Source organism: Amycolatopsis sp. NPDC051372 (assembly GCF_040682095.1).
In the GTDB taxonomy this organism is placed as follows: domain Bacteria; phylum Actinomycetota; class Actinomycetes; order Mycobacteriales; family Pseudonocardiaceae; genus Amycolatopsis.
Genome location: NZ_JBFBAF010000024.1, coordinates 1 through 113,823, shown reverse-complemented (window position 1 = coordinate 113,823; position 113,823 = coordinate 1). Strand labels below are relative to the sequence as shown.

The 113,823-nt window shown below is 70.7% G+C and carries 108 protein-coding genes and 2 pseudogenes (1 of these 110 only partly in view); 75 read left to right on the top strand and 35 right to left on the bottom strand.

The window, feature by feature from the left end; genetic code table 11:
- From AB0M56_RS32350 to AB0M56_RS32315, 8 genes are all read left to right on the top strand, one after another.
- Positions 1-1,093: the final stretch of a molybdopterin cofactor-binding domain-containing protein gene (locus tag AB0M56_RS32350; RefSeq protein ID WP_364183050.1), read on the top strand. 1,346 nt of this gene lie to the left of the window's left edge; only the last 1,093 of its 2,439 coding nucleotides appear in the window; its start codon lies off the left edge, out of view; its stop codon occupies positions 1,091-1,093.
- On the top strand, positions 1,090-1,944 hold the full coding sequence (locus AB0M56_RS32345) for a xanthine dehydrogenase family protein subunit M (protein ID WP_364183047.1): 855 nt from the start codon (positions 1,090-1,092) through the stop codon (positions 1,942-1,944). The genes AB0M56_RS32350 and AB0M56_RS32345 overlap by 4 nt, the downstream gene beginning before the upstream one ends.
- Before the next feature lie 97 nt (positions 1,945-2,041).
- Complete coding sequence (locus tag AB0M56_RS32340) at positions 2,042-2,815, top strand: SRPBCC domain-containing protein (protein ID WP_364183044.1); 774 nt, start codon at positions 2,042-2,044, stop codon at positions 2,813-2,815.
- Positions 2,816-3,799: 984 nt separating this feature from the next.
- On the top strand, positions 3,800-5,095 hold the full coding sequence (locus AB0M56_RS32335) for a GGDEF domain-containing protein (RefSeq protein ID WP_364183041.1): 1,296 nt from the start codon (positions 3,800-3,802) through the stop codon (positions 5,093-5,095).
- Between the two features lie 44 nt (positions 5,096-5,139).
- Positions 5,140-6,198 (top strand): NAD(P)-binding domain-containing protein, encoded by a 1,059-nt coding sequence (locus tag AB0M56_RS32330; protein WP_364183038.1) that lies wholly within the window; start codon positions 5,140-5,142, stop codon positions 6,196-6,198.
- A 60-nt stretch (positions 6,199-6,258) separates the two neighbouring features.
- Positions 6,259-7,080 carry an alpha/beta hydrolase gene (locus AB0M56_RS32325; protein WP_364183035.1) on the top strand — a complete coding sequence of 274 codons (822 nt, stop codon included), beginning with the start codon at positions 6,259-6,261 and terminating at the stop codon, positions 7,078-7,080.
- A 46-nt stretch (positions 7,081-7,126) separates the two neighbouring features.
- On the top strand, positions 7,127-7,561 hold the full coding sequence (locus tag AB0M56_RS32320) for a MarR family transcriptional regulator (protein ID WP_364183032.1): 435 nt from the start codon (positions 7,127-7,129) through the stop codon (positions 7,559-7,561).
- Positions 7,558-9,534 (top strand): MFS transporter, encoded by a 1,977-nt coding sequence (locus AB0M56_RS32315; RefSeq protein ID WP_364183030.1) that lies wholly within the window; start codon positions 7,558-7,560, stop codon positions 9,532-9,534. The genes AB0M56_RS32320 and AB0M56_RS32315 overlap by 4 nt, the downstream gene beginning before the upstream one ends.
- Here AB0M56_RS32315 and iolD read toward each other — a convergent pair.
- From iolD to AB0M56_RS32275, 8 genes are all read right to left on the bottom strand, one after another.
- On the bottom strand, positions 9,531-11,369 hold the full coding sequence (gene iolD / locus AB0M56_RS32310) for a 3D-(3,5/4)-trihydroxycyclohexane-1,2-dione acylhydrolase (decyclizing) (protein WP_364183027.1): 1,839 nt from the start codon (positions 11,367-11,369) through the stop codon (positions 9,531-9,533). The two genes, AB0M56_RS32315 and iolD, sit on opposite strands and share 4 nt — an antisense overlap.
- A complete protein-coding gene (gene iolB / locus AB0M56_RS32305; protein ID WP_364183024.1) occupies positions 11,366-12,259 on the bottom strand; it encodes a 5-deoxy-glucuronate isomerase in 894 nt (297 codons plus the stop codon). The genes iolD and iolB overlap by 4 nt, the downstream gene beginning before the upstream one ends.
- Entirely contained in the window at positions 12,256-13,152 is an 897-nt protein-coding gene (locus AB0M56_RS32300; protein WP_364183021.1) for an aldolase, read from the bottom strand. Before AB0M56_RS32300 ends, iolB begins: the two co-directional genes overlap by 4 nt.
- On the bottom strand, positions 13,149-14,078 hold the full coding sequence (gene iolC, locus AB0M56_RS32295) for a 5-dehydro-2-deoxygluconokinase (RefSeq protein ID WP_364183018.1): 930 nt from the start codon (positions 14,076-14,078) through the stop codon (positions 13,149-13,151). Before iolC ends, AB0M56_RS32300 begins: the two co-directional genes overlap by 4 nt.
- Positions 14,075-14,857 carry an ATP-binding cassette domain-containing protein gene (locus tag AB0M56_RS32290; RefSeq protein WP_364183015.1) on the bottom strand — a complete coding sequence of 261 codons (783 nt, stop codon included), beginning with the start codon at positions 14,855-14,857 and terminating at the stop codon, positions 14,075-14,077. Before AB0M56_RS32290 ends, iolC begins: the two co-directional genes overlap by 4 nt.
- Positions 14,854-15,888 (bottom strand): ABC transporter permease, encoded by a 1,035-nt coding sequence (locus AB0M56_RS32285; protein ID WP_364183012.1) that lies wholly within the window; start codon positions 15,886-15,888, stop codon positions 14,854-14,856. Before AB0M56_RS32285 ends, AB0M56_RS32290 begins: the two co-directional genes overlap by 4 nt.
- Positions 15,885-16,820, bottom strand: coding sequence for a substrate-binding domain-containing protein (locus AB0M56_RS32280; protein ID WP_364183181.1), 936 nt, complete (start codon positions 16,818-16,820; stop codon positions 15,885-15,887). Before AB0M56_RS32280 ends, AB0M56_RS32285 begins: the two co-directional genes overlap by 4 nt.
- A gap of 145 nt (positions 16,821-16,965) precedes the next feature.
- Entirely contained in the window at positions 16,966-17,850 is an 885-nt protein-coding gene (locus AB0M56_RS32275; RefSeq protein WP_364183009.1) for a sugar phosphate isomerase/epimerase, read from the bottom strand.
- A 150-nt stretch (positions 17,851-18,000) separates the two neighbouring features.
- Here AB0M56_RS32275 and AB0M56_RS32270 point away from each other — a divergent pair, with 150 nt between their 5' ends.
- From AB0M56_RS32270 to AB0M56_RS32255, 4 genes are all read left to right on the top strand, one after another.
- Complete coding sequence (locus AB0M56_RS32270; RefSeq protein ID WP_364183180.1) at positions 18,001-18,999, top strand: LacI family DNA-binding transcriptional regulator; 999 nt, start codon at positions 18,001-18,003, stop codon at positions 18,997-18,999.
- Between the two features lie 51 nt (positions 19,000-19,050).
- Complete coding sequence (locus tag AB0M56_RS32265) at positions 19,051-20,052, top strand: Gfo/Idh/MocA family oxidoreductase (protein WP_364183006.1); 1,002 nt, start codon at positions 19,051-19,053, stop codon at positions 20,050-20,052.
- A gap of 46 nt (positions 20,053-20,098) precedes the next feature.
- Complete coding sequence (locus AB0M56_RS32260) at positions 20,099-21,076, top strand: aldo/keto reductase (protein WP_364183003.1); 978 nt, start codon at positions 20,099-20,101, stop codon at positions 21,074-21,076.
- Positions 21,077-21,149: 73 nt separating this feature from the next.
- Positions 21,150-21,953, top strand: a complete 804-nt coding sequence (locus tag AB0M56_RS32255) for an IclR family transcriptional regulator (protein WP_364183000.1) — start codon at positions 21,150-21,152, stop codon at positions 21,951-21,953.
- A 6-nt stretch (positions 21,954-21,959) separates the two neighbouring features.
- Here AB0M56_RS32255 and AB0M56_RS32250 read toward each other — a convergent pair whose 3' ends face one another.
- The 4 genes from AB0M56_RS32250 to AB0M56_RS32235 all read right to left on the bottom strand — a co-directional run bounded on the left by AB0M56_RS32250 (position 21,960) and on the right by AB0M56_RS32235 (position 26,288).
- On the bottom strand, positions 21,960-22,850 hold the full coding sequence (locus AB0M56_RS32250; protein WP_364182999.1) for a hydroxymethylglutaryl-CoA lyase: 891 nt from the start codon (positions 22,848-22,850) through the stop codon (positions 21,960-21,962).
- Positions 22,847-24,070 carry a CaiB/BaiF CoA-transferase family protein gene (locus tag AB0M56_RS32245; protein ID WP_364183177.1) on the bottom strand — a complete coding sequence of 408 codons (1,224 nt, stop codon included), beginning with the start codon at positions 24,068-24,070 and terminating at the stop codon, positions 22,847-22,849. Before AB0M56_RS32245 ends, AB0M56_RS32250 begins: the two co-directional genes overlap by 4 nt.
- A gap of 20 nt (positions 24,071-24,090) precedes the next feature.
- Positions 24,091-25,503: an SLC13 family permease gene (locus AB0M56_RS32240; RefSeq protein ID WP_364182996.1), complete on the bottom strand. Its 1,413-nt coding sequence runs from the start codon at positions 25,501-25,503 to the stop codon at positions 24,091-24,093.
- Positions 25,504-25,706: 203 nt separating this feature from the next.
- Entirely contained in the window at positions 25,707-26,288 is a 582-nt protein-coding gene (locus AB0M56_RS32235) for a TetR/AcrR family transcriptional regulator (protein ID WP_364182993.1), read from the bottom strand.
- Positions 26,289-26,347: 59 nt separating this feature from the next.
- Here AB0M56_RS32235 and AB0M56_RS32230 point away from each other — a divergent pair, with 59 nt between their 5' ends.
- Positions 26,348-26,887 carry an SRPBCC family protein gene (locus AB0M56_RS32230; RefSeq protein WP_364182990.1) on the top strand — a complete coding sequence of 180 codons (540 nt, stop codon included), beginning with the start codon at positions 26,348-26,350 and terminating at the stop codon, positions 26,885-26,887.
- On the top strand, positions 26,884-27,387 hold the full coding sequence (locus AB0M56_RS32225; RefSeq protein WP_364182987.1) for a GNAT family N-acetyltransferase: 504 nt from the start codon (positions 26,884-26,886) through the stop codon (positions 27,385-27,387). The genes AB0M56_RS32230 and AB0M56_RS32225 overlap by 4 nt, the downstream gene beginning before the upstream one ends.
- Positions 27,388-27,468: 81 nt before the next feature.
- On the opposite strand, the gene asnB is transcribed toward AB0M56_RS32225, so the two are convergent.
- Positions 27,469-29,310, bottom strand: coding sequence for an asparagine synthase (glutamine-hydrolyzing) (gene asnB, locus AB0M56_RS32220; protein WP_364182984.1), 1,842 nt, complete (start codon positions 29,308-29,310; stop codon positions 27,469-27,471).
- Positions 29,311-29,539: 229 nt separating this feature from the next.
- Here asnB and AB0M56_RS32215 point away from each other — a divergent pair, with 229 nt between their 5' ends.
- The 7 genes from AB0M56_RS32215 to AB0M56_RS32185 are packed head-to-tail and all read left to right on the top strand — an operon-like array spanning position 29,540 to position 37,515.
- Entirely contained in the window at positions 29,540-29,743 is a 204-nt protein-coding gene (locus AB0M56_RS32215; protein WP_364182983.1) for a hypothetical protein, read from the top strand.
- Entirely contained in the window at positions 29,740-29,841 is a 102-nt protein-coding gene (gene kdpF / locus AB0M56_RS32210) for a K(+)-transporting ATPase subunit F (protein WP_326569282.1), read from the top strand. The genes AB0M56_RS32215 and kdpF overlap by 4 nt, the downstream gene beginning before the upstream one ends.
- The gene (gene kdpA, locus AB0M56_RS32205) at positions 29,841-31,502 is read left to right on the top strand and encodes a potassium-transporting ATPase subunit KdpA (RefSeq protein ID WP_364182980.1); all 1,662 of its coding nucleotides are present in this window, start codon (positions 29,841-29,843) and stop codon (positions 31,500-31,502) included. Before kdpF ends, kdpA begins: the two co-directional genes overlap by 1 nt.
- Positions 31,499-33,595 (top strand): potassium-transporting ATPase subunit KdpB, encoded by a 2,097-nt coding sequence (gene kdpB, locus AB0M56_RS32200; protein ID WP_364182978.1) that lies wholly within the window; start codon positions 31,499-31,501, stop codon positions 33,593-33,595. The genes kdpA and kdpB overlap by 4 nt, the downstream gene beginning before the upstream one ends.
- Before the next feature lie 5 nt (positions 33,596-33,600).
- Positions 33,601-34,221: a potassium-transporting ATPase subunit C gene (locus AB0M56_RS32195; RefSeq protein WP_364182976.1), complete on the top strand. Its 621-nt coding sequence runs from the start codon at positions 33,601-33,603 to the stop codon at positions 34,219-34,221.
- Positions 34,222-34,225: 4 nt separating this feature from the next.
- Positions 34,226-36,820, top strand: coding sequence for a sensor histidine kinase KdpD (locus AB0M56_RS32190; protein ID WP_364182974.1), 2,595 nt, complete (start codon positions 34,226-34,228; stop codon positions 36,818-36,820).
- Positions 36,817-37,515 carry a response regulator gene (locus AB0M56_RS32185; protein WP_364182972.1) on the top strand — a complete coding sequence of 233 codons (699 nt, stop codon included), beginning with the start codon at positions 36,817-36,819 and terminating at the stop codon, positions 37,513-37,515. The genes AB0M56_RS32190 and AB0M56_RS32185 overlap by 4 nt, the downstream gene beginning before the upstream one ends.
- Positions 37,516-37,568: 53 nt before the next feature.
- On the opposite strand, the gene AB0M56_RS32180 is transcribed toward AB0M56_RS32185, so the two are convergent.
- On the bottom strand, positions 37,569-38,228 hold the full coding sequence (locus tag AB0M56_RS32180) for a hypothetical protein (protein WP_364182970.1): 660 nt from the start codon (positions 38,226-38,228) through the stop codon (positions 37,569-37,571).
- Positions 38,229-38,517: 289 nt separating this feature from the next.
- Between AB0M56_RS32180 and AB0M56_RS32175 the strand changes: the two genes are divergently transcribed.
- Together AB0M56_RS32175 and smc are read left to right on the top strand one after the other, a co-directional pair.
- Positions 38,518-38,805, top strand: a complete 288-nt coding sequence (locus tag AB0M56_RS32175) for an acylphosphatase (protein ID WP_364182967.1) — start codon at positions 38,518-38,520, stop codon at positions 38,803-38,805.
- Positions 38,806-38,994: 189 nt separating this feature from the next.
- The gene (smc, locus tag AB0M56_RS32170) at positions 38,995-42,597 is read left to right on the top strand and encodes a chromosome segregation protein SMC (RefSeq protein WP_364182964.1); all 3,603 of its coding nucleotides are present in this window, start codon (positions 38,995-38,997) and stop codon (positions 42,595-42,597) included.
- A gap of 62 nt (positions 42,598-42,659) precedes the next feature.
- Here the strand turns inward: smc and AB0M56_RS32165 are convergent, their stop codons facing one another.
- The 3 genes from AB0M56_RS32165 to AB0M56_RS32155 form a co-directional block, all read right to left on the bottom strand.
- Positions 42,660-43,268, bottom strand: a complete 609-nt coding sequence (locus AB0M56_RS32165; protein ID WP_220237758.1) for a DUF3455 domain-containing protein — start codon at positions 43,266-43,268, stop codon at positions 42,660-42,662.
- A 107-nt stretch (positions 43,269-43,375) separates the two neighbouring features.
- On the bottom strand, positions 43,376-44,944 hold the full coding sequence (locus AB0M56_RS32160) for a sodium:solute symporter (RefSeq protein ID WP_364182961.1): 1,569 nt from the start codon (positions 44,942-44,944) through the stop codon (positions 43,376-43,378).
- A gap of 10 nt (positions 44,945-44,954) precedes the next feature.
- Positions 44,955-46,160, bottom strand: a complete 1,206-nt coding sequence (locus AB0M56_RS32155; RefSeq protein WP_364182959.1) for an anhydro-N-acetylmuramic acid kinase — start codon at positions 46,158-46,160, stop codon at positions 44,955-44,957.
- A gap of 150 nt (positions 46,161-46,310) precedes the next feature.
- Between AB0M56_RS32155 and ftsY the strand changes: the two genes are divergently transcribed.
- The 9 genes from ftsY to AB0M56_RS32110 all read left to right on the top strand — a co-directional run bounded on the left by ftsY (position 46,311) and on the right by AB0M56_RS32110 (position 52,692).
- Complete coding sequence (gene ftsY / locus AB0M56_RS32150) at positions 46,311-47,660, top strand: signal recognition particle-docking protein FtsY (RefSeq protein ID WP_364182956.1); 1,350 nt, start codon at positions 46,311-46,313, stop codon at positions 47,658-47,660.
- A 108-nt stretch (positions 47,661-47,768) separates the two neighbouring features.
- Positions 47,769-48,338, top strand: a complete 570-nt coding sequence (locus tag AB0M56_RS32145; RefSeq protein ID WP_364182954.1) for a hypothetical protein — start codon at positions 47,769-47,771, stop codon at positions 48,336-48,338.
- Complete coding sequence (locus AB0M56_RS32140) at positions 48,338-49,741, top strand: putative T7SS-secreted protein (RefSeq protein ID WP_364182952.1); 1,404 nt, start codon at positions 48,338-48,340, stop codon at positions 49,739-49,741. Before AB0M56_RS32145 ends, AB0M56_RS32140 begins: the two co-directional genes overlap by 1 nt.
- A 25-nt stretch (positions 49,742-49,766) precedes the next feature.
- Positions 49,767-50,267 carry a hypothetical protein gene (locus tag AB0M56_RS32135; RefSeq protein ID WP_364182949.1) on the top strand — a complete coding sequence of 167 codons (501 nt, stop codon included), beginning with the start codon at positions 49,767-49,769 and terminating at the stop codon, positions 50,265-50,267.
- Positions 50,264-50,743: a YbaB/EbfC family nucleoid-associated protein gene (locus AB0M56_RS32130; protein WP_364182947.1), complete on the top strand. Its 480-nt coding sequence runs from the start codon at positions 50,264-50,266 to the stop codon at positions 50,741-50,743. The genes AB0M56_RS32135 and AB0M56_RS32130 overlap by 4 nt, the downstream gene beginning before the upstream one ends.
- Complete coding sequence (locus AB0M56_RS32125) at positions 50,740-51,480, top strand: hypothetical protein (RefSeq protein ID WP_364182945.1); 741 nt, start codon at positions 50,740-50,742, stop codon at positions 51,478-51,480. The genes AB0M56_RS32130 and AB0M56_RS32125 overlap by 4 nt, the downstream gene beginning before the upstream one ends.
- A gap of 12 nt (positions 51,481-51,492) precedes the next feature.
- Positions 51,493-51,807, top strand: coding sequence for a DUF4333 domain-containing protein (locus AB0M56_RS32120; protein ID WP_364182942.1), 315 nt, complete (start codon positions 51,493-51,495; stop codon positions 51,805-51,807).
- Between the two features lie 110 nt (positions 51,808-51,917).
- A complete protein-coding gene (locus tag AB0M56_RS32115) occupies positions 51,918-52,415 on the top strand; it encodes a GNAT family protein (protein ID WP_364182939.1) in 498 nt (165 codons plus the stop codon).
- Between the two features lie 19 nt (positions 52,416-52,434).
- Complete coding sequence (locus AB0M56_RS32110; RefSeq protein ID WP_364182936.1) at positions 52,435-52,692, top strand: hypothetical protein; 258 nt, start codon at positions 52,435-52,437, stop codon at positions 52,690-52,692.
- Between the two features lie 9 nt (positions 52,693-52,701).
- On the opposite strand, the gene AB0M56_RS32105 is transcribed toward AB0M56_RS32110, so the two are convergent.
- Positions 52,702-53,466, bottom strand: a complete 765-nt coding sequence (locus AB0M56_RS32105) for an IclR family transcriptional regulator (RefSeq protein WP_364182933.1) — start codon at positions 53,464-53,466, stop codon at positions 52,702-52,704.
- 121 nt (positions 53,467-53,587) lie between these two features.
- Here AB0M56_RS32105 and aceB point away from each other — a divergent pair, with 121 nt between their 5' ends.
- From aceB to htpG, 3 genes are all read left to right on the top strand, one after another.
- Positions 53,588-55,162, top strand: coding sequence for a malate synthase A (aceB, locus tag AB0M56_RS32100; protein ID WP_364182930.1), 1,575 nt, complete (start codon positions 53,588-53,590; stop codon positions 55,160-55,162).
- Positions 55,162-56,370 (top strand): aldolase, encoded by a 1,209-nt coding sequence (locus tag AB0M56_RS32095; protein WP_364182927.1) that lies wholly within the window; start codon positions 55,162-55,164, stop codon positions 56,368-56,370. Before aceB ends, AB0M56_RS32095 begins: the two co-directional genes overlap by 1 nt.
- 450 nt (positions 56,371-56,820) lie before the next feature.
- Complete coding sequence (htpG, locus tag AB0M56_RS32090; RefSeq protein ID WP_364182924.1) at positions 56,821-58,758, top strand: molecular chaperone HtpG; 1,938 nt, start codon at positions 56,821-56,823, stop codon at positions 58,756-58,758.
- Positions 58,759-58,866: 108 nt separating this feature from the next.
- On the opposite strand, the gene AB0M56_RS32085 is transcribed toward htpG, so the two are convergent.
- Entirely contained in the window at positions 58,867-60,261 is a 1,395-nt protein-coding gene (locus AB0M56_RS32085; protein ID WP_364182921.1) for a helix-turn-helix domain-containing protein, read from the bottom strand.
- A 124-nt stretch (positions 60,262-60,385) separates the two neighbouring features.
- On the opposite strand from AB0M56_RS32085, the gene AB0M56_RS32080 reads away from it, so the two are divergent.
- From AB0M56_RS32080 to AB0M56_RS32050, 7 genes are all read left to right on the top strand, one after another.
- The gene (locus AB0M56_RS32080; RefSeq protein WP_364182919.1) at positions 60,386-61,255 is read left to right on the top strand and encodes a xanthine dehydrogenase family protein subunit M; all 870 of its coding nucleotides are present in this window, start codon (positions 60,386-60,388) and stop codon (positions 61,253-61,255) included.
- On the top strand, positions 61,246-61,734 hold the full coding sequence (locus tag AB0M56_RS32075; protein ID WP_364182916.1) for a (2Fe-2S)-binding protein: 489 nt from the start codon (positions 61,246-61,248) through the stop codon (positions 61,732-61,734). The genes AB0M56_RS32080 and AB0M56_RS32075 overlap by 10 nt, the downstream gene beginning before the upstream one ends.
- A complete protein-coding gene (locus AB0M56_RS32070) occupies positions 61,731-63,071 on the top strand; it encodes an 8-oxoguanine deaminase (protein WP_364182914.1) in 1,341 nt (446 codons plus the stop codon). The genes AB0M56_RS32075 and AB0M56_RS32070 overlap by 4 nt, the downstream gene beginning before the upstream one ends.
- Positions 63,068-65,338: a xanthine dehydrogenase subunit D gene (pucD, locus tag AB0M56_RS32065; protein ID WP_364182912.1), complete on the top strand. Its 2,271-nt coding sequence runs from the start codon at positions 63,068-63,070 to the stop codon at positions 65,336-65,338. The genes AB0M56_RS32070 and pucD overlap by 4 nt, the downstream gene beginning before the upstream one ends.
- 26 nt (positions 65,339-65,364) lie before the next feature.
- Positions 65,365-65,529 carry a hypothetical protein gene (locus AB0M56_RS32060; protein ID WP_364182910.1) on the top strand — a complete coding sequence of 55 codons (165 nt, stop codon included), beginning with the start codon at positions 65,365-65,367 and terminating at the stop codon, positions 65,527-65,529.
- Positions 65,530-65,608: 79 nt separating this feature from the next.
- The gene (locus AB0M56_RS32055; protein WP_364182907.1) at positions 65,609-67,231 is read left to right on the top strand and encodes an NAD-dependent malic enzyme; all 1,623 of its coding nucleotides are present in this window, start codon (positions 65,609-65,611) and stop codon (positions 67,229-67,231) included.
- Positions 67,232-67,370: 139 nt separating this feature from the next.
- The gene (locus tag AB0M56_RS32050; protein ID WP_364182904.1) at positions 67,371-68,192 is read left to right on the top strand and encodes a hypothetical protein; all 822 of its coding nucleotides are present in this window, start codon (positions 67,371-67,373) and stop codon (positions 68,190-68,192) included.
- 6 nt (positions 68,193-68,198) lie between these two features.
- Here AB0M56_RS32050 and AB0M56_RS32045 read toward each other — a convergent pair whose 3' ends face one another.
- The 6 genes and pseudogenes from AB0M56_RS32045 to AB0M56_RS32020 all read right to left on the bottom strand — a co-directional run bounded on the left by AB0M56_RS32045 (position 68,199) and on the right by AB0M56_RS32020 (position 72,425).
- A complete protein-coding gene (locus AB0M56_RS32045) occupies positions 68,199-68,795 on the bottom strand; it encodes a TetR/AcrR family transcriptional regulator (protein ID WP_364182901.1) in 597 nt (198 codons plus the stop codon).
- A pseudogene (locus AB0M56_RS32040) lies at positions 68,792-70,125 on the bottom strand (nucleobase:cation symporter-2 family protein). Before AB0M56_RS32040 ends, AB0M56_RS32045 begins: the two are co-directional and overlap by 4 nt.
- 25 nt (positions 70,126-70,150) lie before the next feature.
- Positions 70,151-71,050 (bottom strand): factor-independent urate hydroxylase, encoded by a 900-nt coding sequence (pucL, locus tag AB0M56_RS32035; protein WP_364182898.1) that lies wholly within the window; start codon positions 71,048-71,050, stop codon positions 70,151-70,153.
- Positions 71,051-71,063: 13 nt separating this feature from the next.
- A complete protein-coding gene (uraH, locus tag AB0M56_RS32030) occupies positions 71,064-71,381 on the bottom strand; it encodes a hydroxyisourate hydrolase (protein ID WP_364182895.1) in 318 nt (105 codons plus the stop codon).
- Positions 71,378-71,863: a 2-oxo-4-hydroxy-4-carboxy-5-ureidoimidazoline decarboxylase gene (gene uraD, locus AB0M56_RS32025; protein ID WP_364182892.1), complete on the bottom strand. Its 486-nt coding sequence runs from the start codon at positions 71,861-71,863 to the stop codon at positions 71,378-71,380. The genes uraH and uraD overlap by 4 nt, the downstream gene beginning before the upstream one ends.
- A gap of 85 nt (positions 71,864-71,948) precedes the next feature.
- A complete protein-coding gene (locus tag AB0M56_RS32020) occupies positions 71,949-72,425 on the bottom strand; it encodes a helix-turn-helix domain-containing protein (protein ID WP_364182889.1) in 477 nt (158 codons plus the stop codon).
- A gap of 135 nt (positions 72,426-72,560) precedes the next feature.
- Here AB0M56_RS32020 and allB point away from each other — a divergent pair, with 135 nt between their 5' ends.
- Together allB and alc are read left to right on the top strand one after the other, a co-directional pair.
- Positions 72,561-73,889: an allantoinase AllB gene (gene allB, locus AB0M56_RS32015; protein WP_364182887.1), complete on the top strand. Its 1,329-nt coding sequence runs from the start codon at positions 72,561-72,563 to the stop codon at positions 73,887-73,889.
- Positions 73,890-73,891: 2 nt separating this feature from the next.
- On the top strand, positions 73,892-74,911 hold the full coding sequence (gene alc / locus AB0M56_RS32010; protein ID WP_364182884.1) for an allantoicase: 1,020 nt from the start codon (positions 73,892-73,894) through the stop codon (positions 74,909-74,911).
- A 4-nt stretch (positions 74,912-74,915) separates the two neighbouring features.
- Here alc and AB0M56_RS32005 read toward each other — a convergent pair whose 3' ends face one another.
- Entirely contained in the window at positions 74,916-75,092 is a 177-nt protein-coding gene (locus tag AB0M56_RS32005) for a hypothetical protein (protein WP_220237786.1), read from the bottom strand.
- Positions 75,093-75,529: 437 nt separating this feature from the next.
- Between AB0M56_RS32005 and AB0M56_RS32000 the strand changes: the two genes are divergently transcribed.
- Together AB0M56_RS32000 and AB0M56_RS31995 are read left to right on the top strand one after the other, a co-directional pair.
- Complete coding sequence (locus AB0M56_RS32000; protein WP_364182881.1) at positions 75,530-75,907, top strand: GntR family transcriptional regulator; 378 nt, start codon at positions 75,530-75,532, stop codon at positions 75,905-75,907.
- The gene (locus AB0M56_RS31995) at positions 75,904-76,989 is read left to right on the top strand and encodes a DUF5808 domain-containing protein (protein WP_364182879.1); all 1,086 of its coding nucleotides are present in this window, start codon (positions 75,904-75,906) and stop codon (positions 76,987-76,989) included. The genes AB0M56_RS32000 and AB0M56_RS31995 overlap by 4 nt, the downstream gene beginning before the upstream one ends.
- Here the strand turns inward: AB0M56_RS31995 and AB0M56_RS31990 are convergent.
- A complete protein-coding gene (locus tag AB0M56_RS31990; RefSeq protein WP_364183174.1) occupies positions 76,986-77,462 on the bottom strand; it encodes a CoA-binding protein in 477 nt (158 codons plus the stop codon). The two genes, AB0M56_RS31995 and AB0M56_RS31990, sit on opposite strands and share 4 nt — an antisense overlap.
- Before the next feature lie 8 nt (positions 77,463-77,470).
- Positions 77,471-78,772, bottom strand: a complete 1,302-nt coding sequence (locus tag AB0M56_RS31985; RefSeq protein WP_364182876.1) for an O-acetylhomoserine aminocarboxypropyltransferase/cysteine synthase family protein — start codon at positions 78,770-78,772, stop codon at positions 77,471-77,473.
- Between the two features lie 95 nt (positions 78,773-78,867).
- Between AB0M56_RS31985 and AB0M56_RS31980 the strand changes: the two are divergent.
- A pseudogene (locus AB0M56_RS31980) lies at positions 78,868-79,149 on the top strand (carboxylesterase family protein); the annotation flags it as partial.
- Between the two features lie 45 nt (positions 79,150-79,194).
- Here AB0M56_RS31980 and AB0M56_RS31975 read toward each other — a convergent pair.
- Both AB0M56_RS31975 and AB0M56_RS31970 read right to left on the bottom strand, forming a co-directional pair.
- Positions 79,195-79,806: a (2Fe-2S)-binding protein gene (locus tag AB0M56_RS31975; RefSeq protein ID WP_364182873.1), complete on the bottom strand. Its 612-nt coding sequence runs from the start codon at positions 79,804-79,806 to the stop codon at positions 79,195-79,197.
- Positions 79,788-80,642 (bottom strand): putative RNA methyltransferase, encoded by an 855-nt coding sequence (locus tag AB0M56_RS31970; protein WP_364182870.1) that lies wholly within the window; start codon positions 80,640-80,642, stop codon positions 79,788-79,790. Before AB0M56_RS31970 ends, AB0M56_RS31975 begins: the two co-directional genes overlap by 19 nt.
- Positions 80,643-80,815: 173 nt before the next feature.
- Here AB0M56_RS31970 and AB0M56_RS31965 point away from each other — a divergent pair, with 173 nt between their 5' ends.
- The 5 genes from AB0M56_RS31965 to AB0M56_RS31945 all read left to right on the top strand — a co-directional run bounded on the left by AB0M56_RS31965 (position 80,816) and on the right by AB0M56_RS31945 (position 86,226).
- Positions 80,816-82,204 carry an ammonium transporter gene (locus AB0M56_RS31965; protein ID WP_364182867.1) on the top strand — a complete coding sequence of 463 codons (1,389 nt, stop codon included), beginning with the start codon at positions 80,816-80,818 and terminating at the stop codon, positions 82,202-82,204.
- Positions 82,201-82,539: a P-II family nitrogen regulator gene (locus AB0M56_RS31960; RefSeq protein WP_220237793.1), complete on the top strand. Its 339-nt coding sequence runs from the start codon at positions 82,201-82,203 to the stop codon at positions 82,537-82,539. Before AB0M56_RS31965 ends, AB0M56_RS31960 begins: the two co-directional genes overlap by 4 nt.
- Complete coding sequence (locus tag AB0M56_RS31955; protein ID WP_364182863.1) at positions 82,540-84,837, top strand: [protein-PII] uridylyltransferase; 2,298 nt, start codon at positions 82,540-82,542, stop codon at positions 84,835-84,837. It begins immediately after the preceding gene.
- Positions 84,838-84,863: 26 nt separating this feature from the next.
- Positions 84,864-85,349, top strand: coding sequence for a hypothetical protein (locus tag AB0M56_RS31950; RefSeq protein ID WP_364182860.1), 486 nt, complete (start codon positions 84,864-84,866; stop codon positions 85,347-85,349).
- 496 nt (positions 85,350-85,845) lie between these two features.
- The gene (locus tag AB0M56_RS31945) at positions 85,846-86,226 is read left to right on the top strand and encodes a hypothetical protein (protein WP_364182857.1); all 381 of its coding nucleotides are present in this window, start codon (positions 85,846-85,848) and stop codon (positions 86,224-86,226) included.
- Between the two features lie 443 nt (positions 86,227-86,669).
- Here the strand turns inward: AB0M56_RS31945 and AB0M56_RS31940 are convergent, their stop codons facing one another.
- On the bottom strand, positions 86,670-87,122 hold the full coding sequence (locus tag AB0M56_RS31940) for a MarR family transcriptional regulator (protein ID WP_364182854.1): 453 nt from the start codon (positions 87,120-87,122) through the stop codon (positions 86,670-86,672).
- A gap of 9 nt (positions 87,123-87,131) precedes the next feature.
- The gene (locus AB0M56_RS31935; protein ID WP_364182851.1) at positions 87,132-88,925 is read right to left on the bottom strand and encodes an ABC transporter ATP-binding protein; all 1,794 of its coding nucleotides are present in this window, start codon (positions 88,923-88,925) and stop codon (positions 87,132-87,134) included.
- Between the two features lie 218 nt (positions 88,926-89,143).
- Here AB0M56_RS31935 and ffh point away from each other — a divergent pair, with 218 nt between their 5' ends.
- The 16 genes from ffh (at position 89,144) to AB0M56_RS31855 (ending at position 104,320) form a co-directional block, all read left to right on the top strand.
- Positions 89,144-90,688, top strand: coding sequence for a signal recognition particle protein (gene ffh / locus AB0M56_RS31930; protein WP_364182848.1), 1,545 nt, complete (start codon positions 89,144-89,146; stop codon positions 90,686-90,688).
- Between the two features lie 11 nt (positions 90,689-90,699).
- Positions 90,700-91,773, top strand: coding sequence for an amidohydrolase family protein (locus AB0M56_RS31925; protein ID WP_364183171.1), 1,074 nt, complete (start codon positions 90,700-90,702; stop codon positions 91,771-91,773).
- A 95-nt stretch (positions 91,774-91,868) separates the two neighbouring features.
- A complete protein-coding gene (locus AB0M56_RS31920) occupies positions 91,869-92,666 on the top strand; it encodes a type II CAAX endopeptidase family protein (RefSeq protein WP_364182845.1) in 798 nt (265 codons plus the stop codon).
- A 187-nt stretch (positions 92,667-92,853) separates the two neighbouring features.
- Positions 92,854-93,297, top strand: a complete 444-nt coding sequence (gene rpsP / locus AB0M56_RS31915) for a 30S ribosomal protein S16 (protein WP_220237800.1) — start codon at positions 92,854-92,856, stop codon at positions 93,295-93,297.
- Positions 93,294-93,533 carry an RNA-binding protein gene (locus AB0M56_RS31910; protein ID WP_003103110.1) on the top strand — a complete coding sequence of 80 codons (240 nt, stop codon included), beginning with the start codon at positions 93,294-93,296 and terminating at the stop codon, positions 93,531-93,533. Before rpsP ends, AB0M56_RS31910 begins: the two co-directional genes overlap by 4 nt.
- A gap of 25 nt (positions 93,534-93,558) precedes the next feature.
- Positions 93,559-94,074: a ribosome maturation factor RimM gene (gene rimM, locus AB0M56_RS31905; RefSeq protein ID WP_364182842.1), complete on the top strand. Its 516-nt coding sequence runs from the start codon at positions 93,559-93,561 to the stop codon at positions 94,072-94,074.
- Positions 94,075-94,110: 36 nt separating this feature from the next.
- Entirely contained in the window at positions 94,111-94,857 is a 747-nt protein-coding gene (gene trmD, locus AB0M56_RS31900) for a tRNA (guanosine(37)-N1)-methyltransferase TrmD (protein WP_364182839.1), read from the top strand.
- 168 nt (positions 94,858-95,025) lie between these two features.
- Complete coding sequence (rplS, locus tag AB0M56_RS31895) at positions 95,026-95,394, top strand: 50S ribosomal protein L19 (RefSeq protein ID WP_220237803.1); 369 nt, start codon at positions 95,026-95,028, stop codon at positions 95,392-95,394.
- A gap of 31 nt (positions 95,395-95,425) precedes the next feature.
- On the top strand, positions 95,426-96,337 hold the full coding sequence (gene lepB, locus AB0M56_RS31890) for a signal peptidase I (protein ID WP_364182835.1): 912 nt from the start codon (positions 95,426-95,428) through the stop codon (positions 96,335-96,337).
- Between the two features lie 25 nt (positions 96,338-96,362).
- On the top strand, positions 96,363-97,241 hold the full coding sequence (locus tag AB0M56_RS31885) for a ribonuclease HII (RefSeq protein ID WP_364182832.1): 879 nt from the start codon (positions 96,363-96,365) through the stop codon (positions 97,239-97,241).
- A complete protein-coding gene (locus AB0M56_RS31880; protein ID WP_003096226.1) occupies positions 97,238-97,561 on the top strand; it encodes a DUF2469 domain-containing protein in 324 nt (107 codons plus the stop codon). Before AB0M56_RS31885 ends, AB0M56_RS31880 begins: the two co-directional genes overlap by 4 nt.
- Before the next feature lie 251 nt (positions 97,562-97,812).
- Positions 97,813-98,193: a YraN family protein gene (locus AB0M56_RS31875; protein ID WP_364182829.1), complete on the top strand. Its 381-nt coding sequence runs from the start codon at positions 97,813-97,815 to the stop codon at positions 98,191-98,193.
- A gap of 658 nt (positions 98,194-98,851) precedes the next feature.
- Positions 98,852-100,363, top strand: coding sequence for a YifB family Mg chelatase-like AAA ATPase (locus AB0M56_RS31870; RefSeq protein WP_364182828.1), 1,512 nt, complete (start codon positions 98,852-98,854; stop codon positions 100,361-100,363).
- Positions 100,364-100,505: 142 nt separating this feature from the next.
- A complete protein-coding gene (dprA, locus tag AB0M56_RS31865; protein ID WP_364182826.1) occupies positions 100,506-101,687 on the top strand; it encodes a DNA-processing protein DprA in 1,182 nt (393 codons plus the stop codon).
- Positions 101,688-102,465: 778 nt separating this feature from the next.
- Positions 102,466-103,362, top strand: coding sequence for a tyrosine recombinase XerC (locus AB0M56_RS31860; protein WP_364183169.1), 897 nt, complete (start codon positions 102,466-102,468; stop codon positions 103,360-103,362).
- A 109-nt stretch (positions 103,363-103,471) separates the two neighbouring features.
- The gene (locus tag AB0M56_RS31855) at positions 103,472-104,320 is read left to right on the top strand and encodes a FliA/WhiG family RNA polymerase sigma factor (protein WP_364182824.1); all 849 of its coding nucleotides are present in this window, start codon (positions 103,472-103,474) and stop codon (positions 104,318-104,320) included.
- Positions 104,321-104,331: 11 nt separating this feature from the next.
- Here AB0M56_RS31855 and AB0M56_RS31850 read toward each other — a convergent pair whose 3' ends face one another.
- Positions 104,332-104,904 carry a M23 family metallopeptidase gene (locus tag AB0M56_RS31850; protein ID WP_364182821.1) on the bottom strand — a complete coding sequence of 191 codons (573 nt, stop codon included), beginning with the start codon at positions 104,902-104,904 and terminating at the stop codon, positions 104,332-104,334.
- A gap of 703 nt (positions 104,905-105,607) precedes the next feature.
- On the opposite strand from AB0M56_RS31850, the gene rpsB reads away from it, so the two are divergent.
- The 6 genes from rpsB to AB0M56_RS31820 all read left to right on the top strand — a co-directional run bounded on the left by rpsB (position 105,608) and on the right by AB0M56_RS31820 (position 111,285).
- Positions 105,608-106,507 (top strand): 30S ribosomal protein S2, encoded by a 900-nt coding sequence (gene rpsB / locus AB0M56_RS31845; protein ID WP_364182818.1) that lies wholly within the window; start codon positions 105,608-105,610, stop codon positions 106,505-106,507.
- A gap of 81 nt (positions 106,508-106,588) precedes the next feature.
- Positions 106,589-107,404, top strand: a complete 816-nt coding sequence (gene tsf, locus AB0M56_RS31840; RefSeq protein ID WP_364182816.1) for a translation elongation factor Ts — start codon at positions 106,589-106,591, stop codon at positions 107,402-107,404.
- A 133-nt stretch (positions 107,405-107,537) separates the two neighbouring features.
- Complete coding sequence (gene pyrH / locus AB0M56_RS31835) at positions 107,538-108,281, top strand: UMP kinase (RefSeq protein WP_220237812.1); 744 nt, start codon at positions 107,538-107,540, stop codon at positions 108,279-108,281.
- Positions 108,282-108,330: 49 nt separating this feature from the next.
- Positions 108,331-108,888 (top strand): ribosome recycling factor, encoded by a 558-nt coding sequence (gene frr, locus AB0M56_RS31830; RefSeq protein ID WP_364182812.1) that lies wholly within the window; start codon positions 108,331-108,333, stop codon positions 108,886-108,888.
- On the top strand, positions 108,888-109,823 hold the full coding sequence (locus AB0M56_RS31825) for a phosphatidate cytidylyltransferase (RefSeq protein ID WP_364182809.1): 936 nt from the start codon (positions 108,888-108,890) through the stop codon (positions 109,821-109,823). The genes frr and AB0M56_RS31825 overlap by 1 nt, the downstream gene beginning before the upstream one ends.
- Before the next feature lie 115 nt (positions 109,824-109,938).
- A complete protein-coding gene (locus tag AB0M56_RS31820) occupies positions 109,939-111,285 on the top strand; it encodes a DHA2 family efflux MFS transporter permease subunit (protein WP_364182806.1) in 1,347 nt (448 codons plus the stop codon).
- A 51-nt stretch (positions 111,286-111,336) separates the two neighbouring features.
- Here AB0M56_RS31820 and AB0M56_RS31815 read toward each other — a convergent pair whose 3' ends face one another.
- Complete coding sequence (locus AB0M56_RS31815) at positions 111,337-112,179, bottom strand: VOC family protein (RefSeq protein ID WP_364182803.1); 843 nt, start codon at positions 112,177-112,179, stop codon at positions 111,337-111,339.
- Positions 112,180-112,287: 108 nt separating this feature from the next.
- On the opposite strand from AB0M56_RS31815, the gene AB0M56_RS31810 reads away from it, so the two are divergent.
- Entirely contained in the window at positions 112,288-113,118 is an 831-nt protein-coding gene (locus tag AB0M56_RS31810; RefSeq protein ID WP_364182801.1) for a class I SAM-dependent methyltransferase, read from the top strand.
- Here AB0M56_RS31810 and AB0M56_RS31805 read toward each other — a convergent pair.
- Positions 113,061-113,708 carry a PadR family transcriptional regulator gene (locus AB0M56_RS31805; protein WP_364182798.1) on the bottom strand — a complete coding sequence of 216 codons (648 nt, stop codon included), beginning with the start codon at positions 113,706-113,708 and terminating at the stop codon, positions 113,061-113,063. The genes AB0M56_RS31810 and AB0M56_RS31805 overlap by 58 nt on opposite strands.
- Between the last annotated feature and the right edge of the window lie 115 nt (positions 113,709-113,823).

Here is a 113,823-nt window from a genome sequence, read left to right as displayed (position 1 = left end):
CCGCGATTCGGGTGACCCGGTGCAGCTCGGCATCGGCATCTCCACGTTCACGGAGATGTGCGGCCTGGCGCCGTCGCGGGTGCTCGGCTCGCTGGACTACGGGGCCGGTGGCTGGGAGTACGCGCAGCTGCGGGTGCTGCCCACGGGAAAGATCGAGGTGACCACCGGAGCCTCGGCCCACGGTCAGGGGCACGAGACGGCGTGGAGCCAGATCGTGGCCGACCAGCTGGGCGTGCCCTTCGAGGACGTCGAGGTGCTGCACGGCGATACGCAGTCGTCCCACAAGGGCATGGACACCTACGGCTCGCGTTCTCTCACCGTCGGTGGCGTCGCCGTCGTGAAGGCGGCCGAGAAGGTCGTGGCGAAGGCGAAGCCGATCGCCGCACACATGCTCGAATGCGCCGAGGACGACCTGGATTTCGCGAACGGCAAGTTCACGGTCAAGGGCACGGACTCGTCGACGACGATCCAGGACGTCGCCTTGGCTGTGTTCGCGGCCCACGACCTGCCCGACGGCATCGAGCCCTCGCTCGACTCCGACGCGACGTTCGACCCGGAGAACTTCTCCTTCCCGCACGGCACGCACCTGTGCGCCGCCGAGGTGGACACGGAGACGGGCCGGATCAAGCTGCGTTCGTATGTGTGCGTGGATGACGTCGGCGTGGTCGTGAACCCGCTGATCGTCGACGGCCAGGTGCACGGCGGGCTCGCGCAGGGCATCGCGCAGGCGCTGTTCGAGGAGGCTGTGCACGACGAGAGCGGCACGCTCACCACGGGTACGTTCGCCGACTACCTGCTGCCCTCGGCGGCCGACCTGCCCTCGTTCACGACGGCGCGCACCGAGACGCCGTCGACCACGAACCCGCTGGGCGCCAAGGGCGTCGGCGAGGCGGGCACGATCGCCTCGACGCCGGCGGTGGTCAACGCGGTGGTCGACGCCGTGCGCCACTTCGGCGTGAACGACATCGAAATGCCGCTGACGCCGATGCGCGTGTGGCACGCCATCCAGCACGGAACCACGGCAGCCGGGGGACCCGGCTCGGAGGCCGGCGGCGGCCTCGGTTCGATCGACGCCTCCGGAGGTGCCCAGTGATCCCGGCCCCGTTCGAGTACGTGGCTCCGTCCAGTGTGGACGAAGCCGTGCAGGCGCTCGCGGCGGCGGGCGAGGACGCGAAGGTGCTGGCGGGCGGGCAGAGCCTGCTGCCGGTGCTGCGGATGCGCCTCGCCGCCCCGACCACGCTGGTGGATCTGCGCAATATCGCCGAGATGCGCGGCGTGCGCGAGGACGGCGACGCCATCGTGATCGGCGCGATGACCACGCATTACGACGTGCAGCGCGATGCGCTGGTCGCCGAGCACGCGGCGCTGGCCAAGGAGGCGACCGACACGGTGGCCGATCCGCAGGTGCGCCACCGCGGCACGTTCGGCGGCTCACTCGCACACGCCGATCCGGCGGGCGACCTGCCCGCTGTGGCGGTGGCGCTCGACGGCTCGTTGGTGATCGCCGGGCCGAGCGGCCGGCGCACGGTGGGCGCGGAGGAGTTCTTCCAGGACTTCTTCACCACCGCGCTGGCACCCGACGAGCTGCTCGTGGAGGTTCGCCTGCCCAAACACACCGGCTGGCGCGCGCACTACGAGAAGTTCAACCGCGTCGCGCAGGCGTGGTCGATGGTCGCGGTCGCGGCCACCGTCCGCACCGAGGGCGGCGTGATCGAGGAAGCCCGCGTGGCGCTCACGAACATGGGCTCGACGCCCGTGCGGGCCGTCGCCGTGGAGCAAGCGTTGGTGGGCGCTTCGGCGAACGCCGACGTGATCCGCGCGGCCGCCGCGCACGCCGCCGACGGCACGAACCCGGCAGCGGACGGCAACTCCGACGTCGAGTACCGGCAGCACCTCGCGCGGGTGCTCACGGGCCGTGCCCTGACGGCTGCTGTCGGAGCCTGATGTCCACGAGGCCCACCTTTCGACCGCCGACGGTCGTAAGGTGGGCCTCATCGGCTTCGGCCGAGACCGGCTTTGACGAAGGAGAGGAGGTCGGCCCGTGCGGCTCGACCACGAATTCACCGTCCCCGCGCCTCTTGAGGAGGTCTGGCAGGCCGTCATCGACCCCGAGCGCGTCGCCCCGTGCATGCCGGGGGCGTCGCTCACGAAGGTGGAGGGCGACTCCTTCACGGGCACGGTGAAGGTCAAGCTGGGCCCGATCTCCCTGCTGTACAAGGGCTCCGGCGAGTTTCTCGAAAAGGACGAAGCGGCCAAGAAGGTCGTCATCAAGGCCTCCGGCAAGGATTCCCGCGGCGGCGGCACCGCCGCGGCGACCGTGACGGTGACCCTCAGCTCCGTCGACGGCGGCACCCACGGCGCGGTGGCCAGCGACATCGCGATCACGGGCCGCCCGGCGCAATTCGGGCGCGGCCTGATCTCGGAGGTGGGCGGCAAACTGCTGGACACCTTCGCCGGCAACCTGGCCGACTCGCTGGGCACTTCCGGTGCTGCGGCCGCCGGCTCTTCCGCGGCTGCCGGCTCGGGCTCGGGCTCGGTCACGACCGCTCCGGCCGCTGCCCCGGCCGCCGAGGCCGCCGCAGCCGCCGCGACGAGCGACCTCGCGGAACAATCCGCCGCCGACACCGCCGAGGCCACGTCGCCGAAACCCCAGCTCCGTAGCGTCCCTTCCGGCAGCTCGACCGGCGAAACCGAGGCCATCGACCTCCTGGACTACGCAGGCAAGTCCGTGGCCAAACGCCTCATCCCGGTCGCCGCGGGCGCCGCTGTGCTGTTCGTGGTCTTCATGATCGTCCGGGCCCTGCGCCGCCGCTGACCCGACCGGGCCTGCTCTGCGCCCTACCCCGGCCCGGCCCGGCCCGGCCCGGGAGACAAAACCCCCGCCCTCCCAAAGGGGGCGTCGGGCAAAGTCGTTGTGGTGTTTTGGGGCCGGATTCCGAGCAGGGTGAGTGGGCGGGTGGTGTCTCGCGTCATGTGGCGTAGTGCGGGCGGCGATGTTGGTGTGTCCGGCTTGGCGGAGTGCGCGGGTGGTGAGGTTGCGGAGGCTGGCCACGATGCGGGGTGTGGTGCCGGTGCGGGCTCGGGATTGGTCCTCTGTGTAGGTGACGTCGCGGACTCAGTGGAGTTAGGTGCGGGCAAGTCTCTCTCAGACGATCATGGGACCTAGGCACTCACATGATCAACTGGAGCCGTGCACGCCCTGCCTCAGGTCGAAAGACTTTGCCGGAACCCCGCCCTCCCTGGGGGGCGTGCCCATGTCCATTCTATCGGCCCACCCCGACAGAACCTGCCGAAAGCTGCGCGGAGCGCCTGGTTGTCCACAACTCGGTTCGGCTGTGGACAACCAGAGGCAGCGGGCTCGCGAGCTCGACCGAGCGGTCGGATCCAGGTCGGCTGAGCAGCCGGACTCGGCACGGCTCCTCGGCCGGAACCGGCACGGCGGAGCAGCGAGAAGCGGGAGTATGCAGCCAGGCGCGAGCCGGCGTCGGCGAGGCACCCGGCGTGGCGCCCGGGCAAGCAGTCAGACGTAAGCGCTCGCGAGCCGAGCCCACCCAGCCGAGCTGAGCGGCCCAGCCGAGCCGAGCCCACCCGAGCCGAGCCGAGCCCACCCAGCCGAGCTGAGCGGCCCAGCCGAGCCGAGCCCAGCCGACCACCGCCTGACCTGACCCGGGAATTGCCCACCCGCTCTACTCCCGCCATGTCCGCAGGGCAGAGGACGTCCGAGAATTCCCCCGGTCCGGCGACGGCGGAGGGTTGACCGGCTACTCTGGGCCACCTCGTCGGCCGAAGGGGCGTCACGATGCTGGGAGCGGGTCCCCGGAGCGTCCGGGGTGCGCTGGCGGCGTGGCGGGAGTGGGGCGGCCTGCCGTCGCGGTGGGGGATGTGGGTGGTGGCGCGGCGGAGGTGGATCGCGTACGCCGTGGTCTGTGAGCTCGCCGCAGTGATGGCCGTGGTGGTCGGGTTCGCGACCGACTTCGGGGGCACAGTCCAGCTCGGGTGGTTCGCGACGCTGGTCGTGCTGGGCGTCGCGCAGGCTGAGATGTCGCGCAGGATCGAGCGGCTGCGGCGGTGGATGAGCGGCCAGACGCACATCAACGTCACCTCCGTCTGGTACCTCGCGGGCGCCTTCCTGTTGCCGCCCGCGTGGGTGGCGTTGCTGGCGCTCGTCCTCTACCTGCACCTGTGGCTGAGGGTCTGGCGCAGCGTGCGCACGCGGCCCGCGCACCGGTTCCTCGCCAGCACGGCGTGGGCGATGCTCAGCTGCTTCGCGGCGTCCTCCGTGCTCACCATCGACCACCTCAACGACGCGACCCTCAACACGTGGCACGGCATGCTCGCCCTCGTCGCGGCGGCGGCCGTGTTCGAGGTGGTCAACATGGCGATGGTCGCCGCCGGGATCTACCTCTACACGGGCAGCCGCCAGGCCACGGACCTCGTCGGCACGTGGGAGGACAACGCGTTCGAGATCGCCACGCTGTGCCTCGGCGGCCTCGCCGCGCTCGCCCTCGTGGCGCAGCCCGTGCTCGTCGTCTTCGTGGTGGCGCCGCTGCTTCTGCTACACCGCTACCTGCTGCTCAAGCAGCAACTGCAGGTCGCCGCCGTCACGGACGAGAAGACCGGACTGCTCAACACCGCCGGGTGGCACGACCTGGCCACGCGCGAGTTCACCCGGGCCCGAAGGCGAGGCCCGGGCAGTGAGTTCGCCGTCCTGATGATCGACCTCGACCACTTCAAGCGCATCAACGACACCTACGGCCACCTCGCCGGCGATGAGGTCCTCGCCGCCGTCGCCGTGGCGATCGAGGACGCCGTGCGCCAGAGCGACACTGTCGGGCGCTTCGGGGGCGAGGAGTTCGTGGTGCTGCTGCCGGCCACCGGCGGCACGCCCGTGCTCGCCATCGCCGAGCGCGTGCGCGTCGCGGTGGGGGAGCTGAGTGTGGTGGTCGGCGGGACCGTGCAGGTCAGCGGCCTGTCGGTGTCCGTCGGCGTCGCCGGGTACCCCGACGCGGGTGACACGCTCGACCAGGTGCTGCGCTCGGCCGACGCCGCCCTTTACCGAGCCAAGGACGCGGGGCGCAACCGCGTCGCCGTGTGAGTCACCGCTCGAAATACGCGCTCTGCCGAGTTGTTGAACGTTGTATGAGTGCGGATCACGAGACCGACGTCGTGGTGATCGGGGCGGGGCAGGCGGGGCTGTCGGCGGCGTACCACCTGCGCCGCGCGGGCCTCGCCAACGAGAGCGGCTTCGTGGTCCTCGACCATGGCAAACGGCCCGGCGGCGCGTGGCAGTACCGCTGGCCTTCACTGGTCGTCGGCAAGGTCCACGGCATCCACGACCTGCCCGGCATGGCCTTCGGCACGCCCGACACGACCAAGCCCGCCAGCGAGGTCGTGTCCGAGTACTTCGGCCGCTTCGAGAAGACCTTCGACCTACCGGTGCACCGCCCGGTCGACGTCACGGCCGTGCGCAAAACCGGCGACCGCCTGCTGGTCGAGACCCCCGCCGAGACGTGGGCCGCGCGCGCCGTGGTGAGCGCGACGGGCACGTGGGACCGCCCGTTCTGGCCGCACTACCCGGGGCAGGAGACGTTCGCCGGCCGCCAGCTGCACACCGCCGACTACACCGGCGCCGAGGAGTTTCGCGGCCGCCGCGTGGTCGTGGTCGGCGGCGGTACTTCGGCTGTGCAGCTGCTGATGGAGATCGGGCCCGTCGCGAGGTCGACGACCTGGGTCACCCGCCGTCCGCCGATTTGGCACGACCAGGACTTCAGCGAAGACTGGGGCCGCCAGGCCGTCGCGAAGGTGGAGCGGCGAGTGCGGGAAGGGCTGCCGCCGCAGAGCGTCGTGAGCGTCACCGACCTCGCCGTGACGCCCGAGGTGCGGGCCGCGGAGGCCGCCGGGTACCTCGATCGCAAGCCGATGTTCGACCACCTCGTGCCCGAAGGCGTCGTCTGGGCCGATGGCACCTTCGAACCCGCGGACCTGATCCTCTGGGCCACCGGCTTCCGCGCCTCGATCGACCACCTCGCGCCCCTGCACCTGCGCGCGCCCGGCGGCGGCATCCGCCTGGACGGCACGCGCGTGGTCGCCGAACCGCGCCTGCACCTCGTGGGCTACGGGCCTTCGGCCAGCACCGTCGGCGCCAACCGTGCCGGGCGCGCCGCCGTGCAGGAGATCCGCCGGTACCTCGGCCTCTGAGCTCGACAACTCCATACGGCGTAAAGTATCGTCGGCTCCAATCGCTTACAACGTAAAGAGATGGGGGCCGGCATGGTCACGCTGCCCGGCGGAACCACGATCGATGTCGAGGTGCACGGCGACGGACCTGCGTTGCTGCTGCCTGTGAACCCGCGCCCGCTGGACGGTGAGCGGGCCGAGTCCGTACGCCAGTGGGGCGGCGACCCCGCGCTGGGCCGCTCGCTCATCGACGGTCTCGCGGGCTTCCGCGTGATCGCCTTCGACTACGAGGGCCACACCCTCGCGCATCCGCGCCCGGAAACCCTTACACCGGAGGAAATCTCGGCCGACCTGCTGGCGATCGCGTCGGCCGTGAACGCCGAAAGCTTCGCCTGCTACGGCTACTCCTGGCTCGCCCTCGCCGGACTTCAGCTCGCCCTGCGCACCGACCGCCTCACCGCCCTGGTGATGGGCGGCTACCCGCCCCTCGACGGCCCGTACGACGCGATGCTCGCCGTCACCCGGGCGACGCACGCGATGCCCCGCACCGAAGGCGGCGACGCGATACCGGGCGATTGGGACTCCGTCGACTTCACGATGTCCACGGCGCAGACCCGCCAGTTCGTCACGCTTTACGAGGTACTGCAAGGCTTCGACGACCACGCCGTTCACCTGACGTGTCCCCGCCTGTGCTTCGCGGGCACCGAAGACCGCATCGCCTACGGCGAACGCTGGGGTGGCGTCACGGTCGACATCGCGGGTCCCCTCGTCGCGAACCGCGCTGCCCTCGAAGAGGACGGGTGGACGGTCGAGCTCCTCGAAGGTCTCGACCACATGAGCGCCATGCAGGCCAAGGTCGTGCTCCCGATCCTGCGTCCCTGGCTCGACGAGCACGTGGCGTAGATCAAGAAAATAGACAGCCAAGGCTGATCAGCATAGGCTGTCTATCGTGAACGAACAGAGCTCTCCCGACGTCGTGGCCCAGCGGCTGCGGATCCTCGTCGGCCGGTTGCGGCGGCGGATGCAGGACGCGTCGTCCGTGCGTGGACTGAGTGCGCCGCAGGCGTCGGCGCTGGCGCGGCTGGCGATTTCCGAACCGTCGTCGGCCAGTCAGCTGGCTGGTGCGGAGCGGGTCCGGCCGCAGTCGATGGCCAAGACGGTCGCGGCGCTGCACGAGCAGGGTCTGATCCGGCGCGAGGCCGACGCCGACGACGCGCGACGCCAGCTGCTCTTCCTGACCGACGAGGGGCGAGCCGTCGCCCAAGGGGCCCGCGCCAGCCGGGAAGAATGGCTGGCCAACGCGTTCGAGCAGCGCTTCACCGAGGCCGAGCGCCAGGTCCTGGACCAGGCACTGACCTTGCTGGAGCGCGTGGTCGAAGAATGAGCGCGCCCGTGAAGCCGCGCGAGCGGTTCGGCGCGAGCGACGGGTTCAACCGCAAGCTCATCGCGCCACTCGTCTCCGGCGCGATCCTAAACCCGATCAACTCCACGATCGTCTCGGTCGCGCTGGTGCCGATCGGCGTCGCGTTCGGCGCGCCACCCTCGCAGACGGCGTGGCTGATCTCCGCGCTGTACCTCGCGACGGCGGTCGGCCAGCCCGTGGTCGGGCGCCTGATCGACATCTACGGTCCGCGCCGGCTGTTCCTCCCCGCGGCGGCGCTGGTCGGGCTCGCGGGCGTGATCGGCGCGCTGGCCCCGAACCTGGCGGTACTGATCGTCGCCCGCGTGATCCTCGGCTTCGGCACCTGCGCCGGTTACCCCGCGGCGATGCGGTTGATCCGCGACGAGGGCCGCCGCACGGGCAAGGACAGCCCCGCCGGCGTGCTCACCATCCTGGCGATCGCGACGCAGACCATCGCCGTGATCGGCCCGCCGCTGGGCGGGCTGCTGATCGGCCTCGGCGGCTGGCGCACCACGCTGGCGGTCAACATCCCCATCGCGGTAGTGGCGTTCGTGCTCGGTTGGCTGCGCTTCCCGCACGACGAACGCGCCCCGGGCAAGCTGAACCTCGACTTTCCCGGCATGGCCTTGTTCGCGACGACGCTGGTCGCGCTGCTGCTGTTCCTGATGAACCCGCACGCCGGCTCGTGGTACCTGCTCGTGATCACCGTGCTCGCCGCGGCGGCCTTCACAGTGCACGAGTTGCGCCACCCCCGCCCCTTCATCGACCTGCGAGTGCTCGGCGGCAACGTCCCGCTGCTGCTCACGTACGGCCGCGCCCTGCTCGCGTACGTCGTGTCCTACAGCTTCATCTACGGCTTCACCCAGTGGCTCGAGGACGGCCGTGGTTTGTCGGCGAGCACCGCGGGCCTGGTCACGCTGCCGATGTTCGCCGCCGGCATCGTCGTCTCGGCGATCACCGGACGCCGGCAAGGCTTGCGCGGCAAGCTGTTCGTCGCCGCGGTCGCACAGCTCGTCGCGTGTGTGCTGCTGCTGACCATGGTGCCGGTCAGTCCGTTGTGGACGATCGTCGGGATCGTGCTGATCTTCGGTATCCCGCAGGGGCTCAACAGCCTCGCGCTCCAGAACGCGGTGTACCGGCAGGCGAACCCCGACGACGTCGGCGCGTCCGCGGGCCTGCTGCGCACCTTCGGCTATCTCGGCGCCATCGTCTCCTCCGCAGCCCAAGGCGGCTTCTACGGCCAACGAGCCGACACCGGCGGCCTCCATCACCTGGCGTGGTTCCTCGTGATCGCGAGCGTCGTCTTCCTACTCGTCAACGTCCTGGACCGGACGCCGGCGCGATCCACCCTCTCCGAAAGGCACCCGGAAATGACCGAACAGCTCGACCCGGCCCGCACCGCCCTGCTCGTCATGGACTACCAGGCCGGCATCGTGAGCCGCGTCGCCGACGACCAGGCGCTGGTCGATCGCGTCGGCACCGCGATCTCCGACGTCCGCGCCCACGGCGGGCACGTCGGCTGGGTCCGCGTCGGCTTCGACGACGCCGAGTTCGACGCCATCCCGTCCACCAGCGTGTTCGCCCGCATGGTGGCGCCCGAAAGCCGCGCGGTGATGCACGCCGACGCCCCGGCCACCCAGATCGACGAGCGGCTCAGCCCGCAGCCGCAGGACGTCTCGGTGCGCAAGGTCCGCGTCGGCGCGTTCACCACCACCGACCTCGACACCCAGCTGCGCGAGCGCGACGTCGACACCCTCGTGCTGGCCGGCATCAGCACCAGCGGCGTGGTGCTCAGTACCGTGCGCGAGGCGATGGACCGCGACTACCGGATCCTCGTGCTCGACGACGCCAGCGCCGACCCGGAGCCCGGCACCCACGAGTTCCTCACCGGCCGGATCTTCCCGAAGTTCGCCACCGTGCTCGACGTCGATGCGCTGGCGAAGCTCTGGGCCTAGCGGCTCAGGTAGCGGACCTGCCCGGGCTTCGCGGCGTCGAAGTCCGGTCGGCCCGCGAGGTGCTCGGGCACCCCGACCTCCCACCACGCGCCGGCTTCCGTCCACGCCGCGGGCAGCGTGCGCACCACGACCACCGCGGGCCGGCTCTCGGCGACGGCGGCCACGCGCGCCTTGGCGTACGCGTCCCGGAGGTCATCGACGGACGTGGCCTTGAAAGCGAGGCAGCCCAGCGATTCCGCGTGGCGCGCGAAGTCCACGCGCGGCGGCTCGGTGTGGGAGGTGCGGCAGTCGGCGTAGAAGTTGTTGAACGGCTTGCCGCCCTGGCCCTGTTGCAGGCGCGCGATCACGGCGTACCCGTCGTTGTCGCAGACCACGGCGACGAGCGGGTGGCCCGCGAAGGCGGCGGAGAACAGGTCGGAGTTGAGCATCAGGTACGAGCCGTCGCCCAGCAGGGTCGTCACGAGGCCGCTGTCGTGGGCCATCGCGGCGCCCCACGCGCCGGAGAGCTCGTAACCCATGCACGAGAAGCCGTACTCCACGTCCATGCTCACCTCGCCGGACCCGCGCCAGCCGCCGATCAGCTCACCGGGCAGCCCGCCTGAGGCGGTCATCACGTAGTCGCGCGGCTCGGACAGGTCGTTGACCACGCCGACGACCTGCGCGTAGCTGGGGATCTCCGAGGCAGCGGAACGCAAGGAGCCGATGTGCGCGTCCCACTTGACGCGTTCCTCGGCGGCCTGGGCAGTCCACTGTGGATCGACGCGCCAGCTTTCCAGCTGTGCGGCCAGATCGTCGAGCCCGGCGTAGGCGTCGCCCACGACGGCCAGCGCGCCGTGCTTCACCGCGTCGAACGCGGCCGCGTTGAGCGTGACCAGCCGCATGTCCGGCGAGAACACGGTCCACGACGCGGTGGTGAAGTCCTGCAGCCGGGTGCCGACGGCGAACACCACGTCGGCGGTCGCGGCCACGGCGTTCGCCGAAGACGACCCGGTGACGCCCAGCGGCCCCGCGTACAGCGGATGCGCGTGCGGCACCAGCGTCCGCCCCGCCGTGGTCTCCGTGACGGGAATCCCGTGGCGCTCGGCGAAGTCCAGCGCACGGCGGCCCGCACCCGAGTAGCGCACGCCGCCACCCAGCACCAGCAGCGGGCGCCGGGCCGCGCGCAGCACGCCGGCCGCCTCGGTGGCCGCGCGCCGGTCCGGGCGCGGGCGCGGCAGCCGGTGCGTCACGGGCTCGAACAGCGATGGCGGGAAGTCGAACGTCTCGGCCTGCACGTCCTGCGGCAGCGCCAGCGTCACCGGCCCGCAGTCGGCCGGGTCGGTGAGCACGCGCGCGACCTGCGGCAACGTCGCGAGGAGCTGCTCCGGACGCGTAATCCGGTCGAAGTAGCGGCTCACGGCGCGGAAGGCGTCGTTCACCGTCGCCGTGCCGTCGTGGAAGGGCTCGATCTGCTGCAGCACCGGGTCGGGCGCGCGGCTGACGAACGTGTCGCCTGGCAGCAGCAGCACCGGCAGCCGGTTGGCGTGCGCGACCCCCGCGGCCGTCACCATGTTGAGCGCGCCCGGCCCGATCGACGACGTCACCACGCCGACCTGCCGCCGTTGCGTCGCCTTCGCGTAGCCGATCGCCGCGAGCGCCATGCCCTGCTCGGTGTGCCCGCGCCAGACGGGGATCTCGTCACGGTGCTCTTCGAGCGCGGTGCCGAGGCCGAGGACGTTGCCGTGTCCGAAGATCGCGAAGACGCCTGGAAACAGCGGCACCTCGCGCCCGTCGAGCGTCTCGGACCGCTGTGCGAGCAGCCAGCGCACCAACGCCTGCGCCGTCGTCAGCTTCATCGCCGGATTCGCCCTTCGTAATCGGTGACGGGACACCGAGGGTCCTGCTGCTGCGTGGCCCAGGTGTCGCGGACCCAGCCGTGCGCGGGGTCGTCGCAGAACGCCATCGAACGCTCCTCGGCGGGCCCGGCCAGCACGTTCAGGTAGTACATCGGGTAACCCGGTGCGGCGACGCACGGGCCGTGGTAGCCGCGCGGGATGAGGAAGACGTCTCCGTCGCGCACCGCCACGTCTTCGTCGAGCGAACCGTCGGCCGTGTAGGTGCGGTGCAGGCCGAAGCCCTCACGGGACGGCGTGATCCCGTCGCGCCCGGCGATGCGGAAGTAGTAGATCTCCTCGTTCACGACCTCGCACTCGCTGGCCTCGTCGTGCTTGTGCGGCGGGTAGGAGGACCAGTTGCCGTCCGGGGTGATCAGCTCGCACGCGTTGAGCTTGTCCGCGTGGTCCCAGACGCCGGGCACACCGAAGTTGGTGACCTGCCTGCTCGCCTGGCTCGACCCGCGCACCTCCACGGGCACGTCCTCGGCCGGGCCGTACATCGGGTCCAGCCGGCGCTCGCAGCGGGCCATCGGCAGCGCGACCTCGGCGCCGGTGGGTGAGGTCAGCTCGACCTCGGCGTCGCGCGGCACGTAGACGAAGTCCGTGACGCGCGAGAACACCGAATCGCGGCCTTCGAGCTCGAACTCCTCGTCGTCCACGCGCACAGTGAGCGAGCCGGACAGCGGCAGCACGAACGCCTCGAACTCGCCCGTCTCGATCATCCGGGGCAGCCGGCGGCCGACCTTGAGGACCCGCAGGCCGGTGTGTGACCAGCCGGCTCCTTCGGGCGTCAGCAGAATCGGGTCGGAGTCGTCGGCCAGTGTCCCGTGTGGACGGTGCAATGCGCTCACTTCGCGGCCTCCAGGATCTTCGCGGCAGCTGCCACGGCGGACCCGACGTCGCCGTCGGGCGGGTAGAGCAGGGTACGGCCCACGACGAGCCCGCGCACCACGTCGTGCCGCAGCGTGCGGCCCCACGACGCCAAGTCGGCGACGGGGTCGCCGGACGGCACCCCGCCCAGGATCACCACCGGCAGCGTCGTGGCGCCGAGCACGGCGGTGTCGTCGGTCGACGGCAGCTTGAGCCAGGTGTGCGCCGACGTCACGCCGATGCCCGAGGCCACCGTGACGGCCCGGGCCAGCGCCGCGGCGTCCTTCTGCAGCACCAGCCGGCCTTCGGCACGGGCGTAGGGCAGGGGCTCGACCATGGCGACGAGGCCGTAGGAAGCGAGCTCTGTGACGGCGTCGGCGCAGGCTTGCAGGGTCGGGACCGTGCCGGGGTCGTCGTCGACGAGCCGCAGCAGCATCTTGCCTCCGTCGAGCCGGGAGTCGACGAGCGACGCGGCGTGGTAGCCGGTGAAGCGGTCGTCGATCTCCCAGTCGGCGCCGGCCAGGCCACCGCGGTTCATCGAGCCGATCACGACCTTGTCGTGCAGCGCGTCGAGCAGCAGCAGCTCCTCGACGACGTCGGGGGTGGCGAGCAGCCCGTCGACGGCCGGGTTGGCCAGCGCCACCAGCAGCCGTTCGAGCAGCGACCGGCGGTCGGCCATGGCGAGTGGGTCGCCGCCCACGCCCAGCGCGCCGCGGGCCGGGTGGTCGGCGGCGACGAGGAACAAGGTTCCCTTGTCCGACAACAGGTTCTCGCGCCGCCGCCGCGACGCGTACGCCCGCCGCACCGCGCCCGGGTCGGTGGCCCGCACGCGCAGCAGCTCGCTCCAGCGTTCGTCGGTCAGCAACGGCGTCACAGCAGCTCCTCGATTTCGGTGGCCGTCGGCATCGCGTCGGCGCACGCGAGCCGCGACGCGACCAGCGCGCCGGCCGCGTTCGCGTACTCCGCGAGGCGCACCGGCTCCCAGCCCGACAGCAGCCCGTGCACGAGGGCACCGCCGAAGCCGTCGCCCGCGCCGAGGCCGCACACCACCTCGACGCGCTGCGGCTTCACCGTCGCCCGGCCTTCGGGGGTCGCGACGAGCACGCCTTCCGCGCCCTTCTTGATCACCGCGAGCCGCACGCCACGGGCGAGCATCTGGTCCGCGGCCTCCTCCGGGTCCGCCGTGCCCACGGCCACCTCGACTTCCGCGCGGTTGCCGACGGCCACCGTCACGTGGTCGAGCATCCAGCCGATCTCCTTGCGCGCGGTCTCGACGTCCGGCCAGAACATCGGCCGGTAGTCGAGGTCGACCACGGTGTGCTGCCGCCGGCCGCGCGCCTCGAGGATCTTGCGCTGCGTCGTGCGCGCCGGCTCCGTGGAGACGCCCGTGCCCGTGACCCACAGCAGCGGGACCTCGCGGACGACGTCCCACGGCACGTCGGCGTCGGCCAACGTGAGATCGGGCGCGATGGGGGAGCGGTAGAACAGCAGCGGTGGGTCGGCCGGCGGGTTCAGCTCGCAGAACACCACCGGCGTCTGCAGCTCCGGCGAGGTGCCGACGTGGTCCGGTGCGACGCCGAAGCGCGTGAGCGCCTTGCGCACGTAGTCGCCGAACCCGTCGGGCCCCACCTTCGTGAGCACGGCGGTGCGGCGGCCGAGCCGCGCGGCGGCGACCGCGACGTTGGTCGCGGTGCCGCCGAGCGACTTGGCGAACGTGGTGACCTCGGCCAGCGGCACGCCGCTCTGCTCGGGGTAGAGGTCCACCCCGACCCGGCCGACGGTCAGCGCCTCGAGATTCACGTCTCCACCGCGCGCAGCTCGTGTTCCAGGGCCTCCAGTTCGGCACCGCCCGCCATCTGCCGCGTGAGCTCCGAGATGCCGATCTCGGACTTCTCGTACGAGCCGAGTGCGGCACCCCGCTTGAGCAGCAGGAACCGGTCGGCCACCGGGTAGGCGTGGTGCGGGTTGTGCGTGATCAGCACAACGCCGAGGCCGCGGTCGCGCGCCTGCGCCACGTACTTGAGCACCACGCCGGCCTGCTTCACACCGAGGGCCGCGGTGGGCTCGTCGAGGATCAGCACCTTCGCGCCGAAGTGCACGGCCCGCGCGATGGCCACGCACTGGCGTTCGCCACCGGACAGCGTGCCCACGGGCTGCTCGACGTCTCGCAGGTCGATGCCCATGTCGGCCAGCGCCTGTTTGGTGGTCTCGCGGCCCTTCTTCCGGTTGAGCATCCGGAACGGCCCGACCCCGACCGTCGGCTCGGAGCCGAGGAAGAAGTTGCGCCAGACACTCATCAGCGGCACCACGGCGAGGTCCTGGTACACCGTGGCGATGCCGAGATCGAGCGCCTCGCGCGGCGAGGTGAACTGCACGGGCTCGCCCTCGACCAGGAACTCGCCGCGGTCGTGCTGGTGCACGCCCGCGAGGATCTTGATGAGCGTGGACTTGCCGGCGCCGTTGTCGCCGAGCACGCAGGTGACCTCGCCCGCGTTGACCACTGTGGACACATCACGCAGCGCCACGACGCTGCCGTACATCTTGCCGACGTCCTTGACTTCGATCAGGGGAGCGTTCATCGCCGGACCCTTTCCGCGCGTCGCCGGAAGGCGTTGTTGACCAGGACCGCGGCCAGCAGCATGATCCCGAGGAACAGCATGAACCAGTCGCTGTCCCACCCGGCGAACACGATGCCCTGGCGCGCCATGCCGAAGATCAGGGCGCCGATCGCCGCGCCCACGGCCGAGCCGTACCCGCCGGTGAGCAGGCAGCCGCCGATCACCGCGGCGATGATGTACTGGAACTCCAGCCCGATGCCCTGGTTGGCCTGCACGCTGGCGAACCGCAGGATGTTGATCGAGCCGACGAGCCACGCCGCGAGCGCCGTACCCATGAACAGCAGGATCTTCGTGCGCACCACCGGTACGCCGACCGCGCGCGAGCTGGCCGCCGAGCCGCCGACGGCGAAGATCCAGTTGCCGAACCGCGTGCGCGACAGCAGCCACGCGGCCACCGCCGTCACCCCGATCCACCACACGATGGAGATCTGGAACGGCGTGCCCCCGATGTCCACCGTGGAGGCGAACACGAACCCGGCCGAGGCGTAGCCGTCGGTCGAGCGCATGCCCGAGACCTGCACGGTGCCGGTGACCAGCCGCGTCACGCCGAGGTTGAGGCCCTGCAGCGCCAGGAACGTGCCGAGGGTGACGATGAAGCTCGGCAGGCCCGTTTTCATCACGAGCCAGCCGTTGAACGCACCGACGAGCAGCGCGAACACCAGCGACACGAGCAGTGCGAGCCAGACGTTCCAGCCCGCCTGCGTCGCGAGGATGGCCGTGACCAGTGAAGTCGACGCCGTCATCACGCCGGCCGACAGGTCGAACTCGCCGCCGATCATCAGCAGGGAGACGGCCACGGCCATGATGCCGAGCGTCGCCGCGTCGTCGAGCCAGGTGGCCGCACCGCTGGCGCTGAAGAACTTCTCGGTGACCAGGCTGAAGAACAGGAACACAACAGCGGCACCGAGCAGAGCGCCGATCTCCGGCCGGACGACCAGCCGGTCCATGAGCGTCGGTTTCACGAGGCGTTCGTCGAGCGTGGTGGTGGTCATCGGGTGCCCCTTTGCACGTACTGGCCGACCTTGTCCACAGTGGATTTGTCGACCAGGTCGGGGCCGGTGAGCACCGGCTTGCCGCCGCCGACGATGTTCGCGTTGTCGCGGTAGAGCTTGAGGAACATGACCGGCAGGTAGCCCTGCTCGTACTGCTGCTGGTCGACGGCGAAGAGCACGTCGCCCGACTTGATGGCGGCCACCACGTCGGAGTTCAGGTCGAACGTGCCGACCTGCGCCTTCGAGCCCACCGACTTGATCGCGCTCACGGCCCGGGCGGCGACCTGCGAGTTCAGGGTCAGCACGGCGTCGATCGACGGGTCGGTCTGCACGGCGCCGCGGATGCGCGACTCGGCGTCGGTGGGGTTGGAGATGTCCACCTGCAGCGTCTGCACGTCGCCGCCGAAGCCGGCCTTGGCGCCGTCACACCGTTGCGCCTGGCCGATGTTGCCGGCTTCGTGGATCACGCAGAGCAGCTTCTTCTTGCCGAGGTCCTTGAACTTCTTGCCGGCTTCCTGGCCCGCGATGGACTCGTTCTGGCCCACGTGGGTGAGCGCGCCGTAAGCCGCGCTCTTGTCCTCACCGGAGTTGATGGTGATGACCGGGATGCCGGCCCGCACCGCCGCCTCGATCGAGGGCTGCAGGGCTTCGGGGTTGGCCATCGAGACGACCAGGCCCCCGATCTGCTGGGCGACGGCGTTGTCGATCAGCTTGGCCTGCGCTCCCGGGTCACCATCGGAGGCGTACTCGACCTGCACCCCCAGATCCTTGCCCGCCTGCTCGGCGCCGTTCTTGACCACGTTCCAGAACGCGTCGCCCGCGGTGCCGTGGGTGATCACGGCGACCTTGAGCGGCCCGGACTCGACCGGGGCCGCGGCGGGGGCTGTGGCCTTCGGCTCGGCCGCGGGCCCGGTGCACGCCGACAGCAGCATGCCGGTGGCCAGCAGCCCCGCCACGACCCGGGCGGCCCTTGAGCGCGGTTTCGGCGCTGAGCGTTTCAAAACCCCGCACCTCGGAACCCCGCGCCTCAAGCGATGGGACATCGTCGTCTCTCCTCGCTTCTTTCCTCGTACCCTGTCAGCCGGCCAGGCGGCCGACGATCGCCCCGAGGCAGGCCAGGCTCGTCGCCACGTCCCGCTTCGGCAGGTCCACGGGGCTGCGCTCGTCGAGCGCCGTGTCCTGCTCCAGCACGTACCAGCCGTCGTAGCCCGCTTCGTGCACGAAGCGAACCATGGCTTCGATGTCCACGTCACCCTCACCCAGCGGGACGTACAGACCATTGCCCACGGCCTCGGTGTAGCCGAGCGTGCCGGCGCGCACCGCTTCGGCCAGCTCACCGCGCACGTCCTTGAGGTGCAGGTGCCCGATCCGGTCCGGGTACTTCCGTGCCAGCTCGACGGGATCGGTGCCGCCGATCAGCAGATGACCGGTGTCGAGGCACAGCGCCACGTCGGAGTCGGCGAGGAACAGCTCGACCTCGGCGCGGGTCTCGGCGTGGGTGCCGACGTGGGGGTGCAGCACGGTCTTGAGGCCATGGCCGGCCGCGACGTCGCGGATCCGGCCGGCGGTGGTGATCAGGGTGGTCCACTCGGTGTCGGTGAGGGCGGGCCGTTCGTCGTAGCCGTCGAGCCCGGTCGCGGCTGCGAGCACGAGCACCTCGGCCCCGCACGCGGCGAAGAGCGCGGCGGAGTCCTCGGCTTTGGCCAGCGCGGCTTCGGGGTTTTTGTGCAGCACGACGGCGAGGAAGCCGCCGATGAGGTTGAGGCCGTGGCCGCCGAGGAGCTTCTTCAGCTCGGCCGGCTCGCGCGGCAGGTATCCGGGCGGGCCCAGCTCGGTCGCGGTGATGCCGAGCTCCGCCATCTCCCCGAGCACGGTCGGCGCGTCGAGGACCCGGCCCCAGCCCGGCACTTCGCACACCCCCCAGGAGATCGGTGCGGCGGCGATGCGGATGGTGGCGGTCATGGGAAACCCTCTCCGTGCGGTGACCCTTGGCGTTGGCCCGTTCGGTGCGCGTTGGAGCGCTCTATTGATTAGAGCGCTCCAAGCTTGTAGCGTCGGCCACACCCGAGTCAAGGGCCCGTTTCCGGCCGGTTCCGGCGGAGAGGCAAGCGAATCGTGAAGCCCACCATGGAGGACGTCGCCGCGCGGGCGGGCGTTTCCCGCGCGCTCGTGTCCCTCGTGATGCGGGGTGCGCCCAATGTTTCGGCGCTGCGCCGCGAAGCTGTGCTGAAGGCGGCTGATGAGCTGGGCTATTCGCCGCACGTGATGGCGCGCTCGCTCGCCAGCCGCACGTCGACCGTGCTCGGCGTGATGGTGAACGACCTGCGCAACGCGTTTTTCGCCGACGTGGTCGAGGGTCTCGACGCGGCGGCGCAGGCGGCCGGGTTCGACCTCATCCTCAACACCGGTGGGCGCGTGCCTTCGCGGGAGAGTGCCGCGTTGCGCAGCCTGTTGTCCTTTCGGCCGGCGGGGTTGATCCTGCTGTCGCCGGTGGTGCCCGCGTCGGAGATTGACGCCGCGGCCCGCCAATGTCCCGTGGTGCTCGTGTCGCGGACTTCGCGCGCGGCCGGGGTAGACACGGTGAACGACGACGGTGAGGCGGGCTCGGCGCTGGCCGTCGAGCACCTCGTGGGCCTGGGTCATCGCCGGATCGCGCACCTCGACGGCGGGGGAGCGGCCGGTGCCGCCGCGCGTCGGCGGGGGTTCCGGCGGGCGATGACGGCGCACGGGCTCGAACCGATCGTGGTGCGCAGCGAGCACACCGATACGGCGGGAGAGAAGGCCGTGCTGGAACTGCTGAGCACGTACGACGGGGCCGACCTGCCCACCGGGTTGGTGGCGGGCAACGACTTCAACGCCGTCGGCGCGATCTCCGCGTTGGAGGACAACGGGTTTCGCGTGCCTGGTGACGTGTCCGTGGTCGGCTACGACAACACGTCGCTGGCTTCGCTGCGGCACGTCTCACTGACCACTGTGGACCAGCCGCGTACCGAGATGGGCCGGCTGGCCTTCGAAGCCTTGCTGGAGCGCGTGCGCGGCGAGCGCACGACGCCGGTGCGGCACCTGTTGCACCCCTCCCTGGTGGTCCGCTCGACCACCGGGCGGCGTTGAGCTTTTCGCCGCACGACGTTTCCCCGCACGACAACGAGGAGGACAACCACGATGAGGTTGGGACTTGCGGGCACCGGCCGGATCGGCACCGCCCACGCCGAAACTCTGAAGAGCTTCGCCGAGGTCTCCTCGGTGGTCGTCGCCGACGTCGACCCGGCCCGTGCGCGCTCGGCGGCCGCGAAGCTGGGCGTCGAGGTCGCCGACGGGATCGACGCGTTGTTCGCGGCCGGCCTCGACGCCCTCGTCGTCACCGCGGCCACCGACGCGCACCCGGAACTCATCGTCAAGGCCGTCGACGCCGGCCTGCCCGTGTTCTGCGAGAAGCCGGTGGCCGCGGACATCGCGGGCACGCTCGCGGTGATCGACCGCATCGCCGGCTCCGACGTGCCGGTGCAGATCGGCTTCCAGCGCCGATTCGACGCCGGTTACCGGGCCGCGCGCGCCGCCGTCGCGAGCGGCGAGCTCGGCTGGCTGCACACGATCCGCGCCACCACACTCGACCCGGAACCCCCGCCCGCGGAGTACGTCCCCCACTCCGGCGGCCTCTTCCGCGACTGCGGTGTGCATGACTTCGACGTCGTCCGCTGGGTCACCGGCCGCGAGGTCACCGAGGTCTACGCCCTGGGCGCCAACCGCGGCGAGAAGTTCTTCGCCGCCGCGGGCGACGTCGACACCGCGGCCGCAACCTTGACGCTGGACGACGGCACCCTCGCCACAGTTTCGCTCACCCGCTACAACGGCGCGGGTTACGACGTGCGCTTCGAGGCCCTCGGCTCCCTCGGCAACGCCATCGTGGGCCTCGACGACCGCGCCCCGCTGCACTCCGCCGAGCCCGGCTTCGCCCCGCTGCCCGGCCCCGCGTACCCGGGCTTCATGGAACGGTTCCGCCCCGCGTACGCGGCCGAGCTGAAGACGTTCCTCTCCGTTGCCGCCCGCCGTCTCCCCAGCCCGGCGACGGCGGCGGATGCGTTGGAGGCGTTCTACGTCGCCGAGGCGTGTGAGCTTTCCCGCCACGAGCGCCGACCGGTGTCCGTGGCCGACGTCCGTCGCTAGGCTGCGCCGGCGAGGGTTTTCGGCGACACGACAGGAGCGGCCTTCAATGGACTACGTCCGGTTGGGATCGAGTGGCCTGCAGGTCTCGCGGGTGATCCTCGGGTGCATGAGTTACGGCGACCCGGGCCGGGGAGGCCACGAGTGGTCGCTGGGGCTCGACGACGCGCGGCCGTTCTTCCGGGAGGCGGTGGAGGCCGGGATCACCACGTTCGACACCGCCAACACCTACTCCGACGGCTCGAGCGAGGAGATCACCGGCAAGCTGCTGGGGGAGGTCACCCGGCGCGAAGAGGTCGTGATCGCCACCAAGGTCTACAACCGCATGGGCCCGGGCCCCAACGGCGCCGGCCTGTCGCGCGGCGCCATCATGACGCAGATCGACGCCAGCCTGCGCCGCCTCGGCACCGATTACGTGGACCTGTACCAGATCCACCGCTACGACGTGAACACCCCGATCGAGGAGACGATGGAGGTGCTGCACGACCTCGTGCGCGCCGGCAAGGTGCGGTACCTCGGCGCGTCGTCGATGTGGGCGTGGCAGTTCGCGCAGGCGCAGTACGTCGCCGACCTCGGGGGCTGGACGCGGTTCGTGTCCATGCAGGACCAGTACAACCTCATCCAGCGCGAGGAGGAGCGGGAGATGCACCCCTTCTGCCTCGACCAGGGCGTCGGCGTGCTGCCGTGGAGCCCGCTCGCGCGCGGCAAACTCACGCGCGACTGGGACGAGTCGACGAATCGCAGCGAAAGCGACCGGTTCGGCCAGAAGCTCTACTCGCAGGCCGAGGACGCCGACCGCCTGGTGTCGGGGGCGGTGGCGGAGATCGCCGCGGAGCGCGGGGTGTCGCGGGCGCAGGTCGCGCTGGCGTGGACGCTGCACAAGCCCGCCGTGACGGCCCCGATCTTCGGCGCCACCAGGCCGGGCCACGTCGCGGACGCGGTCGCCGCCGTGGACCTCGAGCTGAGTGACAAGGACCTGGAGCGGCTCGAGGAGAACTACGCGCCGCACCTGCCCGCCGGCTTCTGACCTCGTCTCCTGAAACGGCCCCCTGAAACCGGCGCGGTGGGACGGCACCCTTGCCGTGTCGTATGTTCGAACCATGCCTGGTCGTGACGAGAACGAGGCCGGCCTCGCCGGTGGCGCGGGCGGCCATACACCGCTGCTCGTGCTCGGGAAGATCACCGAGATCCTCAACGCGTTCACCCTGCGGGAGCCGTCGCTGACGTTGCGGGACATCCAGCAGGCCACCGGGATCCCGTCCTCGACGGTCCAGCGGCTGGTGACGAACCTCGTCGCCCACGGGTTCCTCGACCGGGTCGACGACCGGTTCCGGATCGGCGTGAAGATGGCGTACTGGGCGGCCGCCGCCGCGCGGGAGGTCGACGTGCTCGCGGTGGTCAACCCGGTGCTGAAGGACCTGCGTGACGTCACCGGCGAGACCGCGTGTTTCTTCCGGGTGGAGGGAGAGCACCGGGTGTGCATCGCCGTCGCCGAGACACGCCACGGGCTGCGCCGGGAGATGTCGGTCGGCCGGATCGCGCCCGTCTCGGTCGGTGCGTCGGGGCGCGTCCTGCTGGCGTGGAACCCGGACCTGACCGAGCAGGTGCTGGGCCACGAGCTGCCTCAGCTGACCGCCGGCACGGTCACCGACCGCGAAGAGCTGCGCAAGCTCATCAAGCAGACCGCTGCCGACCGGTACGCGATCACGGTGGGGGAGCGGGTCGACAGCGCGTCGGGCGTCGCGGCGCCCGTGTTCGACTCTGCCGCCGACCTGGTCGGCGCGGTCGTCGTGCAGGGCCCGACGCTACGGATGCCGTACGAGAAGTGCGTCGAGTGGGTCGACCTCGTCGTCGAGCACGCCGAGCGCATCACCCGTGCCCTCGGCGGCCGGATGCCGGACTGACGCCGGTCAGAGCGCCCACGGGAAGGCCATGGCACTGGTGCGCGCGCCCTGGCCGGCCCGCGACCGGTTCGGTTCGCCCAGCTCGTCGAGCAGGTCCCCGGCGAGGCGCACGAGGCAAGCGAACACGCACGGCGTGAGCCACTCGGGGCGCAGCGCGAACAACAGGTCCTCGGTCGCGGCGTTGCCACTGGCGCCCGGCGCGAACGGGCAGCCGCCGAGGCCGCCGAGCGCGCCGTCGACCTCGGCGGCGCCGGCGGCCAGCGCCGCGAGCGAGTTCGCGACGCCGAGCCCCCAGGTGTCGTGGCCGTGGTACACGACGCGTCGGCCCCGCCGTGCGACTTCGCCGACCAGGCTCGTGACCTGCGCGGGCACGGCTTGCCCCAGCGTGTCGCACACGACGACGTCCACGGCGCCGGCTGCACGCGGATCGTCGGCGATCGCGAGCACCCGCTCCGGGTGCACCTCGCCGCGGAACGGGCACGTGAACGACGTGGCGATGCACAGCTGCACCCGCCCGCCGCCCGCGTTCGCCACCGCCGCCGGCATGGCCGCCAGACTGTCCTCGGTGGACCGGTCGAGGTTGGCCCGGTTGTGCGCGTCCGAAGCGGAAAGGCAGTACTGGAAGTTGACCGCGCCGGCGGCCGCTGCCTTCTCGACGTGCCGTGGCGTGGCGACCCACACCCAGCAGCGCGCGAGCTCCGCCGGAGTCAGCGCGGCCAGCACCTCAGGGGTGTCGGCCAGCGACGGCACGAGGTCGGGGCGGGCCATCGAGCCCACCTCGACGGCGGGTACACCCAGCGCGAGCAGTTCGCGCACGAGGGCGATCTTGTGTTCGGTCGGGAGCGGCTTGCCCGTCAGCTGCAACCCGTCCCGCAGCGTCACGTCCCGGAGCGTCATGCCCGTCCTCCCTCGATGGCTTCGATCTCGTCGTCGCCCCGGCCGAGCACGTCGCGCAGCACCTCACGGGTGTGCGCGCCGAGATCCGGGCCCACCGAGCGCACGGGCAGCGACCGTGCGCCCAGCACCGGCACGATCCCGGGGAACCCGACGTCGGCCGGTTCGTCACCGCCGACGTCGACCGGCAACGTCTGGATCATCGCGCGGGCGCGGTACTGCTCGTCGGCGCAGATGTCGGCGGCGGTGTAGATGGGACCCGCCGGGACCGCGGCCTCGTCGAGCGCCGTGAGCACCTCCTCGCGGGTGCGTTCGGCGGTCCACTCCGAGATGGCGCGGTCGAGCTCGTCTCGCCGCGCCCACCGGCCGGCGTTGGTCGCGAGCCCCGGGTCGTCGGCGAGGTCGGGCCGGCCGATGGCCCGCATGTAGCGGCCGAAGATCGAGTCGCCGTTGCCGGCGATCACCACGCTCGTGCCGTCGGCGCACCGGTAGGCGTTGCTGGGCGCGATGCCCTCCATCCGGCCACCGACCCGCTGCCGTTCCACGCCGTGGGCGATGTGGTCGGGCACGAGCGACTCCATCATGGAGAACACCGCTTCGTGCAGGGCGACATCGACCACCCGGTCCCGTAGCGGGCCGCGCTTCCCGTTGCCCCGCACCGAGATCTCGCGCAACGCGACCAGCACACCGAACGCCGCGTACAGCCCGGCGATCGAGTCGCCGATCGACACCCCGACCCGCGACGGCGGCCGGTCTGCCTCTCCGACGAGCTCCCGCAACCCGCCGAAGGCCTCGGCCACCGCGGCGAATCCCGGTCGCTGCGCGAGGGGCCCGGTCTGCCCGAACGCGGAGATGCGCGCGAGCACGACGTCGGGGTTCGCCTCCTCGAGCCGGTCGGGGCCCAGGCCCCACGCTTCGAGCGTGCCCGGCCGGAAGTTCTCGATCACCACGTCGCAGTGCCCGACGAGGTCGAGCACTGCGGCGCGACCGTCCGGGGTCTTGAGGTCGAGCACCACGGACTTCTTGTTGCGGTTGATCGTGCGGAACAGCATCGAGGTGTCGCCCGCGTGCAGCCGCCAGTTGCGCAGCTCGTCGCCGCGGCCGGGTCGCTCGACCTTGATCACCTCGGCGCCGAAGTCCGCGAGCAGCCGTCCGGCAGTCGGCCCGGCGATGTAGTTGCCGAGTTCGAGCACTCGCACGCCCGAAAGCGGCAGCTGGGTCATCGGATCCTCTCTCGTTTCGGTCACAGCACCAGGCTCAGGGCGAGGATCGGGCCCAACGCGGTGACCGACGCGATCGAGACCCCCACCGAGCAGGTCTTCAGCGTGCCCCGCGTCGTCTGGCCCATCAGTGCTTGCAGCAGCCAGAATGTGTTGCTGGTCAGGTGCACGAGGAAGAGCGAGCCGGCGCCCGCGGCGAGTGCGATGAGTACCGGGTTGAGCCCGAGCGCCGGCGCCACCGGGGCGAGCAGGCCCGCGGCGGTGATCGCGGAGATCGTCACCGAGCCGACCGCGATGTGCAGCACCGCGGCGATCGCCCAGACCACGAGCAGCGGCGCCCACGCGCCGGCCGAGAGGTACTTGCCGAGGATGTCACCGAGGCCGACGGCCTTGATGACGGCCGCGAGCGAGCCACCGACACCGCTCAGCAGCAGGATCTGCCCGCTCTGGCGCAGTCCGGCCGCGAGCGCCTTCTCCACCCGGGGCTGGCCGGCGTACCAGCGGCCGACGAGGCACGTCCCGACGAGCCCGATCAGCAGGGCCACCATCGGCGTGGACAGCAGCGCGACGACCGGGTTCGACCAGTGCGCCATCTCGGCGATGGCTCCGGTGGCGACCAGCAGCAACGCGACGACGAGCGGGGCCAGGAGCACGAACAGCCGGGGCTCGGCCCGCTGCCGCGACTCGACGAGGGTGGCTGTGGCGCCGCCACCCGCGACAGGCTCGGCGGCCGTCGGTGCCCGGTCGTCGTCATCGGCGAGTTCGGTCTTCGGGGTTTCCGGCGCGGCGACGTCCTGCTCGTCCATGGCCGGCTTCCACCAGCCGCGCGTGAGCAGGAAGGTGGACACGAAGATCGCGACGACGACCGTCGGGATGACCACGATCAGCCCGTACAGCAAGTAGGTGCCCAGGGGCACGTGCAGCAGCCCGGCGAGCGCGAGCGCGCCGATGCCCGGAACGGTGAAGATGATGCCGCATTCCAGCCCGATCGCCAGCGCGGTGGCCATCCGCGCGGTGCCGAACTTGCCCAGCCGGGGCGCGATGCCCTTGGCCAGCGGCGCGGCGATCACCAGCAGCACGTCCAGGTAGATCGACTGCAGGAAAGTGGAGATCGTCAGCGCCAGCGCGTATGGGATCCGTTTCGGCCCGACCGCGTGCATCAGACGGTCCACGAGCCGCTCGATCGCTCTGAGATCGCGCAGGATCGCGCCCATGAGCACGCCGAAGGCGATGAGCAGGCCGATCTCGGCCATGATGTCGCCGAAGCCCGCGCTGATGGCGTCGACGGTCTTCCCGACGCCCAGCCCGGTGGCGAGCCCCAGGTAGCAGCAGCCGATCACCAGCGCGATCAGCGGGTTCAGCTTGAACCTGACGATCAGCACGGCGATCGCGATGATCGCGACCGCCGTGTTGATCAAGATTGCCGTGTCCGACATAAGAGTTTTGTCCGTCCGCTCGTGCGACGTTGCACACTGTCCGCCCGGCTCCCGGGTAAGTTGGCCCGAATTATGGGCACATGTTCACGATGTGGGTCAAGGCGATGAGGGCAAAACGTCGTTATGGCCCCCACAGGGGATAAATCTTCCTAAACCGGACGCAGCTGAGGTTCGGTGCGTGGGGTGCCTGCGAGCGAGTGCGGTCAGGGACGGAGCAGCTTGCGGGCCGAGCGGGCCACCAGGTCGGCAGCCTTCGGCGGCGGCGTCCGGCCGCCGGTGAGGTAGCGGTGGACCACGGCACGCGGAACCTCGACGAGCGCCAGCACCACGTCTTCCGCGGTGCAGCCGGTGGAGGACGGCAGCGTCGCCGTGGCGTGTTTGATGGCGGCTTTCAGTTCGTTCTCGGCCCGCGTGAGGTCGGCGGTTGCGGACGGGGACCAGTCGGCCGGGGAGAACGCCTGCTTCCCCGCGTCCAGCACGTGCGCGCCGGCCGGGTGGCGGCGGCACCAGTGGACGACGCTGGCGGCGGCGGCGATGGCGTCGTCCACTGACGGGGTCGGGCCCAGCAGGGTTATGAAGTCGTCCTGGAAGTCGCGCAGTGTCGTGATCCACAGGGCGGCCAGGAGTTCCGGGCGGTCGGCGAAGCGGTGGTAGATCGAGCCGTTCGGGGCGCCCGCGGCTTTCGCCGTGGCGGCCATCGTCACGGCGCGCGCGCCGCCCCCGGCGAACAGTGTGGTGGCCGCGTCGAGGAACTGCGCGGTCGTGTAAACCGGAGGCCTGCCCATGTTGTGGAGACTATGCTCTAATACGTTATGGAGGAAAGTCTCTAGAACGGAGCTGTCCCATGGCTGTGCTCAACGTTCACGCTCGCGAGTTCCCCGTGCCCGCCGCCGAGGCGGGTGCCCTGCTCGACACGCTCGGCGCGCCCGGCGATCGGCTGTGGCCGGGCGAGCTGTGGCCGCCGATGCGGTTCGCCGGCCCGGTCGCGCCCGGTGTCCCGGGTGGCCACGGGCCGGTGCACTACGTCGTCGAAAGATTCCATGAAGGACGGTCATTGAGTTGCCGATTCACGGCTCCGCAAGGGATCGACGGGTTCCACGAGTTCCTCGTGCGGGACACTTCGGACGGTTGTGAGCTTCGGCACGTGCTCGCGGCGCACCTGCACGGTGCCGCGCGGATCACCTGGCCGCTGTTCTGGCGGCCGCTGCACGACGCGCTGATCGAGGACTGTCTCGACCAGGCGGAACGGGTGCTGACCGGCGGTGTCGTGACGCCGGCGCAGTGGTCGCCGTACGTCCGGTTGCTCCGCGAAGCCGGGAAGACGTTGGTAAGCCGTATTACCAGGTCGCGCGACCAAGATCCTCGTGCCAAGCTCCGTGCGTGACCGGAGCTTCCGATTCCGAGATCGTGCTGACCCCCCTCGACGAGCCGGCCTTGCACCGGCTGCTCGAGGCCGCGGTCGCCGACGCCGACCCCCTCGAGGTGATGCCTCCGGTGGAGGGCCCGCCGGGCTGGACGCCCGAGCGGCGCGAGGCGTTCCTGGCGTTCCACCGGCGGCGCTGCCTCGACCCGGACACCGCGATCGAAACCACGTGGCTCGTGGAGCTCGACGGCCGTGCGGCCGGGGCGGCGCGGCTGCGGCCGGTGCACGGGCCGTCGGCCGTCGCGGTGGAGGCCGGTGTGTGGCTGGGCCGCTCGGTGCGCGGGCGCGGCATCGGCAAGCGCGTGACGGAAGTGCTGCTCGAAGCCGCGCGCGACGGTGGCGCGGCGAGGTTCATCGCCTCGACCACCGTGGACAACACCGCCGCCCGCCGCCTGCTCACCGGCACGGGCGCGGACCTCGACGTGCACGGCGCGGACGTGGACGCCAGCCTCGAACTCTGACCCGCCGACCCGAGAAGACGAGCCGTGGCCCGCCTCCCGGACGCGGGGGAGGCGGGCCACGGCGCCACGACCAAAACCAGCTCAGTCCAGCTGCAGCTCGGGCGAGTACATGTCGAACCAGTGGTAGAGGTCCAGCGCGCGGTCCAGGCCGGTGCGCTGCGAAGACTCCATCGTGGCCGGGTCCACTTCGGACACCTTCGTGAGCCACTCGCGGTTCACCAACTGGAACACCGGGTTGTCCCGCTCCGTCAGCACTTCCTTCACCTGTTGCTGCAGCGCGGCCGCGTAGCCCGGGTCCTGAGTGGACGGATAAGGGCTCTTCACCCGGTCCCGCACGGAGTCCGGCAGCACGTGTTTGGTCGCGTGCCGCAGCAGGCTCTTCTCGCGGCCGTCGAACGTCTTCAGCGACCACGGGGTGTTGTACACGTACTCCACGAGCCGGTGGTCGCAGAACGGGACGCGCACTTCCAGGCCCACCGCCATCGACGCGCGGTCCTTGCGGTCGAGCAGCATCCGCACGAACCGGCTGAGGTGGAGGTTGCAGATCGTGCGCATCCGGGCCTCGCGCTCCGACTCGCCGTCGAGGTGCTCCACCTGCGCGACGGCGGTGCGGTACTGGTCCGCCACGTAGTCCTCGAGGTTCAGTGTCGCGGCGACGTCGGGCCTGAGCAGCGCTTCCCGCCGGCTCATCAGGCCGTTGCGGAAGGCCAGCCACGGGAAAGTGTCGGCGTTCACGGTGGCTTCGTCGTGGAACCAGCGGTAACCGCCGAACACCTCGTCGGCCGACTCGCCCGAGAGTGCCACCGTGGACTCGCCGCGGATCGCTTTGAACAGCAGGTACAGCGACGTGTCCATGTCACCGAGGCCGGCGGGGATGTCGCGGGCGGTGAGCACGGCGCGGCGCACGGCCGGGTCGGACAGCTCGGCCGGGTTGAGCACCACGTCCTGGTGCGCCGAGCCGACGAGCTTCGCGACGTCGCGGATGAACGGCGAGTCGGCGGTGTCGCGCATCTCGTCCGGCTTGAAGTTCTCCTCCTGGCCGAAGAAGTCGACCGAGAACGTGCGCAACTGCTCACCCTGCTCGGCCAGCCGCGCGGCGGCGAGACCCGTCACGGCGCTGGAGTCGAGGCCGCCCGAGAGCAGCACGCAGCGCGGCACGTCGGCCACCAGTTGGCGGTTCACGATGTCGGTCATCAGCTCGCGCACGCGCGCGACAGTGGTTTCCTGGTCGTCCGTGTGCTGCTTCGCGTCGAGCTTCCAGTACGTGCGCGTGCGGATGCCGTCCTTCGACACCGTGACGATCGTGCCCGGCTCGACCTCGCTCATGCCCTTCCACAGCGACCAGCCCGGCCGCTTGGTGAACCCCAGCAGCTCGCGCAGCCCGTCGGTGTCCACGGCCTTGCGCGCCAGCGGGTTGGCCAGGATCGCCTTGGGTTCCGAGCCGAACAGCACTCCGTCGCGCGTCGGGTAGTAGTAGAACGGCTTGATCCCCATGCGGTCGCGGATCATCACGAGCTTCTGGTCGCGCTCGTCCCAGATCGCGAACGCGTACATGCCGTTCAGGTGGTCGACGACCGCGTCGCCCCACTGCAGGTACCCGTGAAGCACCACCTCGGTGTCGCTGTCGGTCTCCCACGTGTGCCCGAGCTTCGTGAGTTCTTCACGAAGTTCGGTGAAGTTGTAGGCCTCGCCGCTGTAGACCATGGAGATCTCGCCGTTGGGCGTGCGCAGGCTCATGGGCTGCCGGCCGCCCGGCAGGTCGATGATCGCGAGCCTGCGGTGCCCGAGCGCCACGTTGCGGCGCACCCACGTGCCGCGGTCGTCCGGGCCGCGGCACGCCATCGTCTCTGTCATCGCGTCGACGATCTCCTGCCGTTGTAACAGGTCAGAGTCGTAGGAAACCCAGCCGGCGATTCCGCACATCCGCGTGCCTCCGTGATTTTGCTTAGGTAATACAACTATTCGAAACACTGGTGTAACACAGCCGGGCGGGCCATGTCTGCCCGAATTGCACGCTCCGTCGTAGATCCACTACAGATTGTGGCGTGAGTCACTCACCAACTACTTGGCGTCACCGGTCAAGATCAACCGAACGCCAGGGGTACCAGGCGAACGGCGGTGGCGGGGGTCACCCGGCGTCAAGAACGCGTAAATGGCCCAGGAGGCCGCGTCAAGGAGGCGTCAGACCGTCTCCATCACGCAGCGCTACGACCGCACAGTTGCGACGTCCAACGGTCACCCGCCCCGGGTGACCTGTCTTGAGAGGTGCCTTGTGGCCGACTTGTTGTACGTCTTGCTGACGATCGGCGTGTTCGTGGTTCTGGCCCTGACCCTGCGCGGGATGGAGAAGCTGTGAGCGGCGCGGGCACCGTGGCCAACATCGTCGGCGGACTGCTGGCGCTGGGCCTGATCATCTACCTGTTCATCGCACTGGTGAGGCCGGAGAAGTTCTGATGAGTGATGTCGGTGCCGGCCTCGTCCAGGTCGGTCTACTGCTGCTCGCCCTCGCGGTGGTCTACAAACCGCTCGGCGATTACATGGCCAGGGTCTTCTCGAGCGAGAAGCACTGGAAGATCGAAAAAGGAATCTACAAGGTCGTCCGGGTCAATCCGGACGCCGAGCAGCACTGGAAGACCTACGCGTCGGGGGTTCTCGGCTTCTCCTTCGCGTCGGTGATCGTGCTGTACCTCCTGCAGCGCTTGCAGGAGGTGCTGCCGTGGAACTTCGGGCGCGGCGCGGTTTCGCCGTCCGTCGCGTTCAACACGGCCGCGAGCTTCGTGGCCAACACCAACTGGCAGTCCTACGTCCCCGAGACGACGATGGGCCACTTCGTGCAGATGGCCGGTCTCACCGTGCAGAACTTCCTGTCGGCGGGTGTGGGTCTGGCCGTCGCGATCGCGGTGACCCGCGGGTTCATCCGTTCGAAGACCGACCGCCTCGGCAACTTCTGGGTGGACCTCGTGCGCGGCTCGATCCGCGTGCTGTTGCCGATCGCCTTCGTCTTCGCCATCGTGCTCGTCGCGCTCGGCGTGATCCAGAGCCTGCACTCGGGTGTCGCGGTCACCAACCCCGACGGCAGCCAGAGCACCATCGCGCTGGCACCGGCCGCGAGCCAGGAGACGATCAAGGAGCTCGGCACCAACGGTGGCGGCATCCTCAACGCGAACTCCGCGCACCCGTTCGAGAACCCGAACGCGTGGACCAACCTGATCGAGCTGTTCCTGATCCTCGTGATCCCGGTCAGCCTCACCCGCACGTTCGGCAAGCTGGTCGGCAACAAGAAGCAGGGCTACGTCCTGCTCTCGGTCATGGGTGCGATCTGGGGCGCGATGCTGGTCCTGATCTGGACCTCGGAGTCCTTCACCAACAGCCCCGCCGCGCTCGCCGCGGGAGCCAATATGGAGGGCAAGGAACAGCGCTTCGGGCTGAGTCTCACGTCGATCTTCGCCGATACGACCACCGGCACGTCGACCGGAGCGATCAACGGCGCGCACGACAGTCTTTCCGGCCTCGGCGGTGGCGGCGCGCTGCTGAACATGCTGTTCGGCGAGATCTCGCCGGGCGGCGTCGGCACGGGCCTCTACGGCATCCTCGTGATGGCCGTGATCGCGATGTTCCTCGCGGGTCTGATGGTCGGGCGCACGCCGGAGTACCTCGGCAAGAAGCTCGGCAAGCGCGAAGTCACGGCCGCCGCGATCTCGATGCTCGCCATGCCGACCCTCGTGCTCGTCGGCGCCGGGATCTCGCTGGCCCTGCCCTCCACGCAGAGCGCGCTCGGCAACCCCGGCGCGCACGGCCTGTCGGAGATCCTCTACGGCTACGCCTCGACTGCCAACAACAACGGCAGCGCGTTCGGCGGCCTGACCGCGACGAGCGACTGGTTCCAGTCCTCGTTCGGCGTCGCCATGCTGCTCGGCCGGTTCATCCCGATCATCGCCGTGCTCTGCCTGGCCGGTTCGCTGGCCCGGCAGAAGAAGGTTCCCGAAACCGCCGGCACCCTGCCCACCACCGGACCGCTGTTCGCCACGATGCTCACCGGAACCATCGTCCTCGTCGCGGCCCTCACTTTCGTCCCCGCGCTCGCGCTCGGGCCCGTTGCGGAGGCGTTGGCATGACAGTCACCGAAACCCCTCGAAGTCCCCTGGAAGACCAGCAGCACCACGCGGAGAACGCGGGCCGCGTCGGAGCGGGTGCGTTCAACGCGCGCCAGCTCTGGATTTCCCTGCCCGAGGCGCTGCGCAAGCTCAACCCCAAGCACCAGCTGAAGAACCCCGTGATGTTCGTGGTGTGGGCGGGTTCGGCCCTCACCACGGTGTTCGCGATCGTCGACCCGAGCATGTTCGCGATCCTGGTCGCGATCTGGCTCTGGCTCACGGTGCTGTTCGCGAACCTGGCCGAGGCCGTCGCCGAAGGGCGCGGCAAGGCGCAGGCCGAGTCGCTGCGCAGGTCCAAGAAGGAAACGGTGGCGCGCCGGCTCACCGAGGACGGGTCCGAAGAGGCCGTGCCCGGTGTCGACCTGCGCATCGGCGACCTGGTGGTCGTCGAGGCCGGCCAGATCATCCCCGGCGACGGCGACGTCGTCGAGGGCATCGCGACCGTCGACGAGTCGGCCATCACGGGCGAGTCGGCCCCGGTCATCCGCGAGTCGGGCGGCGACCGCTCGGCCGTGACCGGTGGCACCACGGTGCTGTCGGACCGGATCGTCGTGAAGATCACGACCAAGCCCGGTGAGTCCTTCGTGGACCGGATGATCGCCTTGGTGGAAGGCGCTTCCCGCCAGAAGACCCCCAACGAGATCGCGCTCACGATCCTGCTGTCCACGCTGACGATCATCTTCCTGCTCGCCGTGGTGGCGCTGCAGCCGATGGCCGGGTACTCGGGCAAGCAGCAGACGGTGATCGTGCTGACCGCCCTGCTGGTCTGCCTGATCCCGACCACGATCGGCGCGCTGCTCAGCGCCATCGGCATCGCGGGCATGGACCGGCTGGTGCAGCGCAACGTGCTCGCCACGTCCGGCCGCGCGGTGGAAGCCGCGGGTGACGTCTCCACGCTGCTGCTCGACAAGACGGGCACGATCACCTTCGGCAACCGCAAGGCCACCGAACTGATCCCCGTCAGCGGGTCCACAATGGACGACCTGGCCCGCGCGGCCCGGCTGTCCAGCCTCGCCGACGGCACGCCCGAGGGCCGCAGCATCATCGAGCTGATCGCGGCGAACCACGGCCTGCCCGAAAAGGCCGGTGACAACGAGAAGCTCGCCGAGTTCGTGCCCTTCACGGCGCAGACGCGGATGAGCGGTGTCGACCTCGGCGACCGCGAGGTCCGCAAGGGTGCCACCTCGGCCGTGCGCCAGTGGGTGCGCGAGCGCGGCGGCGCGATGCCGGACGAGACCGAGCGGATCGTCGACGAGATCAGCCAGCAGGGCGGCACGCCGCTGGTGGTGGCGGAGTCGGCCGGCGGACGCGCGTTCGTGCGCGGCGTGATCCGGCTCTCCGACGTGGTCAAGCCGGGCATGAAGGAGCGGTTCACCGAACTGCGGGCCATGGGCATCAAGACGGTGATGATCACGGGCGACAACCCGCTCACCGCCAAGGCCATCGCCGAGGACGCAGGCGTCGACGACTACCTCGCCGAGGCCAAGCCCGAGGACAAGATGGCGCTCATCAAGAAGGAGCAGGAAGGTGGGCGGCTCGTCGCGATGACGGGTGACGGCACGAACGACGCTCCCGCGCTGGCGCAGTCGGACGTCGGCGTCGCGATGAACACGGGCACGTCGGCCGCGAAGGAGGCCGGCAACATGGTCGACCTCGACTCGAACCCGACCAAGCTCATCGAGATCGTGGAGATCGGCAAGCAGCTGCTCATCACGCGCGGCGCGCTCACCACCTTCAGCGTGGCCAACGACCTCGCGAAGTACTTCGCCATCCTGCCCGCGATGTTCACGTCCATCTTCGCCCAGCTGGGCGCGCTGAACATCATGCACCTGGCGACCCCGCAGTCGGCCATCCTCTCGGCCGTCATCTTCAACGCGCTGATCATCGTGATCCTGATCCCGCTCGCCCTGCGCGGCGTGCGCTACAAGCCCTCATCGGCTTCCGCGCTGCTGCGCCGGAACCTGCTCATCTACGGCCTCGGCGGCATCGTGAGCCCGTTCCTCGGGATCTGGATCATCGACCTGATCGTGCGCCACATCCCTGGAATCGGGTGAATCTGATGAACACCTTCATCAAGCAGTCCTGGGCGGGCCTGCGGGTCCTCATCGCGCTGACGATCATCCTCGGCATCATCTATCCGCTCGCCGTGTGGACGATCTCCCGCATCCCCGGCCTGCAATCCAACGCCGAGGGCTCCGTGGTCACGCAGAACGACCAGGCCGTCGGGTCGTCGCTGATCGGCATCGACCCGGTCGCGGCCGACCCGGCGCACGACCCGTGGTTCCACAACCGGCCCTCGGCGCTGTCGAAGGACGCGCTGGGTCCGGCCGACCCGTCGAGCTCGGGCGCGTCGAACAAGGGCCCGTTCAACGAGGACCTCGTGAAGACCATCACCGAGCGCAAGGACGCCATCGCGAAGCGGGAGAACGTCGCCCCGGCCCAGGTGCCGGCCGACGCCGTGACCGCTTCCGGCTCGGGCCTCGATCCGTCGATCAGCGTCGCCTACGCGGACCTGCAGATCCCGCGCGTCGCGAAGAACACGGGGCTGAGCGAGGACAAGGTGCGCGAGCTGGTGGCGGCCAACACGACGGGCGCCGGGATAGGCGTCCCCGGGGTGAACGTGCTGCTGCTCAACTTGGCCGTGCATTCCGCTGTTACAGGGGCACAGGGAGCACACTGACAGCGTGAGCACACCGAGTACGACCCCGAAGCCGCGCCGAGGAGAACTGCGGATCTACCTCGGCGCGGCTCCGGGCGTGGGCAAGACTTTCGCGATGCTGGGCGAGGCCCGCCGCCGGCTGGAGCGCGGGACCGACGTGGTGGTGGGCCTCGTGGAGACCCACGGCCGCCAGAAGACCGCCGACCTGCTCGACGGCCTCGAGATCGTGCCCCGGCGCACGGTCAGCCACCGCGGGCACGAGTTCGCCGAGATGGACATCGAGGCGATCCTGAAGCGCGCGCCCGAGGTCGTCGTCATCGACGAGCTCGCGCACACGAATGTGCCCGGCGCGCGCCACGACAAGCGCTGGCAGGACGTGGAGGAGCTGCTCGAGTCGGGGATCGACGTGCTGTCCACGGTCAACGTGCAGCACCTGCAGAGCCTCAACGACGTCGTCGAGCGCATCACAGGCGTCACGCAGCAGGAGACCGTGCCCGACGAGGTCGTGCGCAAGGCCGAGCAGCTGGAGCTCGTGGACATCACGCCGGAGGCGCTGCGGCGCCGGCTCGCGCACGGCAACGTCTACCCGGCCGAGCGCATCGACGCGGCGCTGGGCAACTACTTTCGCCCCGGCAACCTCACCGCGTTGCGCGAGCTGGCACTGCTGTGGGTCGCCGACCAGGTCGACGTCGCCCTGCAGCGCTACCGCGCCGAGCAGAAGATCACCGACACGTGGGAGGCGCGTGAACGGGTCGTCGTGTCCATCACCGGCGGCCCCGAGAGCGAGACGCTCATCCGGCGCGCCAGCCGCATCGCCACGCGCGCGGGCGCGGAGCTGCAGGTGGTGCACATCCTGCGCGGGGACGGGCTGTCCGGGCTCGGTCCCACGGCCATGGCGCGCAGCCGCACGCTGGCCGAGGAGGTCGGGGCCACGTTCCACGCCGTCGTCGGCGACGACGTGCCGACGGCATTGCTGGACTTCGCGCGCGGGGTCAACGCCACGCAGCTCGTGATCGGCACCTCGCGCCGCTCACGAGTGGCGCGGCTGTTCGACGAGGGCATCGGCGCGGCCGTGGTGCAGCAGTCCGGCTCGATCGACGTCCACATGGTCACGCACTCCTACGCGGGCGGGCGGCTGCGGGCGCGGCTCGGCGCGAGCCCGCTGGCTCCGTCGCGGCTCGTGCTGGGCTGGGTGCTGAGCCTGGCGCTGCCGATCCTCGCGACCGGCCTGGGCGTGCTGCTGCGCGACACCGTCGAGTTCTCCACCGACGTGATCCTCTACGTGCTCGCGACGGTGATCGTCGCGCTCGTGGGCGGGCTCGGCCCGGCGGTGATCGCGGCCGTGTTCGGCGCGGGCCTGCTCAACTTCTTCTTCACGCCACCGCTGTACACGCTCAATGTGCACAGCCCGCAGAACGTGGTCACGCTCGTCGCGATGATCGTGGTCGCCGTGCTGGTGGCCCTCGTCGTCGCCTCGGCGGCCCGGCGCGGCAGCCAGGCCGCGCGGGCGCGCACGGAGGCGGCGCTGCTGGCGTCGTACGCGCGCACGGTGCTGACGAACCCGAACCCGATCGAGCGGCTGCTGGAGAAGGTGCGCGAGAACTTCGGCCTGACGTCGGTCACGTTGCTGGAGAAGAAGAACGGCGTGTGGCAGAAGGTCGCGCTGGCCGGGCAGTTCCCGTGCGCCGACCCGGACGAGGCCGACGTGGACATCGCGGTGACCGCCGACGTCCACCTGACCCTGCGCGGCCGGGCGCTGCCCGCGGCCGACCGCCGCGTGCTGGAGGCCGTGGCGGGGCAGGCGCTGCTCGCGCTGCGCCAGCAGCGGATGGCGGCGGCCGCGGCGGAGGCCGAGCGCAAGGCCGAGGCGACGGAACTGCGCACCACGCTGCTCTCGGCCGTCGGCCACGACCTGCGCACGCCGTTGACGTCCATCAAGGCGGCGATCGGCAGCCTGCGCGCGCCCGACCTGTCACTGTCCGAGGAGGACACCGCGGAGCTGATGGAGGCCATCGAGCTCTCGGCCGACCGGCTCGCCGGGCTCATCGACAACCTGCTCGACTCCTCGCGCCTGGCCACCGGCGCGGTCACGCCGCACCTGCGGCCGGTGGGCTACGACGAGGTGGTGGCCCACGCGCTGTCCAACGTGGACAACTCACGCGACGTGAAGGTGGGCGTGGACGTGAGCCTGCCTTCGGTGCTGGCCGATCCCGGCTTGCTCGAACGGGTGATCGCCAACGTCCTGGACAACGCCCTGCGCCACGGCGGCGGCGTGGTGTCGGCGCGGGCGAGCGCGCACTCCGAGTACGTGGAGCTGCGAATCGTGGACCACGGCCGTGGCCTGAAGAAGGGCACGGCGGATTCGGCGTTCGCGCCGTTCCAGCGGCTGGGCGGCGACCGCGACTCGACCCCCGGCGTGGGGCTCGGGCTGTCGGTCGCGAAGGGCTTCATCGAGGCGATGGGCGGCAGCATCCGGGCCGAGGACACGCCGGGCGGCGGCCTCACCGTGGTGATCTCGTTGCCCGCCTACACCGGGCAGAATCCGGAGAAGGACCTCCTCAAGATCGACGAGGCCGCCGGCTCAGTCGCTGACGAGGCGGTGGAGGGAGTGGGCTCGTGAGTCCCGACAAGGCGGCCACCGTGCTGGTGGTCGACGACGAACCGCAGATCGTGCGCGCGCTGCGGATCAACCTCAACGCCCGCGGGTACAAGGTGATCACGGCGCACGACGGCACCGCGGCGCTCAAGGCCGTGGCCGAGACCAAACCCGACGTGGTGGTGCTCGACCTCGGCCTGCCCGACCTCGACGGCACCGAGGTGATCGCCGGCCTGCGCGGCTGGACCACGGTGCCGATCATCGTGCTCTCGGCGCGCGGCGACTCGGCCGACAAGGTCCAGGCGCTCGACGCGGGCGCCGACGACTACGTGACGAAACCGTTCGGCATGGACGAGCTGCTCGCCCGGCTGCGGGCCGCCGTGCGGCGCTCGACCGTGGCCGGGGCCGACGGCGCGGAAGCCGTGGTGGACACAGGTTCCTTCACGATCGACCTGGCGGCGAAGAAGGTCCGCCGCGACGGCAAAGAGGTGCACCTGACCAAGACCGAGTGGGGCGTGCTGGAGCTGCTGGTGCGCAATCGCGGCCGGCTGGTGGCCCAGAAGCAGCTGCTGCACGAGGTGTGGGGGCCGTCGTACGAGACGGAGTCGCACTACCTGCGCGTGTACCTGGCACAGCTGCGGCGGAAGCTGGAGCCGGAGCCCTCACGTCCGCGCCACCTGCTCACGGAACCCGGAATGGGGTACCGCTTCGAGGTCTGAACACGACGATGGCCGCCCCGCGGGGCGGCCATCGTGTTGTGCGGCCTGTGTTTTCAGCTGGTGGGACCGGTGGGGTCAGTCGTGCGAACGTCCGTGGAGGACGACACCGGCGGCGAGCTCGGCGGCTCACCACTGGTGGAGCCACCGCCACCGGTGCTGGGCGGCGGGCTCGACGGCGGGGCCGACGAGTCGTCCGACGACGGCGGGGTGTTCGAGGAAGAGGCCGGTGGGTCGTCGCTGCGCGGAGGCGAAGACGACGACGGCGGCTTGACCGTATTCGTGTTGCCTCCACCCGGTGGCGGGTTGTGCGGCCCACCGCCGCCAGGGTTATTCGGCGGCGGGACGACCACGGTCGTGGTCGGCACGCCGTTGGCACCCGTGGAGACCACGGTCGTGGGGCTCGAGGGGACCGACGTCGGGTCGCCAGGGGTGGGCTGGCCGGACAGGGTCATCGGGGCGCCCGGTACGGCGTTGCCCGGCACGACCTGCGAGCTGCCCGGCAGGGTGCCCTGGCCGCCGCCGGGGACGGTGGTGGACGTGGCGGTGGTGCTGCCCGGGCCCGCCAGTTCGGCGACCGCAGCGAAGGCCGTGGCGACCACGAGGCCGCTGACGCCGAGGATGGCGTAGCCGGCCCGGTTCATGAGGCCGCTCGCGGCCTTCGGCGGTGCGACGGAGATGCGTGAGCTCGGATCCGGCCCGTCGGGACGGGACATGCAGGCTCCTTACATACATGCGGTTCAACGCTGTACGGGTCGAGGCAGTCGGGGCGTCGCCGGTTTCCGCGTCGTCGGGTGCGGCAGTCCTTTGACAGACGAGTCGGCACCCGGGTCGACGCCGGAAGTCGTGGCGCGGTTCGGTCCGGCTCCCCGGAGTGGTTCGGGGGATCGGGGCGCCGGACGCGGACCCCGGCCGGGAGGTTATCACCGCCTGTGACCCATTCGCGCAGGTACGGGGCCTGCCCCGTCACTGTCCGCAGCGGATGGCGTGGGGCAGGATGGACGCGTGAGTGAGGAAGAAACACACATCCGGCTGGCGGCGTGGGTCCACGGGCGAGTCCAGGGGGTCGGTTTCCGCTGGTGGACCCGGAGCCGCGCGCTGGAGCTCGGCCTGGTCGGCTTTGCCCGCAACCTGCCCGACGGCCGTGTCGAGGTGGTAGCGGAGGGTGGTCGAGACCACTGTGAGCGGTTGTTGGCCACCCTGAGGTCGGGAGAATCACCCGGAAGTGTGGATCACGTCGTCGAGCGCTGGAGCCCGGCGAAGGGCAGTCTGACGGGCTTCGCCGAGCGCTGAGCGGCAGTGCCGGGGGCACTGCGCCGCCCGGGTGATCGCTGTGACGGGTGGGACACAAGGGGTTGCCGGTGCGTCGCGTTCTGTGCTAGGCGCGCCGGGAGAGGGCGGCCTCCCGCGATCACGGCGGGTGCCCAGGTAGCCTTGGCCGACTGTAGAGCCAGTACCCGCGGCCGGAAGGGTCAGCACCACGTGCACCTGAAAAGCTTGACGCTGAAGGGTTTCAAGTCCTTCGCCTCGGCCACCACGCTGCGGTTCGAACCGGGGATCACGTGCGTGGTCGGTCCCAACGGCTCGGGCAAGTCCAACGTCCTCGACGCGCTGCGCTGGGTCATGGGCACGCAGGGCGCGAAAGACCTGCGTGGCGGCAAGATGGAAGACGTCATCTTCGCCGGCACCGCGGGCCGCGCCCCCCTGGGCCGCGCCGAGGTCACGCTCACCATCGACAACGCCGACGGCGCGCTGCCGATCGAGTACACCGAGGTCTCCATCACGCGCCGCATGTTCCGCGATGGTGCGAGCGAGTACGAGATCAACGGCGACCGCTGCCGTCTGATGGACGTGCAGGAACTGCTGTCGGACTCCGGTATCGGCCGCGAGATGCACGTCATCGTCGGGCAGGGCCAGCTGTCGGCGATCCTCGAGTCGAAGCCCGAAGAGCGCCGCGCCTTCATCGAGGAGGCCGCGGGCGTCCTCAAGCACCGCAAGCGCAAGGAACAGACCCTGCGCAAGCTCGCGAACATGCAGGGAAACCTCGACCGCCTCGGCGACCTCACCACCGAGCTGCGCCGCCAGCTCAAGCCGCTGGGCAAGCAGGCCGAGATCGCGCGCAAAGCCCAGTCGGTGCAGTCCGAGCTGCGCGACTCCCGGCTGCGCCTGTTGGCCGACGACCTGGTGACCCAGCGCGACGCCATCGCCCGAGAAGAGGCCGACGAGCGCACCGCGCGTCAGCGCCGCACCGAGGTGGAGCAGGCCCTGGAGATCGTGGCCGCCGAAGAGACGGAGCTGGAGGCCTCGCTCGCCGAGGACGCGCCGAAGCTGCAGACCGCGCAGGAGACCTGGTACAAGCTCTCCGCGCTGGCCGAGCGCCTGCGCGGCACCGTACGGCTCGCCGTGGAGCGCCAGCGCCATTTGTCTTCCGACGTCTCGGCCCCGACGGGCGGGCGCGACCCCGAGGAGCTGCTGGCCGAGGCCGAGCAGGTCGCCGAGCGCGAGCAGGAGCTCAACGAGGCCGTGATGGAGGCCCGGGAGCTGCTGGCCGAGACCGTACTGCGGCGAGAGGACCTCGAGCAGCGCGTGCAGGCGGCCGAACGCGCCCACTGGGCCGCGGTGCGCGCCATCGCCGACCGCCGCGAGGGCATGGCGAAGCTGACCGGCCAGGTCGAGGCGCTGCGCAGCAAGAACGGCGCCACCGCCGACGAGATCGACCGCCTGTCGGTGTCGTTGCAGGAATCCGCCGAGCGCGCCGAGATCGCGCTGGAGGAGCTCGAAGAGGCCAAGGCCGAGGGCGGTGTCGAGGAGTCCGACGACGCGGACCTCATGCAGCGCCACGACCGCGCGGTCGAGGCCAACAACGCCGCCAAGGCGCGCGTCGAAGAGCTGGTGAAGGCCGAGCGCTCCGCCGAACGCGAGATCGCGTCGGAGCGGGCGCGGGTCGAGGCGCTCTCGATGGGCCTCAAGCGCAAGGACGGCGCCGGCGCGCTGCTGGGCGCGTCGCACGAGCTGCCGGGCCTGCTGGGTTCGGTCGCCGCGCTGCTCACGGTGGAGCCGGGCCACGAAGTGGCGCTGGCCGCCGCGCTCGGGCCGGTCGCCGACGCCGTGGCCGTGGCCGGCGGCGAGCAGGCGCTGACCGCGCTGAAGTACTTGAAGGACACCGATTCCGGCCGCGCCGGCATCGTGCTGGGCAGCTACGGGCCCACTGTGGACACTTCGTCGTGGCCGATGCTTCCCTACGGCGCTCGATGGGCCCGTGAGGTCGTGACCGCGCCCGAGCAGCTGCGCCCGGCCGTCGAGCAGGCGCTGGACAAGCTGGCGCTGGTCAACGACCTCGACGTGGCGCGCCAGCTGGTGGCGAGCCACCCGGACGTGCGCGCGGTCACGGGCGAAGGCGACGTGTTCGGCGCCCGCTGGGTTGCCGGCGGTTCGGCCGCGCGCGAGAGCGTGATCGAGGTCCAGGCCGCCGTCGACGAAGCGGGCGAGCGGCTGCGCACGGCCGAGCGCGCGCTGGAGCGCCACACCGCCGAGCTGGAAGGCGCCCGCGCCGAGCAGCAGGCCCGGCGCGAAGAGGTGGGCCAGGCCAAGGATGCCCTCGGTGACGCGAAGGTCCGCAAGGCGCGGTCGTCGGAGCGGCTGAACCGGATGCAGCAGGCCGCGCGATCGGCGCAGGCCGAGGTCGAGCGCCTCGCCGGGCAGCGCGCAAAGGTGGAGCAGAGCCGCGAGCAGGCGCTGGCGCAGCTGGCCGAGCTGGAGGAGCGCCTCGCCGCCGTCGCCGAGCAGCCGGTGGAGGACGACCCGGACACGGCCGAGCGCGATGAGGCCGTGGAGCAGCTCGCCGTGGTCCGCCAGGAAGAGATGGAGGCGCGGCTCGCGCAGCGCACCGCCGAGGAGCGGGCACGCAGCATCGCCGGGCGGGCCGAATCGCTGCGGCGCGCGGCGCTCGCCGAGCAGCAGGCCCGGGAACGTGCAGCCAAGGCCCGCGAGGCGCGGGAGCGGGGCGCCGCGATCGCCAACGCCGTGGTCAACGCCGGTGAGCTCGCGCTGGAACGCATCGAGCACTCCGTGCAGCGCGCGGCCGCCGAGCGCGACGAAGCCCAGGCACAGCGCCAGACCCGCGAGACCGCGCTCACCGCGGTGCGCGCCAAGGTCCGCGAGCTGTCCGGCGAGCTCGAGAAGCTGACCGACGCCGTGCACCGCGACGAGGTGCTGCGCGCCGAGCAGCGGCTGCGGCTGGAGACGCTCGAGGCCAAGATCGCCGAGGACTTCGGCATCGGCCTCGCCGACCTGGTCCAGGAGTACGGCCCCGACGTGCCGGTGCCACCGAGCGCGGGTGAGATGGCCGAGTACGAGGCGGCCAAGGAGCGCGGCGAGGACGTGACCATGCCGCCGCCCATGCCGTACGACCGCGACACGCAGGCCCGCCGCGCCAAGCGCGCGGAGAAGGACCTGACGCTGCTGGGCAAGGTCAACCCGCTGGCGCTGGAGGAGTTCGCGGCGCTGGAGGAGCGCTACAAGTTCCTCTCGACCCAGCTCGAAGACCTCAAGGACACGCGCAAGGACCTCGAAGCCGTGATCCGGCAGGTCGACGAAAAGATCCTGGAAGTCTTCGCCTCGGCCTACGCCGACGTCGCGCGTGAGTTCGAAACCGTGTTCAGCGTGCTGTTCCCGGGCGGCGAGGGTCGTATGGTGCTCACCCAGCCCAACGACCTGCTCGCCACCGGCGTCGACGTCGAGGCGCGCCCGCCGGGCAAGAAGGTGAAGCGACTGTCGCTGCTTTCGGGTGGTGAGAAGTCGCTGGTGGCCGTGGGCATGCTGGTGGCCATCTTCCGCGCCCGCCCCTCACCCTTCTACGTGATGGACGAGGTCGAGGCGGCGCTCGACGACACCAACATGCGCCGGCTGATCGGGCTGCTGGAGCAGCTGCGCGACTCGTCGCAGCTGATCATCATCACCCACCAGAAGCCGACCATGGAGATTGCCGACGCGCTCTACGGCGTGAGCATGCAGGGCGACGGCATCACGAAGGTGATCTCGCAGCGCCTGCGCGCCGAAGACGAGGAGCCGGTGCCCGCGAGCTGATCCGAGACGTGCGAAAAGGGGCTTCCCGCGGTGACCGGGAAGCCCCTTTTCCGTTGTTGCTTTCAGTTCGCGGCCCAGAACGCGTACTCGGCCGAGTACGGCGTGGAGGTCTGCTGGCCCGTGGTGCACGCGCCCTTCGGGGCGAGGCCGCCCTTGGTGGCCAGCCGCTGCACGTAGGTGACGGTGCCGAACACGCCCTTGCCGGTGTCCTGGTCGGACTTGAGCAGGATCTCGGGGATCGCGTCGGTGTGCTGCACGGCCTTGCCGGGCACGGCGGTGGCGGCGACCGTGCTGCCGTCCACAGTGGACGTCCACACCGGTCCCTTGCTGTGCAGGGCCACGGCCTTGCCGTTGTCGGACATGATGGCCGCGGGCTGGATCAGGGTCCACGCGCCGTCGGTGCAGCCGTAGATCTGCACGCCCTCGCCGTGGAAGGTGGCCACGCGCTTGTTGCCCGGCGGCACCTGCACCTGCGCGGGGGCCGCGATCACCTCGGGCGTGCCGTCCTGGGTCCCGGCCTGAGACTGCGCCGGCGCTCCGGCCTGGGCCCCGGCCGCCGCCTTCGCCGCGCCCGGGTCGGCCGCCGCGGCCCCGGAGGCCGACGAACACGCCGTCGCACCGCCCAAGAGGATCATCGAACCCGCCGCCAGTGCCAGAGAAATCCGCTTCATCGTCCCCGCCTGATCCGGGCCCGCCATCCGGTGGCGGGCGCTCGTCAGGTGCACGAGCGCCCACCCCGGGACGGTTCACCCGATCGGGGAAAATCTCGCAGCGGTGATCAGACGGTGACTTCCTCCTTCGGGAGGTCCACCTCGGTGGCGTTCGGGTCGGCGTCGCGGTGGCGCAGCGCGAGCAGCCCGCCGACGACCATCGTGATCACCACACCGACGAACGTGTACCAGTAGGTGGCGAGTGGCACGAGCGTCTTCGTGGCCGCGCCGAACTGGATGTGCACGGCTGTGGTCGCCTTGTCGAACTTGACGAACAGGATCAGGAACGCCATGCCCACCACCGAGCACGCGAACGCGACGATCGCGTCGGACTGGCGCGCCTTCTTCACGATCAGGCCGAGGAAGAACGAGCCCAGCAGGGCGCCGTAGGTGTAGCCGACGATGCCGAGGCCCTGCTGGATCACGGGGTCCTTCGAGTTGGTGAACAGCGACGCGAAGATCGCGAACACGACCGCCCAGATCAGCGTCCACATGCGACCGTGGCGCAGCAGCTTCGAGTCCTCGACCGACCGGTGCGTGAAGCGCTGGTAGAGGTCGGCGATGGTCGAAGTGGACAGTGCGTTGAGCGCCGAGGCCAGCGCGCCCATCGTGGACGCGAGGATGCCGGCGATGAGCAGGCCCGCCAGGCCCACGGGCAGGTCGTTGACGATGAAGTTGGAGAACACGTCGTCGCCGGACATCTTCCCGGCCGCGACCGCGGTGGCCGTCGCGCCCGTCTTGCCGCCGGTGTAGACCCACAGCATCGCGCCGACCACCAGGAACAGCCCGAACTGCACGAACACCACGAACGACGAGCCGATCAGCGCGCGCTGGCCGTCGCGCAGGCTCTTGGTCGACAGCAGCCGCCCGACGATCAGCTGGTCCGCGCCGTGCGAGGCCATCGACAGGAAGGCGCCACCGACCACGGCGCCGATGAACGCGTACGGGCTGGTGATGATGTTGGACGTGAAGTCGGTGAGCTGGAAGCGGCCCTGGCTCGCGGCGATCGACGTCCAGCCGTCCGGCAGCTTGGTCGAGAGGAACACGACCGCGCCGATCGCGCCGAGGACGTAGAGCGACCACTGGATCACGTCGACCCAGATCACCGACTTGATGCCACCGACGAACGCGTAGATGAGCGTGAGCGCGGTCAGCAGCACCACGATGTGCCAGTACGACGTGTGGATGCCGTAGTGGTCGAGGATCGCCTTGATCGGGATGGCGCCGGCGAACAGCCGCAGGCCTTCGGCGAGCAGGCGCGTGACGACGAACGTGACCGACGCCGTGCCCTGCAGCCCGCGCCCGAAGCGGCGGCCGAGGAACTCGTACGCGCTCACGTAGTTGCCGCGGAAGTAGCGGGGCAGCAGCACGAACGCGGCGACGACGCGGCCGAGGATGTAGCCGAACGCCACCTCGAGGAAGAGGAACTCGCTGCCGAAGACCAGGCCCGGCGTCGAGATCACGGTGAGCGTGGAGGTCTCGGTGGCCACGACCGAGAGCGTGACAGCCCACCAGGGCATGCTGCGTTCGCCGACGAAGTAGTCGTTCGCGGACTTCTGTTTGCGTCCGATCAGCACGCCGATGATCGGCATCGCCGCCAGGTACACGATGACGATCACCAGATCGACTGGGTTCATGGGGTTTCTCCTACCGTCGTGCGCCAACTTCCGTGACCCGCAAGCGGTTCACGGTGCCCCCCAGTGGGGCCGGAAGGTTCAGGGGGTCCGCTCCGGGCGTGAGTGCACCGAGCAGCCGGGGCCCGCGGGCGCCCGTCGCCGACGGCAGCGTGGCCGGCACGCCGCACCAGCTCAGCCAGCCGAGCAACGCCGTCAGGTACGCCTCTTTGCCCGCGCCGGGCAGGCCGAGGTCGTCGCTGGTGCGCAGGGTGACGCCGGGGAGGTTGCCCGCCAGCGCCGCCATCACGGCGGGGTTGCGCATGCCGCCGCCGGACACGACGAGCGTCGCCGCGTGGTGGCGCCGGCATTCGGCGGCGACGGTCGCGGCGGTGAGCTCGGTGAGCGTCGCCAGGAGGTCTTCGGGCGTGAGCGGCGCCACGCCGGCGAGGGCGGCGTCGAGGTAGTCGCCGTGGAAGTGCTCCTTGCCGGTGGACTTCGGTGGTGCGGCGGCGAAGTACGGGTCGGCGAGCAGCCGGTCGAGCAGGTCGCGGCGGACGGAGCCGGCGAGCGCGAGCTTCCCGTCGACGTCGGCGTGCTGCTCGCCGCCGGTCACGCGGGCGGCGGCGAGGTCGAGCAACGCGTTGGCGGGGCCGGTGTCGTAGGCGAGCACAGCGTCGCTGCCGCTGACGACGGTGATGTTGGCGATGCCGCCGAGGTTCAGTGCGGCCACGGGTTTGCCGGTCTCCTCGGCGAGGCCACGCAGCCACAACGCGTCGAGCGTGCTGGCGAGCGGTGCGCCTTGGCCGCCCGCGGTGATGTCGCGGATGCGCAGGTCGGCGACGACGGGGGTGCCGGTGCGTTCGGCGATCCACGCGGGCTGGCCCAGCTGCAGCGTGCCGAGCGCCACGCCGTTCTCCACCCAGTGGTAGACGGTCTGGCCGAGCGAGGCGATCACGTCCACGGGCCCGTGCTCGGCGATGCCCCGCGCGGCGGCTTCGGCGAAGGCCTGGCCGACGCGGGTGTCGAGCACGGTGAGTGCTTCGGCGCTGCTCGGGTTGGGCGGCAGCGCGGCCAGCACTGCTTCGCGGGTTTCCGCCGTGAAGGGCACGTCGAGCTCGCCGAGCGGGGTGAGGACCACGGTGCCTTCTTCGGCGTGCAGCTCGGCGACGGCGACGTCGATGCCGTCGACCGAAGTCCCCGAAAGGAGGCCGAGCACGCGGAAGCCGTGGGTTTTCATCCGGAGTGGTTTAGCCGGGGTGAAGCGGTGACGCAAGCCGCGTCGTGAAGTCTTGGCCGAATCGGAACTCTGCGTGTGATCCCTTGGCCTGAAGGGCGCAGCGCGGTGGGGTGTCCGGGGGAGTCCCGGAGTGGATGACAGGATGGGGGTGTGTCGAGTACCTGGTTCTGGATCGTCATCGTCGCCGTCGTCGTCCTGGTCGCCGTGCTGGTGTCCGGGCTGCTCATCGCACGTCGGCGGCGGATCAGCCTCGAACAGACGCGCAAGGTCGAGGAGAAGCCGAAGGGCGGCGGGTACACCGCGTCCGGCGGCATCACCTTCGCGCCCGGGGGTGAGGCCGAGGCTGCGCCAGCCGCGGAACCGGTGCCGGCCGAGCACCCCGTCGAGGACCGCCCGGAGGTCGACGGCCAGCCCGCCGTGGGCGACGACGCCGCGGTGCCGCGCGACTCCGACCAGCGCACGATGCGCGACGTCAGGCTGCCCGAGCCGGAGTCGGAAGGCCCCGCGGCCGCACCGGTCGAAGGCACTGTCGAACCGATCGAGCCGGTCCTCCCGATCGAGGAGATCGACCCCGCGACCGGCCGCCTGGATCGCCTGCGCGGCCGGCTGTCGAAGTCACGCTCGATGTTCGGCCAGAGCCTGCTGGGCCTGCTCGGCGCCGGCGACCTCGACGAGGACTCCTGGCAGGACGTCGAGGACTCGCTGCTCATCGCCGACCTCGGCGCGGCCACCACGACCCAGATCGTCGACCGCCTGCGTGACGAGCTGTCGCGCCGCGCGGTGCGCACGCCCGCCGAAGCGCGCGAAGTGCTGCGCGAGGTCTTGACCGCTTCGTTGTCCACGGACGGCATTCGCGCCGTGCGTGCGCTGCCCCACGAGGTCGACGGCCAGAAGCAGCCCGCCGTCGTGCTCGTCGCCGGTGTGAACGGCACCGGAAAGACCACCACCACCGGCAAGCTCGCGCGGGTGCTCGTCTCGCAGGGATCCACCGTGGTGCTCGGCGCGGCCGACACCTTCCGCGCCGCGGCCGCCGACCAGCTCCAGACCTGGGCCGAGCGCGTTGGCGCGTCGGTCGTGCGCGGCAAGGAAGGTGCCGACCCCGCGGCCGTAGCGTTCGACGCGGTGAAGCGCGGCATCGACGAAGGTGCCGACGCGGTCCTCGTCGACACCGCGGGCCGCCTGCACACGAAGACCGGCCTCATGGATGAGCTCGGCAAGGTCAAGCGGGTGGTCGAGAAGCAGGCGAAGGTCGACGAGGTCCTGCTGGTGCTCGACGCCACCACGGGCCAGAACGGCCTCGCCCAGGCCCGCGTGTTCTCCGAGGTCATCGACGTCACGGGCATCGTCCTCACCAAGCTCGACGGCACGGCCAAGGGCGGCATCGTCTTCCAGGTCCAGAAGGAGCTCGGAGTGCCGGTGAAGCTCGTCGGCCTGGGTGAAGGGCCCGATGACCTGGCGCCGTTCGAGCCCGGCGCGTTCGTGGACGCCCTGCTCGGCTGAGACAGGATTCGCCCGTTGAGGTGATCAACCGGCGAAGCGGGCAGAAACCTCGTCGGTTTCTGTCACGGTGGACTCGTCGTTGCAGGCCGGACGAGGGGTTCACGGGGGATGACGGGCGGGTTCGACGCCGTAACAGAGGAGCTCGAACGCGCCGCCGACACCATCGGCGACGTCGTCGGAGGCGCCGCGGGCCTGCTGTGGCAGGGCCCGAGCGGCGACTACGGGCACCCCGGTGTGCAGGCGGGCTGGGGCAGCTTCATCGCGGACATCGAGTCCGTCGTCGAAGGACTCACCGGCAAGGCTCACGGCCACGGCGAGGACCTGCGCACGGCGGCGGTCCGCTACGCGGGCGCCGACGGCACCGCGAGCGACGCGATCGTCAAGACCGCGGCGAAGGCGTTCGGCGGCTCTTTCGGCGGCGACATCTTCGGCCCGCTCGGCGAGGTCCTGCACCGCTCCCTCGACGGAAAGCCGGTCGACGGGAACCCGGGCGACGGCGAGAAGCTCGGTCCCGCGTGGACCGGCGGTGCGACCGGCCGCATCAGCGGGTCGATCGACGAACTCCCGCCGGACGTGATGAGTCCCGAGCGCTCCCGGGAGCTGTTCCCCGGTCCGAAGTCCGAAGTGGAGGGCCCTGACCCCGTAACCGAGGCGGACCGCGAAGGACCGGTTTTCTGATGGCCGCCGAACTGGGGGAGACGACCGACCCGAAGGCACTCGTCCCCGGCGAGCCACGCTTCATCTCGGGCGACCTGAAGGACCTCGTCCGCAACATCGAGAAGATGGCCGCGATCTCCGACGGCCTCTCCGGCGTCGACGCGAAGCAGTGGTCCGGCGAAGCGAGCGACCGGTTCCGCGAGACCTTCGGCCGGGAGCCGAAGAAGTGGTTCGACACCATCGGCGTGCTGGGCACCGGCGCCAACGCGCTGGCGGACTACGGCGACGCGCTGACGCGCAGCCAGTCCGAAGCCCAGCGGGCGATCGAGCTGTACACGCAGGGCCAGGCCGCCACTCGGGCAGCGTCCTCGCAGTGGATTGCGGACGCCTACAAGGCCCTCACCGGCGGGTACTCGGTCCCGGCCTTTGCCGATCCCGGTCAGGGCGCGACCCGTCAGGCCGAACAGATCTTGCGGGCCGCCCGCGCCGCTCTGGAAGAGGCCGGCGGTTCCACGGCGGAGAAGCTGGGCTTCGAGAAGAAGTCCGACGGCACGTACAAGAAGGATCTTGGCAAGACCCACGAGTTCGGTGCCGAGGAGCGCGACACGAAGAAGGTGTGGGACCCCGAGAAGCAGGACTGGGTCGACAAGGACCCCGGCGGTTGGCAGGACCACAAGGGCGGCAAGAACTATTCGCGCGAATTCGGTTCGCAGTCCGATGGCATGCTCACCGACAAACTCGGTGGCCTCCTCGAAAAGTTCGGCATCGACACCTCCGAAAGCACGGTGTCGGCGTCGGCGAGCGTCGATCTCGTCGACGGTTCGCTGGACGGCAAGTTCGGCGACGGAACCTTCGGCGGCAGCGGCAAAATCGAGGGCGCGGCCCTCGGCGCCGGAGCGGAGGCCCACGCCGGTGCGGGCCCGCTGGGCCTCACGGCGGGGGCGTCTGCCGAGGCGTACCTGGCCAAGGGCAGTGCCCAGGGAGAGGTCCACTACGGCGACCACGTTGCGGTCAAGGGCGATGCCTCGGCCGAGGTCGGGGCCAAGGCGTCCGCCCAGGGATCGCTCGGCTGGTCCGGGATGCAGGGCAGCGTCGAAGGATTCGCGGGCGGCCGCATCGAGGGCAACGCGAGCGCTGAGGTCGCCGGTGTCACCGCCGGAGCGCACGGTGAGGCCTGGGCCGGTGTCGGCGCCGAGGCGAGCGGCCAGTTCGGCATGGGTGACGACGGGAAGTTCCACGTCGGCGCTTCGCTCGGCGTGGCCCTGGGTATCGGTGGCAAGGTCGGGTTCGACCTCAGCATCGATCCGGGTGAGGTCGTCGACACCGTGCAGGACGTGGCCGGTGACGTCGCCGACGTGGCGTCCGACGTCGGGCACGGCATCGCGAACGCAGCGGGCGCCGTCGGCGACTTCCTCGGCTTCTGACCACCAGAGATTCGGAGCAGACACAGTGGCAGGCACCCTCCCCGTCCCGATCGTCTTCGAGCTGCCGGACGGCTGGCGATCCGTTCCGCCCGACGAAGTCGGCACGCCGGACGCCGCGTTCGTCGCGCTCAACACCGGCAGTTCGCGCGAGGGCTTCACGGCGAACATCACGATCACCGGCGAGCTTCGCGAGGACGACGCGCCGCTCACGGCCATCGGAGACGAGGCAGTCGAGCGGCTGCGGAGCGCGGGCGCACAGGGTGTGCAGCTCGGCCGGCGCAACGAGGTCGGTTCGGCGGAGAACCCGGGTCTCACGCAGGCGGTGAAGCTGACCGTCGGGCTCAAGGGCAAGCAGGTGGACCTCGTGCAGTTCCAGGTGTTCATAGTCATGCGCGACCAGCAAAACGCGGAGCGTCGCGCGGTCTTGCACATCGTGCTGTCCGCGCTGCTGGAAAACCAGTTCGAGCACGTCATCGACGACTTCCAGAAATTCCTCACCACCGTCAAACCGGAGCAGGCGCCATGAACGACACCGCGCGGCAGCTGCTGGCCCGCATCGAGGCGATCGACACGGCCGCGACCGACAACAGGCTGCGTGCCGAGGCCTACCTTCGGGTCGCCGACGAGCTCAAGGACGCCATGGGCAGCGCCACCTCGCCCGACGGCGTGGTCACCGTGGTCGCGCGGCCGGGCGGCGCGATCGCGTCGGTCACCTTCAGCGAACGGGCTCGGGAAACGGATCCCGCCGTGCTGTCGTCGGACGTCATGCGCGCGATCGGCGAGGCACAGGCCGCGGCGGCGCGAATGCAGGCCGAAGTCGTGCGAAGGGGCCTGGGGAGTACCGAATTCCTCGACCGCGTGCTCGACTCCGACGAGCAGCTTTTCGGCGCCTCGCGGCCGGAATCGGTGACCACGCGGCCACCGCGTCCACCGGTTCGGGAAACGCCGCCCGAGGGCGAGTTCGACGACTTCAGCGTCTACGACCGAGAGCCGACCCGGTGAGCACAGCGCTCATCCTCGTGATCGTCATCGGCGGCACGCTTCTGATCGCGGCTGCGGTGACGTGGTTCGTCGTGTGGAACAACCGCGGTATGCAGCGCGCCGAAGCCGTGGTGCTGCAGCGGCTGAGCGAGGAAGCGCCGCGGCGGGGCTGGCAGTACGAGGAGCGCAACGACTCCTATTGCGCCTTCTACAACGAAGGCGATCACTATCTGCAGCGTTCCTTCGCGGACGAGCTGTTCTCACCGAGCGATCCGTTCGCGCGCCTGCCCGAGGCGTTCGAGGCGCACGAGATCGTGAGCGGGATGCACCGGGGACGCCCCTTCCTCGGCGCCAGGTTCAAGGTGCGCCAACGCGGCGTGGCCATCCACTACACGCGGGCCGTGTGGGTGCGTACTCCGAAACTCGGGCCGGCCCTGCAGGTGGGCCCGGCGGTGCCGCTCGAGAGCCGCGTGAACGACTCGATCAAGCGCGGCGACCTCAAAGTGGGAGATCCCGAGTTCGACGAGCGCTACGAGGTGCACACCGGCGACGACCGCTTCGCCCGTGCGGTGCTCGTCCCGCAGGTCACCCACTTCCTGAAGACCGACCCTCGTGAATTCCGCGGGTTCACCTTGTTCGGCGCGAACTTCGTGGTCCTCGACCGCCTCACCGATCACCGTGATCCCGAAAAACTCGTCGCCGCCTTGGATTTGCGGTGCGATCTGCTCGATTTGGTTCCGCGTTCCGTCTGGGCCTAGAGGAGGCTGGCTGTGGTGCGTCGTTTGGTGGTCGCGGTGTGTGGCATCGCGTTGGTGGCCGGGTGTTCCGCGCACGTGGAGGTGCAGCGCCGAGTGGCGAAGGCCGACCTGGAGAAGGGGATCGCCGACGCGCTGCAGCAGTCGGTGGGCCAGCGCCCGGACACGATCACGTGCCCCGGCCCGATCGATGCGAAGGTCGGCCAGCAGATGCGCTGCGAACTCGTCGCCGGCACCACCAAGGCCGGCCTGACGGCGACCATCAACACCGTGAACGGCAGCGACGTCCGCTACTCCGTGAAGGTCGATGACCACGTCACCACGAATTGAGGTGACACACCGGTCCCCGCCGGCGCAAACTCGCGGTGTGTATTGACGCCCTCGTGGACCGCCTGACCCTCTCGTCGCCCGACAACCCCCAGACGAGAGGAAACCCAGCCATGTCCCTCGAAGGCCCGCGCGTCCGCCTGCGTCCGCTCACCCCCGACGACCGCGAGCGCGGCCAGGAAATCCTGTCCACGCCCGAAGTCGCCCGATGGTGGGGCGAAACCGAGCCCGAGGTCGAAACCCTGCTCGACGAGGAAGCCGGTTTCGTCTGCTACGTCATCGAAGTAGCCGGTGAAACGGTGGGCCTCATCCAGAGCTGCGAAGAACTCGACCCGCAGTACCGCCACGCCGGCATCGACATCGCCGTCGACCCGGCCCACCACGGCGACGGCATCGGCCCTGAGGCCATCCGCGTGCTCGCGCGCCACCTGTTCGCCCACGGCCACCACCGGCTCACGATCGACCCGGCCGCCGCGAACGAAAAAGCCGTGCACGTCTACACCCAGCTCGGCTTCCGCCCGGTCGGCGTGCTGCGCCAGTACGAACGCGGCCCTGACGGCACCTTCCACGACGGCTTGCTGATGGACCTCCTGGCGGGCGAGCTCAGGTGACCGCGCTGGTGTAACCGTCGTGTTCGCCTCGATCGGCGCGTCCCTGCTGCTCCTCGGCATCGGTCTGGCCGTCGTCAACCTGATGCGCGAGGAGAGCCAGGAAGATCGGCGGCTCAACGCTGCTCGCGAACTCGCCGACGCGATCAGCGATGAGGCGCTGCGCAACCAGGTCCGAGCGATGCTGTCGAGGACACTCTTGACCGGGTCGGCGGAGCAAGCCGCGGACGCATTCAAGAACGCGTTCGACCAGCGGCCCGCACCACCCGAGGCCGGTTGAGCGGCGAGCTCAGGTGACCGGCAACTGCTGCGAGAGCCGATCCGCCACCTTCTGCACCACCGGCGCGATGCTCGCCACCGCGTCCGCGGTCAATCGGCCGGACGGACCGGACACGGACACCGCCGCGGGCACCGGCATGCCGGGCACCGCAACGGCGATGCACCGGACCCCGAGCTCCTGCTCGGCCTCGTCCAGCGCGTAGCCCTGCGAAGCGATGCGCGTGAGCTCCGCCGCGAGCGCGCCGGGGTCGGTGAAGGTGTGCTCGGTGTACGCGGGCATGCCCGTGCGCGCCAGAAGTGCCGCGACGTCGTCGGCAGGCAGCTGCGCGAGCATCGCCTTGCCGACCCCGGTGCCGTGGGGCAGCAGGCGCCGGCCGACTTCGGTGAACATGCGCATGGAGTGCTTCGAGGGCACCTGGGCCACGTACACGACCTCGTCGCGCTCCAGCACGGCGAGGTTGGCCGTCTCGCCGACCTCCTCCACGAGCTCGACCAGCAACGGCCGCGCCCACGAGCCGAACTGCATGCTCGCGTTCTCGCCGAGGCGGATGAGCCGCGCGCCGAGGGCGTAGCGGCGGTTGGTGTTCTGGCGGACGTACCCGAGGTCCACGAGGGTGCGGATCAGCCGGTGAATGGTCGGCATCGGCAGCCCCGACAGGGTCGCGAGCTCCGACAGGCTGGCCTCCCCTCCCGTGTCCGCGAGGTGCTCCAGCAGCTCGAATGCGCGCTGCAGGGACTGGACGCCGCCGTCCCGTCCGCCTTTCTCAGCTGCCACCGGTGGTCCTCCTCACAGGTCCTCTTCTTCCGAGCGTTTGAGCTTCCGCTATGCAGAAACTATAGTCCGTCAGGTAAAAACCGTAGGGACGTTATCCAAAGTACGACTCGGGGTGTTTCGCATGTCTGAAGTCCAGGTCCTCGGCGGCTCGGTGGAGCGCGGCGACGAGATCCTGACGCCGGAAGCCCTCGCCTTCCTGGCGGGGCTCCACGACGCCTTCGCGGCGCGCCGGGACGAGCTGCTCGCGGCCCGCGGCAAGCGCCGCGAAGAAGCCCGCACGACCGGCCGGCTCGACTTCCTGCCGGAGACGAAGGAGATCCGCGAGGGCGACTGGAAGGTCGCCGAGGCGCCGCCGGCGCTGCGCGACCGCCGCGTGGAGATCACCGGTCCCACCGACCGCAAGATGACCATCAACGCCCTCAACTCAGGCGCCAAGGTGTGGCTCGCCGACTTCGAGGACGCCAACACGCCGCACTGGGCCAACGTCGTGTCCGGCCAGGTCAACCTGTCCGACGCCATCCGCGAGACCATCACGCTGGAGAGCGGCGGCAAGAGCTACGCGCTCAAGGACGATGTCGAGCACGCCACCATCGTGGTCCGCCCGCGCGGCTGGCACCTCGACGAGCGCAACCTCACCTTCGGCGGCCGCCAGGGCGTCGGTGCGCTGGTCGACTTCGGCCTGTACTTCTTCCACAACGCCGCCGAGCTGCTCAAGCGCGGCAAGGGCCCGTACTTCTACCTGCCGAAGATGGAGAGCCACCTCGAGGCGCGGCTGTGGAACGACGTGTTCACCCACGCCGAGAAGACCCTCGGCATCGAACACGGCACCGTCCGCGCCACCGTGCTGATCGAGACGATCCCGGCCGCGTTCGAGATGGAGGAGATCCTCTACGAGCTGCGTGAGCACGCCTCGGGCCTCAACGCGGGCCGCTGGGACTACCTGTTCAGCGTGATCAAGTACTTCCGCGACGCCGGTGAGAAGTTCGTGCTGCCGGACCGCAACTCGGTGACCATGACCGCGCCGTTCATGCGCGCCTACACCGAGCTGCTCGTGGCCACCTGCCACCAGCGCGGCGCGTTCGCGATCGGCGGCATGGCGGCGTTCATCCCGAGCAAGGACCCGAAGGTCAACGAGGGCGCGTTCGAGAAGGTCCACGCCGACAAGGCGCGCGAGGCGGCCGACGGCTTCGACGGTTCCTGGGTCGCGCACCCCGGCATGGTCGCCCTCTGCAAGGAGGAGTTCGACAAGGTTCTCGGCGACCGGCCGAACCAGCTCGAGCGCACCCGTGACGAGGTCAGCGTCACCGCCGACCAGCTCCTCGACGTCGCCTCGACGCCGGGTAGTGCCACCGCGGCCGGCCTGCGCGCCGCCGTCGAGGTCGGCATCCGCTACATCGCCTCCTGGCTGAGCGGCAACGGCGCGGCGGCCATCCACAACCTCATGGAGGACGCGGCCACCGCCGAGATCTCGCGGTCGCAGATCTGGCAGTGGGTCAGGAACGGCACCCGGCTCGACACCGGCGACATCGTCACGGCGGAGTTGGTGCGCGGCGTGCTGGCCGAGGTTCGCGGCGAGCTCTCGGCCGAGGTCAAGGAAGACGTGCTCACCCCGGCCGTCGAGCTGTTCGAGCAGGTCGCGCTGGCCGACGAGTTCCCGGACTTCCTCACGCTGCCGGCCTACGAGCACATTCAGTAATGCGGGACGGCAGGCTCACCGAGGACGTCTACACCGCCGCCGACGCGCGCCTGGCCGAGGCCGACGCGCGCGTCGCGGCGCTGTACCCCGGTGAGCCGCGGGGCCGCCGCCCCGTGCACACCGTGTACGTGCCGGCTTCCCAGTACCGCACGCGCCTGGTCGCCGACTGGGGCAAGCAGGCCATGCGGGTGTTCGTCGAGCGCGGTGACGTGCTCGGCCTCGACGCGGACGTCGCCGAGCGCGTGCGGACGAAACTGCTCACCGAGCCGATCGAGGATCTGCGGATCGACTTCGAGGACGGCTACGGCAACCCGGGCGACGAAGCCGAGGACGCCGCTGCCCTGACCGCCGGGCAGACCCTCGCGACCACGGGCGGCACACCGTTCGTGGGCATCCGCTTCAAGAGCTTCGAAGCCGCCACCCGCCGGCGCGGCATCCGCACGCTGGACCTGTTCCTGAACGGTTTGCTCAGCAACGGCGACCTCCCCGACGGTTTCGTGGTCACACTGCCGAAGGTCACCGCCGTCGAGCAGGTCTCGGTGGCCGCCGACGTACTCGGACAGCTCGAGATCGCCTACGGCCTGGCCGAAGGCACGCTGCGTTTCGAGGTGCAGATCGAGACCGCCCAGTCGATCCTCGCCCACGACGGCACGGTGTCGGTCGCGCGGATCATCCAGGCGGCGGCCGGACGTTGTTCCGGCCTGCACTACGGCACCTACGACTACAGCGCGGGCCTCGGCATCGGCGCCGCCTACCAGAGCATGGCCCACCCGGCCGCCGACTTCGCGAAGCACCTCATGCAGGTCGCGGCCGCCGGCACCGGCGTACGCCTCTCCGACGGCTCCACCAACCGCCTGCCGATCGGCGACGACCTGCCCGGCGCCTGGGCCGAACACCTGCGCCTGGTCCGCCGCTCCCTGGAAAACGGCTTCTACCAGGGCTGGGACCTGCACCCGAACCAGCTGCCGACCCGCTTCGCCGCCACCTACACCTTCTACCGCGAAGGCTTCCCCACCGCCGCGAAGCGCCTCAGCGACTACGCCTCCCAAACCTCGACCGGCGTCCTCGACGAACCCGCCACCGCCGCCGCCCTCGCCCACTACCTCCTCGGCGGCCTCCACTGCGGCGCCCTCGAAGCGGCCGAACTCCCCTTCGACGCCGCGACCCTCGCCGGCTACGCCCGCCGCCGGCCCGAGACGCCCCGCTGACCGCACCCCACGCGGCGTTCGTTGCACTCAACGCACCCAATGTGGCGTCGCGGCACTCAACGCACCGAACGCGACCTTGGGGTGCTTTGACGACTCCACCGCCACCCACCTGCTCGACTCACCCCCCACCCAGGCCGGGCCCACCCTCCCCACCGCCGCCCACCCACGCAGCGGAACCTGCACCCAGCCCCTCCCCGGCACCCCGATCCGAAGCCTCTTTGCGGCCGGCGACGTGTTGTCAAGGCACGCTTTCCCGCCTTGACAACACGTCACCGACCGTCAACACAATCCAGCTTCGGGGTGCACACCCGACGCGAGCCGCCCCGCGAGGGCCTGCACCCCCAACGCAACACGCCCTGCGAAGGACCGCACCCCCAACCAACCCAACCCATCCCAGGTAGGCTCGCTGCCGTCTTTCTGGTGTGGGTTGGGAAAGGAAAACGCGACACCATGTCTCAAGAAGCAGCGACTGAAGCGGCACAGCCCGAAACCCTCGAATTCCAATCCGAGGCCCGCCAGCTCCTCCAGCTGATGATCCACTCGATCTACTCGAACAAGGACATCTTCCTCCGCGAGCTCATCTCCAACGCCTCCGACGCGCTCGACAAGCTCCGCCTCGAGACCTACCGCGACAAGGACCTCGAAGCCGACACCTCGGACCTCCACGTCGAGCTCACCCTCGACAAAGACGCCCGTACCCTCACCGTCCGCGACAACGGCATCGGCATGAGCCGTGACGACGTCGTGAACCTCATCGGCACCATCGCCAAGTCGGGCACCGCCGAGTTCCTCCGCAAGCTCAAAGAGTCGCAAGACGCCGCCGGGTCGCAAGACCTGATCGGCCAGTTCGGCGTCGGCTTCTACTCCAGTTTCATGGTCGCCGACAAGGTCACCATCGTGACGCGCAAGGCCGGCACCGCCGACGGCGTGCGCTGGCAGTCCGAGGGCGAGGGCACTTACACGATCGAGCCGGTGGCCGACGCGCCGCAGGGCACCGCCGTCACGTTGCACCTCAAGCCGGCCGACGACGAGGACCACCTCTTCGACTACACGTCGGAGTGGAAGGTCCGCGAGATCGTGAAGCGGTACTCCGACTTCATCACCTGGCCCGTGCGGATGGCCAAGCAGGGCGCGCCGGACAGCGCGGAAGAAGGCACCGAAGAGGGCGCCGACGCCGCGCCCGAACTCGAGACCGTCAACTCGCGCAAGGCCCTCTGGGCCCGCCCCTCCTCGGAAGTCTCCGACGAGGAGTACCAGGAGTTCTACAAGCACATCAGCCACGACTGGAACAACTCGCTCGAGACCGTCCGCATGCAGGCGGAGGGCACGTTCGAGTACCAGGCGCTGCTGTTCATCCCGTCCCAGGCGCCGATGGACCTGTTCATGCGGGACGCGAAGCGCGGCGTGCAGCTGTACGTGAAGCGCGTGTTCATCATGGACGACTGCGAAGCGCTCATGCCGAACTACCTGCGCTTCATCAAGGGTGTGGTCGACGCGCAGGACCTCTCGCTCAACGTCTCGCGCGAGATCCTGCAGCAGGACCGCCAGATCCGCGCGATCCGTCGGCGGCTGGAGAAGAAGATCCTCTCCACGATCAAGACGATGATGACCGAGGACGCCGAGAAGTACGCCACGTTCTGGCGCGAGTTCGGCCGCGCGGTGAAGGAGGGTCTGCTCGACGACCCGGAGAATCGCCCGGCCATCCTCGACATCTCGTCGTTCGCGTCCACGCACCACGCGGAGAAGCCGACCTCGCTGCGCGACTACGTCTCGCGGATGAAGGAAGGCCAGGAGCACATCTACTACCTCACCGGCGAGTCGCGCACGGTGATCGAGAACTCGCCGCACCTGGAAGCGTTCCGCGCCAAGGGCTACGAGGTCCTCATCCTCACCGACCCGGTCGACGAGATGTGGGTCGACGGCGTGGGCGGGTTCGACGAGAAGTCGTTCCAGTCCGTGGCCAAGGGCGAGGTCGACCTCGGCGGCGACGAGACGTCCGACGAGCAGAAGGCCGAGTACGAGGACCTGCTCAAGTGGATGTCGGCGACGCTCACCGACAGCGTCAAGGAGGTTCGCCTCTCCTCACGGCTGACCACCTCGCCGTCGTGCATCGTCGGCGACTCGGGTGACATGACGCCGACGCTGGAGAAGATGTACCGCGCGATGGGCCAGGAGATGCCGCAGATCAAGCGGGTCCTGGAGCTCAATCCGGAGCACACGCTGGTCTCCGGCCTGCGCAAGGCGTTCGCGGAGAACCCGGCGGACGGTTCGCTGGCCGAGACGGCGGAGCTGCTGCACGGCATGGCGCTGCTGGCCGAGGGCGGCGAGCTGGCCGACCCGGGCCGGTTCCTGAATCTGGTCGCCGATCGGGCCGCGAAGGCGCTGTAATTTGGCGTCGGCTCCGCCGACGCGCCGTGGTTGGCAAAGGTCGGCTGGTTTTGGCCGGTTAGGTCCGGGAAGGGCCTCCGAGGAATTCCTCGGAGGCCCTTCCCGGCTTCAGGACTCCGAAACCAGCGCCAGGTAGACGTCGACCTGCGCGACGAAGTCCGTGAGGTCCACGCCGAGCAGCTCGGCGGCGCGGCCGATGCGGTAGCGCAGGGTGTTCACGTGGATGTGCAGGGTTTTCGCCGCGCGCGTGGGGGAGCCGGAGCACTCGAGGAACACGCGCACGGTGCGCACGAGGTCGGAGTGCTGCTCGGCGTCGTAGTCGAGCAGTGGCCCGAGCAGGCGCCGGCGCAACGCGGCGCGCAGGTCGGTGGACGTGCCGGCGAGCAGGAGCTGGTGCACGCCGAGCGCGGCGGCGGGCACGACCACCACGTCGCCTTCCCGGTCCGCCGCAAGGGAAAGCGCGTGGCGCGCCACCTCGAACGCGCCGCGTGATTCCGCCGCGGGCACGGCATCGCTGACACCGGCGAGGATCCGCGTCGCGCGCAGCAGGGGTTCCACTGTGGACAGAGCGGTCACCGCGTCGTCGGCCCAGCCGGCAGGCCACGAGCCGTCGTCGGCGACGAGGGCGAGCGCCTCGGTGTGGTCGCGGCTGCCGGTCGGTGTGACGGCTTTCCCGGTGGTGGCCAGGAGTTCGGCGAGGACGTCGTCGGCCTCGGCGCTGTCCTCGGTCCGCAGGGCGACCGCGCGGACGTTCCCGCCGAGCGGCGCCGGCGACGGACGCGACCGCGCGCGAGCCAACCCGACGAGCCCGGCCAATTCCTCGGCGAGTTCGGTCTGCGCGGTGCTCAGCGGTCCGTCCACGGCGAGCAGCCACGGCACCGCGTGGCGGCTCTCCACCGGCAGCACGGTCAGGCCGCCGGCCGCCGTCGGCCGGGCGCGGGCGGCGGCGAACTGGCGCACGGGCTCGGCCGCCGACACCGGCAGCGGCCCCGTGCCGGCCACCACGCGGGGCACGCCCGAGAGGACCCAGCACGCCGTGCCGAGCTCCTCGGCCGCGCGGGCCAGCAGGTGTTCCAGCGGCGCGTCCTCCGCCGCGGCGGTGAGCAAGCGTTTGCGCGCTCCATCGGCGGCGGCCGCGAGGGCGAGTACCACGCGCTCGGTGACCACGGCGAACGACAGGTCCGGCGGTACCTCCAGCAGCGGGACGCCGTGGCGCGCGCACGTGTCGATGAGGTCTTCCGGGATGCCACCGGCGTCGGCGCCCGACGCGGCCAACGCGGCGGCGCCCCCGGCCGCGAGCGCCGCCACGAACGGCTCGGCGTCACCCGGCGCGCGCCACCACAGCAGCCCGGACAGCACGAGCTCACCCGCCGTCAGGTAGCGGCCCGGGTCGGGCAGCTCGGTCACGTAGATCCGCGTGACGGCGCGGTCGAGCAGGTCCTCGGCAGTGCTCGGGTGCGGGCGCAGGCCGGGCAGGCCCAGCAGGGTTCTCACGGTCGTCATCAGGCTTGTAGGAAAGCACAAACGGGTGGTCTTCCGCTGGGACGGCTTTCATGGCGGGGCACCGTTGCCGCGCGGGCGCGTTCGGCGTGTACTGGGACATCAGCCCGTGGGGAGGAGCTCGAGCGTGGATTTCCTGCGACCCGCCGACCTGGCCGAGGCGCTGGCCGTGAAGGCCGAACGGCCCGACGCGGTACCGATCGCCGGTGGCACGGACGTGATGGTGGAGCTGAACTTCGACCACCGCCGCCCGGCCGCGCTGCTCGATCTCACCGGCGTCGCGGAGCTGGCGGAGTGGTCCACTTCGGACGGGACCGTCCGGCTCGGCGCGGCCGTGTCTTATTCGCGCGTGATCACCGAGCTGGGTGAACCTTTGCCCGCGTTGGCGATGGCCTCGCGCACGGTCGGTTCGCCGCAGATCCGCAACCGCGGCACGGTCGGCGGCAACCTCGGCGCCGCGTCACCGGCCGGCGACACGCACCCGGTGCTGCTCGCGCTCGGCGCGCGCGTGGAGGTCGCGTCCGTCCGGGGCACGCGCGTGCTGCCGGCGGAGGAGTTCTACCTCGGCGTGAAGCGCAACGCGCTGGAGCCCGACGAGCTGATCACCGCCGTCCACCTGCCCGCGCACGCGGGTCCGCAGCAGTTCGCGAAGGTCGGCACGCGCAACGCGATGGTGATCGCCGTCTGCTCCTTCGCGGTGAACCTGCGGCCTTCGCAGCGCCAGGTGGGCGCCTCCGTCGGGTCCGCCGCACCCACCCCGCGCCGGGCCCGCGCGGCCGAGGAGTTCCTGGCCGCCGAGCTGCCGTGGGACGCGCCCACGGCGTTGGCGGACTCGCTCAAACGGCGCTTCGCCGAGCTCGTCGCCGAGGCCGCCGCACCGATCGACGACGTCCGCGGCAGCGCGGACTACCGAAAACACGCCCTGGCCGTGCTCGCTCGGCGCACGCTGACCTGGGCCTGGGACGAACACCGGGGGAGTGAGCGCACGTGCGCGTGAACGTGACCGTCAACGGCGAGGCCCGCGAGGCCGACGACGTGTGGGAAGGCGAGAGCCTGCTCTACGTGCTGCGCGAGCGGCTCGGCCTGCCGGGCTCGAAAAACGCCTGTGAGCAGGGCGAATGCGGATCCTGCACGGTGTACCTCGACGACGTGCCGGTGTGCTCGTGCCTTGTGGCGGCCGGCCAGGTCGAGGGCCACTCGGTCCGGACCGTCGAGGGCTTGGCCGACGGCGACAAGCTGGATCCCGTGCAGCAGTCCTTCGTGGACAACGGCGCCGTGCAGTGCGGTTTCTGCACGCCCGGTCTCGTTGTCGCGGCCCACGACCTGCTCAACCGCGTGGCGCAGCCCAGCGACGAGGAGATCCGCGAGGCGCTGGCCGGGAACCTGTGCCGGTGCACGGGGTACGAGAAGATCCTCGACGCCGTCCGCGCCGCCGCTGTCGTGAAGGGCGGCGCCGTGAAGGGTGGTGTCGCATGAGGACGGTCGTCGAGAACGCCGCGATCGCCACCGTCAGCGGCCCCGAATACGGCTCGGGGTACGTGCTCCTGGACAACGGCGTGATCGCCGAAGTCGGCGAAGGCACCTTCACCGGCGACGCCGAGGAGCACGTCGACGCGTCCGGCTGCCTCGTGACGCCCGGCCTGGTCAACACCCACCACCACCTCTACCAATGGGCCACGCGCGGGATGGCGGCCGACCACACGCTGTTCGAGTGGCTGGTCGCGCTCTACCCCGTGTGGAGCCGCCTCGACGCGGAGATCACGCACGCCGCCGGCACCGCCGGGATGGCGCGGCTCGCGCTGACCGGCTGCACGACCGTGGCCGACCACCACTACGTCTTCCCGCGCGACGGCGGCGACCAGGTCGAGGCGCTCGTCGCGGCCCGCCAGCGCGTCGGCGTGCGGCTGCACCTCGTGCGCGGCTCGATGGACCGCGGCGAGTCCGACGGCGGGCTGCCGCCGGACAACCTCGTCGAGGGCACCGACGCCGCGCTGGTCGGCACGGAGGCGGTCATCGACCGGTTCCACGACTCGTCGCCCGACGCACGCCTGCGGATCGCGGTCGGCCCGTGCTCACCGTTCTCCGTCACCGAGCGGCTGATGACCGGCGCGGCGGACCTGGCGCGCCGCAAGGGCGTGCGGCTCCACACGCACCTGGCCGAGACGCTCGACGAGGAACGCCAGTGCCTCGCCGAGGTCGGCTGCACGCCGGCCGAGTACGCGGACAAGCTCGGCTGGCTGGCGGGCGACGTCTGGCTCGCGCACACCATCCACCTCTCGCTCGACGCGATCCGCCGCTTCGGCGCCACCGGCACGGGCTCGGCGCACTGCCCGACGTCCAACGGCCGGCTCGGCGCGGGCATCGCCCCGGTGCGGGACCTCCTGGACGCCGGTGCGCCCGTGGGCCTCGGGGTCGACGGCGCCGCGTCCAACGAGTCCGGCGGCCTCGGAGAGGAGCTGCACCAGGCGCTGCTGCAGGCTCGGCAACGCGGCGGGCCGACCTCGCTGACCACCCGGGAAGCGCTGTGGCTCGCCACGTTGGGCGGCGCGCGCTGCCTCGGCCGCGACGCCGAGCTGGGCTCGATCGAGGCCGGCAAGCTCGGTGACCTCGCCGTGTGGGACCTGTCGGGGCTCGAGTACGCGGGCATCACCGACCCGGTCGCCGCGCTCGTGCTGGGCGCGACCCCACCGTTGGCGCGACTGCTCGTGGGCGGCCGGACCGTGGTGGAGCACGGCGCGCTGCATGAGGAGGACGAGTCCGCGATCGCCCGCGACCTGGCCGCCGCGAGCGCCCGGCTGCGGGAGGACCGATGACGACCACCACCACTTCGCAGGCCACCGGCACCACCAACGGCGTCGGGGCCGATGCGCCGAGGCCCGACGGCACGGTGAAGGTGCGCGGCGAGTTCGCGTACTCCTCGGACCTGTGGCACGAGGACATGCTGTGGGGCGCGACCCTGCGCAGCCCCCACCCGTACGCGCGGATCACCGGGATCGACCTCACGCAAGCGCTTGCGGTGCAAGGGGTTTACGCCGTGCTGACCCATGAGGACGTGCCCGGCGTCAACCGCTACGGGCTGGAGCACGCCGACCAGCCGGTGCTGGCCGACGACGTCGTGCGCTACCAGGGGGAGCCCGTGGCGCTCGTCGCCGCCGACCACCCGGAGACGGCGCGGCGGGCGATGAAGCGGATCAAGGTGACGTACGAACAGCTGTCGCCCGTCACCAGTTCCGAGGCGGCGGTGCGCGGAGAGGGCCCGTCGTTGCACCCGGACGGCAACGTGGTGCGCCACGTGCGGATCCGCCGTGGCTCCGAGGACGTGCGGGCCGACGTCGTGGTGTCCGGGGTGTACGAGGTCGGCATGCAGGACCAGGCCTTCCTCGGCCCGGAGTCGGGGCTCGCGGTGCCCGACACTGTCGGTGGCGTGGACCTGTACGTCGCGACGCAGTGGCTGCACGTCGACCAGCAGCAGATCGTCGCCGCGCTCGGCCTGCCGGTCGAGAAGGTGCGGCTGACGCTCGGCGGCGTCGGCGGGGCCTTCGGCGGCCGCGAGGACCTGTCGATGCAGGTGCACGCGTGCCTGCTCGCGCTGCACACCGGCAAGCCGGTGAAGATGGTCTACAACCGCGAGGAATCCTTCTACGGCCACGTGCACCGGCATCCGGCGAAGATGTACTACGAGCACGGCGCCACCTCCGACGGCCGGCTCATGTACGTCCGCGCGCGCCTGTTCCTCGACGGCGGCGCGTACGCGTCGTCAACGGGCGCGGTGGTGGCCAACGCGGCGACGCTCGGCGTCGGACCGTACACAGTGGACAACGTGGCGGTGGACTGCTGGGGCGCCTACACGAACAACCCGCCGTGCGGCGCGATGCGCGGCTTCGGCGCGGTGCAGGCGGCTTTCGGGTACGAGTCGCAGATGGACAAGCTGGCCGCCGCGTGCGGCCTCGACCCGGTCGAGCTGCGCATCCGCAACGCGATGACCGAGGGTGCCGTGATGCCGACGGGCCAGGTCGTGGACTCGGCCGCGTCCGTCGCCGAGCTGCTGGAACGCTTGCGCGCCAGGCCGTTGCCCGCTTCGCGCTCGTTCGACCTCCGCCACCTGCCCGGCGGCGTCTCCAACACCACGCACGGCGAAGGCGTGGTGCGGGGTGTCGGGTATGCCGTGGGGATCAAGAACGTCTGCTTCTCCGAGGGCTTCGACGACTACTCCACCGCGCGCGTGCGCCTGCAACTCGTCGGCGGCGAGCCGGCGGCCACTGTGCACACCGCGGCGTGCGAGGTCGGGCAGGGGCTCGTGACGATCATGCAGCAGATCGTGCGCACGGAGCTCGGCGTGGAGCAGGTGACCGTGCTGCCCATGGACACCTCCATCGGCAACGGCGGCTCCACGTCGGCGTCCCGCCAGAGCTACGTGACCGGCGGCGCCGTGCAGGCCGCTTCCGCTGCTGTGCGCTCCCGCCTCATGGCCCACGCCGGCCTGCCTGTTTCCACGCGGGTAGCCGGCGGCAAGCTCGTCGCGTCCGACGGCGTGGTGCTGGCGGATCTCGCGTCGGTGCTGGGGTCCTCGACGTTCGACGAAACGGTCGAATGGCGCCACCGCCCGACTTATCCGCTCGACCCTGTCACCGGCCAGGGTGTCGCCCACGTGCAATACGGCTTCGCCGCCCACCGCGCCGTGGTCGACGTGGACGTGGAGCTGGGCCTGGTGAAGGTCGTCGCGCTCGACTGCGCCCAGGACGTCGGCCGCGCCCTCAACCCGCAAGCCGTCCTCGGCCAGATCCAGGGTGGCTCCGCCCAAGGCCTCGGCCTCGCCGTCATGGAGGAAATCCAGGTCGACGCCGGCCGCGTCCGCAACCCCTCCTTCACCGACTACCTCATCCCCACCGTCCTCGACATGCCCCCGATGTCCATCGACGTTCTCGAACGCCCCGACCCCCACGCCCCCTACGGCCTCCGCGGCGTCGGCGAACCCCCCACCATCTCCTCCACCCCGGCCATCGTCGCCGCCATCCGCGCCGCGACGGGCCTGGCGCTCACCCGGGTGCCGGTCCGGCCGGAACACCTGACGGGAACCTGAGGATCATCGACCTCCCGCGGCACGGCGTGGTCGCCGGGCTCGCTGACCGTGGACCCGTCGGCGTTGATCTCGGGTATTCCTCGCTGGCGGTTTTCGAGCAGGCCGCCGCGGCGCTGCGGGCCGCGCTCGGGGCCAAGATTGCCGGTTCCGAGCCGGAGAACGCGGTCCGTGCCGTGGTGTCCGGTTGGTGAATGGCGGGCTGGCGGGCGACGCGGCGCAGTGGTTGAGTCGACGCGGAACGTCCGATGTGGATCAGACGGGGGAGCGCGCATGCCGGACCGCGGACACGACCGCCTTTTCAACCCACTCACCACAAAAGGCACGGCGTTCACCCACGACGAGCGGCGCCGACTCGGCCTGCTCGGCCTCCTCCCCCTCGCCGAGAAGACGATCGGCGAGCAGGTGGCGCACACCTACCAGGAGTTCGCGCGCCAGCCCGCCGATCTGGACAAGCACGTGTTCCTGCGTGAGTTGCAGGACCGCAACGAGACGCTCTTCTACCGGCTGCTCGCCGAGCACCTGGAGGAAACCCTCCCGATCGTCTACACGCCCACCGTCGGTGAGGCGTGCCAGCGCTTCAGCGAGATCTACCGCCGCCCGCGGGGCCTGTACGTGGCCTACCCCGACCGGGAGCACCTGCGCGAAGTGCTGCGGAACCGGCCCCGCGAAGAGGTCGACGTCATCGTGGTCACCGACGGGCAGCGCATTCTCGGGCTGGGCGACCAGGGCATCGGCGGCATGGGCATCCCCATCGGGAAGCTGTCGCTGTACACGCTTATCGGCGGCATCGACCCGGCGCGCACGTTGCCGATCATGCTCGACGTGGGCACCGACAACGTCGAGAGCCTCGAAGACCCGCAGTACCTGGGCTGGCGCCACCGGCGCATCGGCGACGACGAGTACTACGCGTTCGTCGACGACTTCGTCACGGCGGTGCGCGAAGAGCTGCCCGAGGTGCTGCTGCAGTGGGAGGACTTCGCCACCGCGCACGCCCAGCCGATCCTCAAGCGCTACCGCGACCGCCTGCTCACCTTCAACGACGACATCCAGGGCACCGCCGCCGTCGCGGTCGGGGCGCTGCACGGCGCGGCGAAGGTGGCCGGGCGGCCGTTGTCCCAGCAGCAGGTCGTGATGCTCGGCGCGGGCTCGGCCGGTATCGGCGTGCTGGAGATGATCCGCCAGGAGATGGTGGCGCAGGGCCTGTCCGACGCCGAAGCGGCCGAGCGGATCTGGGTCGTCGACATCGCGGGCCTGCTCACCGACGACCGCACCGACCTGTCGGAAGGCCAGCGCCGCTTCGCGCAGCCGGCCGCCAAAACCCAAGGCTGGACCGGCGCCGGGCTGGCCGACGTCGTGCACAACGTCGACGTCGGCGTGCTGCTGGGACTCTCGACGGCGGTGGGCGCGTTCACCGAGGAGATCGTGCGCGAGCTGGCCGCCAAGACCGACCGGCCGATCATCTTCCCGCTCTCCAACCCCACCAGCCGGGCCGAGGCGACTCCGCGGGAGCTGGACGAGTGGACCGACGGCCGCGCCCTCGTCGCCACGGGCTCGCCGTTCGCACCGGTGGCGCGCGACGGCAAGCAGCATCGCGTCGCGCAGTGCAACAACGTCTACATCTTCCCGGCCATCGGCCTGGCCGTCACGGCCGTCGGCGCCACGCGCGTGACCGACGCGATGATGCGCGTCGCCGCGAAGACACTCGGCGAAGCGTCACCCGCGCTCAACGACCCGGACGAACCACTTCTGCCGGCGTGGGAAGACGTGCCGGAGGTCGCCACGCGGATCGCCACGGCCGTGGCCGAGCAAGCCGTGCAGGACGGCGTCGCCGCGGCGAACGACGACCTCGCCGAAACGGTCCGCCGGGCCCGCTGGACGCCCGACTACCGCTGACGATCCGATAAGTTCGGCACGTGGGCGTTGCCGAGCTCCTGGCCGAGATCGCGACCGACGGCGACTACACCCCGCTTCCCCTGCGCAACTTCAGGGCGGAGGCCTCGCCGCGGTAGGCGAGGCGCTGGCGTCGCCTTCGTTGCGGGAGGCGGCGCTGGCCGTGCTCGCCACGCTGGGCGAACCGTTCGACCCAGCTTTGCTGCCGGCGGAGCAGCCGCTGCCCCTGAACGCGTGCGAGTTCTGGTACGCCCTGCCGACGACTGACCAGGCGGCGGTGCTGGACGCGTTCGGCCTGTCGGCCCCGGTGCCGGTGACGATGCGCATGGGCCGGCTGGCTTGGTGGTACCAACGGCTGAACTGGGGGCAGGACCACGGCCGGTGCTCGGTGGTCTACGTCAGCCCGGTGCTGAACGGCTGGACCCTGGTGTTCGGCGAGCCGGCGGAGGACTTTCACGGCACGCTTGCCGACGGCGTCGAAGACCCTTACGACGTCAAGCAGATGTGGGCTGATGAGGCCGCCCACCGGATCGTGCGGAGGGACCGGTGCGCCGCGCTCAGCCGGCGGTTCGGCGCGACGCACCTGTATCTGAGGAGCCACGGCGACTCGACGACGTCGTGGTTCATCGCGGAGCACGGGACCGTCATCCGCTGGTACGACCTGATGGTGCCGGAGGAGCAGATCGGGCCGCCGCATCCGGGCGAGGCGGGTTTCAGGTTGCCGCACGAGGACAATCCGTGGCCCGACGGTTCCTTCGACGACAACGTCCGGTCGTACGTGGGAAAGGAACTGTCGCTGAAGTTCCACGATCGCTACCGGCAGCTGCAAGCCGAGTACAACTTGCCCGACAAGTGCGACGCCGACGACATCGCGGCCCGGCTGTCCGTCGATCCCCGGGACCTCGGCCCCACCACCGTGGTCCAGGGCCACGGGGTCCTCGCCCGCACCGGCTGCCCGGACTGACACCCCCTACCGCCGATGCCCGTCGTCGTCGAGGTCCGTCAGCAGCCGGCGGGCGACGTCGACCACGGCGGCGCCCGCCACGGCCATCGGATCCGGCGAACGCATCGACCGCGCCAGCACGAACGCGCCCTCCAGGCTGGTGATCAACGCGATCGTCAGCACCCGCCCCTGCTCCGCCGGCAGCCCGAACGCCGCGAACCCAGCCGTCCCCGCGTCGATCCACGCGGTGAACACGTCGGCCGTCGCCTGGCGCAGGGGTTCGCTCGTTGTCGCGACTTCCAAAGCCACCGTGGCGATCGGGCAGCCCTCGACGTAGTCCGTCTCCATCAGCGTGGTAACCCCGGAGGCGAAGAACGCCTCGATGCCCGCCACCAGGTCCGGCGCCGGCGAGATGAACACGTCGAACAGCTGCGCGTACTCCATCCCCGACGTGCGGATGACCTCTTCGGCGAGCTGTTCCTTGCCACCGGGGAAGAAGTGGTACAGCGAGCCGAAGGGCGCGCTGGCCTTCTCGACGATCTGCTTCACGCCCGTGCCGGTGTAGCCACCGCGGCGGAAGAGCTCCGCGCCCGCGGCCAGGATGCGGTCCTTCGTGCCTGTCACGGCACCGAGGATAGCTCCGGGGCGGTAGAGCGTTCTATCAACCGTTCGCCGAACACGAGGTTCAGCACCACGGCCGTGAGGCAGCCCGCGCTGATGCCGGAGTTCAGCACCACCTGCAGCGCCGCCGGAAATCCCGAGTAGAAACCCGGCACCGCGATGGGAATCAGGCCCACGCCCAGCGACGCGGCCACGATCGCGACGTTGCCGGGATGCTCGAACGACGCCTTCGCCAGCGTCCGCACGCCGCTCACCGCCACGCTGCCGAACAGCACCAGCCCGGCCCCGCCGAGTACCGGCTGCGGCACGAGCGCCACGATTCCGCCCGTCACCGGCAGCGCGCCGAGCACCACCAGAACCACACCGCCGGCCGCGACCACGTACCGGCTGACCATCCGTGTCAGTGACACGAGCCCGATGTTCTGCGCGAAGGCGTGCACGCGAACCCGCCGAACACGGTGCTCACGGCGGTGGCGAGCCCGTCGGCGCGCAGGCCGTCGGCCAGGGTCCGGCTCGTGGTCGGCCGTCCGACGATCTCGCCGAGCGCCAGCAGGTCGGCCGTGCTCTCGGCCATCACCACGAGCATCACGATGAGCATCGAGACGATCGCCGCGATGTCGAACACCGGCGCGCCGAAGTGGAACGGCGTGGCGATGCCGAACACGGGCGCCTGCTCGAGTGTCGACGTGTCGACTTCGCCCAGCGGCCACGCCAGCAACGTTCCGGCGACCAGGCCCAACAGCAGCGCGATCCGGCTCCAGAAACCCTTGAGGAACCGCGTGAACACCAGCACCGCGATCAACGTGACGCCCGCCAGCAGCAGTCCGCTCGGCCGCGCCGCCGGCTGTTGCGCGGAAATCCACTGCACGGCCACAGGCAGCAGCGAGACGCCGATGAGCGTGATGACGGTGCCCGTTACCACCGGTGGGAAGAACCGCGTGAGCTTCGAGAAGAACGGCGCGGCCAGCACCACGAACACACCGCCGACGAGCGTCGCGCCGTAGACGACGCCCAGCGCGTTGCCGGCGTGCTGCTGCGCGATCGACAGAATCGGCGCGACGGACGCGAACGTGACGCCGTTGACCAGCGGCAGCCGCGCGCCGAAGCGCCACACGCCGAGCGTCTGCAGGAGCGTGGCGAGGCCGGCGGTGAACAGGGACGCGCTGATGAGCAGGCTCAGCTGCCCGGGCGAGAGCCCGACGGCCGCGCCGATCACCAGCGGCGGGGCCACCACGCCGGCGTACATCGCCGCCACGTGCTGGATTCCGCCGAGCACGAGCTGTGGCCACTTCGGGCGCACATCGACGGGATGACGGGTAGCTCGTTCTGACATGTGCTCTCCCGGTGGGGATTCGGGGCTAGAGCACGGCGTCGGTCCAGGCCGGGCCGGGCTCTTCGGCTTCGTCGCGGACCGCGGTGCCTTCGATGAGGCCATACGGGCGGTCGGCGGCGTAGAACACCTCGCCTGAGTTCTCGAGGCCGAAGGGGCTCAGATCGACGAGGAAATGGTGCTTGTTCGGCAGGGAAAGCCGGACCTCGGCGACCTCGGGCCGTGCGAGCAGCACGGCCTCACCCATCGTGTACAGGGTCTGCTGCAACGACAGGCTGTGCTTCGTGGCGAACGCCTGAAGCAGCGTTCGCCGGATCTCCTGGTGGTTCTTCGCCCAATCAATGTCGGTGGCCGCCGGGTCGCCGTCGTAGCGCCAGCGTGCGGTGACAGCGGTGGCGAGAATGCGGTCGTCGGTCTCCGCGAGCGTCGTGTACTCGTCGCGTGGGAAGCCGTGGAACTCCGAGCCACCGGACTTGAGCACGGTCAGACCGTCCACACCGGACACCACCCACGCGCGGTCGGCGTGCACGGTCGCGGTGGTGATGCGGTTTTCGCCGCTGGAGCGGCTGAACGCGTGGTCGTGCGGCCGGCCGTCGACGGGGATGCGTTCCCAGGCGTGCTCGGCGACGGTGATGCGCGCGCCGGTGATCGCCTCCTGCGTGGCCACGAAGTGCCGGCCCAGGCGCAGCGCGAAGTCCTCGATCTCGCCGACGTCTTGCTGCTTGGCGAACGCGTAGACGGTGTTCTTCTGCGCGTCGGTGGTCAGCACGGCGCTGTTGTCGCCGGTCAGGTGCGTCGCGGCGAGGTCGCCGCGCAGGGCCGTGGACACGGTGAGGTCGCGCAGGTGGTGCACCGGACCGTCGCGGCGGACGGTGACCAGGCGGACCTCTGCCTTGCCGTACTGGTTGGGGCCCAAGGAGATTCCCACAGTCAGCTCCCTTTCAGCTGCCACGGTAGGTCGAGTAGGCGAACGGGCTCAGCAGCACCGGCACGTGGTGGTGCGAGGCGCCGTCGGTGATGCGGAACGCGATGGTGACGTCAGGGAAGAACGCTTCGGGCCCGAGGTAGGCGCCGGTGTCGAAGACCAGGCGGTAGACGCCGGGTTCGAGGGTCTCGGGGCCGAGGTCGCGGACGCGGCCGTCGTCGTCGGTGACGCCCTCGGCGAGCGGCGTGCCGTCGGCGCGTTCGAAGCGCACGGCGATGCCGGCGGCGGGTTTGCCCGCTGCCGTATCGAGGACGTGCGTCGTCACCAAGCTCATGCGTCAATCGCTTTCCGCAGGCGCAGCGCGGCGATCTTCGCCAGCTCCGCGCCCGCCACGTCGAGTTCGGTCTCGGGGTCGTTGCCCAGCCGCGACCGCAGGTTCGCGAGCAGTTCGGTGCCGGTGCGGCCGCCGGCGCACACGAGGAACACGTGGCCGAAGTGGGCTTCGTACTCGGCGTTGGCGGCGGCGAACTCGTCGGCGTTGTCCACACCGGACTGTTCGGAGCGCGACCACTCGGCGTCGGCGCCCTCGCTCGTCGGCTTCTCCCCGATCCGCGGGTGGGCGGCGATGGCGGCGCTCACCTCGTCGCGGTGCAGGGGAGTGGCTTTTTCAGCGGTGGTCAGGAGCGCGTCGAAGTCCGCGTACGGCCGGCCGGCGAGCACCGCGTCGACCCAGCGCGGCACGGCCAGGCAGGCCGTGAGCGCGGGCCGCAAGTCGGCGGCGTCGGCGGTGTTGAACTCGGCGAGTGCGAGTGGCACGGGATCTCCTCGCTGCGGGGGAGCTGGTGCCTGCCGACGGTACGGCGCCCCCGCGTCGCCGTCAACATTTTGTTGAACGTGCTGGTCAGTCCACTTCCCGGTTGAGGTAGTTGTAGACCGTGAAGCGCGTGACGCCCAGCGCCTCGGCCACCGCGGACACTGATTTCCGAAGGCTGAACGCGCCGCGTTCGCGCAGGAGCCGCACCGCCCGCTGCTTGTCCGGGCGGTCGAGGTCGCCGAGCTTCGCGCCCAGCTCGCGCTCGACGTCGGCGATGAGCCGGGCCAGCGCGGTGTTGAGCTCGACGGGCGGGGTCGGCCCGGGTTCGTCCGTGCGGCGCAGCTGGACCGTGACGCGCGTAGCGCCGCCTTCGAGGGCGGCTCGCGCGATGGCCGGCAACGAGTTCATCAGCTGGTCGGCCGGGCCGCGCGCGAGTGTGCCGAGTGGACCGAAGTCGGTGTCGAGTCCGGCGTCGCGCGCCGCGTCGCGAGCGCGCACGGCGTGCTCCGGCGGGGCGCCCTCGCCCTGGAAGGGTTCGCTGGTGAACTCGGCTTCTAGCTCCACCTGGTGACCGTAACGTGGAGGGCGAGGCGTTGACGAGGCGAGAGCGTCGTGGTTAATCTCGGTTGGCGAAAGAGTCTTTCCGTACTGTGAAACAAACCGTCGGTCTCGTCGACGGGAGAAGGAGTGTGCCCGCAGATGGATCTCGTGGTGCGCGCCGCACGTGCGGTGACGGCGGCCGGTGAGGGCCCCGCGACGCTGGGGGTCGACGGCGGCCGGATTGTCGTGCTGGAGCGGGGAATCGTCGACCTGCCGGGTGCTCGCGTCGTCGAGCTCTCGGCCGACGAGGTGCTGCTGCCGGGACTCGTGGACACCCACGTGCACGTGAACGACCCCGGCCGTGCCGAGTGGGAGGGCTTCGAGACCGCGACGCGCGCGGCCGCGGCAGGCGGGGTCACGACGATCGTCGACATGCCGCTCAACAGCCTGCCGCCGACGGTCGACGTCGCCGCGCTGGAGGTGAAGCGCAAGGCGGCTTCCGGGCGCACGCACGTGGACGTCGGCTTCTGGGGCGGCGCGATCCCCGGCAACATCAGCGATCTGCGTCCGCTGTACGACGCGGGGGTGTTCGGGTTCAAGTCTTTCCTGCTGCACTCGGGCGTCGACGAGTTCCCACCGCTCGACGCCGCGGGCCTGGAGGCGGCGCTTCGTGAGCTGACCTCGTTCGACGCGCTGATGATCGTGCACGCCGAGGACTCCGAGGCGATCGACGCCGCGCCGGACCCGCACGGCGAGAAGTACACCGACTTCCTCGGCTCGCGCCCGCGCGGCGCCGAGAACCTGGCCATCACGCACGTGATCGAGGCGGCCCGGCGCACCGGCGCCCGCGCGCACGTGCTGCACCTGTCCTCTTCGGACGCTCTGCCGCTGATCGCGACCGCCCGCCGCGAGGGCGTGGTGCTGTCGGTGGAGACTTGCCCGCACTACCTGAGTTTCGTGGCGGAGGAGATCCGCGACGGCGCCACGCAGTTCAAGTGCTGCCCGCCGATCCGGGAGGCGGCCAACCGGGAACTGCTGTGGCAGGGCCTCGCCGACGGCGTCATCGACACGATCGTGAGCGACCACTCGCCCTGCACGCCGGAGCTGAAACGCCTCGACACCGGCGATTTCGGCCTCGCGTGGGGCGGGATCTCCAGCCTGCAGCTGGGTTTGCCGGCGGTGTGGACGCAGGCGCGCCAACGCGGGTTCGGCCTCGCGGACGTGGTGCGGTGGATGGCAGAGCGCCCGGCGGCGCAGGTGGGGATGACGCGCAAGGGCCACCTCGCCGTGGGCTACGACGCGGACTTCTCCGTGTTCGCGCCGGACGAGGCGTTCGTCGTCGATGTCGCCGCGCTGAAGCACCGCAACCCGGTGAGCGCGTACGACCAGCGGCCGCTGGCAGGCGTGGTGCGCGGTACGTGGCTGCGGGGTTCGCCGGTGACCGGTGACGAGCCGCGGGGAGAGCTGTTGACCAGGGGGAACTGCTAGAGATGGAGGACCACGTGTCGCACGACCGTCCCGAGTGGACAGCCCAGCCGGACCTCGCTTCCCGCGTGTTCGGGGGCACGGTGATGTGGGCGAGCGACGAGCTGTTCGCCGAGAAGGAGAACCTCGTCAACCCGTGGCGCCCCGCGCACCGGGCCGAGACGTTCGGTCCGAAGGGCCAGGTCTACGACGGCTGGGAGACGCGCCGGCACCGCGAACCGGGTGACGACCAGGCCGTGCTGCGCCTCGGTGTCGCCGGTGTGGTGTCGGGCGTGGTGGTGGACACGGCGTTCTTCAAAGGCAACTACCCGCCGTTCGTGTCGGTGGAAGCGGTGTCGATGCCCGGTTACCCGAGCGCGGCCGAACTGTCCGAAGTGGACTGGGAGAAGCTGGTCGACCACAAGCCGGTGTTGGGTGACTCGGAGAACTTCTTCAAGGTGGCTTCCTCGAAGCGGTTCACCCACGTCCGCCTCACCCAGCACCCGGACGGCGGCGTGGCCCGCCTGCGCGTGCACGGCTCGCCGGTGCCCGACCCGGCGCTGCTGGACCCGCGCTCGCTCGATCTCGCCGCGCTGGCCAACGGCGGCGTCGTCACAGGCTGCAGCAACATGTTCTACTCGTCGCCCAGCAACCTGTTCACACCCGGGCTGGCCGCGCACCAGGCCGAGGGCTGGGAAACCGCGCGCCGCCGCGACGACGGCAACGACTGGGTGACCGTGCGCCTCGCCGGCGCCGGAATCGTCCGCTTCGCCGAGGTCGACACGAGCAACCTCAAGGGCAACGCACCGGGCTGGGCCGCGATCTCCGGCCGCCTCGACGACGGCGACTGGGTTTCTTTGCTTCCCCGCACTCGCCTGCAGCCGGACACCCGCCACCGCTTCGCCCTCGAAGACGGCCCGCAGATCAGCGAGGCCCGCCTCGATATCTACCCGGACGGCGGCCTCGCCCGCCTGCGCCTCTACGGCGAACTAACCAAACGCGGCCGCGAAGCCGTCACCACACGCTTCACCGAAACGACCGCGTGAGGTTCTAGGAGTTCGCGCCGGGCCGGTTCAGGTAGATCGAGGCGCACGACAGCAGCGTGCCGACGGCGAAGATCGCGCCGAGCCACCACGGTCCGCCGGTCACGACGTTCCAGATGAACCCCGCCGCCATCAACACGGCGGCCAGGGCGTTGCGCATCTGCAGCGGGGTCGGTTTGGCCATGCCGCCACCTTCTCACGGGCCTGACCAGCCTCTCGAGGCAGGACCGGCCATGATCGGGCGACTTGGCGGAGTGTGGCGCCCCGGCTGCGGACCGCGACGGGCGGCGCGGCTTGCGCGGCCGTACGCGGGCCGGGGTCGGGTGAGGGAGTGGGTAGCCGCGCGGGTCTGTTGCGTGCGGTTGGTGGCTGGGCACGGTCCGGCGACCGGCGAGGCTGCCGCCGAGCAGATCTCCGGTGCTCGGACCCGACGCGGTTTCACGAGGTGTCGCCTGCGCGCCGGCGTGGCGTGTTCGCGCAGGCCTGGGTGGCGCGGCTTGCGTGTCTGTTCTATGAGTTGTAGAACAGGTCAAAGAGCCTCACCGCGTTCCTCACCGCGGCTGTGCTGGTCGCGAGTGGCACCACCGCGGCCGCCGCCCTGCGCACCTTCCCGGAGCACCGATGATCCTCGACGTCGACCTCACCAGCGAGGTCCCGATCTACCAGCAGATCCACGACCGCGTGGTCGAGGCGATCGCGGCCGGCGAGCTCGCCGACGGCGACCCGTTGCCCTCGACGCGTCAGCTCGCCGTGGACCTCGGCATCAACTTCCACACCGTGAACAAGGCCTACGACCAGCTGCGGCGCGAGGGGCTGCTGCTGATCACCCGCAAAAGCGGCGCGGTGGTGCAGCGGGCCTCGACCGCGGATTTCGCGGCCGACTGGCAGGCGCGGCTGAAGACGCTGCTGGCCGAGGCGATCGCCCACGGGCTCACCGAACGAGAAGTCCTCGGCCACTGCGAGACGACGCTGCGGGCGTTCGAGGAGGTGCGCGCGTGATCGGGGTGATCGTGCTGCAGGACCTGCTGGCCCCGATGCTGTTGCTGGCCAGTGCGTGGGTGATGCCGTCGGTGGCGAAGCCGACGGTGCCGTTCGGGGTGCGCGTGCCGGCGGCGCGGGTGGCCGACCCGCTGATCGCCGAGCAGCGGCGGATCTACCGCTGGTGGGTGGGCGTGGCCGGGACCGCGCTGGTGGCCGCCGGGCTCATCGTGGGCGTGGTCGTGCAGAAGGTCCTGGTGCCGGTGCTCGTGGTCGTGGCGCTACTGGGGGTCGTCACGCCGGCGTATGTGCGGGCGCGCGCCGTGATCCGCTCGGCGAAGCGGCGCGAGGACTGGTTCCGGGGGCTGCGCCAGACGGTCAGCGCCGACACCTCCCGCGTCACGCGGCCGCCGTTCCCCTGGCTGTGGGCGGCCCCGGCGGTCCTGGTGCTCGCCGCGACCGTCGTGGTCGGCGTGGTGCGTTACCCGGACCTGCCCGCGACGTTGACGCTGCACTACACCGCGTCCGGCACCCCCGACCACACCGCCGCGAAGTCGGTGGGCAGCGCGTTCGGCCTGGTGTTCGTGCAGGCCGGGCTCACGGTGCTGTTCTCCGCGCTGGCCTACGTCGCCCCGCGGTTGCGGCCCGACCTCGATCCGGCGCGCCCGAAGGCCAGCGCCAGCCAGCACCGGCGCTTCACCGAGGCCATGCCGCGTCTGCTGCTGCTGTTCGGCGCGTGCGTCAACCTGACGATCGCCCTGGCGGCGGGCCAGATCTGGTCGGCTCCGGCGTCGGTCTCGGTGGTGCCGATCATCCTGCCGACGGTGGTGGGCGTCGCGGGCCTGTTGGTTTTCGCCGTCCGCTACGGCCAGGGCGGCAGCCGTCTGGAGACCGACGAAGAGCCGCCCCGCGACGCCGTCGAACGCGACGACGACCGCTTCTGGAAAGGCGGCCTGCTCTACGTCAACCGCGCCGACCACGCGGTGTTCGTGCCCAAGCGGTTCGGGCTCGGCTGGACGCTGAACTTCGGCAACCCCGTGGCGATCGGCGGGTTCGTGGTGCTGATCGCCGCGGTGGTCGTGGTGCCGTTGGCCGTCCGTTAAGGGGCGGCCTGGCGCCGCGAGCTGATCACGCCCGTGTTGAAGCCGGCCAAGTGCAGGCCGCCGGCGAAGCGCGCGTGCTCGATCTTCACGCAGCGGTTCATCACCACGTCGAGCCCGGCCTCGCGGCCGCGGTCGGCCACCTGCTCGTGCCACAGGCCCAGCTGCAGCCACAACGTGCGGGCGCCCGCCGCGAGGACCTCCTCGGCCACCTGTGGCAGGTCGTCGTGTTTGCGGAACACGCTCACCAGGTCGATCTCACCCGGCACGTCGGCCAGCGTCGGGTACACGGGCTTGCCGAGCAGCGTGTCGAGGCGCGGGTTCACGAAGTTGACCTCGTACCGCGTGGACGAAGTCAGGTACGTCGCCACGAAGTAGCTCGGCCGCGCCGGGTTGGCCGACGCGCCGATCACCGTCACCGACCGCGTGCGGCCGAGGATGCGCCGCCGCTCCACGGCCGAAACGTCGTAGTTCACCGCCGTCGTCACTCCGCCACTCCCTTGCCGACCGCCGCCCGTTCCAGAGCCTGATCGAGGTCCCACAGGATGTCCTCGACGTCTTCCAACCCCACCGAAAGCCGGATCAGGTCCGGGCCGACGCCCGCGGCCGCCAGCTGGTCGTCCGACAGCTGCGCGTGCGTGGTCGACGCCGGGTGGATCACCAGCGTGCGCGCGTCGCCGACGTTCGCCAGGTGCGACAGCAGCTCCACCGACTCCACGAACTTCTCGCCCGAGGCCCGGCCGCCCTTCACCCCGAACGAGAACACCGCACCCGGCCCGGCCGGCAGGTACTTGCGCGCCAGCTCGTGGTCGGCGTGATCGGGCAGCCCGGCGTAGGAAACCCAGGCCACGCGCGGGTCGGCGTTCAGGAACTCCGCCACGGCCTTCGCGTTGGCCACGTGCGCGTCCATCCGCTGCGGCAGCGTCTCCACGCCCTGCAGCAGCAGGAACGCCGAGTGCGGCGAGAGCACCGCGCCGATGTCGCGCAACTGCTCCGCGCGCAGCCGCGTGCAGAACGCGTACTCGCCGAAGTTCTCCCAGTACTTGAGGCCGCCGTACGAGTCGACAGTCTCGGTCATGCGCGGGAACTTGCCGTTGCCCCAGTCGAAGCGGCCCGACTCCACGACCACACCGCCGAGCGTGGTGCCGTGGCCACCGAGGAACTTCGTGGCCGAATGCAGCACGATGTCCGCGCCGTGCTCGATCGGGCGGCACAGGTACGGCGTCGCCAGCGTCGCATCGACGACCAGCGGGATGTCGTGCGAGTGCGCGAGGTCCGCGAGCCCGGCCAGGTCGGCGATGGCGCCCGACGGGTTGCCGATCACCTCGGTGTAGATCAGCCGCGTCTTGTCGGTGACGGCCTTGGCGTAGTCCTCGATGCCGCCGTTGACGAACGTCGTCTCGACGCCAAAGCGCTTGAGCGTGCCGGTGAGCTGCGTGACGGTGCCGCCGTAGAGGCCGCTCGCGGACACGATGTGCTCACCCGCCTCGGCCAGCGCGGAGAAGGTGAGGAACTCCGCGGCCTGGCCGCTCGCCGTCGCCACGCCGCCGATGGCGCCCTCGAGGCTCGCGAGGCGCTCCTCGAACGCGGCCACGGTCGGGTTGCCGATGCGGCTGTAGATGTTCCCGTACTTCTGCAGCGCGAAAAGGTTGGCCGCGTCGGCCGCGTCTTCGAACACGAAGCTGGTGGTCTGGTAGATCGGCACGGCGCGCGCGCCGGTGGCGGGGTCGGGCGTGCCACCGGCGTGCAGGGCGCGGGTGCGGAAGCCCCAGGTGCGTTCACTCATCAGCCGTCACGCTACCCAGCGGGGGCGCCGCGGGCCATCCCTCCCGAACCGTGATCGTCGCGCTTTCGGAGGACCCCGGGTCGTTCTTCCTGGTGATGCCGCGCGGTGATGGAACGCTTACCGTTCGTGGTGATCTTCGACTCGGGGCCGGATGTGCGCAAGGTGCTGATCATCGTCGCGATGCTTCTCGCAGCCGGTGTTCGAGCGGTGGCACCGCTTTGTCGCCGAACAGCGGCCTTAAGGCGCACACCGCCTCCGGCACCTCGAGGGGCACGGAAAACGGCGCGGTGCACCAGTTCCAGGGCGTGCCGTACGCGCAGCCGCCGGTGGGCGCTCTGCGCTGGGCCTCGCCCCGGCCGCCGCAGCCGTGGCAGGGCACACGGGCCGCCGACAAGCCGGGAAACCGCTGTCCGCAGGCGGCCCTAGCCGCCGAGGGCCGCACGCAGCCGTGCGTCGCGCTCCTCGGGTGTCTGCCGCGGGCAGCTGACGCACTTCGGGTTGCCGACCTCGTAGATCAGGCAGCACGACGCCCGTTTCACGGCCTGCGTCCGGCCGACGCTGACGTATCGCGGCGCGGGCAGGCCGAGGCCGGTGGACGCCACGACGTCGGCCGCCAGCTGCGGCGCCGAAGCCCACAGCAGGCGGTTGGCGATCGAGTCCGTCGCGATGGCGCCCAGTGCTTGTGAACGGGCGCCGGTGACCTGGGCGACGGTGGTGATGGCCGTGTTCAGTGCGGCGCCGAGTGCCGGGCCGAGGGGCCCGCTCAGCGCCCGCGTCGAGCGGGAGCCCAGGAAGCGCCCGTCGGGCACGATGTCGAGCTCGACGGCGTCCAGCGAAGGATCCAGCACGGCGCCACCGGCGGCCAGCGATTCCATCGTCGGCGCAACGAGCACCGACGACAGTGAGTACCACCAGATCGTGCCGATCACCTCGGGCGCCGCGCAGCCGTACAGCTTCGCCGCGCCGCCGATGCGAGCGCGCACCCACGTCGCGTCGGCCAGCAGCGCGGCCGGCGTCACGGCTGCCTCCGCCACACGCTCACCCCCACCGCGAGCGTCACGTCTTGGCCCTCGGTGGCGTCGAGGCGTTCGCGACGCCCGTCGCGGTCGAGGTGGAAACCGGCGGGACCCATCGCGACCACGTCGTGCACCTGGCGCGCGGTGAACGGCGCCGTGTGCACCACGTCCACTCGCGACACCCGGGTGAACAGCGAGCCCAGCGCCGTTTCGAGCCGCTCTTCCTTGCGCTCGTCCACGGACAGCACGAGGTCGCCCAGCTCGGCGAGGTGTCCGGGCAGCGGCGCGGCCACCACGAGCACGCCGCCGGGTTCGAGCACGCGGTGGAACTCGGCGGGGTTGCGCGGGGAGAACACGTCGAGCACCACGGAAGCCGCGCCGTCGCCGACCGGCCACGGCTCCCACAGGTTCCACACCACGGCGCCGAGCCGTTCGTGCGCTCGGGCGGCCCGGCGCAGCGCGACGGCGGAAACGTCGAGCGCGAGCCCGGTCGCCTCGGGCGCGGCGTCGAGCACGCGCGCGAGGTAGTAACCGGGGCCGGCGCCCGCGTCGATCACGAGGCCCGTGGCGGCCGGCGCGGCGACGCGCGCGAGCTCGTCGGCCAGCGGCGCGTACGCGCCGGAATTCAGGAGCGCCGAACGCGCCTCGACCATCGGCACGGTGTCCGCGGTGCCGGAGGGGATGCGTGCGTGCAAAAGGTTGACGTACCCCTGGCGCGCCAAGTCGAACGAGTGACCGTCTTCGCAACGCACCGTGCGGCCCGCTAACCCGACCGGGGCAAGGCACACCGAACACCGGAGTGCGTCCACGACCCGCCGTGGCAGTGGGTCATTTCCGGGTCCGGCCGACGTCATGCGGCTATTCGACCATGACGTTTCGCAACCGGACACCCCACCCCGCGTGGCGGGAAACCTTCCTGTAACAAGCGCGACGGGGTAGTTCACGCCCGCGAAACCTTCGGCGCCGCCCCGTGAAACACCCGGAACCAAGACTTCGGGTCATCTACCCAGGGCACGGGAGGACGATTGTGCTGAACGCAGGAGACACCGCGTGGGTGCTGGCCGGCGCCGCGCTGGTCATGCTCATGACACCGGGACTGGCGTTCTTCTACGGCGGCATGGTCCGCGCGAAGAGCGTTTTGAACATGCTGATGATGAACTTCATCGCGCTGGCCGTGGTGGGGGTGCTGTGGGTTCTCTTCGGCTTCTCCATGTCCTTCGGCAACGACGCTTTCGGCGGACTGGTCGGCAACTTCGACCTCGCCGGGCTGTCGGACACCTTCGGCAAGCTGGTCGGCTTCGCCGCGGCGGCCACGGACTCCGCGCCGGCCGTACCGTGGCCGGGCCCGGACGCCTTGCCGTTGCTGGCGTTCTGCATGTTCCAGCTGATGTTCGCGATCATCACGCCGGCGCTGATCTCCGGTGCGATCGCGGATCGCGCGAAGTTCTGGGGCTGGACGCTGTTCGTGGTGATCTGGGTGTCCGTCGTGTACTTCCCGGTGGCGCACTGGGTGTTCTCGTTCAACGGTTTCCTCGGTGAGAACTCCGTCGGCGGCTGGATCGCCAACAACCTGAAGGCGCTGGACTTCGCGGGTGGCACGGCGGTCCACATCAACGCGGGCGCGGCGGGTCTGGCCCTCGCGATCGTGCTCGGCAAGCGCAAGGGCTGGCCGAAGGACACCGGACGGCCGCACAACGTGCCGTTCGTGCTGCTGGGTGCCTCGCTGCTGTGGTTCGGCTGGTACGGCTTCAACGCCGGCTCCTCGCTGGCCGCCAACGACCTCGCGGCCGTCGCGTTCACCAACACGACCGTGGCCACCGCGGCCGCCGTGCTCGGCTGGCTGCTGGTGGAGCAGCTGAAGTTCGGCAAGCCGACCACGCTGGGTGCCGCGTCCGGCGCCGTCGCGGGTCTGGTCGCGATCACCCCGGCGTGTGGTTTCGTGAGCCCGCTCGGCTCGATCGCGATCGGCGTCATCGCCGGTGTGCTGTGCGCGCTGGCCGTGTCGCTGAAGTACCGCTTCGGGTTCGACGACTCGCTCGACGTAGTGGGCGTCCACCTCGTCGGCGGCATCGTGGGCACCCTGCTCATCGGCTTCTTCGCCACCACGAGCGTCAACTCCCTCGGCGCCGACGGGCTCTTCTACGGCGGCGGCTTCGCCCAGCTGGGCAAGCAGGCGGCCGCGGCGGGCGCGGTGTTCGGGTACTCCTTCATTCTGACGGCCATCATCGGCTTCGTCATCAAGAAGGCGGGCGGCTTCCGCGTCAGCACGGAGGACGAGGTGAGCGGCATCGACGAGGCGCAGCACGCGGAGAGCGCCTACGACTTCACCGGCATGGGCGGCGGGCTCGGCCAGCCGACCACGATCCCGGTCAAGTCCGCCACCGCCCCTGCGAAGTTCGAGGAGACCAAGGCATGAAGCTCATCACCGCGATCGTCAAGCCGTTCACGCTCGACGACATCCGCTCCGGGCTGGAGCAGCTGGGCGTGCTCGGCATGACCGTGAGCGAGGTCCAGGGCTACGGCAGGCAGAAGGGCCACACCGAGGTCTACCGCGGCGCCGAGTACTCCGTGGACTTCGTGGCGAAGCTGAAGATCGAGGTCGTGACGGACGACGCCAACGTCGAGAAGGTCCTCGACGCCATCACTTCCGCCGCGCACACGGGCAAGATCGGCGACGGCAAGGTGTGGGTGACACCGGTCGAGACCGTGATCCGGGTGCGCACCGGCGAGCGCGGAGCGGATGCGCTCTAGGTGAGCACTCACGGGGGTGAACTGGTCCGGGCTCGAGAGCAGTTGCTCACGGGCCGCCACGGTCCGGCCGCGCTGCGGGCGGCCTTGGTGGATCTGTACGAATTCTGGCTCGCGAAGGGCGCCACGGCGGCCGGCGTGGACACCGCTGATCCCGGTGTCGCGCTGGTCGCCGTCGGCGGCCTGGGGCGGCGTGAGCTGGTGCCGTTCTCCGATCTGGACTTGGTGCTGGTGCACAACGGGAACCCGCGCGTCGGCGAACTCGCCGACGCGTTGTGGTATCCGCTGTGGGACGCGAAGCTCGGGCTCGACCATTCGGTGCGTACGCCGGGTGAAGCGCTGAAGGTCGCCTCAGAGGACCTACGGACCCAGCTGGGCTTGCTGGACGCGCGCCACCTCGCCGGAGACGCCGAGCTGACCGCGCGCCTCGCGTCCGCCGCGCGCGACCAGTGGCGGCGCACGGCCCGCAAGCGGCTCGACGAGCTGGCCGACTCCGTCCGCACCCGGTGGCGGCGCAGCGGCGAGATCGCGCAGTCGGCGGAGCCGGATCTCAAGCACGGCCGCGGGGGCCTGCGGGATTTCGGGGTGCTGGAGGCGTTGGCGCTGGCGCAGCTCACGGCGCGCCCGGGCGAGGAGCTGCTGGCGGCCAAGGCGTTGCTGCTCGACGTGCGCACGGAGCTGCGTCGGGAGCTTCGCCGGGAACGGGACGTGTTGAGCGCGCCGGAGGCCGAAGTCGTCGCCGCCGAGCTGGGTCTGGCGGACCGGTTCGCCTTGGCGCGCAAGCTTTCCGGGGCGGGGCGGACGATCTCCTACGCGGTGGACGTCGCGCTGCGGTCCACTGTGGAACCTTCCCGGCCGCGGTTCGGCCGTCGGCCTTCGCGGACCCCCCTGGCCGAGGGCGTGGTGCTGCACGGCGACGAGGTGTCGCTGGCCCGCGACGCCGTGCCCGCGAAGGACCCGGCTTTGCTGTTGCGCGTCGCCGCTGCTTCGGCGCGCACCGGCAAACCCATCGCGCACGGCACTTTGCGCACGCTGGCGGACTCCGCGCCCGAGCTGCGCGCGCCGTGGCCGGACGAGGCGCGCAACGCTCTGGTGGAGCTCCTCGGCGCGGGGGAGGGCCTGGTCGACGCGGTCGAGGCGCTGGATCGCACCGGCTTGTGGGCCCGGCTTTTCCCGGAGTGGGGCGCGGTCCGCGACCTCCCGCCGCGTTCGCCCGTGCACCAGTGGACGGTGGACCGGCACCTCGTGCAGGCGTGCGTCGAGGCCTCCCGCCTGACCACCACGGTCGCGCGCCCCGACCTGCTGCTGATCGGCGCGCTCCTGCACGACATCGGCAAAGGCCGCGACGCCGACCATTCCGAGCTTGGCGCCGACATCGCCGCGCAAGTGGCCGCGCGCCTCGGTTTGCCTTCTGCCGACGTGCAAACGGTGGCCGCGATGGTCCGGCACCACCTCCTGCTCCCGCACACCGCCACCCGCCGCGACATCGCCGACCCCGCCACGGTCTCCCGCGTCGTCAAAACCCTGGACAGCGACGTCGTGCTGCTGGACCTGCTCCACGCCCTGACGCGCGCCGACTCGCTGGCCACCGGTCCGGGCGTCTGGACGGATTGGAAGGACCGCTTGCTCGCCGACTTGGTCGCCGCCGGCGAGGAAGCCTTGCACGGCACGGGTTTCACCGCACCGGATCCCCTGGACAGTTCGCAACGCGAGCTCATGGCCGAAGCCGTCCGGTCGGGGATCGGCGAGGTCCGCATCACCGCCCACGGCAAGGTCGTCACGGTGACTCTCGCCGTCCCGTCGCGCGCTGAGCTCCTCGCACCCGCCGCGGGCGTCCTGGCGCTCAACTCGCTGGAAGTCCACGCCGCCGTCCTGCGCGACCGCGTCGGCGTCTTCACCGCCTCACCCAAGTTCGGCTCCCTGCCCGACTCGACACTGCTGCGCGAACAGTTCTCCCGCGCCGTCGCCGGCACCCTGCCCCTGACGCAACGCCTCGCCGCCAAGGAACGCGACTACGCCACCATGGCGTCGTCCGTGGTCACCCCCAAGGTCCTCTGGTTCGACGACGAAACCAGCGGCCCCAACACCGTGGTCCTCGAACTGCGCGCCACCGACCGCATCGGCCTGCTCTTCCGCGTCGCCCGCGCCCTGAGCCGCTCGGGCGCCTCCGTGCACTGGGCCAAAGCCACCACCCTGGGCGGCGCCGTCGTGGACTCCTTCGCCGTCAGCCCGTCGACGGGCCCCATCGATTCACCTTGGCGCGCCAAAGTCGAGGACGCTGTTCTGGCAGCCGCTTCGTGAGCGTGCGGGCGGGCTACGGTTTTCCCGTGGCCCGCCCCCTCCTCTTCCTCGACGTCGACGGTCCCCTCATCCCCTTCGGTGCCGCGGACTACCCGCACTTCCCACCGTTGCCCGGCCCGGCGGACCACCCGCTCCTGGCCCGCCTCGACCCCGCCCACGGCGCACGCCTCGCCGCGCTCCCGTGCGACCTCGTCTGGGCCACGACCTGGTTCACCGACGCCAACGACGTCGTCGCCCCGCGCCTGGGCCTGCCGCCCCTACCCGTCGTCGACGACCCGACCGGCTTCGAGATCGACGGCCTGCACTGGAAAACCCGCCCGCTGCTGACCTTCGCCGCCGGCCGCCCCTTCGCTTGGGCCGACGACGAAATCTCGCCCACCGACCGCACCTGGGTGTCGACGCACCACCCCGGCACCGCACTGCTGCACCGCGTCGACCCCCACACAGGCCTGACCGACGCCGACTTCACCACCCTCACCGCGTGGTTCGCAGCCCTCGCCCCAAGCTCCTGACTGCCCTCCCTCTCAAACCCCCACCCACACGCGGCACCCACTCAACCGCCAACCGAAACGCCCACCCACCTCACCACCCACCCAAGCCACACCCACCCACCCCACCGCCGCCCACCCGCGCGACGAACCCTGCACCCAAACCACACCCACTCTCACAACCGCCGCTCACCTACGCGACGAACTCTGCACCCAGCCCCTCCCCGGCACCCCGATCCGAAGCCTCTTTGCGGCCGGCGGCGTGTTGTCAAGGCACGTTTTCCCGCCTTGACAACACGTCACCGGCCGTCAACACAATCCAGCTTCGGGGTGCACACCCCACGCAACACGCCCCGCGAGGACCCGAGAACCCGGACCCAGAACAACCCCCTTAACCGTCCCCACCTGCAAACACCCCACCCCACCCATCACACGATCGGGGTGTCGCGCTAGCGAAGGCGGGCCCCGGTGGCAATATGGCGCGGGTCTGGAGCAGCTGTGCGGAGGGCGGGGGCGTGGGGTGCTGGGGTCCGAGCAGAACCTACCGAGACTTTCGTTGCCACCCACCGTGGTCGCAGCGCACCTGCGATCGTGTGCGGAAGAACTGGCCGGCTCCCTCCGCACCGACGGCGAAACAGCAACCCTCGGCGAACTGACGGAAGTCGTCACCCAGCTGGTCGCCGGCCAACACGCCCTCGCGCACGCCCTGGCCGGTCTCGCGCGGCGCGTGGACGTGCGCAACGGGGCACTGGCGGCCGCGCCGTCCGTGGACGTCGAGGTGGTCACCGAGGTGCTCCAGGCGGCGGCGTGCGCGGTGGGCTGTTCGGCCGAAGCGCTGGCCGAGGCCGAGCCGTCGTTCGAATGCGTGAGCGAATCCGCGGGGCCGGACACCCGTTTGTAGCAGTCACACCACACCGCGCCTGCGAAGCCCTCGTCCGTGCGAAGGCGACCAGACGGCGACGTCGAACGCGAACAGGCCGAAGGCGTCACCGGGTTGCTGAAAGCCCTCCATCGGAGGACTGTGGTGGCCACGGCCCGCGCCGCAGCCGAGAAGGCCGCGAGCGCCCGTTCCCGAACCGAACGCGCGGCGAAGAATCGCGGCTTGAGTAGTTCTACGCAACTCCGGTTGGGGGTCTTCACACTGCCCCGCCGGTCGGCGCCCCGGCAGACTTCTCCCCAACGCAAGGCGGAACGCGTTCGCCCGGTACTGGGGGTCTGGCGAGCGGGGGACGGGGTACCCGCCTCGCGTGCACGCGGCGGAAGGCTCCCGGGGAGGTGAGCCCTTCCGCCAAGGTTCCGGGGCCGGCCGTGGGGAGCGGCCGCGTCCCGGAACCCCTGGGGAATTCAGGAATCCGCCATCCGCACCATCAGATCGGCAGCCATGCGCAACAGCTGTTGTTCCGTCGGGCTCAACACGCGCTCCATCGCCGCCGCCAGCCACTGCTCCCGCGAAATCGAGTAGTCCCGCAGCACCACCCGCCCAGCGGGCGTGATGTCGAGCAACGACCGCCGCCCGTCCGACGGGTCCGCGGCGCGTGTGATCAACCCGCGAGACGTCAGCGAAGCCAGTACCCGCGTCAGTGACTGCGGATGCATCCGCTCGGCCTCCGCCAGCTCGCTCGGTGTGTGCGTGCCCGCGCGGTAGAGCCGCGACAGCACGGCCAGCACCGTCGGACCCGGCGACGGCGAGTCCGCCTCCGAGCGCATGCGCCAGTTGAGCCGCCCGACTCCCTCCCGGACGTGGCGGGCCAGCTCGGCCAGCTCGTCGGCACGGCGGGTGTCGGCTTCGGTCTGCATACCGCCACATTAGGCGGTTTCCCCGCGCACGAGCCGCGCGTACCGGCCGTCGAGCGCCAGCAGCTCCTCGTGCGTGCCGCGCTCCACGATCCGGCCGGCGTCGAGCACCACGATCTGGTCCGCGTTCTCCACAGTGGACAGCCGGTGCGCGATGGTCAGCGTCGTGCGGCCCGCGGCGAGCCGGTCGAGCTCCGCCTGCACCGACCGTTCGGTGCGGTTGTCGAGTGCGCTCGTGGCCTCGTCGAGGATCAGCACGGGCGGGTTGCGCAGCAGGATCCGCGCGATCGCCATCCGCTGCTTTTCCCCGCCGGAGAACCGGTAGCCGCGCTGCCCCACCACGGTGTCGTAGCCCTCGGGCAGCTTCGCGAGCGTGTCGTGGATGTGCGCGGCCTTCGCGGCCTCCTCGATCTCGGCGTCGGTGGCGTCCGGCTTCGCGAAGCGCAGGTTCTCCCGCACCGAAGCGTGGAACAGGTACGTCTCCTGTGACACGAACCCGACCCCCGCCGCCAGCGACGCGAGCGTGACGTCCCGGACGTCGGTGCCGTCGACGGTCACTCGGCCTTCCGTCACCTCGTACAGCCGCGCCACGAGGTACGCGAGCGTGGTCTTGCCCGAGCCCGTCGAGCCGACCAGCGCCGTGGTCGTCCCCGGCGCCACGTCGAGGTCGACGTCGCGCAGGGTCCACGCGCCGTCGTCGTCGTAGCGGAACGACACCGACCGCATCGATACCGCCCCCTCGCGCACGGCCAGCTCCCGCGCCCCCGGGCGGTCGTCGATCTCCACACGCAGGTCAAGCACCTCGAAGATCCGCCCGAACAGCGCCTTCGCCGCGCCCACGCTCTGGCTCACCGTCTGCATCGCCGTGGCCGGCCCGAGCAGCCGGTTGAGCATGCTCGTGAACGCCACCACGGTGCCCAGCGATACCGGCGCCGAACCGCCCGCCAGCTCCAGCCCGGCGACCCAGTACACAAGCGCCGGGATGATCGTCAGGCTCATCACCCGCGACGCCCGCTGCCAGCGCCCGGCCAGCGCCGCGCTGCGTTCGAGCGCCGCGACCTCGCGGGACTCCTCGGCGAAGCGCTCCCGCATCCGCCGTTCGTTGCCCATGGTCTTGGCCAGCAGCACGCCGGTGACCGACAGGGACTCCTCGACGATCGTCGTCAACCGTGCCATCCGCCGTGTCCGGCCGCGGGCGAGCTTGCGCTGCTTGCCACCCAGGCGCAGCGTGAACAGCAGGAACAGCGGCACGACCACGAGCGAGAGCAGCGCGAGCTGCCAGTCCATGATCAGGATCGCGACGGTGATCGCCAGCGCCGTGGTGCCGTTCTGCACGATCGAGGCCGCGGTGGTCGTGACCACGTTGTCCACGCCGCCGATGTCGTTGAAGACCCGCGACAGGATCTCGCCGGTCTTGGTGCGGGTGAAGAAGCCGAGCGACATGCGCTGAAGGTGGCCGTAAACCGACACGCGCAGCTCGTTCATCACGCGCTGCCCGATCGTGTTCGACAGGCCGGTCGTCGCCACGCCGAGCGCGCCCGAGCCCAGTGCCGCGGCGATCATCCCCACTGCCAGCACGCTCACCAGCAGGGCGTCGCGGCGGGGGAGCGCGTCGTCGAGGATCGCCCGCAGCAGGAACGGCGAGGTGACCCCGAGACCGGCCTGCACCACCAGGAGCGCGAACAGCCCGGCCATCTGCGCCCGGTGTGGCCGGAACAGCGCGGCGATGCGGCTGAACGGCACTTTCTCGTCTTCGTCCGCCGCCGGTTCGGCCAGCGCCGGGCGCGGCGTCGTCGCTGAATTCATACGCAGATGTTTACCGATTCGCGCGACCGAGTCGAGCGATTTTCTTATGTTGACCTGGGACGATGATTCGAGTTATTACGCATGTGCGTACTAACCTTCTCTCGAAGGTTCGCGCACCCGCGAGGCGGCCGGGCCCGGACCGCTACCCTGGGAGGTTGCCGGGGTCGCCCAGCGATGCCCGGTACGCGAACGACGACCCAGCTGGAGCGTGCACACCCGTGTTCGACACCCTCTCCGATCGGCTCACCGCCGCCCTGCAGACGCTGTCTCGCAAGGGCCGGCTGTCCGACGCCGACATCGACGCCACCGCGCGCGAGATCCGCATCGCGCTGCTGGAGGCCGACGTCGCGCTGCCGGTGGTCAAGGAGTTCATCGCCCGGATCAAGGACCGGGCGAAGGGCGCCGAGGTCTCGCAGGCGCTCAACCCCGCGCAGCAGGTCATCAAGATCGTCAACGAGGAGCTCGTGGGCATCCTCGGCGGCGAGACGCGCCGGCTGAACCTCGCGAAGAACCCGCCGTCGGTGATCATGCTGGCGGGTCTGCAGGGTGCCGGTAAGACGACGCTCGCCGGCAAGCTCGCGATGTGGCTGAAGAAGCAGGGCCACGCGCCGATGCTGGTGGCCTGTGACCTCCAGCGCCCGAACGCTGTCACGCAGCTGCAGGTCGTCGGCGAGCGCGCGGGTGTCGTCACCTTCGCGCCGGAGCCGGGCAACGGCGTCGGCGACCCGGTGGACGTCGCCCGTCGCGCCATCGCGGAGGCCAAGCACGCGCAGCACGACATCGTGGTGGTCGACACCGCGGGCCGCCTGGGTGTCGACGAAGAGCTGATGAAGCAGGCCGCGGACATCCGCGACGCCGTGCAGCCCGACGAGATCCTGTTCGTCGTCGACGCGATGATCGGCCAGGATGCCGTGACCACGGCCCAGGCATTCCGCGACGGCGTCGGCTTCACCGGCGTGGTGCTCACGAAGCTCGACGGCGACGCCCGCGGTGGTGCCGCGCTGAGCGTGCGCGAGGTCACCGGCCAGCCGATCCTCTTCGCGTCCAACGGCGAGAAGCTCGAGGACTTCGACACCTTCCACCCCGACCGGATGGCCTCGCGCATCCTCGGGATGGGCGACGTGCTCACCCTCATCGAGCAGGCCGAGCAGCACTTCGATCAGGACCAGGCGGAGAAGGCCGCGGCGAAGCTGACCAGCGGGCAGCTGACGCTGGAGGACTTCCTCGAGCAGATGCTAGCCGTCCGCAAGATGGGGCCGATCGGCAACTTGCTCGGCATGCTGCCGGGCGCGGGCCAGATGAAGGACCAGCTGGCGCAGGTCGACGACAAGCACCTCGACAAGCTGCAGGCGATCATCCGCGGCATGACCCCGGCCGAGCGCGACGACCCGAAGATGATCAACGGCTCGCGCCGGCTGCGCATCGCCAACGGCTCGGGCGTCTCCGTCCGCGAGGTCAACGACCTGGTCAACCGCTTCTTCGAAGCCCGCAAGATGATGGCCCAGATGGCCGGGCGCTTCGGCTTCGGCGGCGGTGGCGGCAGCAAGACGCGCAAGGGCAAGAAGGGGAAGAAGGGCAAGGGGCGCGGCCCCACACAGCCCAAGGTCCGCGGCGGCTTCCCCGGCGGCATGCCGATGCTGCCCCCGGGTGGCATGCCGACCGGTGGCGGGATGCCCGACCTGTCGCAGCTCGGCGGCATGAACGACGTGCCGGGCTTCGACCCGACGAAGTTCAAGCTGCCGAAGGACCCCAAGAACAATTGAGCGCCGGACAATTGAGCGCCCTGCACGTCTCCGGCACCGTCCTGCCCGACGGCTCGCCGCGTGAGCTCTGGATCACCGACGGGCGCATCTCGTTCGAGCCCGTGCCCGGCGCGGAAACGCTGGCGACCGGCGGGTTCCTGGTGCCCGGCCTCGTCGACGCCCACTGCCACCCGGGCCTCGGCCCGCACGGGGCGGTGCCGGTCGAGGAAGCCGCCGAGCAGGCGGCCACCGACCGCGACGCGGGCACGCTGCTGATCCGCGACTGCGGTCTGCCACTCGACGTGCGGCCGCTGCAGGCGCGCGCCGACCTGCCCACGATCATCCGTTGCGGCCGTCACCTGGCCTTGTCGAAGCGCTACGTTCCCGGCTTCGCCATCGAGCTGGACGATGTGGCGCTGCTGCCCGAGGCCGTCGCGGAACAAGCGCGTGACGGCGACGGCTGGGTCAAGCTCGTCGGCGACTGGATCGACCGCGGCGAGGGTGATCTCGCGCCGCTGTGGCCCGACGACGTGCTGGCCGAGGCCGTCGGAGTCGCGCACGACCTCGGCGCCCGCGTGACCGCCCACGTCTTCGGCGAAGCCGCCCTGCCGGGGCTGATCAACGCGGGCATCGACTGCCTGGAGCACGGCACCGCGTTGAACCCCCACCAGCTGGCCGAGCTGGCCCGCCGTGACGTAGCGCTCGTGCCCACGCTGATCAACATCGAGAACTTCCCCGGCATCGCCGACCAGGCCACGAAGTACCCCACGTACGCGGCCCACATGCGGGCCCTGCACGCGGGCGTCGCCGACATGGTGTCCGCGGCCGTCGAGGCGGGCGTGCGCGTCTTCGCGGGCACCGACGCCGGCGGCATGGTCGCCCACGGCCTGATCGCCGACGAGGTCGAAGCGCTGCACCGCGCCGGCATGACACGCGAGCAGGCGCTCGCGAGCGCGTCCTGGGCCGCCCGCGAATGGCTCGGCCACCCCGGCATCTCCGACGGCGCCCCGGCCGACCTGATCGTGTACCCGGCCGACCCGCGTGAGGATCTCGCGGTGCTGCGCCACCCGTCGCACATCGTCCTGCGTGGCACGGTTTTCGGCTGAAACACCTCATTTTCCGGTGATCGCCCGAGTACTGTGCGAAGTCTTCTCGACGGTTAGGCTCGACCGGTGAGCCGAGCGATCTCCGGAGGCCGGGCGTGACCACTTCCCAGCCCCGGGAGCCGATTCCGGGTGCCACGCCGATCCGTCCGGAGGACCTGGTGAGCGCCCCGCGCGAGTTCCCGCCGCACCGGTGGGGCTTCGGGGCGTTCCTGCTCGTGGAGGCCGTGCTCATCGCGTCGGCCGCGTTCGTGAGCGCGTTGCTGGGCGATCCGCCGGCCGGGCAGCCGCTGCCGATCCGCACGGTGCTGCTGGGCACGATGCTGCCCGCGATGATCGCCGCGGGCGTCGCGCTGCTGGCCACGCTCGTGCGCGGCAACGGACCCAAGCTCGACCTGCGCCTGGAGTGGCGCTGGTCCGACGTGAAGATCGGGCTCAAGTTCGGCCTGCTCGGGCTGGTGCTCACGTCGTTGAGCGCCTGGGTGTGGACCGAGATCGTGGGCTCGGCCGACGCGACATCGGCGATCAGCGCGCTGGTGGACGACCGGAAGATGTCGGTGTCCGCGGCGATCGTGACGTTCGTCTACCTCTGGCTGCTCGGGCCGATCTGCGAGGAGATCATCTACCGCGGCCTGCTCTGGGGAGCGGTGGAGCGGCTGCAGTGGCGCAGCGAACGGTGGGGTCGCATGGCGGCTTTCCTGCTGTCCACGGCCGTGTTCGCCGCCAGCCACCTCGAACCGTTGCGGACCACGCTCCTGCTGGTCATCGCCGTGCCGATCGGCCTCGCGCGTTTCGCCACGGGCCGGCTGCCGGGCAGCGTGGTGGCGCACTCGATGAACAACTTCCTGCCCTCGGTCGCGATCCTGCTCGGCTCACTCGGGGTCAGCTCGTTCTGAGGTGCGTTCCGGGTCTGTTCCGAGGCCCTGCGCAGGCACTTCGAGCCATCTGGCAGAATGTTCGCTTGCCCGCTTCCGTCCGGACCCTCTCGCCGTTCGGGGGCTCCTGTTTCGGGCGCCTGTGATCGTGTCCCCACGCGGTCGACGAGCGCCCACCCTGCACCAGCACTGAGGAGTACCCACACCCGTGGCCGTCAAGATCAAGCTGCAGCGCCTCGGCAAGATCCGTGCGCCGTACTACCGCATCATCGTCGCCGACGCGCGCACCCGCCGGGACGGCAAGGCCATCGAGACGATCGGCAAGTACCACCCGAAGGAAGAGCCGAGCCTGATCGAGGTCGACACCGACCGCGCCCAGTACTGGCTGGGCGTCGGCGCCCTGCCGACCGAGCCGGTGCAGCGCATCCTCGAGATCACCGGCGACTGGCAGAAGTTCAAGGGCCTGCCGGGCGCCGAGGGCACCCTGAAGGTGGCCGAGCCGAAGCCGTCCAAGCAGGACCTGTTCAACGCGGCGCTGGCCGCTGCCGGCGAGGAGCCCTCCGCCGAGGCCACCACGCCGAAGAAGAAGTCCGCTCCCAAGAAGGCCGAGGCCGAGAAGGCCGAAGCCGCTGAGGGCGAGAAGTCCGAGTGAGTTTTCTCGCTGACTCCCTCGAGCACCTGGTGCGCGGGATCGTCGACAACCCGGACGAGGTCCGGGTCGAGCTGCTGACCACTCGCCGTGGCCGCACGCTCGAGGTGCACGTGCACCCCGACGACCTCGGCAAGGTGATCGGCCGGGGTGGTCGCACGGCGACCGCCCTGCGCACCGTGATGGGTGGCATCGGTGGCCGCGGCGTCCGTGTGGACGTCGTCGACACCGATCGCTGACCGCGGCGGAACTCGGACGGTCAGGATGGACGTCGTAGTCGGCCGCATCGCCAAGGCGCACGGCATCCGCGGCGAGCTCGCGGTGGACGTGCGCACGGACTCGCCCGAACAGCGGTTCGCCGTCGGTGCGGTCGTCACGACGCAGCTGCGTGACGGCAGCAAGAGGGATCTCACCATCACAGCCGCCCGCGAGCACAGCGGGCGGCTGCTGGTGCGTTTCGAGGAGGTCCTCACCCGCGACGTCGCGGAGACCCTGCGCGGCGCTTTGCTGCTCATCGACACCGCCGCACTCCCGCCCACGGGCGACCCCGACGAGTTCTACGACCACGAGCTGGCCGGCCTCAGCGCCGAGCTGGCCGACGGCACGGTCGTGGGCAAGGTCGTCGAGGTCGTCCACTCCCCGGCGGGGGAGCTGCTGGAGCTCGACGTGGCCGGGCGCGAAGTGCTCGTGCCCTTCGTGCGCGCGATCGTCCCGACGGTCGACGTCGCGGGTGGGCGCGTGGTGCTGGATCCGCCCGAAGGCCTGCTGGACGAGGACTGACGTGATCCCGTTCCCCTCGCACCGGAGGTGGTGAGCGTGCGCATCGACGTCGTCACGATCTTCCCCGAATACCTCGACCCGCTGCGCGCCGCGCTGCTGGGCCGGGCGATCGACCGCGGCCTCATCGAGATCGGCGTGCACGACCTGCGCGAGTGGACCCACGACGTCCACCGCGCGGTCGACGACGCGCCGTACGGCGGCGGCCCCGGCATGGTCATGAAGCCCCAGATCTGGGGCCCGGCGCTCGACGAGGTCTGCGGACAGGGGACCCGGCTCGTGGTCCCGACGCCGGCGGGCAAGCCGTTCACGCAGGAGCTGGCCCACGCGTACGCCGAGGAGAAGCACCTGGTCTTCGCCTGTGGCCGCTACGAGGGCATCGACCAGCGCGTGATCGACGACGCCGCGCGCCGCATGCCCGTGGACGAGGTGTCGATCGGCGACTATGTGCTGGTCGGCGGCGAGGCCGCGGTGCTGGTGATCGTGGAGGCCGTGGTCCGGCTGCTGCCTGGCGTGCTCGGCAACGCGCGGTCGGCGGCCGAGGACTCGTTCTCCGACGGGCTGCTCGAAGGCCCCAGCTATACGCGTCCGGAAGTGTGGCGCGACCTGGCGGTGCCCGACGTCCTGCGCTCCGGGAACCACGCACTCGTGGAGCGCTGGCGGCGCGATCAGGCGCTGGAACGCACGGCCCTGCGGCGCCCGGATCTTCTGGCCCGGTTGCCGGAGGGTAGTCTGAACAGCCGAGATCACGAGGTACTCGACCGGCTCGGCGAGGACCTCGGCTAGACCCCGTGCGAAGCGAGCACCAGCGCCTCTGCCATAATCGACAGGTTGGCGTGAGTGGACCGCCTCGTTCACGAGCCCGCCATCAGCCCCTGGTGTAGTTGCAGCAGCATTGCTGCGCGCCCGGGGAGAAGTACCCGAGTTACACGAATCGACGAGGACGGACCACCGATGAACACCCTGGACGCGCTGGACGCGCACTCCCTGCGTTCCGACATCCCGGACTTCCGCCCGGGCGACACGCTCAAGGTCCACGTCCGCGTCATCGAGGGCAACCGCGAGCGCAACCAGGTCTTCCAGGGCGTCGTGATCCGCCGCCAGGGCGGCGGCGTCCGCGAGACCTTCACCGTGCGCAAGGTTTCGTTCGGCGTGGGCGTCGAGCGCACCTTCCCGGTGCACTCGCCGAACCTGGCCGAGGTCGAGGTCTTCAAGCGCGGCGACGTGCGGCGCGCGAAGCTCTACTACCTGCGCGACCTGCGTGGCAAGAAGGCGAAGATCAAGGAGCGTCGCGAGAACCGCGAGACCACCTCTGCCTCCTGAGTGGCAAGGCGGTACCCGGTAGCCTGGCGACGTGGTCGACCCCGTGCCCCAGAACGCCGCTGAGGATGACCCCGACGGCTCGGAGGATTCTCGTTCCGAGGAGCGTCGGGGCTCCCACCGGCGGGGCAAGCCCCAGAAGAAGCGGTCGTTCTGGAAGGAACTGCCGATCCTGATCGCGATCGCCCTGGTGCTCACGATCCTGATCCAGGCCTTCCTGGCAAAGGTCTTCATGATCCCCTCGGGGTCCATGGAGGCCACGCTTCACGGCTGCCCCGGCTGCACGGGCGACCGGATTCTGGTCGACCGCGTCACCTACGACTTCACGGATCCCTCGCCGGGTGACGTGGTCGTGTTCAAGGGTCCGCCCGCGTGGACCGAGAATGAGATCGCGCCGCAGGAATCCAGCAACGTCATCGTCCGCGGCCTGCGAGGTCTCGGCTCGCTGGTGGGCTTCGCCCCGCCGGACGAACGCGACTTCGTGAAGCGCGTGATCGCCGTGGGCGGCCAGACCGTGCAGTGCTGCGATCCACAGAACCGCGCGATCGTCGACGGCAAGGCCCTCGACGAGCCGTACATCCACTGGGAGAACCCCGACCACGCGATGCAGGACTCGTTCGCGCCGGTCAAGGTGCCGCAGGGCACGCTGTGGGTGATGGGCGACAACCGCAACAACTCGGCTGACTCGCGTTACCAGGGCCAGGGCGGTGCCAACGGCGCCGTGCCCGTGAGCGACGTGATCGGCAAGGCCCGGATCATCGTCTTCCCGCCGGGTCGCTGGGGCGGGGTGTCGGACCACGATCCGCAGGCCGACGCCCAGCCGGTGGCCCTCGGTGCCCCGGCGTGGCAGGATGGCCTGCCGCTCGGTCTCGGGTTCGCCGCGGCCGTGCCCACGCTGTTCGTCGGCCGGCGAGTGAAGGCGGGCCTGCGCAAGGCGCGCCGTTAGGGTGCGCCGCCCGAGAAGGTTGGCAGTGACCGTTCCCGCTCCCCGAACCCCGGCCGAACCCCTGCGGCCGCCGCGCGCCGTCGTGCGCGGCGAGCTGTTCTGGGGTCTGCAGGGTGCTCTCGAACGCCGTGGCCTGGGCCCCGTCGCCGGGGTGGACGAGGCCGGCGCCGGTGCGTGCGCGGGCCCGCTCGTAGTGGCTTCCTGCGTGCTGCGCCCCGGCGACGGCGCGCGACTGCCGGAGCTCACCGACTCGAAGCTGCTCACTGCGAAGGCCCGCGACCGCGTCTACGACCTGGTCCTCAAGCGCGCCCTCGACTACGCGGTGATCGTGATCCCGTCCGAACAGGTCGACCTGCTCGGCATCCGGGTGATGAACCTGGAGGGGATGCGGCGCACGGTCGCCGCTCTGCGCGACCATCCCGGTTATGTGCTCACCGACGGTTTCCCGGTGCCGGGCATCCCGGCGCCCAACGTCGCAGTCATCAAGGGAGACCGCAGCGTGGCGAGTATCGCCGCGGCGTCGGTGCTCGCGAAGGTGACGCGCGACCGCATCATGGCCGGCCTGCACAACGAGCTGCCGCACTACGGCTTCGACGTGCACAAGGGCTACAGCACCGCCGACCACCTACGGGCTCTCACCGAGCACGGCCCGAGCCCGGCGCACCGCTGGTCCTACACGAATGTGGCCACCGCGGCCCTCGCACACGGACTCACCCCACCACACCCGGTCGTGCTCACCTACGCTGCTCTGGAGAACGCGGCTTCGGAAGCCGCCGCGGAGGAGAATGGTTCTCGGGAAATCCCGAGCGCGCCGGTCCGTGCCCTGGCTCGCTCGGTGGGTAAGAATGAACGCTCCGCCGCCGGAGCAGCAAGACGAACGCGAGGAGGGGCGCGGATTTCATGAGCGCAGAGGATCTCGAGAAGTACGAGACCGAGATGGAGCTCTCGCTGTACCGCGAGTACCGCGACATCGTCGGCCAGTTCTCGTACGTGGTGGAGACCGAGCGGCGGTTCTACCTGGCCAACGCAGTCGACGTACAGGTACGCGACGGCGGCGGTGAGGTGTACTTCGAGGTCCGCATGTCGGACGCGTGGGTCTGGGACATGTACCGCCCGGCCCGCTTTGTGAAGCACGTCCGCGTCATCACGTTCAAGGACGTCAACGTGGAGGAACTCGACAAACCCGACCTGCGCCTTCCTGAGGACGGTCCCTTCTCGGGCTGAGGTCCCTCTCGTTTTCACCGGCCACCCGGGTTCGCCCGGGTGGCCGTTTTGTGTCTGCGGCTCTTAGCCCTCGGCACTGACATTTTCACGCCGCCTGCCCTCAGGCTTGCCTCGTTTATCCACAACCCCCCAGTTGTCCACAGCCCGACTTTTCGATGGTGGCGCCTTCCCCGGTCACTCTGCGACGGTTGATGGCACACGCACCGTGACAGCCGGCAAGGGCCCGGCGGCGGCGCGGCCGAGGGGGAGCGATGAACGACGGCCCGGACCCGGGCGCCCAGTGGCGCCGCGCGTTCGGCCGCTGGGGCGAAGACCTGGCGGCCCGGCACCTGCAGAACGCGGGCCTGGTGGTGCTCAGCCGCAACTGGCTCTGCCGGGAAGGCGAACTCGACCTCGTACTGGCCGACGGCGACAAGGTCGTCTTCTGCGAGGTCAAAACCCGCGCCACCAACGCCTACGGCTCCCCCGCGGAATCCGTGACGGCCGAAAAGATCACCCGCGTCCACCGGGCCGCCCAACGCTGGCTGCGCGCCCACCGCGTCGGCTGGTGCCGCACCCGCTACGACGTCGTGACCGTCTTCGCCCCCGCCGGGGCCCACCCCCAGGTCCGCCACATCGCGGGAGCCTTCTGATGCCCATCACTTCTGCCCACTGCGTTCCACCGCGGCCGAACCAGCACCGAGCCCACTCCGACGAACTTCGCGACTCACGTGGAGCCGGGATCCTCGCGAAGTTGCCCCGCGTTGCACTGGCCCGAAACCACCACCTCGCGCCGGCCCCGGCGCCTCGGGCGGCTGTCGCCACGGAGCGCGTTTTGCCCACCGACAACACGAACTGCCGGGTTCCGGCGCGGACGTGCGGTGTCGAGTCCCGCCCGGCAGTCCGCACGGCTGTCGCTGGGGGTGGCTTGATGGCCACCAAAACAGCCTGCGGCTCTGCGTCGCCACGGAACCGCCGGCTCGAGGCTGCCCCGGCGACCTGCGTGACTTCTGCGCGCGATGGGGTGCCCATCAAGGAAGACCGTTGCTTTGTGCTGCTGCGGATCTGTGGTGTCGAGTGCAGCCTGGTGGCTCGGAAGGCTGTTGCTGGGTATGGCTTGACGCCGATCGCGAATTCCCGGGTTGCGCTGCCACTGAATCGCCATGCCGAACCTGGCCAGGTGGCCCGCGTGCGTTCCGGGTGCGGCGTGGTGCCCATGGCAAGGGCTCACTGTCGTGCGCTGCCCAGTTTCCGGCGTCGCCACACCGAGTCCCGCCTGGCGAGCCACGAAACCGTCGCGGAGGTGGCCTGATGCCGATCGCCAAAGCATGGAGCGTCGCGCTCCTCGGCATCGAAGGCCGGGTGATCGAGATCGAGGCCGACCTGGGCGGCGGGCTCAGCCGGGTGACTCTGGTCGGCCTGCCCGACGCCGGGCTGAGGGAAGCGAAAGACCGCGTGCGCTCAGCCGTCCGCAACTCCGGCCAGCCCTGGCCCGACGGTAAAGTCACGCTCGGCCTCTCGCCCGCCAACCTCCCCAAGGTCGGCTCCGGCTACGACCTCGGCATCGCCGCCGCAGTGCTCGCCGCGAACGGCGCAGTCCCGGCCACAAAACTCCTCCGCACCATCCTCCTCGGCGAACTGGCCCTCGACGGCCGCATCCGTCCCGTCCGCGGAGTACTGCCCGGACTGCTGGCTGCGCGGGCAGCGGGGTACGAGCGAGCGGTCGTCCCGTCGGAGTCGCTTTACGAAGCTGCGCTCGTCGACGGCCTCGAAGTCGCCGGCGTCTCGCGCCTGGCCGACCTCGTCGCGTGGCTCAAGGGCGAAGGTGAACTCGAGTCGAGTCCCGGACCCGTCGCAGCCGAACCACCGGAAGTACCGGACCTCGCCGACGTCGTCGGCCAACCGGAAGCCCGCTGGGCCCTGGAAGTTGCCGCCGCGGGCGGGCATCACCTGCTGCTCACCGGCCCACCGGGCGTCGGCAAGACGATGCTGGCCAAACGCCTGCCGGGCCTGCTCCCGGCGTTGTCCCAAGAGGAATCACTGCAGGTCACAGCCATCCACTCCATCGACGGCTCCCTGTCGAAGGCTGCGCCGCTGGTGACCGTGCCGCCGTTCGTCGCGCCGCACCACTCGATCACCGTCGCGGCGCTCGTCGGCGGTGGCAGCGGCATCGCGACGCCCGGCGCCATCAGCCGAGCCCACCGCGGCGTGCTGTTCCTGGACGAGGTTTGCGAGTTCAGCGGCCACCGCCTCGACTCACTGCGCACCGTCCTCGAAGAAGGCGAGGTCCGCATCGCCCGTGCCAAGGGCTCCGTCCGCTACCCGGCCCGCTTTCAGCTCATATTGGCCACCAACCCGTGCCCCTGCGCGCCGCCGCGTGAGACCGACTGCATCTGCTCGCCGATCGTCCGGCGCCGTTACCTCGGGCGGATCTCGGGACCACTGCTGGACCGCGTGGACCTCCGTGTGCGCCTGCGTCCGCTGACCGCCATCTCCGCGCACCAGTCCGCGGCGCCCGAATCGTCCGAGGCGGTCCGCGCCCGCGTCCTGGCCGCCCGCGACCGCGCGGCCCACCGCTGGCGCACGCACGGCTGGCGCGCCAACTCCGACGTCCCCGGCCCCACCCTCCGCCGCGAGTTCGTGCTGCCGTCGCCCACCACCGCCCTGCTCGACCGCGCCCTCGACCGTGGCCTCCTCACGGCCCGCGGTGCCGACCGTTGCCTTCGCATCGCCTGGACGCTCGCCGACCTGTCCGCCACGCCCCACCCGACGCCCGACCACGTCGCCGCCGCTCTCGACTTCCGCGAAAGGACCGCCGCATGACCCGCCCCCGAAGGGAATCCGGCGTGAAACGCCACCTGCGTCTCGTCCCGAATCCCCACAACCCGCCCGAACGCGATCCCGCCCGCGTCCGCGCCGTTCTCGTGCCGCGCCGGCTGTCGCTCGTGAGACTGAGAGGTGCGGCATGACGGCTCTGCCCACCGAACAGCCCGTCGCCACCGCCACGGATGAAGAACGCCTCGCCCGCGCCTACCTGCTGCGCGTAGCCGAGCCCCCGGCGCCGGCGTTGGTCGCGTTCGTGGGGGAGCGCGGCCCGGTCGAGGCCGCGGCCCGCGTCCGCAGCGGCGACTGCCCCGACAAGGTCCGCCGCGAAACCGCTGCCCGACGCGAAGTCGACCTGGCCGAGCAAGACCTGGAGACGGCCGCGAAATCCCAAGCCCGCCTGGTCGTGCCCGAGGACCACGAGTGGCCGGCGTGGCCGTTGCTCTCGCTGGCGGTCGCGAGCGGCCGCGGAGTCGAGAACGTCGCCGCCCCGCTCGCCCTCTGGGTCCGCGGCGGCGCGCACCTCGCGAAGGCAGCCGACCGCGCGGTCGCCGTCGTCGGCGCGCGCCTCGCGACGAACTACGGAGAACACAACTCCGCCGAGCTCGCCCACGGCCTCGCGACCCGCGAGGTCCCGGTCTTCTCCGGCGCCGCCCTGGGCATCGATGGCGCCGCTCACCGCGGTGCCCTCGGCGCCGGCGGCGTCACGGTCGCGGTACTGGGCTGTGCCGTCGACATCGGCTACCCGGCCGGCCACGTCGACCTGCTGAGGCGCATCGCCGACAACGGCGGCGCCGTCGTCAGCGAGTACGCCCCCGGCACCCCACCCGCGCGCCACCGCTTCCTCGTCCGCAACCGCCTCATCGCCGGCCTCACCGACGGCACCGTCGTCATCGAAGCCGGCATCCGCAGCGGCGCGCGCAATACCGCCACCACCGCGGGCGCCCTCGGCAAAGTCGTGATGGCGCTGCCGGGCCCCATCCAGTCCGCCAACTCCGCCGGCTGCCACGCCCTCATCCGCGACTGCAAGGCCACCCTCGTCACCTCCGTTGACGAAGTCGTCGACACCGTCGGACGGTTCGGCCCCGCCCCCGAACCGGAAAACCCTCGGCCGCGTCGCCCCACCGACGTCCTCGCTCCCGAAGCGCTCCGGGTCTACGAAGCACTCGTACCCCGCGCCGGCCGCTCAGCCGACCAGGTCGCCACCGAATCGGGCGTCCCGGTCGACCGCGTGCGAGCCCTGTTGCCCGAACTGGAAATCGACGGCTTCGCCGTCCGCGGCGACACCGGGTGGCGCCGCATCGTCCGCGCGGCACCGAAGTGAACGGCGCTTGTCGCCGCGCTCAGCCGCACGGAGAGCGGCTACGCGTGGCCACGGATCGGTCCGCAGTGAACGGCACCGAATTTCGGAGGTGGCCTCTGACCGCTAGCCGCCGGACGCCGCCGGACGCTGACACGCTCGGCCGCACGCCCGCACGGTATCCGCGCCGGTCCGCAGGACCTTGATCGGCGCCGGACAGGGCGTTCGGTCGCGTGCCATGGCACCCGCCGGCGCCCCACCACCGCTCGCACCTTGGTGAACGGCGCCGTCGCCGCGCTCACCCGCGCGGAGAGCGGCTACGCGTGGCCACGGATCGGTCCGCAGTGAACGGCACCGAATTTCGGAGGTGGCCTCTGACCGCTCGATGCCGGACGCCGCCGGACGCTGACACGCTCGGCCGCACGCCCGCACGCCCGCACGCCCGCACGCCCGCACGCCCGCACGGTATCCGCGCCGGTCCGCAGGACCTTGATCGGCGCCGGACAGGGCGTTCGGTCGCGGGCGCGGTAGCCGACCACCCGCTCGCACCTCGGTGAACGGCAACGACCGCGGTGCTCGGCCGGACCGCGTAAAGCCCACGTGGCCGCGGAATGTGTATGCGGCACAGAGGAGAACGGCGTGGCGATGCTTGACCTCGGGCGGTGGTTCGCGCAGCGTGATCGGCATGTCGTCAGCGAGCGCCCGCCGGGACGCGGTCCCGCGCACCCCGGGGCACAGGAAAGGCCCGCAGCGGCCGGATCTGCGGGCGGTGCGCGAGGGGTTGCCCGGGCCGGAGCGTGCGGTGGTGGCCGAGTACGAACGGCATCTGACGCTGGAGCGCGGGCTGTCGCCGCACACGGTGCGGGCGTATGTGGGCGACGTGGTGTCGCTGCTGGGGTTCCTGACCGCGGCGGAGGACGACAGCCGCGGGCTCGCCGATCTCGACATCGGGCTGCTGCGCGCGTGGCTTGCCGGGCAGCGGGCCGACGGGGCGGGCCGGACGACCTTGGCGCGTCGGGCGGCGGCGGCGCGGACGTTCACGGCCTGGGCCCACCGGCAGGGCGCGCTGAAGGCGGACCCGGGCGGCCGGCTCGCGGCGCCGCGAGCGCACCGGACGTTGCCGGGCGTGCTGCGGGCCGATCAGGCGGACGAGCTGATGCAGGCGGCCGCGATGGGAGCCGAGCAGCGGGATCCGGTTGCGCTGCGTGACCGTGCGCTCGTCGAACTGCTGTACGCGAGTGGCATCCGGGTGTCGGAGTTGTGTGGTCTGGACGTCGGCGCGGTCGATTTCGGGCGGCGTGTCGTCTCGGTGATCGGGAAAGGGGACAAGGAGCGGACGGTGCCGTTCGGCGTTCCGGCGGCCGAAGCACTCACCGCGTGGCTCGACGCGGGGCGCCCGGAACTGGCCGGCCCGAAGTCGGAACAGGCCCTCTTCCTGGGGGTTCGTGGCAGCCGGCTCGATCCGCGCGCGGCGCGGCGCGTGGTGCACGAGGCAGTGGCCGCGGTACCCGGAGCACTCGACATGGGGCCACACGGACTACGCCACTCGGCCGCGACCCATCTGCTGGAGGGAGGTGCCGATCTCAGGAGCGTTCAGGAACTGCTCGGTCACGCTACGCTTGCCACGACCCAGCTCTACACTCACGTGACCGTCGATCGGCTGAAGGCGATCCATGACCGAGCACACCCACGGGCCTGACGAGGCCGGTGGCAGCTCGGCCGGAAAACTGGGGGCCGAACCACTGGCGCACGCGCATCCGCACGAGCACGGAGACCATACTGAGCCGCATGCCGAGAACGACCGTGCAATGACCTCCACGCCGCAAGTCACGGACGCCGGGGTGAGCACAGCCGGAGGCGAGGGCGCCGTCAGCGAGGACGGGCGCCCCGGTCATGACGTCGACGCGGGTATCCAGGCCTTGTGGCAGCAGTTCGCCGACAAGCCGGACCAGGTGTCGCGCGACCGGCTGGTGCTGCACTACGCGCCCCTGGTGAAGTACGTCGCCGGCCGCGTGGGCACGGGCCTGCCGACGCACGTCGACGTGGGCGATCTCGTGCAGTCCGGCATCTTCGGCCTCGTCGACGCGATCGAGAAGTTCGAGCCCGCTCGAGGGCTGCGGTTCGAGACCTACGCGATGCAGCGCATCCGCGGCGCGATCCTCGACGACCTGCGCTCCCAGGACTGGGTGCCCCGCGCCGTGCGCAGCAAGGCGAAGGAGGCCGAGCGCGCCCTCGAGCGCCTCGGCGCGCGCCTGCACCGCACCCCCACCGATGCCGAGTTGGCCACCGAGCTCAACATCGGCGTCGACGACCTGCGCGACTTCTACGGCCAGCTCCAGCTCACCAGCGTCGTCGCGCTGGAGGACCTCGTCGCGGCCGGCAAGGACAGCGGCTCTCTCGTCGACACGATCCCCGACGACGGCGCCGTCGACCCCGTCGCCGTCCTCGTCGACCAGGACAACCGCCGCCAGCTCGCGGAGGCCATCGCCCAGCTGACCGAGCGCGACAAGATCGTGGTCAGCCTCTACTACTTCGAAAGCCTCACGCTCGCCGAGATCGGCAAGGTCCTGGGCGTCACGGAGTCCCGGGTGAGCCAGCTCCACACCCGTGCCGTGATGCGGCTGCGCGCGAAGCTCACGGAGCAGCCCAGCACCTGAGCGCGGCCTGGTCAGTGCGGGTCGGCCCAGGGTTTCAGGCGGACTCGACCCGGAGTGCCGACGAGGGCCAGCGGATCGATGTACTCCTCTCCTTTGCGGGCGCCCCAGTGCAGGCACGTGGCAGTGGGACAGCCGGGGTGCCCGGCGGCCACGGTCCCCAGCGGCTGGCCGCGGTACACCTGGTCGCCGGTGACCACGGTCGGGGTGAGTGGCAGGTAGGTCGTGCGGAGGCCACCGTCGTGGTCCACCGCGACGACGCCGTGGCCCCCGATCTGGCCCGCGAAGATCACGACGCCCAGGTCGGCCGCGAGAACCTGTTGTCCCGCGGCGGCTTCCAGGTCGACGCCGCGGTGGCCGGGTCCGTAGGCCGTGGCGGGTGGTTCGAAGAACCGGGTGACTTTCGGCCGGGGCGTGAGCGGCCAGGCCAACCGTCCCGCTTGCGCGCCGACATTCGGCGAAGGCGGGACGTCCGCGAGTGCCCGTCCGGCCCACGCGCCGGGCAACACGGTGAGCAGCACCAGCGCGGTGGCCATCACGAGCCGGGTCCGCGCCGCGGCCCGGCGCAGCACGCCGAGCCAGCGCATCCACAACGGTGGGGCAGGGCGTCGATGTCGCCCCCGCCGAGGAGACCGATCAGGTGGAGCAGGTCGGGACACCCAGGGCATCCGCAGAACGCCCAGCGCAACCGAAGACCGCTGGCCGCCTGAAGCCCGCAAGGCGCCTGAAGCGGCCAGAACACCCGGAGCGTCGAGCGCGGCGGAAGCGCCCACGTCGCCCGAAGCACGCAGAACACCCGCCGGCCGCAAACCACCACGCCACAGTGCAAAGCCCGGCCGCGGCATCGAGGAACGCATCGAGGAACACGAGGTCGTCGTCACGGGTTCGATCATGAGGCACCCGCGGACCGGCACCCTGCCAACAAGGTGAGTTGTCCACAGGCGGCCCGAGTTGTGGACAACTCCGCCGGGCGGGAGCGCTGCCGGTGCGGGCGCCCCTGGTGGCAGGGGGTAGAATCTTTCCCGCAGCCCACTCGCTGGGCTGACTTCGCGTGCTCGTGCGCGCAGCCCCGGCCGGTTCCGCTTGAAACATCCGCGGAGGTCCGGACGGAGGAGTCGCACGGCGCCCGGCGGTCCCTGGGGTTCTCGGAAGTGAGAACCGCGGGGTCCGGATGCCGGCACGAGCACCAGGGCGAGCGGTCACCCGGGCCGCGAGCGACAAACCGAACGAGCACGTCCGCGGGCGCGAACCGCGGGGGTGCGCGACTATAGAGAAGGTGTGATTCCGGCAATGGCCGTCGTCACCATGAAGCAGCTGCTCGACAGCGGCGTGCACTTCGGGCACCAGACGCGTCGGTGGAACCCGAAGATGAAGCGCTACATCTTCACCGAGCGCAATGGCATCTACATCATCGACCTGCAGCAGACGCTGACGTACATCGACCGTGCGTTCGAGTTCATCAAGGAAACCGTCGCGCACGGCGGCACGATCATGTTCGTCGGCACGAAGAAGCAGGCCCAGGAAGCCATCGCCAACGAGGCCGCGCGCGTGGGCATGCCCTACGTGAACCAGCGCTGGCTCGGCGGCATGCTGACCAACTTCCAGACCGTGCACAAGCGCCTTCTGCGCCTCAAGGAGCTCGAGGCCCAGGAGCAGACCGGCGGCTTCGCGGGTCTCACCAAGCGCGAGATCCTCACGCTCACCCGTGAGAAGGACAAGCTCGAGAAGACCCTCGGCGGTATCCGCGACATGGCCAAGGTGCCCAGCGCGGTGTGGATCGTCGACACGAAGAAGGAGCACATCGCCGTCGGCGAGGCTCGCAAGCTGAACATCCCGGTCGTCGCGATCCTCGACACCAACTGCGACCCGGACGAGGTCGACTACCCGATTCCGGGCAACGACGACGCGATCCGCTCGGCCGCGCTGCTCACCAAGGTGGTGGCCGAGGCCGCCGCCGCCGGGCTGATGGCCCGTTCGAGCCGAGGTGGCGCGTCGGCCGACGCGAAGCCGGAGCCGGGCGTGGCGTCGGACGAGCCGCTGGCCGAGTGGGAGAAGGAGCTGCTCGCCGGCTCGGAGACCGCTGCCGCGGACGCCACCGAGGCGGTTGCCGCGACGGAGGCGGCCACCGAGGCCTCCGCCACCGAGGCGACCCCCGAAGCCGTGACCGAGCAGGCCCCGGCCAACTCCTGATCCACCGTGTCCGGCGGCCCGCGCAGGGCCGCCCGGGCGCTGATCACCTCACACGTACCTGAAACGGACGGATTCAACACGATGGCGAACTACACCGCCGCTGACGTGAAGCGCCTGCGCGAGATGACCGGCGCCGGCATGATGGACTGCAAGAAGGCCCTCGAAGAGAACGAAGGCGACTTCGAGAAGGCTGTCGAGTTCCTGCGCATCAAGGGTGCCAAGGACGTCGGCAAGCGCGCCGAGCGCGCCACCGCCGAGGGCCTCGTCACGGGCGAGGGCGGCGTGCTCATCGAGCTCGACTCCGAGACCGACTTCGTCGCCAAGAACGACGACTTCCAGCAGCTCGCCGCGAAGATCGTCGAGGTTGCGAAGACCCTCAAGACCAGCGACGTCGAGGCCCTCAAGGCCGCCGACCTCGACGGCAAGCCCGTGATCGACACCGTGCAGGAGCTCTCGGCCCGCATCGGCGAAAAGCTCGAGCTGCGCCGCGTGGTGTCGTTCGAGGGGCAGACCGCCACCTACCTGCACCGCCGCGGCTCGGACCTGCCGCCGGCCGTGGGCGTGCTCGTCGAGTTCACCGGTGACGACGCCGACGCCGCCCGCGGTGCCGCCATGCAGGTCGCCGCGCTGCGCGCGAAGTACCTGACCCGCGAGGAGGTGCCGGCCGAGATCGTCGAGAACGAGCGCCGCATCGCCGAGCAGACCGCCCGCGAAGAGGGCAAGCCGGAGCAGGCCCTCACGAAGATCATCGAGGGCAAGGTCACCGCGTACTACAAGGACAACGTCCTGCTCGAGCAGCCGTCGGTCAAGGACAACAAGAAGACCGTGAAGGCTCTGCTCGACGAGGCCGGCGTGACCGTGACCCGGTTCGCCCGGTTCGAGGTCGGCCAGGCCTGAGCGAGGTACTGGGTCTAAGTTCTGCGACTGTGCCCCGTCTCCGCGGTGCGGGGACGGGGCACAGTCGGGTCCGGCCGAGGATGCTCCCTCACGAAGGGGTCCGCGGCGAGTGAACACGGGAGGCGACACACAAATGGGTGACCGGGTCGACGGTGGCTACCGAAGGGTGCTGCTGAAACTGGGCGGCGAGATGTTCGGTGGCGGCTCGATCGGGGTCGATCCCGACGTTGTCCACTCCGTCGCGCGGCAGATCGCCGCGGTCGCGCGCACCGGCGTGCAGGTGGCGGTGGTGATCGGCGGGGGTAACTATTTCCGCGGCGCGGAGCTGTCCCAGCGCGGGATGGACCGTGACCGCGCCGACTACATGGCCATGCTGGGCACCGTGATGAACTGCCTGGCCCTGCAGGACTTCCTGGAGAAGGAAGGACTGCCCACGCGCGTGCAGACCGCCATCACGATGGGCCAGGTCGCCGAGCCGTACATCCCGCGTCGCGCCGAGCGGCACCTGGAGAAGGGCCGCGTGGTCATCTTCGGCGCCGGGGTCGGCATGCCGTACTTCTCCACCGACACCGCCGCCGCGCAGCGCGCGCTGGAGCTCGGCTGCGAAGCCGTGCTCATGGCCAAGGCCGTGGACGGTGTCTACACCGCCGACCCGAAGACCGACCCGAGCGCCACGATGTTCCACGAGATCAGCCACCGCGAGGTGCTCGAGCGCGGCCTCAAGGTCGCCGACGCCACCGCGTTCAGCCTCTGCATGGACAACAACATGCCGATCATCGTCTTCAACCTGCTCACCGAGGGGAACATCGCTCGTGCGGTGAGTGGTGAGAGGATTGGGACGCTGGTCAACACCCCCGCCGACGGGGCGTCGGCCTAGACCTGCTGGGATCAGCACAGGTTCGACAATCACAACACCGGGAGTAGCCGTGATCGACGAGACCCTCCTCGACGCCGAGGAGAAGATGGAAAAAGCGGTGTCCGTCGCGAAGGACGACCTGACGTCGGTGCGGACCGGCCGGGCCACCCCGTCGATGTTCTCGCGCATCGTCGTCGAGTACTACGGCGCGATGACCCCGCTCAACCAGCTGGCGAGTGTCAACGTGCCCGAGGCGCGCATGGCGCTGATCAAGCCCTACGACCAGACGCAGCTCGGTGCCATCATGAAGGCCATCCGCGAGTCCGACCTCGGCGTGAACCCGAGCAACGACGGCAATGTGATCCGCATCGTCATCCCGCAGCTCACCGAAGAGCGGCGCAAGGAGATGGTGAAGGTCGCGAAGAGCAAGGGCGAGGACGCCCGCGTCTCGATCCGCAGCATCCGCCGCAAGTCGAAGGAAGAGCTCGACCGGATCGCCAAGGACGGCGAAGCGGGTGAGGACGAGGTCGCGCGCGCCGAGAAGGAGCTGCAGAATCTCACCGACACCTACGTGCACCAGGTCGACGAGCTGGTGAAGCACAAGGAAGCCGAGCTGCTCGAGGTCTGATGAGCCAGGTGAGCGAGGAACGAGAAGAGCGGGTGGAGCACACCCCGCAGCCGGAGCCGGCTGACCAGCCCGAACCGGGTGGACAGCCGGAACCCGCTGCACAGCCGGAGCCGGCCAAGAAGGACTCCCGGGCCGGGCGAAACCTGCCCGCGGCCATCGGCGTGGGCGTGCTGCTCGGCGCGGCCATCATCGTTTCCTTGCTCACTGTCCGCTTCATCTTCATCGGGGTCATCGCGATCGCGATCGGGGTCGGCACCTTCGAGTTCGCCGGCGTGCTCAAGCGCGTCGCGAACATCAAGGTCGCGATGATCCCTGTGCTCGTCGGCGGCCAGGCGATGATCTGGCTGGCCTGGCCGTTCGGGCGCGCGGGCGCGCTCACGGCCTTCGTCATCACGGTGCTCGCCTGCCTGCTCTGGCGGCTGCCCGGCGGCGCCGACGGCTACCTGCGCGACATCTCGGCGTCGGTGTTCGCGAGCGCGTACCTGCCGCTGTTCGGCGCGTTCGCCGCGATGCTCGTGCCGCCCGAGGACGGTGTCGGCCGGGTCCTCACGTTCCTCATCGCCGTAGTCGCCTCCGACACCGGCGGCTACATCGCCGGCGTGCTCGGCGGCAAGCACCCGATGGCACCGACGATCAGCCCGAAGAAGTCCTGGGAGGGCTTCGCCGGGTCGATGGTCGCCGGCATCGTCGCCGGCATCCTCACGATCAGCCTCATGCTCCACGGCCACACCTGGCAGGGCGCGGTCTTCGGCGCGGCCATCGTGCTCACCGCGACGCTCGGCGACCTCGTCGAGTCGCTGATCAAGCGCGACCTCGGCATCAAGGACATGGGCACGCTCCTGCCGGGCCACGGTGGCATCATGGACCGCCTCGACTCGCTGCTGCCCTCGGCCGTCGTCTCCTGGCTGCTGCTGTCGGCGTTCGTCCCCGCGTGACGCGCCTGACCCCCTGATCGACCCGATCCGCGGACCTGCGCTGGGAGCTTCGGCCTCCCAGGGGTAGCGAACGGTTCGTGGACCACCGAAGCGTCGGTGCGTTTCACTCGAGGTCATGACCGCGTCGACCCCAGCTTCGACCCGCGAACGTTCCCCGGCCCGGCTCGCGCTCGCCGCGGTGTGCCTCGGGTTCGTGATGATCACGCTCGACGCGACCATCGTGAACCTCGCGCTGCCCGCCATCGGCGCCGAGTTCGGCGAACGGTCGACGGCCGCGCTGCAGTGGGTGGTCGACTCCTACACCGTCGCGCTCGCCGCGTTCCTGCTCACCTGGGGCGAGGCGGGGGACCGGTGGGGCTCGCGGCGCGTTTTCGAGATCGGCGTCGCGGTGTTCGTGCTCGCCTCGATCGCTTGTGCCGCAGCGGATTCCTTGCCGTGGCTCGTCGCCGCCCGCGCGGTGCAGGGAGCCGGCGCGGCGGCGCTGCTGCCGTCGTCGCTGGCGTTGATCGTGCACCAGTTCCCCGAAGCCGGCGCCCGGGCCCGCGCGTTGGGCGTGTGGGGCGGCATGAGCGGCGTCGGGCTCGCGGCGGGGCCGATGCTCGGCGGCCTCGCGGTCGGGCTGGCCGACTGGCGGCTCGTCTTCGCGGTGAACGTCCCCGTCGGGTTGATCGCGATCGCGTTGACCCGCCGGTACGTCACCGAAACCACGCCGCGCCGGCAAACCCGCATCGACGGCGTCGGGCAGGTCCTCGGCACGGCCGCGCTGGCGTGCGTGGTCGCCGGGCTCATCGAGGCGGGCCACGCGGGCTGGGCGGACGCGACCACGCTGGTGCTCGTCGGAGCCGGCGTCGTGGCCGGGATCGCGTTCGTGGTCGCGGAAAAGGCGATCGCCGCGCCCGTGCTGCCGCTGGGTGTGCTGCGCGTACGGGCCTTCGCCGTAGCGACGGCGATCGGCGGCCTGTTCAACTTCTGCCTCTACGGCACGCTGTTCTGCCTCGCCCTGTTCCTGCAACGCGTGTGGCACCTCAGTGCGCTCGTCGCCGGGCTCGCCCTCGTGCCGCTCACGCTCGCGGTGGGGCTCAACGCGTTCGTCAGCGGCCGGCTCACGCACCGGTTCGGCTCACGCCTGCCGATCGTCGTCGGCAGTCTCACGGCGCTGGTCGGCGCGGCGGGGATGGCGGTGCTGCCGGACGAGCGCTCGCCGGTGCTGCTGGTGGTGTTCTCGCTGATCTTCGGGTTCTGCTCGCTCGCGATGCCCGCGATGACGTCGCTGGCCATGAACGCGTTGCCCGGCAAGGCAGGCATCGCCGCGGGCGTGCTCAACGCGGCGCGCCAGACCGGTGGCGCGGTGGGCGTCGCGCTCGTCGGCGGGCTGCTGCCGGGCACGGCGATGTGGATCGTCGCCGGGGGTTACGCCGCGATCGCGGCGCTGACGGGGTTGCTGCGGCCTCGGTCTTCGTAAAGCTCAGTCGTCGTAAAGCTCAGTCGTCGTAAAGCTCAGTCGTCGTAAAGCTCAGTCGTCGTAAGGGTCGTCGACCTCGGCGCGGCCGACGTCGTCGAGCGTGCGCGAGTGGTCGATCACCGCGAACACCGCGCCGTCCGGGTCGGCGAGGATCGCCATGCGGCCGAAGGGCGTGTCGTACGGCTGGATCACCACGTCTCCGCCGAGCATCAGCGCCTGGCCCGCCGTCGCGTCGCAGCCGCGCGCCGGGTCGACCTCGAAGTAGACGAGCCAGTGCGGGGGAGTGTCGCGGCTGTATTCCTGGCCCATCACGTAGCGGTAGAGCACGGGCGTGTGTTCGATGAGGTATTCCGCGTAGTCGACGCTCTCGCCGTCGCCGATCTGGTGGCTCGCGTAGTTGAAGAGCTTGGTGTAGAAGTGATCGGCCGCCGCGCCGTCGTGCGCGTTGAGGTCGGCGCCGCTGAAGGTGTTGGGGATGCCGGTCATGAACCGCCAGTCCTGCGGCGCTTCCCAGAAGACCACGGGCGCGCCCGCCGCGTCGATCGCGTGCAGGATGCTGCCGCGGTCGGGGATCGCGACCGGTCCGAGCGTCACCTGGCCGCCGAGGTGCTCCACCCACTCGGCCGCGCTCGCGGTGTGCGGCACGGAGACGTGCAGCGTCCAGCCGGGCTCGTTCTGCGCCCCGGCTTGGTAGAGGCCGCCCGTCGGCTCGCCGGCGAGCGACGAGATCCAGTAGCGGCCGGTGGGCGCGGCGGGGTCACGGCGCACGTCGTACCGCCAGCCGAACAAGCCCGTGTAGAACTGTTGCGACACCGCTTCGTCGCGGCAGGCGACCTCGATCCAGCACGGGAGGCCGGCCGGAATCGGACTTGAACTGGCCGAACCGACGGTCATCGCGGCCTCCTCCTGGTGAGTAGGAAAGTCTATGCGGTGCCGGTGATTTTTTCGCCATGAGCCCCGGAATCCGGAACTGGGCCGCGGCCGCCGACGTTGGAGGAGTTCGTGCGTCTCTTCTCCCGCTCCTCGCGCCTGTCCCGCGCGACGGAGGTCTTGCCGAGCCCCAACATCTGGTACTACCAGCAGGCTTACGAGGTGGAGAACCGCGCGCAGGACGTCGACGGCGAGATCTGGCGTGTCCTGCGCGAGGAGTGCGACTGGACCGGCCGCGACGTTCTCGACCTCGGTTGTGGTGACGGATTCCACTTGCCGCGCTTCGCCCGCGAAGCGCGCTCGGTGCTCGGCGTCGAGCCGTACGCACCGCTGGCGCGCGACGCGGCGAAGCGCGTGCGGGAACTGCCGAACGTGTCGGTGCGGGAAGGCCGCGCGCAGCGGCTGCCGGTCGACGACGCGAGCGTCGACGTGGTCCACGCGCGCACGGCGTACTTCTTCGGCCCCGGCTGCGAGCCGGGGCTGCGTGAAGCGGAACGAGTGCTGCGGCCCGGCGGGTCGATCCTGATCGTGGACCTCGACGCGACGAGCGAGCCGTACGGCGGCTGGCTTCGGGCGGACATCCCGCACTACGACCCCGTAGAGGTCGAGAAGTTCTTCGAAGGCGAGGGCTTCAGCCTCCGGCGCGTGGCGACGCGCTGGTTGTTCGCCGACCACGCCGCCATGGAGTCAGTGCTGAAGATCGAGTTCAGCGCGCAGGTCGCCGCGCGGGCCGTGGCCGACGTGCACAAGCGCACGGTCAGCACGGCCGGCGGGGCCGGGGTGACGCTGCCGGTGGGCTACCGCGTGCACACGCGGGTCAAGCCCACCGGCCTCGTCCTGCCGGGTCACTCGGCTTCTTCCGGCGACTCGTCGGTGTCCTCGACCTCGCCGAGGATCGAGTAGACCGAGCGTCGGGCCTCGTTGAGCACGTCGACCACCCGAGCCTGCTGGTTCGGGCTGCCGGCGCGCATCACCTGCACGACCGCCGCCGCGAGCGTGGCGCCCGCCTTGCGAAGGTCGACCTCGACGGGGTCGACGTCCTCGGCGAAGTGCTCCCACGGCGGGGTGCCGGTCTGCTGCTCCGCGGCCGCGCGGCCCTCGTCGGTGAGCTCGAACAGCTTCTTGCCGTTCTCGTCCTTGCTCACGACCAGGCCTTCGTCGGCCAGCATCTGCAGCGTTGGGTAGATCGAGCCGGGGCTGGGCTTCCAGAAGCCGCCACTGCGCTCGCCGATCTCGCGGATGATCTCGTAACCGTGCCGCGGCTGTTCCGCGAGCAGGGTCAGGATCGCCGCGCGGACGTCACCGCGCCGGCCGCGACGCGGGCCGCCGTGGCCTCGCCGTCCGCCGGGACCGTGGCCTCGCCGGCCGCGACCCATCGGGCCGCCGGGGCCGAATCCGAAGTCGCCGAACTCGCGGCCGAAGGGGCCGAAAGCGGGACGACCGTGTTCTCCGTGTTGGTGCGCGCCTCGCGCACCGGGGTGAGGGTGCCTCATGTCGATGTTCCTTGTCTTTGGCCCCGCCTCCGGCGGGGCGTGCGAGATCGCCTTTGAGCCGGCGTCTCGATCAGGCGGGTCGGATCGGCCGGGGCCGATCGCACCCGCCTGATCG

Bases quoted from the DNA above. Each gene is read 5' to 3' on its own strand.
- AB0M56_RS32255 (WP_364183000.1), top strand. From the start codon at position 21,150: ATGCCTGGTCGTGACGAGAACGAGGCCGGCCTCGCCGGTGGCGCGGGC.
- AB0M56_RS32315 (WP_364183030.1), top strand. From the start codon at position 7,558: ATGAGCGCGCCCGTGAAGCCGCGCGAGCGGTTCGGCGCGAGCGACGGG.
- AB0M56_RS32115 (WP_364182939.1), top strand. From the start codon at position 51,918: ATGTCCCTCGAAGGCCCGCGCGTCCGCCTGCGTCCGCTCACCCCCGAC.
- tsf (WP_364182816.1), top strand. From the start codon at position 106,589: ATGGCGAACTACACCGCCGCTGACGTGAAGCGCCTGCGCGAGATGACC.
- AB0M56_RS32275 (WP_364183009.1), bottom strand. From the start codon at position 17,850: ATGACCGCCACCATCCGCATCGCCGCCGCACCGATCTCCTGGGGGGTG.
- AB0M56_RS32240 (WP_364182996.1), bottom strand. From the start codon at position 25,503: ATGTCGGACACGGCAATCTTGATCAACACGGCGGTCGCGATCATCGCG.
- AB0M56_RS32290 (WP_364183015.1), bottom strand. From the start codon at position 14,857: ATGAACGCTCCCCTGATCGAAGTCAAGGACGTCGGCAAGATGTACGGC.
- AB0M56_RS32260 (WP_364183003.1), top strand. From the start codon at position 20,099: ATGGACTACGTCCGGTTGGGATCGAGTGGCCTGCAGGTCTCGCGGGTG.
- AB0M56_RS32230 (WP_364182990.1), top strand. From the start codon at position 26,348: ATGGCTGTGCTCAACGTTCACGCTCGCGAGTTCCCCGTGCCCGCCGCC.
- kdpB (WP_364182978.1), top strand. From the start codon at position 31,499: ATGACAGTCACCGAAACCCCTCGAAGTCCCCTGGAAGACCAGCAGCAC.
- AB0M56_RS31985 (WP_364182876.1), bottom strand. From the start codon at position 78,772: ATGAGTGAACGCACCTGGGGCTTCCGCACCCGCGCCCTGCACGCCGGT.
- AB0M56_RS31960 (WP_220237793.1), top strand. From the start codon at position 82,201: ATGAAGCTCATCACCGCGATCGTCAAGCCGTTCACGCTCGACGACATC.
- AB0M56_RS32005 (WP_220237786.1), bottom strand. From the start codon at position 75,092: ATGGCCAAACCGACCCCGCTGCAGATGCGCAACGCCCTGGCCGCCGTG.
- allB (WP_364182887.1), top strand. From the start codon at position 72,561: ATGGATCTCGTGGTGCGCGCCGCACGTGCGGTGACGGCGGCCGGTGAG.
- AB0M56_RS32180 (WP_364182970.1), bottom strand. From the start codon at position 38,228: ATGTCCCGTCCCGACGGGCCGGATCCGAGCTCACGCATCTCCGTCGCA.
- AB0M56_RS31805 (WP_364182798.1), bottom strand. From the start codon at position 113,708: ATGAGGCACCCTCACCCCGGTGCGCGAGGCGCGCACCAACACGGAGAA.
- AB0M56_RS31875 (WP_364182829.1), top strand. From the start codon at position 97,813: ATGAACGACGGCCCGGACCCGGGCGCCCAGTGGCGCCGCGCGTTCGGC.
- pyrH (WP_220237812.1), top strand. From the start codon at position 107,538: ATGGGTGACCGGGTCGACGGTGGCTACCGAAGGGTGCTGCTGAAACTG.
- AB0M56_RS32335 (WP_364183041.1), top strand. From the start codon at position 3,800: ATGCTGGGAGCGGGTCCCCGGAGCGTCCGGGGTGCGCTGGCGGCGTGG.
- AB0M56_RS31970 (WP_364182870.1), bottom strand. From the start codon at position 80,642: ATGACGTCGGCCGGACCCGGAAATGACCCACTGCCACGGCGGGTCGTG.
- AB0M56_RS32285 (WP_364183012.1), bottom strand. From the start codon at position 15,888: ATGACCACCACCACGCTCGACGAACGCCTCGTGAAACCGACGCTCATG.
- alc (WP_364182884.1), top strand. From the start codon at position 73,892: ATGGAGGACCACGTGTCGCACGACCGTCCCGAGTGGACAGCCCAGCCG.
- AB0M56_RS31870 (WP_364182828.1), top strand. From the start codon at position 98,852: ATGCCGATCGCCAAAGCATGGAGCGTCGCGCTCCTCGGCATCGAAGGC.
- uraH (WP_364182895.1), bottom strand. From the start codon at position 71,381: ATGAGCTTGGTGACGACGCACGTCCTCGATACGGCAGCGGGCAAACCC.
- rplS (WP_220237803.1), top strand. From the start codon at position 95,026: ATGAACACCCTGGACGCGCTGGACGCGCACTCCCTGCGTTCCGACATC.
- AB0M56_RS32095 (WP_364182927.1), top strand. From the start codon at position 55,162: ATGCGGGACGGCAGGCTCACCGAGGACGTCTACACCGCCGCCGACGCG.
- AB0M56_RS32130 (WP_364182947.1), top strand. From the start codon at position 50,264: ATGAACGACACCGCGCGGCAGCTGCTGGCCCGCATCGAGGCGATCGAC.
- AB0M56_RS31855 (WP_364182824.1), top strand. From the start codon at position 103,472: ATGACCTCCACGCCGCAAGTCACGGACGCCGGGGTGAGCACAGCCGGA.
- AB0M56_RS32145 (WP_364182954.1), top strand. From the start codon at position 47,769: ATGACGGGCGGGTTCGACGCCGTAACAGAGGAGCTCGAACGCGCCGCC.
- AB0M56_RS32280 (WP_364183181.1), bottom strand. From the start codon at position 16,820: ATGCTGCTGTCGGCGTGCACCGGGCCCGCGGCCGAGCCGAAGGCCACA.
- AB0M56_RS31880 (WP_003096226.1), top strand. From the start codon at position 97,238: ATGAGCGCAGAGGATCTCGAGAAGTACGAGACCGAGATGGAGCTCTCG.
- rimM (WP_364182842.1), top strand. From the start codon at position 93,559: ATGGACGTCGTAGTCGGCCGCATCGCCAAGGCGCACGGCATCCGCGGC.
- pucD (WP_364182912.1), top strand. From the start codon at position 63,068: ATGACGACCACCACCACTTCGCAGGCCACCGGCACCACCAACGGCGTC.
- AB0M56_RS32245 (WP_364183177.1), bottom strand. From the start codon at position 24,070: ATGACCCAGCTGCCGCTTTCGGGCGTGCGAGTGCTCGAACTCGGCAAC.
- AB0M56_RS32000 (WP_364182881.1), top strand. From the start codon at position 75,530: ATGATCCTCGACGTCGACCTCACCAGCGAGGTCCCGATCTACCAGCAG.
- AB0M56_RS31850 (WP_364182821.1), bottom strand. From the start codon at position 104,904: ATGCGCTGGCTCGGCGTGCTGCGCCGGGCCGCGGCGCGGACCCGGCTC.
- AB0M56_RS31940 (WP_364182854.1), bottom strand. From the start codon at position 87,122: ATGCAGACCGAAGCCGACACCCGCCGTGCCGACGAGCTGGCCGAGCTG.
- AB0M56_RS32140 (WP_364182952.1), top strand. From the start codon at position 48,338: ATGGCCGCCGAACTGGGGGAGACGACCGACCCGAAGGCACTCGTCCCC.
- AB0M56_RS32195 (WP_364182976.1), top strand. From the start codon at position 33,601: ATGAACACCTTCATCAAGCAGTCCTGGGCGGGCCTGCGGGTCCTCATC.
- AB0M56_RS32215 (WP_364182983.1), top strand. From the start codon at position 29,540: ATGGCCCAGGAGGCCGCGTCAAGGAGGCGTCAGACCGTCTCCATCACG.
- asnB (WP_364182984.1), bottom strand. From the start codon at position 29,310: ATGTGCGGAATCGCCGGCTGGGTTTCCTACGACTCTGACCTGTTACAA.
- AB0M56_RS32155 (WP_364182959.1), bottom strand. From the start codon at position 46,160: ATGAAAACCCACGGCTTCCGCGTGCTCGGCCTCCTTTCGGGGACTTCG.
- AB0M56_RS32235 (WP_364182993.1), bottom strand. From the start codon at position 26,288: ATGGGCAGGCCTCCGGTTTACACGACCGCGCAGTTCCTCGACGCGGCC.
- htpG (WP_364182924.1), top strand. From the start codon at position 56,821: ATGTCTCAAGAAGCAGCGACTGAAGCGGCACAGCCCGAAACCCTCGAA.
- AB0M56_RS31820 (WP_364182806.1), top strand. From the start codon at position 109,939: ATGACCGCGTCGACCCCAGCTTCGACCCGCGAACGTTCCCCGGCCCGG.
- AB0M56_RS31935 (WP_364182851.1), bottom strand. From the start codon at position 88,925: ATGAATTCAGCGACGACGCCGCGCCCGGCGCTGGCCGAACCGGCGGCG.
- dprA (WP_364182826.1), top strand. From the start codon at position 100,506: ATGACGGCTCTGCCCACCGAACAGCCCGTCGCCACCGCCACGGATGAA.
- AB0M56_RS32265 (WP_364183006.1), top strand. From the start codon at position 19,051: ATGAGGTTGGGACTTGCGGGCACCGGCCGGATCGGCACCGCCCACGCC.
- AB0M56_RS32250 (WP_364182999.1), bottom strand. From the start codon at position 22,850: ATGACGCTCCGGGACGTGACGCTGCGGGACGGGTTGCAGCTGACGGGC.
- AB0M56_RS32055 (WP_364182907.1), top strand. From the start codon at position 65,609: ATGCCGGACCGCGGACACGACCGCCTTTTCAACCCACTCACCACAAAA.
- AB0M56_RS32085 (WP_364182921.1), bottom strand. From the start codon at position 60,261: ATGACGACCGTGAGAACCCTGCTGGGCCTGCCCGGCCTGCGCCCGCAC.
- AB0M56_RS32325 (WP_364183035.1), top strand. From the start codon at position 6,259: ATGGGGGCCGGCATGGTCACGCTGCCCGGCGGAACCACGATCGATGTC.
- iolD (WP_364183027.1), bottom strand. From the start codon at position 11,369: ATGAAGCTGACGACGGCGCAGGCGTTGGTGCGCTGGCTGCTCGCACAG.
- AB0M56_RS32165 (WP_220237758.1), bottom strand. From the start codon at position 43,268: ATGAAGCGGATTTCTCTGGCACTGGCGGCGGGTTCGATGATCCTCTTG.
- rpsB (WP_364182818.1), top strand. From the start codon at position 105,608: ATGGCCGTCGTCACCATGAAGCAGCTGCTCGACAGCGGCGTGCACTTC.
- AB0M56_RS32330 (WP_364183038.1), top strand. From the start codon at position 5,140: ATGAGTGCGGATCACGAGACCGACGTCGTGGTGATCGGGGCGGGGCAG.
- AB0M56_RS32160 (WP_364182961.1), bottom strand. From the start codon at position 44,944: ATGAACCCAGTCGATCTGGTGATCGTCATCGTGTACCTGGCGGCGATG.
- kdpA (WP_364182980.1), top strand. From the start codon at position 29,841: ATGAGTGATGTCGGTGCCGGCCTCGTCCAGGTCGGTCTACTGCTGCTC.
- aceB (WP_364182930.1), top strand. From the start codon at position 53,588: ATGTCTGAAGTCCAGGTCCTCGGCGGCTCGGTGGAGCGCGGCGACGAG.
- AB0M56_RS31825 (WP_364182809.1), top strand. From the start codon at position 108,888: ATGAGCCAGGTGAGCGAGGAACGAGAAGAGCGGGTGGAGCACACCCCG.
- AB0M56_RS32070 (WP_364182914.1), top strand. From the start codon at position 61,731: ATGAGGACGGTCGTCGAGAACGCCGCGATCGCCACCGTCAGCGGCCCC.
- AB0M56_RS31815 (WP_364182803.1), bottom strand. From the start codon at position 112,179: ATGACCGTCGGTTCGGCCAGTTCAAGTCCGATTCCGGCCGGCCTCCCG.